Source organism: Mycobacterium conspicuum (assembly GCF_010730195.1).
Taxonomy (GTDB): Bacteria; Actinomycetota; Actinomycetes; order Mycobacteriales; family Mycobacteriaceae; genus Mycobacterium; species Mycobacterium conspicuum.
This window is the reverse complement of record NZ_AP022613.1, coordinates 1,197,811-1,307,782: the sequence shown is the minus strand read 5'-3', so window position 1 is coordinate 1,307,782 and position 109,972 is coordinate 1,197,811. Positions and strand designations below refer to the sequence as shown.

Annotated in this window: 110 protein-coding genes, 1 tRNA gene and 1 pseudogene (2 of these 112 running past the window's edge); 45 read left to right on the top strand and 67 right to left on the bottom strand. The window is 66.7% G+C overall.

Annotation, left to right across the window (positions count from 1 at the left end):
- The 7 genes in view from G6N66_RS06295 to G6N66_RS06265 are tightly spaced (at most 15 nt apart) and all read right to left on the bottom strand, a layout consistent with a single transcriptional unit that may run on beyond the window.
- On the bottom strand, positions 1-819 hold the 5' portion of the coding sequence (locus G6N66_RS06295; RefSeq protein ID WP_081235403.1) for an acyl-CoA thioesterase. Its footprint begins 6 nt before the window's first position; the window shows 819 of its 825 coding nt (coding positions 1-819); it begins with the start codon at positions 817-819; the stop codon falls past the left edge of the window.
- Positions 816-2,468 carry an AMP-binding protein gene (locus G6N66_RS06290; protein WP_071509270.1) on the bottom strand — a complete coding sequence of 551 codons (1,653 nt, stop codon included), beginning with the start codon at positions 2,466-2,468 and terminating at the stop codon, positions 816-818. The genes G6N66_RS06295 and G6N66_RS06290 overlap by 4 nt, the downstream gene beginning before the upstream one ends.
- On the bottom strand, positions 2,465-3,205 hold the full coding sequence (locus G6N66_RS06285) for an SDR family NAD(P)-dependent oxidoreductase (RefSeq protein ID WP_071509269.1): 741 nt from the start codon (positions 3,203-3,205) through the stop codon (positions 2,465-2,467). Before G6N66_RS06285 ends, G6N66_RS06290 begins: the two co-directional genes overlap by 4 nt.
- Entirely contained in the window at positions 3,205-4,005 is an 801-nt protein-coding gene (locus tag G6N66_RS06280) for an enoyl-CoA hydratase/isomerase family protein (protein WP_071509268.1), read from the bottom strand. The genes G6N66_RS06285 and G6N66_RS06280 overlap by 1 nt, the downstream gene beginning before the upstream one ends.
- Entirely contained in the window at positions 4,002-4,997 is a 996-nt protein-coding gene (locus G6N66_RS06275; RefSeq protein ID WP_231111474.1) for an acyl-CoA dehydrogenase family protein, read from the bottom strand. Before G6N66_RS06275 ends, G6N66_RS06280 begins: the two co-directional genes overlap by 4 nt.
- Positions 4,990-6,111, bottom strand: coding sequence for an acyl-CoA dehydrogenase family protein (locus G6N66_RS06270; protein WP_062906317.1), 1,122 nt, complete (start codon positions 6,109-6,111; stop codon positions 4,990-4,992). Before G6N66_RS06270 ends, G6N66_RS06275 begins: the two co-directional genes overlap by 8 nt.
- A 15-nt stretch (positions 6,112-6,126) precedes the next feature.
- Positions 6,127-7,125: a dihydrodipicolinate synthase family protein gene (locus G6N66_RS06265; protein ID WP_232065689.1), complete on the bottom strand. Its 999-nt coding sequence runs from the start codon at positions 7,123-7,125 to the stop codon at positions 6,127-6,129.
- Positions 7,126-7,301: 176 nt separating this feature from the next.
- Here G6N66_RS06265 and G6N66_RS06260 point away from each other — a divergent pair, with 176 nt between their 5' ends.
- Positions 7,302-8,063 carry an SDR family oxidoreductase gene (locus G6N66_RS06260; RefSeq protein ID WP_062906319.1) on the top strand — a complete coding sequence of 254 codons (762 nt, stop codon included), beginning with the start codon at positions 7,302-7,304 and terminating at the stop codon, positions 8,061-8,063.
- Positions 8,064-8,135: 72 nt separating this feature from the next.
- Positions 8,136-9,347: a CaiB/BaiF CoA transferase family protein gene (locus G6N66_RS06255; protein ID WP_081235395.1), complete on the top strand. Its 1,212-nt coding sequence runs from the start codon at positions 8,136-8,138 to the stop codon at positions 9,345-9,347.
- A gap of 17 nt (positions 9,348-9,364) precedes the next feature.
- On the opposite strand, the gene G6N66_RS06250 is transcribed toward G6N66_RS06255, so the two are convergent.
- From G6N66_RS06250 to G6N66_RS06240, 3 genes are all read right to left on the bottom strand, one after another.
- On the bottom strand, positions 9,365-10,054 hold the full coding sequence (locus tag G6N66_RS06250; RefSeq protein WP_062906342.1) for a TetR/AcrR family transcriptional regulator: 690 nt from the start codon (positions 10,052-10,054) through the stop codon (positions 9,365-9,367).
- A complete protein-coding gene (locus G6N66_RS06245) occupies positions 10,038-10,832 on the bottom strand; it encodes an alpha/beta fold hydrolase (protein WP_062906343.1) in 795 nt (264 codons plus the stop codon). Before G6N66_RS06245 ends, G6N66_RS06250 begins: the two co-directional genes overlap by 17 nt.
- Positions 10,833-11,068: 236 nt before the next feature.
- Positions 11,069-12,598 (bottom strand): aldehyde dehydrogenase family protein, encoded by a 1,530-nt coding sequence (locus G6N66_RS06240; protein ID WP_062906344.1) that lies wholly within the window; start codon positions 12,596-12,598, stop codon positions 11,069-11,071.
- Positions 12,599-12,768: 170 nt separating this feature from the next.
- On the opposite strand from G6N66_RS06240, the gene G6N66_RS06235 reads away from it, so the two are divergent.
- Positions 12,769-13,611 (top strand): coniferyl-alcohol dehydrogenase, encoded by an 843-nt coding sequence (locus G6N66_RS06235; RefSeq protein ID WP_062906345.1) that lies wholly within the window; start codon positions 12,769-12,771, stop codon positions 13,609-13,611.
- A 23-nt stretch (positions 13,612-13,634) separates the two neighbouring features.
- Entirely contained in the window at positions 13,635-14,717 is a 1,083-nt protein-coding gene (locus tag G6N66_RS06230; protein ID WP_071509273.1) for an NAD(P)H-dependent amine dehydrogenase family protein, read from the top strand.
- Here the strand turns inward: G6N66_RS06230 and G6N66_RS06225 are convergent.
- The 3 genes from G6N66_RS06225 to G6N66_RS06215 form a co-directional block, all read right to left on the bottom strand.
- Entirely contained in the window at positions 14,692-14,934 is a 243-nt protein-coding gene (locus G6N66_RS06225) for a hypothetical protein (protein ID WP_062906347.1), read from the bottom strand. The two genes, G6N66_RS06230 and G6N66_RS06225, sit on opposite strands and share 26 nt — an antisense overlap.
- The gene (locus tag G6N66_RS06220; RefSeq protein WP_139825136.1) at positions 14,928-15,173 is read right to left on the bottom strand and encodes a hypothetical protein; all 246 of its coding nucleotides are present in this window, start codon (positions 15,171-15,173) and stop codon (positions 14,928-14,930) included. The genes G6N66_RS06225 and G6N66_RS06220 overlap by 7 nt, the downstream gene beginning before the upstream one ends.
- A 2,055-nt stretch (positions 15,174-17,228) precedes the next feature.
- Positions 17,229-17,558, bottom strand: a complete 330-nt coding sequence (locus tag G6N66_RS06215; protein ID WP_139825137.1) for a hypothetical protein — start codon at positions 17,556-17,558, stop codon at positions 17,229-17,231.
- A 740-nt stretch (positions 17,559-18,298) separates the two neighbouring features.
- On the opposite strand from G6N66_RS06215, the gene G6N66_RS29980 reads away from it, so the two are divergent.
- The gene (locus G6N66_RS29980) at positions 18,299-18,484 is read left to right on the top strand and encodes a helix-turn-helix domain-containing protein (RefSeq protein ID WP_071509272.1); all 186 of its coding nucleotides are present in this window, start codon (positions 18,299-18,301) and stop codon (positions 18,482-18,484) included.
- 104 nt (positions 18,485-18,588) lie between these two features.
- Positions 18,589-19,770, top strand: a complete 1,182-nt coding sequence (locus G6N66_RS06205; RefSeq protein WP_062906211.1) for a tyrosine-type recombinase/integrase — start codon at positions 18,589-18,591, stop codon at positions 19,768-19,770.
- Between the two features lie 87 nt (positions 19,771-19,857).
- Here the strand turns inward: G6N66_RS06205 and G6N66_RS06200 are convergent.
- The 3 genes from G6N66_RS06200 to pgm form a co-directional block, all read right to left on the bottom strand.
- Positions 19,858-19,933 (bottom strand) — tRNA-Ala (locus tag G6N66_RS06200).
- Positions 19,934-19,989: 56 nt separating this feature from the next.
- Positions 19,990-21,156, bottom strand: coding sequence for an MFS transporter (locus tag G6N66_RS06195; protein WP_085232310.1), 1,167 nt, complete (start codon positions 21,154-21,156; stop codon positions 19,990-19,992).
- 92 nt (positions 21,157-21,248) lie between these two features.
- Complete coding sequence (pgm, locus tag G6N66_RS06190) at positions 21,249-22,880, bottom strand: phosphoglucomutase (alpha-D-glucose-1,6-bisphosphate-dependent) (protein ID WP_085232311.1); 1,632 nt, start codon at positions 22,878-22,880, stop codon at positions 21,249-21,251.
- Positions 22,881-22,958: 78 nt separating this feature from the next.
- Here pgm and crcB (G6N66_RS06185) point away from each other — a divergent pair, with 78 nt between their 5' ends.
- Genes crcB (G6N66_RS06185) through G6N66_RS06175 form a run of 3 tightly spaced genes read left to right on the top strand, consistent with a single transcriptional unit; the run spans position 22,959 to position 24,810 of the window.
- Complete coding sequence (gene crcB, locus G6N66_RS06185; RefSeq protein WP_085232312.1) at positions 22,959-23,357, top strand: fluoride efflux transporter CrcB; 399 nt, start codon at positions 22,959-22,961, stop codon at positions 23,355-23,357.
- Positions 23,354-23,719: a fluoride efflux transporter CrcB gene (gene crcB, locus G6N66_RS06180; protein ID WP_085232313.1), complete on the top strand. Its 366-nt coding sequence runs from the start codon at positions 23,354-23,356 to the stop codon at positions 23,717-23,719. The genes crcB (G6N66_RS06185) and crcB (G6N66_RS06180) overlap by 4 nt, the downstream gene beginning before the upstream one ends.
- On the top strand, positions 23,716-24,810 hold the full coding sequence (locus G6N66_RS06175; RefSeq protein WP_085232314.1) for a DUF190 domain-containing protein: 1,095 nt from the start codon (positions 23,716-23,718) through the stop codon (positions 24,808-24,810). The genes crcB (G6N66_RS06180) and G6N66_RS06175 overlap by 4 nt, the downstream gene beginning before the upstream one ends.
- Positions 24,811-24,829: 19 nt before the next feature.
- On the opposite strand, the gene G6N66_RS06170 is transcribed toward G6N66_RS06175, so the two are convergent.
- The gene (locus G6N66_RS06170) at positions 24,830-25,183 is read right to left on the bottom strand and encodes a DUF488 domain-containing protein (protein WP_085232315.1); all 354 of its coding nucleotides are present in this window, start codon (positions 25,181-25,183) and stop codon (positions 24,830-24,832) included.
- Positions 25,184-25,217: 34 nt separating this feature from the next.
- Positions 25,218-26,450 (bottom strand): integrase catalytic domain-containing protein, encoded by a 1,233-nt coding sequence (locus tag G6N66_RS06165; RefSeq protein WP_085232316.1) that lies wholly within the window; start codon positions 26,448-26,450, stop codon positions 25,218-25,220.
- A gap of 143 nt (positions 26,451-26,593) precedes the next feature.
- On the opposite strand from G6N66_RS06165, the gene G6N66_RS06160 reads away from it, so the two are divergent.
- Entirely contained in the window at positions 26,594-27,868 is a 1,275-nt protein-coding gene (locus tag G6N66_RS06160; RefSeq protein ID WP_085232317.1) for an HNH endonuclease, read from the top strand.
- Here the strand turns inward: G6N66_RS06160 and G6N66_RS06155 are convergent.
- From G6N66_RS06155 to G6N66_RS06140, 4 genes are all read right to left on the bottom strand, one after another.
- Entirely contained in the window at positions 27,865-28,566 is a 702-nt protein-coding gene (locus G6N66_RS06155) for a DsbA family oxidoreductase (RefSeq protein WP_085232318.1), read from the bottom strand. The two genes, G6N66_RS06160 and G6N66_RS06155, sit on opposite strands and share 4 nt — an antisense overlap.
- On the bottom strand, positions 28,563-28,901 hold the full coding sequence (locus G6N66_RS06150) for a DoxX family protein (RefSeq protein WP_085232319.1): 339 nt from the start codon (positions 28,899-28,901) through the stop codon (positions 28,563-28,565). Before G6N66_RS06150 ends, G6N66_RS06155 begins: the two co-directional genes overlap by 4 nt.
- Positions 28,902-28,910: 9 nt before the next feature.
- Positions 28,911-29,828 carry an HpcH/HpaI aldolase/citrate lyase family protein gene (locus tag G6N66_RS06145; RefSeq protein ID WP_085232443.1) on the bottom strand — a complete coding sequence of 306 codons (918 nt, stop codon included), beginning with the start codon at positions 29,826-29,828 and terminating at the stop codon, positions 28,911-28,913.
- A 147-nt stretch (positions 29,829-29,975) separates the two neighbouring features.
- Positions 29,976-30,938 (bottom strand): coiled-coil domain-containing protein, encoded by a 963-nt coding sequence (locus G6N66_RS06140; protein ID WP_085232320.1) that lies wholly within the window; start codon positions 30,936-30,938, stop codon positions 29,976-29,978.
- 322 nt (positions 30,939-31,260) lie between these two features.
- Between G6N66_RS06140 and G6N66_RS06135 the strand changes: the two genes are divergently transcribed.
- Both G6N66_RS06135 and G6N66_RS06130 read left to right on the top strand, forming a co-directional pair.
- Positions 31,261-31,551, top strand: coding sequence for a WGxxGxxG family protein (locus tag G6N66_RS06135; RefSeq protein WP_085232321.1), 291 nt, complete (start codon positions 31,261-31,263; stop codon positions 31,549-31,551).
- A 97-nt stretch (positions 31,552-31,648) separates the two neighbouring features.
- Positions 31,649-33,100 carry a protein adenylyltransferase SelO gene (locus G6N66_RS06130; protein ID WP_085232322.1) on the top strand — a complete coding sequence of 484 codons (1,452 nt, stop codon included), beginning with the start codon at positions 31,649-31,651 and terminating at the stop codon, positions 33,098-33,100.
- Position 33,101: 1 nt separating this feature from the next.
- Here G6N66_RS06130 and G6N66_RS06125 read toward each other — a convergent pair whose 3' ends face one another.
- Positions 33,102-33,479: a hypothetical protein gene (locus G6N66_RS06125; RefSeq protein WP_085232323.1), complete on the bottom strand. Its 378-nt coding sequence runs from the start codon at positions 33,477-33,479 to the stop codon at positions 33,102-33,104.
- A 38-nt stretch (positions 33,480-33,517) separates the two neighbouring features.
- Positions 33,518-34,231 (bottom strand): sensor domain-containing protein, encoded by a 714-nt coding sequence (locus G6N66_RS06120; RefSeq protein WP_085232324.1) that lies wholly within the window; start codon positions 34,229-34,231, stop codon positions 33,518-33,520.
- Positions 34,232-34,309: 78 nt separating this feature from the next.
- On the opposite strand from G6N66_RS06120, the gene G6N66_RS06115 reads away from it, so the two are divergent.
- On the top strand, positions 34,310-35,797 hold the full coding sequence (locus G6N66_RS06115; RefSeq protein ID WP_085232325.1) for a flavin-containing monooxygenase: 1,488 nt from the start codon (positions 34,310-34,312) through the stop codon (positions 35,795-35,797).
- Here G6N66_RS06115 and G6N66_RS06110 read toward each other — a convergent pair.
- Entirely contained in the window at positions 35,781-36,176 is a 396-nt protein-coding gene (locus G6N66_RS06110; RefSeq protein WP_085232326.1) for a DUF4267 domain-containing protein, read from the bottom strand. The genes G6N66_RS06115 and G6N66_RS06110 overlap by 17 nt on opposite strands.
- Positions 36,177-36,220: 44 nt before the next feature.
- Between G6N66_RS06110 and G6N66_RS06105 the strand changes: the two genes are divergently transcribed.
- The 3 genes from G6N66_RS06105 to G6N66_RS28970 all read left to right on the top strand — a co-directional run bounded on the left by G6N66_RS06105 (position 36,221) and on the right by G6N66_RS28970 (position 38,344).
- Positions 36,221-36,865 carry a DUF732 domain-containing protein gene (locus tag G6N66_RS06105; protein ID WP_085232327.1) on the top strand — a complete coding sequence of 215 codons (645 nt, stop codon included), beginning with the start codon at positions 36,221-36,223 and terminating at the stop codon, positions 36,863-36,865.
- A gap of 123 nt (positions 36,866-36,988) precedes the next feature.
- The gene (locus G6N66_RS06100; protein ID WP_232079217.1) at positions 36,989-37,468 is read left to right on the top strand and encodes a lipoprotein LpqH; all 480 of its coding nucleotides are present in this window, start codon (positions 36,989-36,991) and stop codon (positions 37,466-37,468) included.
- Positions 37,469-37,498: 30 nt separating this feature from the next.
- A complete protein-coding gene (locus G6N66_RS28970; protein WP_179968257.1) occupies positions 37,499-38,344 on the top strand; it encodes an MAP_0585 family protein in 846 nt (281 codons plus the stop codon).
- Here the strand turns inward: G6N66_RS28970 and G6N66_RS06090 are convergent, their stop codons facing one another.
- Genes G6N66_RS06090 through G6N66_RS06080 form a run of 3 tightly spaced genes read right to left on the bottom strand, consistent with a single transcriptional unit; the run spans position 38,345 to position 40,432 of the window.
- Entirely contained in the window at positions 38,345-38,596 is a 252-nt protein-coding gene (locus G6N66_RS06090) for a hypothetical protein (protein ID WP_085232329.1), read from the bottom strand.
- Positions 38,596-39,408, bottom strand: coding sequence for a lytic transglycosylase domain-containing protein (locus G6N66_RS06085; RefSeq protein WP_232079216.1), 813 nt, complete (start codon positions 39,406-39,408; stop codon positions 38,596-38,598). The genes G6N66_RS06090 and G6N66_RS06085 overlap by 1 nt, the downstream gene beginning before the upstream one ends.
- Positions 39,409-39,460: 52 nt before the next feature.
- Positions 39,461-40,432 (bottom strand): DUF808 domain-containing protein, encoded by a 972-nt coding sequence (locus G6N66_RS06080; protein ID WP_085232331.1) that lies wholly within the window; start codon positions 40,430-40,432, stop codon positions 39,461-39,463.
- 53 nt (positions 40,433-40,485) lie between these two features.
- On the opposite strand from G6N66_RS06080, the gene G6N66_RS06075 reads away from it, so the two are divergent.
- Both G6N66_RS06075 and G6N66_RS06070 read left to right on the top strand, forming a co-directional pair.
- Positions 40,486-41,118, top strand: a complete 633-nt coding sequence (locus G6N66_RS06075) for a hypothetical protein (protein ID WP_085232332.1) — start codon at positions 40,486-40,488, stop codon at positions 41,116-41,118.
- A 3-nt stretch (positions 41,119-41,121) separates the two neighbouring features.
- Complete coding sequence (locus G6N66_RS06070; protein WP_085232333.1) at positions 41,122-42,315, top strand: PrsW family intramembrane metalloprotease; 1,194 nt, start codon at positions 41,122-41,124, stop codon at positions 42,313-42,315.
- Positions 42,316-42,326: 11 nt separating this feature from the next.
- Here the strand turns inward: G6N66_RS06070 and G6N66_RS06065 are convergent, their stop codons facing one another.
- Both G6N66_RS06065 and G6N66_RS06060 read right to left on the bottom strand, forming a co-directional pair.
- A complete protein-coding gene (locus G6N66_RS06065; RefSeq protein WP_085232334.1) occupies positions 42,327-43,247 on the bottom strand; it encodes an SDR family NAD(P)-dependent oxidoreductase in 921 nt (306 codons plus the stop codon).
- Positions 43,244-44,506: a cytochrome P450 gene (locus tag G6N66_RS06060; protein ID WP_085232335.1), complete on the bottom strand. Its 1,263-nt coding sequence runs from the start codon at positions 44,504-44,506 to the stop codon at positions 43,244-43,246. Before G6N66_RS06060 ends, G6N66_RS06065 begins: the two co-directional genes overlap by 4 nt.
- Positions 44,507-44,553: 47 nt before the next feature.
- On the opposite strand from G6N66_RS06060, the gene G6N66_RS06055 reads away from it, so the two are divergent.
- Together G6N66_RS06055 and G6N66_RS06050 are read left to right on the top strand one after the other, a co-directional pair.
- On the top strand, positions 44,554-45,072 hold the full coding sequence (locus G6N66_RS06055; RefSeq protein WP_085232336.1) for a TetR/AcrR family transcriptional regulator: 519 nt from the start codon (positions 44,554-44,556) through the stop codon (positions 45,070-45,072).
- A gap of 6 nt (positions 45,073-45,078) precedes the next feature.
- On the top strand, positions 45,079-45,828 hold the full coding sequence (locus G6N66_RS06050; protein WP_085232337.1) for a glucose 1-dehydrogenase: 750 nt from the start codon (positions 45,079-45,081) through the stop codon (positions 45,826-45,828).
- Here the strand turns inward: G6N66_RS06050 and G6N66_RS06045 are convergent, their stop codons facing one another.
- The 3 genes from G6N66_RS06045 to G6N66_RS06035 are packed head-to-tail and all read right to left on the bottom strand — an operon-like array spanning position 45,829 to position 47,715.
- Complete coding sequence (locus G6N66_RS06045; RefSeq protein ID WP_085232338.1) at positions 45,829-46,710, bottom strand: TIGR03854 family LLM class F420-dependent oxidoreductase; 882 nt, start codon at positions 46,708-46,710, stop codon at positions 45,829-45,831.
- Complete coding sequence (locus G6N66_RS06040; protein WP_085232339.1) at positions 46,707-47,285, bottom strand: TetR/AcrR family transcriptional regulator; 579 nt, start codon at positions 47,283-47,285, stop codon at positions 46,707-46,709. Before G6N66_RS06040 ends, G6N66_RS06045 begins: the two co-directional genes overlap by 4 nt.
- Positions 47,269-47,715: an SRPBCC family protein gene (locus tag G6N66_RS06035; protein WP_085232340.1), complete on the bottom strand. Its 447-nt coding sequence runs from the start codon at positions 47,713-47,715 to the stop codon at positions 47,269-47,271. The genes G6N66_RS06040 and G6N66_RS06035 overlap by 17 nt, the downstream gene beginning before the upstream one ends.
- 55 nt (positions 47,716-47,770) lie before the next feature.
- On the opposite strand from G6N66_RS06035, the gene G6N66_RS28785 reads away from it, so the two are divergent.
- From G6N66_RS28785 to G6N66_RS06025, 3 genes are all read left to right on the top strand, one after another.
- The gene (locus tag G6N66_RS28785; protein WP_085232341.1) at positions 47,771-48,838 is read left to right on the top strand and encodes a DUF2855 family protein; all 1,068 of its coding nucleotides are present in this window, start codon (positions 47,771-47,773) and stop codon (positions 48,836-48,838) included.
- A 9-nt stretch (positions 48,839-48,847) separates the two neighbouring features.
- Positions 48,848-50,326: a YfgM family protein gene (locus tag G6N66_RS29320; RefSeq protein WP_085232342.1), complete on the top strand. Its 1,479-nt coding sequence runs from the start codon at positions 48,848-48,850 to the stop codon at positions 50,324-50,326.
- A gap of 116 nt (positions 50,327-50,442) precedes the next feature.
- The gene (locus tag G6N66_RS06025; protein ID WP_163645788.1) at positions 50,443-50,811 is read left to right on the top strand and encodes a hypothetical protein; all 369 of its coding nucleotides are present in this window, start codon (positions 50,443-50,445) and stop codon (positions 50,809-50,811) included.
- A gap of 7 nt (positions 50,812-50,818) precedes the next feature.
- On the opposite strand, the gene G6N66_RS06020 is transcribed toward G6N66_RS06025, so the two are convergent.
- The 7 genes from G6N66_RS06020 to G6N66_RS05990 form a co-directional block, all read right to left on the bottom strand.
- Complete coding sequence (locus tag G6N66_RS06020) at positions 50,819-51,901, bottom strand: PPE family protein (protein WP_085232344.1); 1,083 nt, start codon at positions 51,899-51,901, stop codon at positions 50,819-50,821.
- A 32-nt stretch (positions 51,902-51,933) separates the two neighbouring features.
- Entirely contained in the window at positions 51,934-52,737 is an 804-nt protein-coding gene (locus G6N66_RS29975; RefSeq protein ID WP_085232345.1) for a PE family protein, read from the bottom strand.
- A 155-nt stretch (positions 52,738-52,892) separates the two neighbouring features.
- On the bottom strand, positions 52,893-54,344 hold the full coding sequence (locus G6N66_RS06010) for a phospholipase D-like domain-containing protein (RefSeq protein WP_085232346.1): 1,452 nt from the start codon (positions 54,342-54,344) through the stop codon (positions 52,893-52,895).
- A gap of 29 nt (positions 54,345-54,373) precedes the next feature.
- On the bottom strand, positions 54,374-55,246 hold the full coding sequence (locus G6N66_RS06005) for a TIGR03619 family F420-dependent LLM class oxidoreductase (RefSeq protein WP_085232347.1): 873 nt from the start codon (positions 55,244-55,246) through the stop codon (positions 54,374-54,376).
- Positions 55,243-56,073, bottom strand: coding sequence for a TauD/TfdA dioxygenase family protein (locus G6N66_RS06000; RefSeq protein WP_085232348.1), 831 nt, complete (start codon positions 56,071-56,073; stop codon positions 55,243-55,245). Before G6N66_RS06000 ends, G6N66_RS06005 begins: the two co-directional genes overlap by 4 nt.
- Positions 56,074-56,078: 5 nt before the next feature.
- On the bottom strand, positions 56,079-56,402 hold the full coding sequence (locus tag G6N66_RS05995; protein WP_085232349.1) for a hypothetical protein: 324 nt from the start codon (positions 56,400-56,402) through the stop codon (positions 56,079-56,081).
- Positions 56,399-57,673: an aromatic ring-hydroxylating oxygenase subunit alpha gene (locus G6N66_RS05990; RefSeq protein ID WP_085232350.1), complete on the bottom strand. Its 1,275-nt coding sequence runs from the start codon at positions 57,671-57,673 to the stop codon at positions 56,399-56,401. The genes G6N66_RS05995 and G6N66_RS05990 overlap by 4 nt, the downstream gene beginning before the upstream one ends.
- 109 nt (positions 57,674-57,782) lie before the next feature.
- Here G6N66_RS05990 and G6N66_RS05985 point away from each other — a divergent pair, with 109 nt between their 5' ends.
- Both G6N66_RS05985 and G6N66_RS05980 read left to right on the top strand, forming a co-directional pair.
- Entirely contained in the window at positions 57,783-58,703 is a 921-nt protein-coding gene (locus G6N66_RS05985; protein ID WP_085232445.1) for a LysR family transcriptional regulator, read from the top strand.
- Positions 58,704-58,768: 65 nt separating this feature from the next.
- Complete coding sequence (locus G6N66_RS05980) at positions 58,769-59,473, top strand: N-acetylmuramoyl-L-alanine amidase (RefSeq protein ID WP_085232351.1); 705 nt, start codon at positions 58,769-58,771, stop codon at positions 59,471-59,473.
- Here G6N66_RS05980 and G6N66_RS05975 read toward each other — a convergent pair.
- Positions 59,470-61,230, bottom strand: a complete 1,761-nt coding sequence (locus G6N66_RS05975; RefSeq protein ID WP_085232352.1) for an NAD-binding protein — start codon at positions 61,228-61,230, stop codon at positions 59,470-59,472. The two genes, G6N66_RS05980 and G6N66_RS05975, sit on opposite strands and share 4 nt — an antisense overlap.
- Positions 61,231-61,488: 258 nt before the next feature.
- On the opposite strand from G6N66_RS05975, the gene glnA reads away from it, so the two are divergent.
- The gene (gene glnA, locus G6N66_RS05970) at positions 61,489-62,925 is read left to right on the top strand and encodes a type I glutamate--ammonia ligase (RefSeq protein WP_085232353.1); all 1,437 of its coding nucleotides are present in this window, start codon (positions 61,489-61,491) and stop codon (positions 62,923-62,925) included.
- A 2-nt stretch (positions 62,926-62,927) separates the two neighbouring features.
- Here glnA and G6N66_RS05965 read toward each other — a convergent pair whose 3' ends face one another.
- Positions 62,928-63,614: a class I SAM-dependent methyltransferase gene (locus G6N66_RS05965; protein ID WP_085232354.1), complete on the bottom strand. Its 687-nt coding sequence runs from the start codon at positions 63,612-63,614 to the stop codon at positions 62,928-62,930.
- Between the two features lie 244 nt (positions 63,615-63,858).
- Between G6N66_RS05965 and G6N66_RS05960 the strand changes: the two genes are divergently transcribed.
- Positions 63,859-64,209, top strand: coding sequence for a hypothetical protein (locus G6N66_RS05960; protein WP_232079215.1), 351 nt, complete (start codon positions 63,859-63,861; stop codon positions 64,207-64,209).
- Positions 64,210-64,218: 9 nt separating this feature from the next.
- Here G6N66_RS05960 and G6N66_RS05955 read toward each other — a convergent pair whose 3' ends face one another.
- From G6N66_RS05955 to G6N66_RS05910, 10 genes are read right to left on the bottom strand one after another with little or no spacing between them, the layout of a single operon-like run.
- A complete protein-coding gene (locus tag G6N66_RS05955) occupies positions 64,219-64,941 on the bottom strand; it encodes a hypothetical protein (RefSeq protein ID WP_139825147.1) in 723 nt (240 codons plus the stop codon).
- 59 nt (positions 64,942-65,000) lie between these two features.
- Entirely contained in the window at positions 65,001-65,765 is a 765-nt protein-coding gene (locus G6N66_RS05950; protein WP_232079214.1) for a hypothetical protein, read from the bottom strand.
- A gap of 19 nt (positions 65,766-65,784) precedes the next feature.
- Positions 65,785-66,768, bottom strand: a complete 984-nt coding sequence (locus G6N66_RS05945) for an MlaD family protein (protein ID WP_085232358.1) — start codon at positions 66,766-66,768, stop codon at positions 65,785-65,787.
- Positions 66,765-67,805, bottom strand: a complete 1,041-nt coding sequence (locus G6N66_RS05940) for an MlaD family protein (protein ID WP_085232359.1) — start codon at positions 67,803-67,805, stop codon at positions 66,765-66,767. The genes G6N66_RS05945 and G6N66_RS05940 overlap by 4 nt, the downstream gene beginning before the upstream one ends.
- Positions 67,802-68,959, bottom strand: a complete 1,158-nt coding sequence (locus G6N66_RS05935) for an MlaD family protein (RefSeq protein WP_085232360.1) — start codon at positions 68,957-68,959, stop codon at positions 67,802-67,804. The genes G6N66_RS05940 and G6N66_RS05935 overlap by 4 nt, the downstream gene beginning before the upstream one ends.
- A gap of 1 nt (position 68,960) precedes the next feature.
- Positions 68,961-69,986 (bottom strand): MlaD family protein, encoded by a 1,026-nt coding sequence (locus tag G6N66_RS05930; protein WP_085232361.1) that lies wholly within the window; start codon positions 69,984-69,986, stop codon positions 68,961-68,963.
- Entirely contained in the window at positions 69,986-70,996 is a 1,011-nt protein-coding gene (locus G6N66_RS05925; protein ID WP_085232362.1) for an MlaD family protein, read from the bottom strand. Before G6N66_RS05925 ends, G6N66_RS05930 begins: the two co-directional genes overlap by 1 nt.
- Complete coding sequence (locus tag G6N66_RS05920) at positions 70,993-72,084, bottom strand: MlaD family protein (protein ID WP_085232363.1); 1,092 nt, start codon at positions 72,082-72,084, stop codon at positions 70,993-70,995. Before G6N66_RS05920 ends, G6N66_RS05925 begins: the two co-directional genes overlap by 4 nt.
- Positions 72,085-72,097: 13 nt before the next feature.
- Positions 72,098-72,958 (bottom strand): MlaE family ABC transporter permease, encoded by an 861-nt coding sequence (locus tag G6N66_RS05915; RefSeq protein ID WP_085232364.1) that lies wholly within the window; start codon positions 72,956-72,958, stop codon positions 72,098-72,100.
- Positions 72,958-73,974, bottom strand: coding sequence for an MlaE family ABC transporter permease (locus G6N66_RS05910; RefSeq protein WP_372515588.1), 1,017 nt, complete (start codon positions 73,972-73,974; stop codon positions 72,958-72,960). Before G6N66_RS05910 ends, G6N66_RS05915 begins: the two co-directional genes overlap by 1 nt.
- Positions 73,975-74,299: 325 nt before the next feature.
- Between G6N66_RS05910 and G6N66_RS05905 the strand changes: the two genes are divergently transcribed.
- Entirely contained in the window at positions 74,300-75,055 is a 756-nt protein-coding gene (locus G6N66_RS05905) for a M15 family metallopeptidase (protein ID WP_372515589.1), read from the top strand.
- A gap of 4 nt (positions 75,056-75,059) precedes the next feature.
- Here G6N66_RS05905 and G6N66_RS05900 read toward each other — a convergent pair whose 3' ends face one another.
- Positions 75,060-76,589 carry a serine hydrolase domain-containing protein gene (locus G6N66_RS05900; protein WP_085232366.1) on the bottom strand — a complete coding sequence of 510 codons (1,530 nt, stop codon included), beginning with the start codon at positions 76,587-76,589 and terminating at the stop codon, positions 75,060-75,062.
- 261 nt (positions 76,590-76,850) lie between these two features.
- Here G6N66_RS05900 and G6N66_RS05895 point away from each other — a divergent pair, with 261 nt between their 5' ends.
- Positions 76,851-77,639: a DUF6065 family protein gene (locus tag G6N66_RS05895; protein WP_085232367.1), complete on the top strand. Its 789-nt coding sequence runs from the start codon at positions 76,851-76,853 to the stop codon at positions 77,637-77,639.
- 32 nt (positions 77,640-77,671) lie between these two features.
- Here G6N66_RS05895 and G6N66_RS05890 read toward each other — a convergent pair whose 3' ends face one another.
- Entirely contained in the window at positions 77,672-78,841 is a 1,170-nt protein-coding gene (locus G6N66_RS05890) for a glycosyltransferase (RefSeq protein WP_085232368.1), read from the bottom strand.
- A 181-nt stretch (positions 78,842-79,022) separates the two neighbouring features.
- Between G6N66_RS05890 and G6N66_RS29305 the strand changes: the two are divergent.
- Positions 79,023-79,478 (top strand): annotated as a pseudogene (locus tag G6N66_RS29305) (arsenate reductase/protein-tyrosine-phosphatase family protein); the annotation flags it as partial.
- A 563-nt stretch (positions 79,479-80,041) separates the two neighbouring features.
- Here G6N66_RS29305 and G6N66_RS05880 read toward each other — a convergent pair.
- The 4 genes from G6N66_RS05880 to G6N66_RS05865 are packed head-to-tail and all read right to left on the bottom strand — an operon-like array spanning position 80,042 to position 84,284.
- The gene (locus tag G6N66_RS05880) at positions 80,042-81,322 is read right to left on the bottom strand and encodes an amidohydrolase family protein (RefSeq protein WP_085232369.1); all 1,281 of its coding nucleotides are present in this window, start codon (positions 81,320-81,322) and stop codon (positions 80,042-80,044) included.
- Between the two features lie 14 nt (positions 81,323-81,336).
- A complete protein-coding gene (locus G6N66_RS05875) occupies positions 81,337-82,551 on the bottom strand; it encodes an amidohydrolase family protein (RefSeq protein WP_085232370.1) in 1,215 nt (404 codons plus the stop codon).
- Positions 82,552-82,554: 3 nt separating this feature from the next.
- A complete protein-coding gene (locus tag G6N66_RS05870; protein ID WP_085232371.1) occupies positions 82,555-83,358 on the bottom strand; it encodes an acetoacetate decarboxylase family protein in 804 nt (267 codons plus the stop codon).
- Positions 83,355-84,284, bottom strand: a complete 930-nt coding sequence (locus G6N66_RS05865; RefSeq protein ID WP_085232372.1) for an SDR family oxidoreductase — start codon at positions 84,282-84,284, stop codon at positions 83,355-83,357. The genes G6N66_RS05870 and G6N66_RS05865 overlap by 4 nt, the downstream gene beginning before the upstream one ends.
- A gap of 68 nt (positions 84,285-84,352) precedes the next feature.
- Between G6N66_RS05865 and G6N66_RS05860 the strand changes: the two genes are divergently transcribed.
- The gene (locus G6N66_RS05860) at positions 84,353-85,234 is read left to right on the top strand and encodes a helix-turn-helix domain-containing protein (protein WP_085232373.1); all 882 of its coding nucleotides are present in this window, start codon (positions 84,353-84,355) and stop codon (positions 85,232-85,234) included.
- On the opposite strand, the gene G6N66_RS05855 is transcribed toward G6N66_RS05860, so the two are convergent.
- Complete coding sequence (locus G6N66_RS05855) at positions 85,231-86,505, bottom strand: amidohydrolase family protein (protein WP_085232374.1); 1,275 nt, start codon at positions 86,503-86,505, stop codon at positions 85,231-85,233. The genes G6N66_RS05860 and G6N66_RS05855 overlap by 4 nt on opposite strands.
- Before the next feature lie 176 nt (positions 86,506-86,681).
- Here G6N66_RS05855 and G6N66_RS05850 point away from each other — a divergent pair, with 176 nt between their 5' ends.
- Together G6N66_RS05850 and G6N66_RS05845 are read left to right on the top strand one after the other, a co-directional pair.
- Positions 86,682-87,668, top strand: a complete 987-nt coding sequence (locus tag G6N66_RS05850; protein WP_085232375.1) for an alpha/beta fold hydrolase — start codon at positions 86,682-86,684, stop codon at positions 87,666-87,668.
- Positions 87,661-88,368, top strand: a complete 708-nt coding sequence (locus tag G6N66_RS05845; protein WP_179968256.1) for a thioesterase II family protein — start codon at positions 87,661-87,663, stop codon at positions 88,366-88,368. The genes G6N66_RS05850 and G6N66_RS05845 overlap by 8 nt, the downstream gene beginning before the upstream one ends.
- A gap of 20 nt (positions 88,369-88,388) precedes the next feature.
- On the opposite strand, the gene G6N66_RS05840 is transcribed toward G6N66_RS05845, so the two are convergent.
- Positions 88,389-89,885 carry a DUF4185 domain-containing protein gene (locus tag G6N66_RS05840; protein ID WP_085232377.1) on the bottom strand — a complete coding sequence of 499 codons (1,497 nt, stop codon included), beginning with the start codon at positions 89,883-89,885 and terminating at the stop codon, positions 88,389-88,391.
- 203 nt (positions 89,886-90,088) lie between these two features.
- Between G6N66_RS05840 and G6N66_RS05835 the strand changes: the two genes are divergently transcribed.
- Positions 90,089-90,949: a phytanoyl-CoA dioxygenase family protein gene (locus G6N66_RS05835; protein WP_085232378.1), complete on the top strand. Its 861-nt coding sequence runs from the start codon at positions 90,089-90,091 to the stop codon at positions 90,947-90,949.
- Positions 90,950-90,952: 3 nt separating this feature from the next.
- On the opposite strand, the gene G6N66_RS05830 is transcribed toward G6N66_RS05835, so the two are convergent.
- The 5 genes from G6N66_RS05830 to G6N66_RS05810 form a co-directional block, all read right to left on the bottom strand.
- The gene (locus tag G6N66_RS05830; protein WP_085232448.1) at positions 90,953-92,545 is read right to left on the bottom strand and encodes a B12-binding domain-containing radical SAM protein; all 1,593 of its coding nucleotides are present in this window, start codon (positions 92,543-92,545) and stop codon (positions 90,953-90,955) included.
- A gap of 194 nt (positions 92,546-92,739) precedes the next feature.
- Positions 92,740-93,504: an SDR family NAD(P)-dependent oxidoreductase gene (locus G6N66_RS05825; protein WP_085232379.1), complete on the bottom strand. Its 765-nt coding sequence runs from the start codon at positions 93,502-93,504 to the stop codon at positions 92,740-92,742.
- Positions 93,501-94,532 carry a phosphotransferase family protein gene (locus G6N66_RS05820; RefSeq protein WP_163645787.1) on the bottom strand — a complete coding sequence of 344 codons (1,032 nt, stop codon included), beginning with the start codon at positions 94,530-94,532 and terminating at the stop codon, positions 93,501-93,503. Before G6N66_RS05820 ends, G6N66_RS05825 begins: the two co-directional genes overlap by 4 nt.
- Positions 94,529-95,113, bottom strand: a complete 585-nt coding sequence (locus G6N66_RS05815; RefSeq protein ID WP_163645786.1) for a TetR family transcriptional regulator — start codon at positions 95,111-95,113, stop codon at positions 94,529-94,531. Before G6N66_RS05815 ends, G6N66_RS05820 begins: the two co-directional genes overlap by 4 nt.
- Positions 95,110-96,411, bottom strand: coding sequence for an acyl-CoA dehydrogenase family protein (locus G6N66_RS05810; RefSeq protein WP_085232382.1), 1,302 nt, complete (start codon positions 96,409-96,411; stop codon positions 95,110-95,112). The genes G6N66_RS05815 and G6N66_RS05810 overlap by 4 nt, the downstream gene beginning before the upstream one ends.
- Before the next feature lie 78 nt (positions 96,412-96,489).
- On the opposite strand from G6N66_RS05810, the gene G6N66_RS05805 reads away from it, so the two are divergent.
- Positions 96,490-97,491 carry an NADPH:quinone oxidoreductase family protein gene (locus G6N66_RS05805; RefSeq protein WP_085232383.1) on the top strand — a complete coding sequence of 334 codons (1,002 nt, stop codon included), beginning with the start codon at positions 96,490-96,492 and terminating at the stop codon, positions 97,489-97,491.
- Positions 97,492-97,522: 31 nt separating this feature from the next.
- Here G6N66_RS05805 and G6N66_RS05800 read toward each other — a convergent pair whose 3' ends face one another.
- The gene (locus tag G6N66_RS05800; RefSeq protein WP_085232384.1) at positions 97,523-98,860 is read right to left on the bottom strand and encodes an adenylate/guanylate cyclase domain-containing protein; all 1,338 of its coding nucleotides are present in this window, start codon (positions 98,858-98,860) and stop codon (positions 97,523-97,525) included.
- 90 nt (positions 98,861-98,950) lie between these two features.
- On the opposite strand from G6N66_RS05800, the gene G6N66_RS05795 reads away from it, so the two are divergent.
- Genes G6N66_RS05795 through G6N66_RS05780 form a run of 4 tightly spaced genes read left to right on the top strand, consistent with a single transcriptional unit; the run spans position 98,951 to position 102,799 of the window.
- Entirely contained in the window at positions 98,951-100,087 is a 1,137-nt protein-coding gene (locus G6N66_RS05795; protein WP_085232385.1) for an acyl-CoA dehydrogenase family protein, read from the top strand.
- The gene (locus G6N66_RS05790) at positions 100,084-101,130 is read left to right on the top strand and encodes an acyl-CoA dehydrogenase family protein (protein ID WP_085232386.1); all 1,047 of its coding nucleotides are present in this window, start codon (positions 100,084-100,086) and stop codon (positions 101,128-101,130) included. The genes G6N66_RS05795 and G6N66_RS05790 overlap by 4 nt, the downstream gene beginning before the upstream one ends.
- Positions 101,127-101,891, top strand: a complete 765-nt coding sequence (locus tag G6N66_RS05785; protein ID WP_085232387.1) for an alpha/beta fold hydrolase — start codon at positions 101,127-101,129, stop codon at positions 101,889-101,891. The genes G6N66_RS05790 and G6N66_RS05785 overlap by 4 nt, the downstream gene beginning before the upstream one ends.
- Positions 101,888-102,799 (top strand): enoyl-CoA hydratase/isomerase family protein, encoded by a 912-nt coding sequence (locus tag G6N66_RS05780; protein WP_085232388.1) that lies wholly within the window; start codon positions 101,888-101,890, stop codon positions 102,797-102,799. The genes G6N66_RS05785 and G6N66_RS05780 overlap by 4 nt, the downstream gene beginning before the upstream one ends.
- Here the strand turns inward: G6N66_RS05780 and G6N66_RS05775 are convergent, their stop codons facing one another.
- A complete protein-coding gene (locus G6N66_RS05775) occupies positions 102,800-104,218 on the bottom strand; it encodes an SDR family NAD(P)-dependent oxidoreductase (RefSeq protein ID WP_085232389.1) in 1,419 nt (472 codons plus the stop codon).
- Between the two features lie 83 nt (positions 104,219-104,301).
- On the opposite strand from G6N66_RS05775, the gene G6N66_RS05770 reads away from it, so the two are divergent.
- The 6 genes from G6N66_RS05770 to G6N66_RS05745 all read left to right on the top strand — a co-directional run.
- On the top strand, positions 104,302-104,925 hold the full coding sequence (locus G6N66_RS05770) for a TetR/AcrR family transcriptional regulator (RefSeq protein ID WP_085232390.1): 624 nt from the start codon (positions 104,302-104,304) through the stop codon (positions 104,923-104,925).
- A gap of 220 nt (positions 104,926-105,145) precedes the next feature.
- The gene (locus G6N66_RS05765) at positions 105,146-105,904 is read left to right on the top strand and encodes an alpha/beta fold hydrolase (protein ID WP_085232391.1); all 759 of its coding nucleotides are present in this window, start codon (positions 105,146-105,148) and stop codon (positions 105,902-105,904) included.
- 34 nt (positions 105,905-105,938) lie between these two features.
- Positions 105,939-107,111: an MCE family protein gene (locus tag G6N66_RS05760; protein WP_085232392.1), complete on the top strand. Its 1,173-nt coding sequence runs from the start codon at positions 105,939-105,941 to the stop codon at positions 107,109-107,111.
- Between the two features lie 145 nt (positions 107,112-107,256).
- Positions 107,257-108,123, top strand: a complete 867-nt coding sequence (locus G6N66_RS05755; RefSeq protein WP_085232449.1) for an FAD binding domain-containing protein — start codon at positions 107,257-107,259, stop codon at positions 108,121-108,123.
- Positions 108,123-108,614 (top strand): (2Fe-2S)-binding protein, encoded by a 492-nt coding sequence (locus G6N66_RS05750; protein WP_085232393.1) that lies wholly within the window; start codon positions 108,123-108,125, stop codon positions 108,612-108,614. The genes G6N66_RS05755 and G6N66_RS05750 overlap by 1 nt, the downstream gene beginning before the upstream one ends.
- On the top strand, positions 108,607-109,972 hold the 5' portion of the coding sequence (locus G6N66_RS05745) for a xanthine dehydrogenase family protein molybdopterin-binding subunit (RefSeq protein ID WP_085232450.1). Its footprint extends 1,241 nt past the window's final position; the window shows 1,366 of its 2,607 coding nt (coding positions 1-1,366); its start codon is at positions 108,607-108,609; its stop codon lies off the right edge, out of view. The genes G6N66_RS05750 and G6N66_RS05745 overlap by 8 nt, the downstream gene beginning before the upstream one ends.

Genomic DNA, 109,972 nt, shown 5'->3' with positions numbered 1-109,972 from the left:
CTGCATTCCTTTCGGTGGGGTCCGTATGACACTTTCCTGCGCGAAGGACGCGACATGTGTTCCGGACTGGGTGTAGACGTTGCCGGTGCCGAAGCCGCGGCCACCGACCAATCGCACGCCGTGGATTTGCACCAGCAGCCACTCCGCGACGTCGAACTCTTGGTGAAACCACACCGAATGGGTCACCACGCCGGTTTGGACGCTGACGTGGGCGTCGCGCTGGCTTACCCCAGGCACCGCTTTGAGCAGGGTGCCTATCAGGGGCCAGTCCGAGATGTAGGCGATGACGGGTTGGGCAAGCGCGGTATCGGTGAAGTCCGGGCAGCGCATCCAGAACCCGAGCTCCGCGGACACCGCATCCTCGACGTCCAGTCCGTCGCCGATCAGGCGGGCTTCGCCCGGGATCACAGCGAAGTCAATTGGCTTGCCCGCCATCGGATCACCGGCCTCGGCGGTGCTGTACTGGTAGTCGTAGCTGTCGTCGGCGCGGTCGAGAAGGATCGACGCGGTCGCGACCACGCGGCGGTCGGTCTGCTGGCCCTGCCACGCCACGGCACGTCGATGTCCCAGCGAGCGCCCGTCGTGGGTTTGCTCCAGGTCCAGGTACAACGGCTCGGCGGCGCGTCCGGCGCGAGGGAACGCGATTTGCAGTGACTTCACCGTTTTGGCCGATCCCGGCGGCGCGGCGGCAACGATGAGCTGCGCCATGATTTGCCCGCCGAAGATCCGCTCGACGCTCGGGTCCGGAACCGGCAGCACCGTGCGGCCCTCGGCGTCGCCACCCAGGGTGAGCATGGCGCGAAATTGATCGAGATTCATCGTTGCCTTCCCGCGGCGGCGACGGTATCGATGGTTGCGGCCAGCTCGAACTTCTTGACCTTGCCCGACGGTGTCATCGGTAGAGCGTCCACGAAATGCCATGCGACGGGGGTCTTTTGGCGTGCCAGACCGGTGGCGCGCAGGTGCCCCGACAGCTCTTCGGCGGACGCCTCACCCGGCCGATCCAACACAACGAACGCCACCGGAACCTCACCGAACCTCGCGTCGGGTCCGGGCACCACGGCGGCGTGGCGCACCGCGGGGTGTTTGACGAGCAGGTCTTCGATGTCGCGGGCGGAGAACTTCTCGCCGCCCCGGTTGATCACATCCTTGACACGCCCGGTGATGGTGACGAAGCGCGCGCCGTCGACGAGACCGACGTCTCCGGTTGAGAACCATCCTGCGTCGTCGATTGCGGCCCGGTTGGCCTCAGGGTCAAGGTAGCCGAGCATCTGCTCGGGTCCGCGCACCAGCAGTTCGCCGGCGCAGCCCGCGGGCAGTGGCTCGCCGTCCGACCCGACGACGCGGACCTGCACTCCCGGGGCGATCGCGCCGTCGGTCTCCGCCCGCAGGTCGAACGGATAGGCGCGGTTCATTACCGTCGCGGTTGGAAGCTCGGTCATGCCGTACACCCGCGCTGCCGGAATTCCTTGTTCTTCGCTGCGTTCCATCACTGCGCGTGGGACCGCCGCCCCGCCGCAGGCGAACATGCGCAGCGGCAGGTGAACGTGGGCGGCGCGGGCAGCGTCGGTCAATTCCTGCAGGAACACCGTCGCCCCGGCCGAATAGGTCACGCGGTGACGCATGATGTCGGTCACCGCGACATCAGCTTCCCACCGTTCGGCCAGCACCGCGGAGGCGCCGACCAGCAGGGGGATGGTCATCGCGTTGAGCACGCCGGTGATGTGTTGCAAAGGGGCGGCCATGTATGCGACGTCCTCCCAGGACAGGCCCCACGCATCGGCGAGCTGCCGGGTTTCGGCGAGCAACGTGCGCGACGAGTGCACCGCGGCTTTGGCACCCGACGTAGTCCCCGAAGTGAAGAGGATCAGGCACGGATCATCGGCCTCGACGACGGCGGATTCTTGGCGGCGACCGTGCGCGATGACCGCATCGAACGGTGCCCAGCCCCGCGGGGTTCCCCGCAGCACGATACGGGCGACGTCACCGAGACCGGCTTCGGCGAGGACGTCGTCGAACGCTTCGGCGTGGGCGAAGCCGCGAAACGACTCGGCGGTCACCACAGCGGCCGGCCGTACCTGCTCGATGACTTGGCGCAGCTCGTGTTCCCGGTAGAACGGGGCGATCGGGCAGCTCACCGCGCCGGCATGCCAAATCGCCAGACCCAGCACGTGGGCCTCCCACCAGTTCGGCGTCTGCCAGCAGACCACGTCACCCGGGCCGATACCGGCTCCGCCCAGCCACGCGGCAGCACGTTCGACCACCTCGAGCAGCTCCTGGTAGGTCAGCTGGTGGCCGCCCTGGATGACGGCCGGCTGTGAGCCCCACTGACAGGCGGCGCGGACGACCGAAGCCGACATCGTCTGGTCGCTGACGTAGCCGAAGCGGCGGTATTCCGCGAGGCGATCCGGGGCCACCGGCGGCGCCACGATATCGGCCGCGGTGAGTCGGGTTCGGTTTATCCTCATCCACCCATGCTCATTCCGCCGTCGACGGTCAGGACCGCTCCGGTGACGTAGGACGCGAGGTCGTCGAGCAGAAACGCGACGGCGTGCGCCAGCTCCTCGGGCCGACCCCACCGCCCAACCGGGATCATCGACGTCACCGCGTCTCGGTCCGTGTACACCAATTCGGCGGACAGATCGGTGTCGAAGCTGCCGGGGATCACGCAGTTCACGGTGATGCCCTTGCGGGCGACGGCGCGAGCACAGGATCTGGTCAGGCCGACGATGCCGCCCTTGGCGGCGCCATAAGCGACCTGCACGGGGCTGCCCAGCAGCGCCGTGACCGAGCCGATGTTGACCACTCGGCCGAAACGCTGCTGGGTCATGTGCGCCAAGGCCGCCTGGCTGAGGAAAAATGCCGCAGACAGATTCACTGCGAGCTGGCGGTGCCAGTCCTCGGGGCTGACCTCGGCGAGCCGTTGCTCGTTGACCATCCCCGCGTTGTTGACCAGATAATCCAGCCGCCCGTGCTGCTCGAGGACCTCGGCGACCAGCCGCTGGCAGGAAGCCGGTTCCCCGACATCGGCCTGGTGCGGGGTCACGGTCGCCCCGCACCGCGCGGCGTCGTCGCGCACCGCGTTCGCCGCCGCGTCGTCGCGGGCATATGCCGCGGCGACCACGACGCCGGATCCGCTCAGCCGGTCGGTGATAGCACGACCGATCCCCCGGGTTCCGCCCGTGACCAGTGCGACACGGCCCATCACGGGGTGCTCGCGTTCTTCGCCGCCACCCGTGCGCTCAGACGTTCCAGCAGCGCGCGGTGCTCCTCGGTGTCAAAACACTCGATTTCCGCGCGGGCGCACTGTGGCAGTAACGCGGCGACCCGATCGATGTGAAAGTTCAGCAGCTGGCGCGCCTGCCGGGCGGCCTGCGGCGGGAGCGCGCCGAGGCGCTTAGCCAGCTGCAGTGCCTCCTCCAGCACGTCGGATGCCGGTACCGCTCGGTTGGCCAGCCCCAGGCGATGGGCTTCGACGCCTCTGACCCGGTCTCCCAGGAGTAGATGTTCCTTGGCGGCGGACAGGCTGGTCAGCAACGGCCAGAGCAGCAACCCGCCGGCGCCGTCGAGCAGCCCGAGCGACACCCGGGGATCGCTGAGGAAGGTGTCTTCGGCCATCACGACCAGGTCGCACAGCAGCGCCACCGTGACGCCGGCACCGACCGCGGGGCCATTGACCGCGGCCACGGTCGGAAAAGGCAGTTGCGTCATTGCCCAGAACAGTTCCTGGTGGGCGGCCAAGACTTTCTCGCGCAGCTGGCGGTCGGCACGCATCGCGCGGATGGTCTCGAAGTCCCCGCCGGCGCTGAAGGCGCCGCCCTGACCGGTGAGCACCATTGCGCGGACATCGGGGTCGTCATGCAGCGCCAGGACCGCCGCGAGTAGGGCATCGGTGATCTCGGCATCCATGGCGTTGGCCTTCTCGGGCCGGGCCAAAGTCACGCACGCCACCGGCCCGTGCCGGTCGACGACGACGGCCGGGTGCGCGTGGGACGGGTCGCTCACAGGTCCACCAGCCGCGGTATCTTCCCCGCCGAGATGAGGTGGGCGCCGATCACTGCGGGCAGTTGGCTGGCCGAACCCAGCACCGAATCCAGCACCATCGCGCGCGCCAAGAATCGGTGGAAGGGATGCTCGGCGGTGAAGCCGATGCCGGCCAGCACCTGCTGGCAGTGGGTGGCGGCGATGCGGGCCGCGCGCCCCGCCAACGATTTCGCCAGCAGACCCGCCAGAACGGGGTCGTCCGCGGCCCAGGCCGAGGCGAGGGCCGCGGCGGCACCCTCGCGGGCGACGTGCGCGTCGGCCAGGCGAGTTCGAACGGCCTGAAACGAGCCAATGGGCCGGCCGAATTGCACTCGGCTGCGGGCATGTTCGACGGCAAGGTCGATCATCTGCCCGACTGCACCGATGATCTGATATCCCAGTGCCAGCCGGCCCCCCGTCGCCACCGCTTCCCAGGCGGCGACGGCCGGCTTCCCCGCTACGAGCATGTCGGCCGTCACGTCGACGCCGGTGACTTCGGTGATCGCCAACGCCGGATCAAGGCCGTCGACCCGCCGCGTCGAGATCCCCGAGGACTCCTGCAGGTCGATCCAGGCCAGCTCACCGCGGATCGCGACCGGCGCCAGATACCTCAGGGCCGGACGCGCCCCGATCACCAGGCCGTGCACCGCCAGCGGCTCGCCGTCAGTCGCGCCAACCAGGTCGGCGCCGATGCCGGGCAGCACGACGTTGCAGTCCGTCGTCGCCGCCGGCAGGTACGCGGCCAGCGGTTGCAGCAGGACGTCCTGCAGAGACGTCGACATCGAGCCGGCGCGACCGAGCGCGGTGAACAGCGCCGACACCGCATCCCGGGGCGCCTCGGCGAGCAGCTCGGCGAATCCGAACGCATCGAGTGCCTGCGCGAGCTCGGTCCCGTCCAGCTCCTCGGCCAGTCCGCGGACCGTCGCCGCCATCAGGGCACGCTCCGCGGCGTCGATAGTGCGGGCCTCAGTCACGCGCTCTCGGCAATCCGAGCAGCCGCGACGCCACGATGTCCTTCTGGATCTCACTGGTGCCTCCGTAGATGGTGGCCGCTCGCGAGTACGCCCACTCGCGCCGCCATGCCCGGCTGCGCGCGGTGTCACTGGTTTCCATGTCGCCGCGCAGCAGATCGCGCGCCGCATCGAACACGGCCTGGTCGGCGGCAGCGATCATGATCTTGTCCACCGAGGCTTCGGGCCCGGGCAGATCACCCGCAGCGATGCGCTCCTGGGTGCTCTTCGATGTGGCGCGAAAGGCCCACAACAGTTGATAGGCCTCACCGAGCGCCGACATGGACGCTCCGTCGCCTGCGGTGCCCAGGAGGAGGCCGAGATGGTGAGCGAGCCAGGCGCCGCGCTGCCAGAAGATCGGGCCGCGTTCACAGGCCAAGATGAACTGCGCGACGCGCCAGCCGGCGTCGAGCTCACCGAGCAGACGCCGCGCGGGGACCTCGACGTCGACAAACGACGTCGAGCAGAATTCGTCGACGCCGGCCATGGTTTCCAATGGGCTCGCGGTCACCCCCGGTGTGTCCATGTCCACCAGAAAGGCGCTGATACCCCGTGAACCGGGACCGGCGGTACGGGCCAACACAACGCACCGGGTGGCGTGGTGAGCCCAGCTGGTCCACAATTTCTCTCCATTGATAACCCAACCGTCGTGGATGGGGCGCGCGGTCGTCCGCATCGATCCCAGATCGCTGCCCGCGTCGGGCTCGGAGAACCCCTGACACCAGAATTCGTCGCCACGCAACAGCCGCGGGAAGATGTCCTCGACCAGGTCGGGCCGGCCGAATTCGGCCACCGCCGGTCCGAGCACCTCGTGCATCGACCAGGACGTGGTGTGCACCAGCGCTCGACTGGTGAGCTCCTCGCCGAGGACGGCGCGCAGGATGGGCGAGCCCCCCAGACCACCGACACGAGCCGGCCATCCCCAGCGCATCCAACCGGCGTCGAACAGCAACTGCTGCACGCGACGTTGGTGATCTAACTGCGCCTCGACACTCTGGTCCTCGACCGCCGGGACCAGCGACGCTCCGAACTCGTCGATCCAGGCCCGTACCCCCGCGCGAAATTCGCGCACCTCCACGACAGCCGCCCGTTCTTAAGATTCGATGAACCCAGAGGCGACGTAGGCCTGACGGATCGGCGGCTTCAGATCGTCGGGGAACGCAGTCTGCGGGGGTCGGGCGGGGTGGTCGCCGACGGGCAGTCCGAGCAACGAGGCGCCGAATTTGAATCCGGCTCCCCAGTGGGTGAACATTCCGGGCCGGGCGGGATGCGACTGATAGCGGCGGCTTGCCTCACGCATGGCGGTCAAGCCGGTCTCGGCGGCGAAGCTGTCGGCGCGCTCGAAATCGCCTTGCACCAGCAGTTCTCGCCATTCTCTGAACAGCAATGCGCCCGGCTTCTCGTAAAGGTAGAGCGCAGAACCGAGCGCCCCAGGATGGGGTATCCCCAACCGGATCCCGGCCTCGTCGGCCGCTTCCCAGATGACCATTTCCGGGGCCAGCTGATGGATCGCCAGACTGTGCTGCGCGTCGAGCAGCCCGTTCTTGAGCCCACACAGTGCCGGAACTTCGTGGTAGAGCTCGACGCATTCCTCGGGGGTTAGTACCAGCCCTGTCGAGTGGGAGTTGAAGAAGCCCAGCGGCATGTCGGTGCGGTCGGCGACGTAGCGGATGTACTCCAGCACGCCGGGCTTGCCGGAGCACTCGAAGTAGGGCGTCAGAATGTAGCAGATGTCGGCGCCCAACTCTTGGGCGTTCAGCGTGAGCTCGACGGCCTGCTTAGCCGTGTCGGTGCTCGACATCACCTGCAGCAGCGCGCCGGGTTTGATCCGTCGGGCCTCCTCGATGGCAACCCGGGCTACTTCTTTGAGTTCGTCGGTGGTCAGCGACCAGAATTCGGCGATTCCGCCGGTCAGCCAGATGCCGTCCTGATCCAGGTCGATCAGGCAGTGCCGCACCAACGCGCGAAGCGCCTCGTAGTCGATTTCGTCGCCGTCGAGACCGCGGAACGGGGTGTAGAGCGAGCTGCAGTTGCCCCACAGGTGTTCTGACGCCCAGTCCTTCGCTTCTTTGCCGGTGACACCGGTGACCACAAGCGACTCCTTCAGCACTGTTACCGGACACGAGCTTCTCGGGACCAGGTGATGACTATCACGTACGCGTCATGGTAGAACGATATGTGCATTGATTGCAAGGAACGAGTGCACTGCGCACGCACGACGATGGCGGATGTCGATATGGCCGCGCCTGGCAAAACACGAGGAGCTTGATGTCGCAGAGCATGGGGGGCCGGGTCGCCGTGGTCGCCGGCGCATCGATGGGCGTCGGCCGGGCCACCGCAATTCGGCTCGCGCAGGATGGCGCGACGGTTGTGCTGCTCGCCCGCCGCAAACTGCTCCTCGACGAGGTCGTGGAGATCATCGGGCCCAGCGCCGTCCCGATCGTCACCGATGTCACCAGCAGCCACGATGTGCACGCCGCGTTCGATCAGATCGCAGCGCAGTTCGGCCGCATCGACGTCCTGATCAACTCCGCAGGGGCTAGCCGGATTCGGCTGATCGAGGAAGCCAGCGACGAAGACATCGCCGTCACGATCAACACCAACCTGGTGGCTCCCATCTACACCACGCGCTCGGCGATTCCGCTGCTGCGCGCGGCCGGCGGCGGCGACATCATGAACATCTCCTCGGAGATCACCCTCGACGACATGCCGATGATGACCCTCTACGCCGCCACCAAGCGCGGCCTCAACGGGTTCACCGGAGCCATGAGCAAGGAGCTGCGACGAGACGGCATCCGGGTGACCCTGGTCATCCTCGGCGCGGTCGGAGATACCGGAATTCACGAGAACTTCGGCCCGGGCGACCTCGAAAAGGCCTGGCCCCTTTGGGAAGCCGACGGCTACCTGACCCGAATGAGTGGCACCCACCTCCTCACCTCGACGACCGTCGCCAACGTGCTGCACGACGTCATCACCCGGCCGCGCGAAGTGATGATGGACGTGATCCACGTCCGTCCAGCAAGCAGCTGACCCGGCGCCGACGCGAATGAGCTTCTCCCAGGCCAACATTGAAATTGCAGAGGAGGAATAGTGATCCGACCGATGGACGGCGTCCGGGTACTGGAGGTGGCACAGTTCACCTTCGTCCCGTCCGCGGGTGCGGTCTTGGCCGACTGGGGCGCCGACGTCATCAAGGTCGAACACGCCGAAAAGGGCGACGCCCAGCGTGGCCTGAGCGCCCTGATGGGCATGCCGGTCGGCAGCGGATCCTTCGCACCGTTGATGGAACACCCCAATCGGGGCAAGCGCAGCCTCGGCCTGGCGCTCGAGCAGCCCGGGGCGATGGAGGTCCTACACGAACTGATCCGCACCAGCGACGTGTTCCTGACCAACTTCCTGCCCGCGGCGCGCCGGCGGCTGGGCATCGAGCTCGACGACGTCCGCTGCGTCAACCCCGACATCATCTACGTGCGCGGATCGGCTTTCGGCGCCAACGGGCCCGACAGCGAAAAAGGCGGGTATGACAGCACCGCCTTCTGGGCTCGAGCCGGCAGCGCGGTGGGCACCACCCCGGTGGACTACGACGGCCTGTGCAAGATGCCGGCCGGCGCCTACGGTGATTCGCTGGGTGGCATGACCATCGCCGGGGGTATCGCCGCCGCTCTGTTCGCCCGGCAGCGCACCGGTGAGACTTCTGTCGTCGACGTATCCCTGCTAGGGGTCGGCGCCTGGGCCAACGCGCTCCCGGTGGGTTTCGCATTGTTAGAGGGCGGCCCGCCGGCGCCCCGCGCCCCCGGCAACTCGGCGCCGACGAACCCACTGGTCGGCAATTACCGGACCGCCGACGACCGTTGGCTCGTCCTGGCCATGCTCCAACCCGGCCGGTACTGGCCCGAGTTCTGCCGGCACATCGACCGCGAGGACCTCATCACCGACGAGCGCTTCGCCACCGCCGAGGCGCTGATGGGCAACGCGGCGGTAGCGGCCGAGGTCGTGCAGGGTGTGCTCGCCACGCGGCCCCTCGCCGAATGGGTTTCCCGGTTCGCCGGCATGGAAGGCCAGTGGGCCATCGCGCAGGATGCGTGGGAAGTGGGCCATGACCCGGATTTACGGGCCAACGGCCTGATCTCCGAAGTGCTCGACAGCGAGGGCACTGCGCGCGAACTGGTCGCCAACCCGGTCCAGTTCGACGAGAAGCCGGTACAGCTCACGCGGGCACCACAATTCGCCGAGCACACCGACGACATTCTGCGGGCTCTCGGCAAGTCCGACGACGAGCTGATCGACCTCAAGATCAGTGGCGCGGTGACCTGAGGGAGCGCCCTCGCGCGTCAGGACGTCGTGCGCAGGATCGCCGCCGAGCAAAACGCCCAGAGGTGGTCCACGCTGGTCGACCGCCCGCCGGACAAGACCGCGGAGTGCGCGGTCGCCAGCAGCAGTTCCTGAAGTAGCGCGGCCTGGCTGGCGAGCGGGACATCGTCCCGGAGCAGGCCGGCGTCGGCGACGTCTCCGAGCAGCTCAACGATGAAGGAGTGCAGCGGTTCCAGGGCGTAGGCCAGGTCATTGGGCCGGGACTCGGCCAGCCGCAGGTGCAAGACGCTGAGCCCGCGCGCCAGTCGGGCCGGCATCGCGGTGATTTCGGAGAGGGCCTCCATGAGGGTCCGCAGCCGCAGCACCGGATCGGTGATGCCTTCGCACCGCTCGCGCATCATCGGCATCGCTGTGGTCCGCAGGATCGTCTCGTACACCGCCAACAGCAGGCTGTCCTTGCCGTCGAAGAAGGTGTAGAAGGTCCGCTGGGACATGTTGGACTTGTCGACGACATCCTGGATGGTGAAGTCGCTTTCGTCTCGCTCCCCGAGGAGTTCTATTGCAGCTGAGACGAAGCGGTCGCTGCGGGCCTGGGCGCGCGCGCGGGCGTTGCGCAGCGACCGATCGACACTGTCCCTCTGCCAACTCGGTACGGGCGCCTCCGCCGGCTCATGATTTTTTTTCGCCTTCAGCTCAGTTGACCGCGCCATGACGCTCCGCTCTCTCAAGGTCGACTTCGGCCAGGAATTCACCGATAACTCCCCTGACCGTATCTGGGCACTTCTGGTGGGCCGAATGCGCCGCGCCCGCGATCTCGACGAAGCGGGCTCGCGGATTGACTTGCGCGAACCGCCGACCCTGCTGCCGACGCGTCGCTTCGTCCCGCTCGCCTGCCATCAACAGAATCGGGCACGCGACGCCGGCCAACGTGTCATCGCTCAATTCGGGCCAAGACACGCTGTCGTCATGCAGCGCCGTGACAAGGTCGCGCCAGTGCTCGAGCCCATGGGCGGCCTCGTGCAGGCGTCGCAGCGCGAAGGGCCACGTGCGGTGTAGATGCTCGAGCCGCGGCGCGCGGTAGTCGTCGGGGCGTCCCGTCCCGGGAGAAATGAGGATCAACGACTGCGCCGTTCCCGGGTTCTCCAGCTCCAGGGTCAGGGCGATCTCCGCGCCGTAGGAGAACCCCACGATGTGCGGGGGCCCCAGGTCCAGGTAGTCGATGAGATAGCGCAGGTCCGAGCGGACCGCGGCCCCCGTCATGGCCGTCGGCCGGAATTCCGACCGACCATGGCCGCGTAGATCGGGCAGGATGCAGCGATAGTCCGGCCCCATGGCGGCGGCCAGGTCGGCCCACTCGAATTCGCCGGTCGCGGTCGCGCCGTGGACGAACAACATCGGCTGAGGCCCGTCGCCGACCACTGCATAGGCCAACGTCAACCCGTCATGTTGATAGGTGAAGGCACCGGGCATGCCCAGGTCCTCAGTCATGCGCTCCCCTCAACAAGGTTGTTCTCGTTCACTGGCAGACGATAGGTCCGTTCGGAGACAGATGAATGCAATTGAGCGCTCATTCGTCTCCCTCACGCCGTCGGCTGCCGGGTACCGAGTTCTTGCGTTACGGGCATCACGTTCTCGGAGGACGAAACGCTTAGGTGCCGTGGTACGAGGTTAACATGCTAAAGGCAGGCCAGCGTGCCGATCGGATGTGTGACGGTCATTGCCACTCAGCTCCAGGCAATGGATTTGAGCTCGGTGAACTCCTCGATCCCGTGGTGCCCCCACTCCCTGCCGATGCCGCTCTGCTTGAATCCGCCGAAGACACCCGTGATGCCCACCCCGCTGGGCTGTTCGGCCGACCAGCCAGGACCGGAGCTGCCCAGCGCCTCGGCGTTGACGGTTGGCGAGCCCGCCGTCTGCACCGAAACATTTCCGGCCCGGATCTGACGGGCGACGTTGAAGCCACGCGCGGTATTGCCGGCGAGGACGCCGCCCCCAAGTCCGTAGATCGAGTCATTGGCGATGCGAATCGCTTCCTCTTCGGTCTTGTAGGTGATCACGGTGAGGACCGGACCAAAGATTTCCTCCTGAGCAATCCGCATGTCATTGCGGGCGTTGATGAACAGCGTCGGCTCGTAGAAGAACCCCTTGGTCAGGTGCCCGGGACGCTTGCCCCCGAATACCAGCTCCGCCCCCTCATCGAGACCGGACCGCACGTACGCCTCCACTCGGGCTCGCTGCTGCTCCCGGATCAACGGGCCGATGAGGGTGTCGGGCTCCCGGGGATCGCCCACCTTGAGCGACAATGCCGACTTCTTGGCGCCGTCGACGTACGCGTCGAGCAGGTGCTCGGGCAGCAACAGCCTCGTCTGTATGGCGCAGCCCTGGCCGGCGTGGATCATCGAGCTGATGATTCCCATGTTGGCGACGTGGTCTTCGGGGACATCGTCGAGGACGATCGATGCGCTTTTGCCGCCGAGCTCGAGCTGCAGGCGTTTGACCGTGGGCGCCGCGGCCGCCATGATCGTTCGTCCGGTCGCGGTGGAACCGGTGAAAGTCACCATGTCGACCATGGGATGAGTGGTCATCTCCTCGCCGACTTCAGGGCCCCCGGCGATCACGTTGAGCACGCCGGGCGGAAGGCCGGCATCCTCAGCGGCTTTGGCGATTTCGAAGGCGTCCAGCGGCGTCCACTGGTGCGGCTTGAGCACCACGGTGCAGCCGGCCGCCAACGCCGGCACGACCTTCACAATGTTGAGGAAGAACGGGAAGTTGAACGGGGTAATGGCGGCCACCACGCCGACCGGTTCCCGGACCACGGCGTGCCCGGCCATGCCGGTCGGACCCCCGGCCGGCGGCGACACTTCGGTCCAGCGCACCGCGAGTTCCATGGCCTCGGCGATCCACTGCGCGATGTCGATCGCGCCACGCACCTGGATGATGTCGGCGAGAAAGCCGACCGACCCCGACTCGGCCATCACCAGCTTCTTGAGGAAATCGTGGCGCTCATCAAGGATTCCGGCGAATCGGCGTAGCACGACGGCGCGTTCCCGCGGCGAGGTCCGCGGCCACGGCCCGTCGTCGAAGGCCCGTCGGGCGGCCGCGATCGCGGCGTGAGTGGCCTTGAGGCCCGCGTCGGGAACCGTGCCGATGACCTCCTCGGTGGCCGGGTCGATGACTTCGATGACCCCCACCGTGTCGTCCGCCGTCCAGGCGCCGTCGATGAACACCGCGTCGTAATCCCACCGGTCACTCACCGCGCACTACCTCCAATTCCCAGATTCGACCCCGCTGCACCGCGTGGGTCCAGATGTCAGATGACGCTAGCAGCCTATTCCTATAGCGAGGACGTTATGTTTCGCTTACAGCACCTGTTATATCTTCAGATAGCAGACAGCATCATCGCTACATCATGGTCGGAGGAAGCATGGAAGACGTACTGGGATATGCGGGGCGCCACGTGGTGGTCACCGGTGCCGCGTCCGGAATGGGCGCAGCGACGGCGACGATCCTGACCAAGCTGGGGGCTCGGGTCACCCCGCTCGACGTCCGCCCCACCGCGGTTCCGGTCGACCGGGTGCTCGAAGCGGACCTGCGCGACCGCGCATCCATCGAGCGGGCCGCCGAGTCCATCGACGGGCCGGTCCACGCCTATTTCGGCTGCGCGGGCCTACCGGGGCCGCCGTTTTCCGGTCTGGACGTGATGCTGGTCAACTTCGTGGGCGCCCGGCACCTGGTGAACCTGATCCTGCCCAAGATTCCCGCCGGCGGAGCGATCGCGGTGGTCGCATCCAACGCCGCCATGGGCTGGCAGCTGGAGCTCGAGCAGCTGATGGAACTGGTGTCCACCGACGGATTCGACGAGGGCAAGCGATGGTGTGAGGCCCATGACGACATCGGGGCGGTCGGCGCGTACCCGTTTTCGAAGAAGGCGATCAACGCCTGGGTCGCGTCGCGGGCGGCCACGCTGATCACCGATGGCGTCCGGCTCAACTGCATCAACCCCGGACCGACGGACACCGCCATGCTGCCCCACTTCGTGGAGTTCGCGGGACAGAACATCATCGACGCCTTCGTCGGCCCGATCCGGCGGCGCTCAACCGCCGAGGAACAGGCGTGGCCGCTGATCTTCCTCAACAGCCCCCGCTCGAGCTACATCAACGGCGAGGCACTTGTCACCGACGGCGGATTCTTCGGCGCCGTGCAGTCCGGCCAGCTCGACCTGACCAAGTTGTTCGACACCTCGGACAGCAGCGCCAGCGGATCGTGACCAGTCGACAAGGCGCTCCCGCCTTGCCCTATCGAGTGATCCAATGGGGTACCGGCAACACCGGGGCGCACACGCTGCGCTTCCTGCTCCAGGACACGGCTTTTGACGTCGTCGGGGTATGGGTGAAACGGGAGCAGAATGTGGGGCGCACCGCCGGCGAGCTGGCCCGGTTGGTGACCGGTGGCCCGCGCGCCACCCATGACATCGATGATCTCGTCGCCCTGGACGCCGACTGCGTCGTGTACATGGCTGCGGAGCCCTCCGGGTCTCCCAAGGAGGCCGGCACCGACGGGTGGGAAAGCGTCGACACGATGTGCCGACTCCTGGCCAGCGGCAAGAACGTCGTGGCTACCGGCATCTCCGGGCTGACCAACCCGCGGGCGTTCGGCGACGACGTCTACGAACGCCTGCGCCTGGCGGCCGAATCCGGGGGGACCACGTTCTTCGGCACCGGCATCGAACCGGGCTTCATGTGCGATGCGCTGGCGCTCAGCTTGAGCAGCATCTCCCGCGGCATCAGGTCGATCCGCGCCCAGGAGTGCCTCAGCTACGCGACGTATGACCAGCCCAACTACCACGTCTCGCACGGCGGGATCTGGGGGGCGCCCTGTGACCCGAGCTATGGCGACGCGTTCGCCGAACACATCCTCGCCGCTGGCATGGGCGGCCCGGTGCTCCTGCTCGCCGACGCCCTCGGCGTGACACTCGACGACCTGACGGCCGTGGTCGACCTCGCCGCCGCCGACGAGGACTTCGAGGTCCCCATGGGACCGATCGGGAAGGGCACCGTCGCCGGATACCGCTTCGAGCTACTCGGCATCGTCGGCGCGGAGACCAGGATCGCCGTCGAACACATCACCCGGATCCATCGGGACGTGGCGCCACAGTGGCCGTCGATCGGTTCCGGCGGCTTCCGGGTGATGGTCGAGGGCACGCCATCGTTCACCGCGGAAGTCATCTTCGACGAGGACGACCCGACCACGGCGGGTTGCGTGGCCACGGCGGCGCGCGTCGTGAACTCGATCCCCATCGTGTGTGCCGCTCCGTCGGGCGTCTGCTCGTTTCTGGATCTGCCCACAATCAGCGCCGCAGGGTCGTTCGCCTGAATCGGGCGGTGCGCATGTCGGCAGCCGTCAGAGCAGGCCGCGCACCGTGCGGCGGAAGATCCAGGTAGGTCAGTACCCCGGCAGGCGCCGCGCAGACCGCGGGAATGGCGGTGGTGACCTGCGTGACAGCGACGACGTAGCCGGCGTGGGTGCTGTCGCCGAAGTCCGAGGTGAGCGACATGTCGACCCTGATGTTGGGCTCACCGTCGATCACCACCCGGTAACAATCGTCAAAGCCGTGCTCGGGAAAGGAAAGTCCTCACGACGTAATTTGGTGATGTGCTCGATCACGACGCGTGCCTCGCCGTCGACCATTCCCCTGATTTTGAACGACATGCCTGACACGGTCCCCTTGGCGATGCGCCCCGAAGCGATCTCGACGTCCTCTTTGGCGTGGATGAGGCGATGCGCCTCGTCGATGCCGTCGAGCGTCACGCCAATCGCGTCGGCCAGCATGGCCACGGAGGGTCCCCAAATCCTGGCCGTCACACCGGGCATCAGAATCATCGGGAAAGAGACGGCCAAGCATTCCCGGTGCTGCAAACGCTGTAACCGGCCACGCCGGCAATCGGGGCCGGCCAGTTCGCCAATCAACGGGGCGGCCGGGCCCCCTTTTCTTCCGCTACCCCGGCGCCCGGCCGCCAGACCGCCACGGCCCGCTACCCGGGCGACACTCCTCGCCAAGCCAGCGATCCCGTCGCCGCGGACCGCCATGGTCGCCCCTGAAATCATCCCAATTCCCCACCAGCGCCCCGGCACGTCGACAGCGCCCGTGAGCGCGCCGCCACGGCCCCGCGCCTGATGCCCGCCCCAGCCGCGCCGACTACCCCGCACCGCACACCACCATGTGGTGCTCCGCCAGCACACGCCAGGTCATGACAATCGTCGACCCCAACAACCGTGGCGCGCGCGCTTCGCGCAGCGCCACCGCACGGGCCCGCGCGCCTTCACATGGTTATAGCCACGGCGTACCGCCACGCGACCGCGCCCGCGGCCCGCTCGAGCCATCGTCTCCATGCCGTCGCGCGCTGCCAGCCGGGCACAACAGAATGCGGACCCATCCGCTCCCACCAATCTCACCCGAACGCATGCCGTGTTATTTGCAGCCGTGCAGCGCTATCACCGACTGCTCCAGCGGAGCACCATCCGCGGCTGCGGCCAACGCATAGCGGTTGGGCTGCATCATGATCCGCACGCCACCCGGGTAGAACCAAAATCGACCGTACCCATAGGCACCCAGGGCCGACCTCCAGACCGCGAAAGCATTTGCCTGTGATCCGCGAACCATGTTGGCCTCAATACGCCGCCACTCCTCGGCGTGCAGGCGCCTCTAGCATCGACCACGCATCCAAAGCCAGCGCGACTTAGGGAACCCTAATTTCACACCCTCCCCGAACATCACACCTCTTGCACACAGGTCTCGGGATGGCAACATTTCGTCAGGACGATTTAATATGGGCGGTATGGATGCTGAGGGCGCGGGGCCTGCGTGCCCGCGCTGTGGTCTGCCGGTACCTACGTCACTACCCGGCGACAGTCCGCGCCGAGGTCGGCGCAGAATCTGGTGCTCAACTGCCTGCCGGCGGGCGGCACACGCCGAGCGCACTGCCGCTGCACGCACCGGAACCGCGATCCGCGTCGTCGAGGTTCCCCGGCTCTCCCCGGCGGTTGTTCGGCCGGTGATTGTGCCTCGCCCACCGACGACTGAAGACATCGAAATACACGTACTCAACGACCCCGACCACTGCGCCTGGGTGCTCGCTCAGATCACTGCCAGAGCCCGCAGAAAGGAGCTCGATAAACGAGTGTTGCGAGCGGCCAGGGAGCTCGCGCAGGTAATACTTCCGAACGCCACAAGGTACTAAAACCCGCGTCGGGCCCAACGCCTCAGGGACGGATTCGACAGGATCCGCATGCAAGCTGCGGCACTGCTAACGAGTACCTTGCTCGGCGCGTGTTTCGGTCGGCGATCCGCATCGTGGGAGATGCCGCGGCTTGACCTCGCAACACAGCAAAGCAAGCCAAGCAGGCGGCAAGAAAACCACATTCGCCGCGGGCAGCAGCGCCCATTGGCGCACACGGCGCAGACCTCGAGCGAACACCGGCCGACTGACCGGAACGCCAGGCCTACCGCACCGCGAGCGAGTGCTGACACGCACTGGATGACCGACTCAAGAAACCAGCCCTCGGCGACCCGAGCAGTCAGCCCCAACAACGAGCCACGCTTCGCCGCGCACGCGGCGTCGCAGTGATGCTCAGGATCCACTACTACGGGGCTAGCACAGCCGATGCCGCAGCGCAGAAGAGATCGCCAATGCGGCCGCCCATCCGCTGCGGACGAAAGCACCGATGCGACACCCCGGAAGAGGTTCAACTCCTTCCAATTTGGAATTGAACGCTTGTCGTTAGCGTGGTGGCTGGCCTGGCTCCGTGGCCATAATGGCCGCCGAAACAAGCCTCTCGAACATCATGCTCGCAGGATTGCAGGGCTTTCGGGCGTTTCTGTCGAGATCAGACTTCAGGCAACCTGCACTGCTCCGATTCGCTTAGCCCACGCAGGTTGACCCACCCCGCATGAGCATCATCGGCATCGATACTGAATTGATTTGTGGGGTTATAAAGCGAGAGATAGATGTCTTCCAAATCGGCAGCCCGCTCAACGCTTTCATGACGACGTTCGAAGTCTGCCAACGCCTTCAGCGCGATCCGGTACCTGGCGAGGTGAGATACCACGTCGGTGAGGAGCACGGCCCGCTTGCGCGCAGTCTCGACAACGTTCGGCAGAGGCGAAACTGGGTACGGCCGCCGGCGCGGATCCAGCTGTTCTGCTTCCCTCGCCACCTTCCGAATGTAACGACTGTCGCCACAGTTATGCCGCAGTCAAGGCTTAGCATTTCGAGACGCAATCGAGCCTCGCGTTCCGGATCTCTCACGAGGTGCCGCCAGACCGGGAAACAGCGGGAAATACTGGTGGGCAGCGATTTAAAGTCTGTGCTGCACGCCTCGACACGCAGGCGAAAAACTTTCCTCTGACCGTCGCCTTAGCTCTTCAGCCTTCGTACAGTGAATCAATGAGCACCTGCATTAGTCGGCATGACCCAGTCGACCCGGTCAACCCGACCGCCCGCGCACAACTGCTGACTGTCAAAGACGTCATCAACGCAAGACTTGCACACACCTGTGCAAATGTGCCATGCAGAATCTTGGGGTGGCGATACATAAGGGACACAGTGATGCGCGTGAGTGTAAGTGAAACGGGAACAGTGCATTTGAGATGTTACGGAAAGAATTGAAACTGTGGATAGCAGAGAGGTTGGGAAGGGCGGAGTGTTCGAGTGCGCCGGGGGGTTCCACCGGTTTGCGCGAGCGCATTGAAGCGCGCAGAGCCAGCGCCGAGCGAACTCATAAGGCGGAACGCAAAAGTATTGCACGAAGCGTCACCGCAGAGAATTACAGTGGTGTTGGGACCCTCCGTGAGACCGAGGCGATCAACGGCCCTCCGAAGCGCGAAGCCGACCGGGCTCGACAATCTCATAGATCCGACAGCGCCCCATCCCAACACGATCCCTCGGAGGGTGGTGATGAAAATGGAAGACAACGCGTTCAACGATCTGCCCCTTCTGCTCGCAGTACCACGGGCCGCGCAGCTGCTCGGGATAAGCCGGGCGGCAGCCTACCGACTGGCGGCCTCCGGCGACCTGCCAGTCCGCCGGCTCGGCGGCCGCGTCTACGTGGTAACCGCCGGCCTTCGTGAACTAGCCTCATGAAAGGCTCTGTGTACCAGCGGGGTTCCAAATAGATGGATGGCCGAGGCCAAGCGACGCGGCTACCTTCGCCGCGACTGGAGCACGACCACCGAGGAGACCGGCCGATGAGCACCGACACCCCACTGGCCGAGCACCCCAGGAAGCGCGGCGAGCGTACCGACAGCTCAATCAAGAAGCTGCCCAACGGGAAAGGGTGGCGCGCCCGGCCCACTCTTGGCACCGATCCGGTGACCGGCCGACAGGTCCGGCCAACCAAGGTGTTCGCCACCAAGAAGGCCGCGCAGGACTGGGTGACCGAGCAACGTCAGCAGTGGAGCACCGCCACATGGGCGCCGAAGTCCGCGCGCACGTTCGATGAGGTCGCCGACCATTGGATGACGCTGCGCGAGGCCGACCCGTCCCTCGGCCCGAATACCGTTCGCGCTGACCGCGAGTCGCTGGCCTACGCACGCAGAGCGTTCGGTGCGTTGCCGGTGCAGAAGCTCACGCCCGCCGCGCTGGCGAACTGGTCGGCCAAACTGACCGGCAAGGGTGGCGCGACGCTAGCGCCGGCCACCAAGCGCCGCGCGATCGTCCGACTCAAGTCGGTCCTGGCGCACGCGCGCAAGATGCGCTGGCTGACCTATGACCCCTCGGCCGATCTCGAATCACCCGAACAGAAGGCCATCACCGCCACCGCAGCCGATGACATCTGGACCCCCGAGCAGATGAGCACGTTCCTCGATCACGTCGCGGCTCATCGCCTCGGCGGGTGCTTCGGGCTCACCCTGCTCGGCCTTCGCCGCGAGGAGGTCGGCGGGCTGCGCTGGTCAGACGTCGCCCTGGAGGCCGGCACGTTGCGTATCCGTCAGGCCCGTGTTGATGTGAACGGCCGCGACACCATCGTGGCGACCAAGACTGAACGCAGCGCCCGCGATCTGCCGTTGCCGCCCCGCGAACTGGCGATGCTGAAGGCGATGCGCACTGCCCACCTGCGTGAGCGCCTGGCGGTGGGCCGACCTTTCGCCGACGATGACCTGTTGCTTTCGCGGGTCGACGGCACTTGGTTGCCGGTTCGCGAATACTCCCGCGAGTTCACCGCTCAGCGCAAGGCGGCAGGGCTCAAGGCAATCACGCTCGGCAAGCTGCGGCACTCGAATATCTCCCGGATGCGCGCGGCGGGTATCGCCGCCGATGTGGTCGCTGCCTGGCATGGCCACACCGAACGCATGACACAGGCGGTCTACGGGCGGGTCACCGACGACCGCCTGACCGCTGCGTCGGCGGTGTTCTCGGCAGCGTGGTAGGACAAAGTTAGGACAAATGGCGTTCGCCTCGTCAACATCCGCAAACGACAAAACCCGCTCTGACACCAGTTCAAAGCGGGTTTCTCCTGGTGGAGCTAAGGGGACTCGAACCCCTGACCCCCACACTGCCAGTGTGGTGCGCTACCAGCTGCGCCATAGCCCCGAGAAGTTGTGCTCATCGAAGCTACACCACAGTCAACTTTCGTTCAAAGTTGCTGCTCAGGCCGCCTCAGCGTCCGGCTCGGGCAGCGGATCGGGCAGCCGATCGAGCTCCGGCCGCGTTTCCGGCGCCATCACCCAGCCGACCGCCGCGACCAGCAGCACCACCCCGCTGATCGCGAAGCCCCAGCCGTAGCCCAGCTGCTCGGCGAGCCAACCGAGCGTCATCGATCCGACGATCGCACCGAGATCGCCCACCATTTGCACCATGGCCACCGGCATGCCCGCGCGCGCCTCGCTACCCAGGATGTCGGCGACCGCGGCCTGCATCGGCGACATGTAGATGCCGCCGGTCGCACCAACCAGAAACGCCACCACCAGAAACACCGGCAACGTCGACAGCGCGCCAAGCCAGATGGTCGTCGCACCGGATGTCGCCAGGCCGACCATCAACAGGCTGCGACGCCCCATCCGGTCGGACAGGTAGCCACTGGGGATGACGGCGACGGCGTTGCCGGCGGCGAACATCGCCAGCACCAGGCCGGTGATCCCGACGCCGCGGCCCATGACGTCGGTGACGAACAGCGGGACCAGCGCGACGCGAAGCCCGAATGCCGACCAGCCCGTCGCGAAATTGGACAGCAGCGCCGACCGATACGCGCGCTCCCGCAACGCCTCTCGCATCGTCACCGTCGTACGCGTTGGGGGCAGGGGCGCGGTCAGCTCGGAGTGCCGCAGGCTCACGACCAGCACCACCGCCACGCCGAGCAGTGCGGCGCCGTAGATGATGAACGGTGCGGCCAACCCCCAACTCGCCCCCAGGCCGCCGATCGCCGGCCCGCAGACCACACCCACCATGAACGACGTGGTGAAGATGCCCGCGACTCGACCGCGCGCGCCGACCGGGCTGATGTGGATCATCAGGCCGAGCGCCGAGACATAAAACAGCGTCGACCCGATGCCGCTGACAACACGAAGAAGGAGCAGCTGCCAGTAGGTCTGGGAGAACGCGCACGCCATGGTGGACGCCGCCACGACCAGCAAACCGTTGATGTAGATGCGCCGCTCACCCCACCGCTGCACCAGCGCGCCGCTGGCCGGGGCGAAGCACAGTCGGCTCAGCGAAAAGACGGTGACGAGGAACGTCACCGCCTCGATGCTGACCCCGAATCTGCGCGCAAGGTGCGGCATCGCCGGCGCGACGACACCGTAGCCAAGCGCGATCATGATGTTCGCCCAGCTGAGGATCCAAACTTCGCGCGGAAGCGGTCGCGAACCGGACCCGCGCCCCCCCGGGCGGGCAAGACGGAGGGAAATTGTCACCCGATGACTTTATTAACCACCTCGCGCGCGGCTTCCTGCACCTCCGTCAAATGCTCGGGTCCGTTGAAAGACTCCGCGTAGATCTTGTAGATATCCTCGGTGCCCGACGGCCGCGCGGCAAACCATGCGTTGGCCGTCGTGACCTTCAATCCGCCCAACGCCGCACCGTTGCCCGGCGCGGCGGTCAGCTTGGCGGTGATGGGCTCACCGGCCAGCTCGGTGGCGGTCACCTCCTCGGCCGACAGCTTGGACAGCCTGGCCTTTTGGTCGCGATCGGCGGGCGCGTCCACCCGCGAATAGCACGGCGTGCCGTATTCGTCGGCAAGCTCGGCGTACCGCTGCGAGGGCGTCTTGCCGGTGACGGCCAGGATCTCCGAGGCCAACAACGCCAGGATGATCCCGTCCTTGTCGGTGGTCCACGCCGATCCGTCGCGGCGCAGGAACGACGCCCCGGCCGACTCCTCGCCGCCGAAACCGATGGTGCCGCCGATCAACCCGTCGACGAACCACTTGAAGCCGACCGGCACCTCGACCAGCTTGCGGCCGATGCCGGCGACCACCCGGTCGATGATCGACGAGCTGACGGCGGTCTTGCCGACCGCGATGCCGTCCGGCCAGGCCGGCCGATGGGTATAGAGGTAGTCGATGGCGACCGCCAGGTAGTGGTTCGGGTTCATCAACCCCGCGTCGGGCGTGACGATGCCGTGGCGGTCGGAGTCGGCGTCGTTGCCGGTGGCGATCTGGTAGCGGTCCCGGTTCGCAATGAGCCCAGCCATCGCGTCCGGCGAGCTGCAGTCCATCCGGATCTTGCCGTCGTGGTCGAGCGTCATGAACCGCCACGTCGCGTCGACGAGCGGATTGACGACGGTCAAGTCCAGCTTGTGCCGTTCGGCGATCGCGGCCCAGTAGTCCACGCTGGCCCCGCCCAACGGGTCCGCGCCGATCCGGACTCCTTCCTTGCGGATCACGTCCACGTCGACGACGTTGGGCAGGTCGGCGACGTAGGCGTCCATGTAGTCGTGACGCCGGGCGGTCCGCAGCGCCCGCGCCAACGGGACGCGCTTCACCTCGACACCCCGGCCGCGCAGAATCTCGTTGGCGCGCTTGGCTATTGCGTTCGTCGCGTCGGTGTCCGCGGGACCACCGTTGGGCGGGTTGTACTTGAAGCCGCCATCGCAGGGCGGGTTGTGCGACGGGGTGACGACGATCCCGTCGGCCAGGGCCTCGGTGCGACCCCGGTTGAAGGTGAGGATGGCGTGGCTGACCGCGGGCGTTGGCGTGTAACGGTCGGCCGAATCGATCATGGCGACAACGTCGTTGGCCCCCAGCACCTCGAGCGCCGACACCCATGCCGGTTCCGAAAGTCCATGTGTGTCACGGCCAATGAACAACGGCCCGGTGGTGCCGTGCGCGCGGCGGTACTCGACGATGGCCTGGGTGATCGCGAGGATGTGGGCCTCGTTGAACGCCGCGTTCAGCGCCGAGCCGCGGTGGCCCGAGGTCCCGAACGCCACCTGCTGGGTAACGTCGTCGGGATCGGGTTCCAGCGAGTAGTAGGCCGTGATCAGGTGGGGCAGATCGACGAGGTCTTCGGGCAGGGCCGGCTGACCGGCGCGCGGATGGGCCATGTCACCGATTCTGCCCCTGCTCCACTCCGATGTCGCTCTATGCTGCGAAGCGTTCACCGGCCGGAAAGGATTTGCACAGTGGCAAACCACGATTACCGCGAGTTGGCCGCGATCTTCGCCGGTGGCGCGCTGGGCGCCGCGGCCCGGGCGGGGCTGGCCACCGTCATGGCCGCCGATCCTGGGCGCTGGCCGTGGCCGACATTCATCGTCAACATCATCGGCGCATTCCTGGTGGGTTACTTCACCACCCGACTCCTGGAGCGGCTGCCGTTGTCGAGTTACCGACGCCCGCTGCTCGGCACGGGATTCTGCGGCGGCTTGACCACGTTCTCGACGATGCAGGTCGAGACGGTCCGGATGGTCGAACACGGCCATTGGGCGCTGGCCGTCAGCTACACCGCTGCCAGCATCGCGGCGGGCCTGCTGGTGGTGCACCTGGCCACGGTGCTGGTACGTCGGGTGAGAGTGCGCGGATGACGCTGCTGGTGTGGGCGGGCGTGCTGCTCATCGGCGGTATCGGGTCGGTGACGCGCTTCCTGGTGGATCGGGAAGTGACGCGCCGCGCGGGCCGGCCGTTTCCGTTGGGCACGTTGACGGTGAACATCACCGGCGCCGCGCTGTTGGGATTCTTGGGCGGGCTGGCGTTGAGTAAGGACGCCGCGCTGCTGACCGGGACCGCGTTCGTCGGCGCCTACACCACCTTCTCGACCTGGATGCTGGAAACCCAGCGGCTCGGCGAGGAGCGCCGAAAGTGGGCGGCGGCAACGAATCTCGTTGTCAGCGTGGTGCTTGGCCTTGCCGCGGCGTTACTCGGACAATGGATCGCGGGGCGAATATGAACCAGCCGTGCCTGAAGTTGACCGCCTACTTCGCCGAACGCCAACGCGTTGCCGGCGGAGGTCGGTTCCTGGCCGATTCGATGTTCGACCTGTTCGGTGCCCGCGACGTCGCGACCAGCGTAATGCTGCGCGGCATAGCCAGTTTCGGGCCGCGCCACGAGCTGCGCAGCGACATATCGCTGAGCCTGTCCGAGGATCCGGCGGTGGCGATCGCCGCGGTCGACGTCGAGCCGAAGATCCGTGAGCTGGTGGGTGACGTGGCCGCGATGACCGACCGCGGATTGCTGACCCTGGAACGCGCCCGGCTGGTCACCCCGCAACTGGGCACCGACGCGCTGCGCAACTTCGACAGCCACAACGACGACGCGGCGAAGCTCACCGTCTATGTGGGCCGTCAGGAGCGCGTCGGCGGCAAGCCGGCCCAGTATGCGGTGTGCGATTTGCTTCATCGGCACGGATTTGCCGGCGCCATAGTGCTTTTGGGTGTCGACGGCACGGCTCACGGCGAGCGCCGCCGCGCCCGCTTTTTCGGTCGCAACGCCAACGTGCCGCTGATGATCATCGGCATCGGGACGACGACGCAAGTGTCAACCGCCGCAACAGAACTCGCCACCCTGGTGCCCAATCCGCTGCTGACCGTGGAACGAGTCCGGCTGTGCAAACGCGATGGCCGGCGATTCGCGCGCCCGCAGGAGCTGCCCGCGACCGACGCGAATGGGCGTACCTTGTGGCAGAAGCTGATGGTGTACACGGCCGAAGGCACCTTCCATGACGAGCTGCCGATCCACCGCGCCATCGTGCAGCGACTGCTGCATTCCCAGACCGCCCGCGGGGCGACCGTGCTGCGCGGCGTCTGGGGCTTTTACGGGGACCATAAACCGCACGGGGACAGGCTATTTCAGGTCGCACGGCGGGTGCCGGTGACCACGATCGTCGTCGACACACCGGAGGCGATCGCGCGCAGCTTCGACGTCATCGACGGGCTGACCACCCGCCATGGGTTGGTCACCAGCGAGATGGTGCCGGCCGCCCTGTCACTCGACGAGTCGGAGCGGCTCGGCGATATCACGCTGGCAGAACACGATTACTGAGGCAACCCATTTTGTCGCATTAACGGCCCTTCAACAGCTTGGCCAAGACGGCAGCATGACTGCCGTCCACCTCGCGGGTCGCGGTGACCAGGGTGACGACGCCGCCCTTGACCAGCCGGCGCAGTTCGTCGAGCGCCGGGCTGCCGGACAGCTCGGCCTGGTAGCGCTTAGCGAATTCGTCGAAGCGCTCCGGCCGGTGGTGGTACCACTCACGCAGTTCCTTTGACGGCGCGACGTCCTTGCACCAGACGCCGACACGGGGATCGTCCTTGCGGATGCCGCGCGGCCAGATGCGATCGACCAGCACGCGCTGACCGTCGTCGGGGTCGACGTCTTCGTAGATCCGAGCGGTCCGGATCTGATGCTTGGCCATGCTTCAACAATCAGTTGTCGCTAGTTGCCTCATGTCAAGATGCGCGCGAAGGGTGATTCGTTGCCTCACGTGAGCGTGCGCGCTTGTTGACTGGGGCGGGGGCACCGTCTGCGGCTTTGCTGGTGATCAGAGTGAAGAGCTCAGTGCTCAACGCCGCGATCTGGCGTTGGGTGGCGGCGGGATTGATCAGTGAGTAGCTCCGCTTGAGCGCCACGATGCGGTCCACGGTTATGCCCGGGTGGTCGATCGTGCGGTGAAATGCGGTGGTGGCCTTGTCATGTTTCCTGGACACTTTGGCCCCTGTGCGGACTTTGGATATCAGTTTCTGCTGGGGGGAGAAGTAGTTGGTCAGGTTCGACTGCAGTCGCCAGATTTCGTTGAGTAGCAACAGTTCTGACGCGGTGTCGTAACGGTAGTAGCCGACCACTGTGCGTACCACTGCCCAGTTCTTCTGCTCGACGTGGCAGCCGTCGTTCTTGTTGGCTGGCCGTGCTCGGGTGAAGGTGATGCGGCGGTTTTGACACCATGCCAGCAGGTCATCGTTGATGAATTCCGATCCGTTGTCGGAGTCCACGCCCAGGATCGGGAACGGCATCGTGGCGGCGATGTGATTGAGGGCGGCCAACACGCTCTTGGCGGCCCGGTCAGGAATTGAGCGGTTCTCGGTCCAGCCGGTGGCGATGTCGGTGACCGTCAGCGTGAAGGCATGGCGCCCACCGCGATGGCCGCCGTCGTGGAAGACCGTGTCGATCTCAACGAAGCCGGGCACAGCGTCATCCCATTCGGCCCAGGTACGCACCGGGATCTGGCTTTTGAGCAGCGACCCCGGCTTGGTGCCCACCCGTCCCTTGATCTTGCGTTTGGCTCGTTCATCGGCCAGGCGGCGATCGATGGTAGCCGCCGACATCGACACCAGCAGTGCCGCGGTCTGATCGCTGATGGTCAGCTCCCGGAAGTGGCGCAGCACGGCCACCCGCTCTGCGAGCATGGGCGCGAGCCGTTTGCCGGCGGGCATTCCCAGCACCGTCCAGCAGACCGTCAGCGCCGCGATGACCTCGGGCCCGTAGGTCAGCGGCCGGGAACTGCGCACGGTGACGATCGTGGGCGACAGCGCGGCTTTGAGCGCCTTGCGGGCATGGTTACGGTGCCAGCCGGTGTTGGCGCACAACTCGTCGAGAATCCGACTCTTCTCGCGCTTACTGCCCTGCTGGTAGCGGATCGCCGCTGCTTGCGTCACTGCCCTGCGCTCGGCCAATGTCAACCCCATCACCTGGGCCTACCGAAGTCATAGCTGACCGATCAGGCAGGCGCGCCGTCCACGCGCGCATTTTCCATGAGGCAACGAAGCCCCCATTCACGCGCATTTCTGATGAGTCAACGCGGTCGGCGGTGTCGATTATAATCGAAAGTATGTTCGAATCCTTGATGGTGATCGACCCGGCCGCGGGCCAGTCGGCGTTGATCGACAAGATCGCTGAGCTGGAGCGGGTGAAATCGGCGGCGGCCGCGGGACAGGCTCGGGCGGCCGCCGCGCTGGACGCCGCGCGTCGCTCCGCCGAGGCGGATGCCGGTGTGCCGGCCGCCCGGCGCGGACGCGGTGTGGCGCACGAGATCGCGTTGGCCAGGCGAGACTCGCCGGCCCGCGGAGGGCGGCATCTCGGGTTCGCCAAGGCGCTGGTGCATGAGATGCCGCACACCCTGCAGGCGCTGGAATCCGGAGCGCTGTCCGAGTGGCGCGCCACCCTGATCGTGCGTGAGAGCGCCTGTTTGGACGTCGATGACCGGCGCACGCTGGATGCCGAGTTGTGCGGCGACCCGGCGGGTCTCGACGGGATGGGTGATGCGCGAATAGCCGCCGCCGCCAAGGCGATCGCCTACCGGCTGGACCCGCACGCCGTCGTCGACCGGGCGGCAAAGGCCGAGACCGAACGAACGGTCACCATCCGGCCGGCGCCCGACACCATGACGTATTTGACCGCCCTGTTGCCGGTGGCGCAGGGCGTGTCGGTGTACGCGGCGCTGCGTCGCGAGGCCGACATCCGCGGCGACGGGCGGTCCCGCGGACAGGTGATGGCGGACACGCTGGTCGAACGTGTCACCGGCCGGGCCGCAGAGGTTCCCAGTCCCATCGCGGTCAATCTGGTGCTGACGGACGAAACATTGTTGGGCGGTGACAGCACGCCGGCCGACGTGTGCGGCTACGGCCCCATCCCGGCAGCCGTCGCCCGCGCGATGGTGGCGGCCGCCGTCGACGACCAGCGGTCCCGGGCAACGCTGCGCAGGCTCTATGCGCATCCCCGGTCCGGGGCGTTGGTGGCGATGGAGTCGCGCTCGCGGCTGTTTCCCCGCGGCCTGTCCGCCTTCATCGAATTGCGCGATCAACGCTGTCGCACGCCCTACTGCGACGCGCCGATCCGGCACCGCGACCATGCGCAACCCTGGGCCCACGGCGGTTCCACCACCGCGACCAACGGGGCGGGGTCATGCGAGGCCTGCAATTACGCCAAGGAGACCCCCGGCTGGCGGGTGAGCACCAGCGTGGACGAGAATCACACGCACACAGTCGAATTCACGACTCCTACGGGTCATCGGTATCGGTCCGGGGCCCCGCCGCGCGCGCCGGCGATCACGATCAGTGATGTCGAGGTCCGAGTCGGCATCGCGATCGCTCGGCACGCCGCCTAACTGGATGCGCGGCCGCCGGTGAGGCGCTCGACATCGAGGACTTCACCGCGATTGATGCTGACCCAATCACGCCCGTCGAGGTATGGACGCAGGCTACGGCCGATGAGTTCGGCGTCGGCCGGGGTCTTCGGCCGCTGAAGTTCGTAGACGTGCGGCAGTTCGGCCATGCCCTTTACGACGTTCCACAGCGTCAGGGCGGCCGGCCCCGTTGGCGGGTCCACCAGGACCGGCCCGAACAGGCACTGCCCCAACATAAACAGCGTCGGCACGCCATATCCGCCGGCGTCGACGACGCGCTGATGGTCGGCGCGGACGTCATCGTGGGTGGTCGGGTCGGCCAACGCCGCGTCGAAGACCGCCTCGTCGGCGATCGTGCTCAGCAGCCGCCGCGCCACCGCTGGGTCGTGCGGTTTGCCGCCCGCCGCGTGCAGTTCGTGTCCGATCGCGGCGTACCACTGGTCCAGCAACGCCATGTCGGTGCGCCCCAGCATCGCGCCGATCCGCATCAACGACCAGCCGTAAGACCAATCGCGTTCCCACGGGTGCTTTTTGCCCTCGACCCGGTTGATCTCCTCCAGGCTGAAGAATCGCCAGTTGATCGTTATCCCCAATTGCTCGCGGACGTCACGAATCCACAGCGACGTCTGATAGGCGAACGGGCACATCGGGTCGAAGTGAAAATCCACGACGGTGTTCATCGGTTCCTTCTCGCCGTCAGTGCGGCGAAGATCGCCGCGTTGGCCGCCGCCCCGACGGTGGCGACACTCAGATCGCGGGCTCTGGCGTGAAAGCCCACGGCCAGCACGAAATAAACCGTGAGCATAGCGGTCGTCAGCCGGGCCAGGCCGGGAAACCAACGGGCAGAGAACAACCCGATCGCGGCGGCGGCCTTGATCGGTGCGAATATCCACCGGTATCGGGGCGGAAAATTGATCGTGTCCAGCACCTGCGTCACGAAGGGCAGCGGGATGGCATCGCCGATCGCGCTCGCCGCCAGGTAAGCGCCCAACGCGTCATAGGTTGACGTGGCCATGTCGTCTCCTCAGTAGTGGTAGGTGTCCGTCGGGGCGGGGCTATGCACCTTTTCGTCGTCGAACTCGGAGACTTCGATGCCGTAGGCGCGGGCCAGGTCGAGGATTTTGGTGGCCCGGGCGATGCGCGGCAGGTCCGAACCGTTGCGGATCTCTCCCCCGTCGCGTTCGAACTCGCCGAAAAACTCTTTTGCCCAAGCGATTTCGTCCTGCGACGGCGAAAGGCCCTCATTCACCACCGCACACTGGTCCGGTGTGAGGCAGATCTTGCCCGTCATCCCGAACTCGACGGAGACGGCGGTGGCCTCGATGAGTTTCAACGCATTGGATCCGATGGTCGGCCCGTCGATCGCGCTGGGCAGGTTGGCCGCCTTCGCGGCGATGGTGAAGCGCGAACGTGCGTAGGCCAGCGTGGTCGGGTCCTCACCGAAGCCGGTGTCGCGGCGGAAATCGCCGATGCCGAACGCGAGCCGGAAAGTGCCTTTGGTCGCGGCGATCTCGGTGATGCGCTCCAGACCCCGAGCCGTCTCGACCAGGGCCACGATCGGCACATTGGGCAAGCGTCGCGCCGTCTCGGTGACATGATCCACCGATTCGACCATCGCCAACATCACCCCGCCGACCGAGCTGTCGGCCAGTGCCGCGATGTCGTCCGCCCACCAGGGTGTGCCGAAGCCGTTGATGCGCACCCAGTCCGCCTTGTCGCTGCCGAGCCAGCGCACGACGTTGTCGCGCGCCCCGTCCTTGTCTTTCGGGGCGACCGCATCCTCGATGTCGAGGACGACGATGTCGGCGCGAGACCGCGCGGCGGACTCGAACCGGTCGGCGTGCGCGCCGTTGACCAACAACCAACTGCGGGCCAGCACGGGATCGATGCGGAAACCGACGTCGGCGGGATCCGCCGCGTGGCTGTCGACCTGCGCATGCATGGATTGATCTGCAGTCATCTTCATTCCGTCGCTATCGAGATCATCGTCCCTAACCGTAGCGATATCTCAAAACGACGGTCCACGCAGCGCATCCCATCGCCGCCGCCGACCCGAAGACCAGCGGCGGCGATGAGGGCCAGATGTGGGCTAGTTGACGCCGATCACTTCTTGCGCGATCGCCGCGACACGGGTCTGCGCAGCCGATACCACCCGCTGGCGATTCTTGTTCGCCTCTTCGTAGGCAATGATTGCCCGAACGTCACCTGGATCGCTGAGTTCCTTCACCGCAGCAACCGCGTCACTGACGTTGAGGTCGTCGTAGTCGGGGATCGGCAGTTCGTCGGCCTGCAGGACGCCCGCGCGGGCGCGAGCCGAATGCAGCGTCGCGGCGACATCGTCGGCCCCTTCCCTGCGGGTAACCCTCTCGGCGGCTCCCAGGGCGGCGTCCCGCGAGGCGGTCAGCGCCTTCGCTGCCACGTCGGTGGCATGACCGCCCCGATTCACCAGGTCCTTGAAGGTCGGCCCGGTAGAGCGCAGCGCTTCGGCGGCGCGGTCCACTCCGCGCGCGGACCAGGCAACCGGAAGGTTGAACATCTTCACAGCGGTGCCGGCGGCCGCCTGCAGCGGGGTGCGACGCAGCGCGGCCGGCCCACCGAGCGCGTCTTCGGCCAGCACCGTGGTGAGCCACTCCACCGTCGCCGAGTGCGCCGTGATCAAGCGGCTCGCCAGATCCTCGATTTCGCGCTGCTTCGCGGCAACGGCCAGCGCCTTGATGTAGCGGGCCCGGTCGAGAAGCTGGCCCTCGAGCGCGAGGTCTCCCAGCAGCGCCTCGTCGAACGGTTGGGCCTGTTCCGTCAGGGCCTTGACGGCCGCGGCGGCGCGACCAAGGAAGGGACCGATCACATCGGGATAGCCGCCCAGCTGCCGGATCGCGGTCTCGATAGCCTCAGCGCGGTCGCGGGCGTTCGCCGCGTTCTGTGTCAGCTCACGACGCACCGCCTCGGTGCGCGCCTGGGCGATGCGCGTTTCAGCGACCTGGATCTCGGTCCCTGTGAGCTGCAGGATCGTGCGCAATTGCGCGAGAAGTGTCGTTCTTTCGGGGGAAGTCATTCAGGTTCGTCTCCCTGTGTCGATGGGCTTGGGTCAGCGCAGAACGCCACTGGGTCGGCTACCCATCATGTGCCCGATTGGAACATCGGCGGCGTTCGGCGAGAGAAAAACCTTGCGCCGCATATATTCTCACCGGCGCCATCCGCCCGCCATCTGCCCTGCGAGTTGGCGCGTGTTTCGTCGTTCACCCGCTGGGTAGCCCACCCTCGCAGCGCTGACCTCGGGCCGGCGTTGCCCAAATGGGGCTGGAACAACCTGGTCCTGAACTCGGTTGCGATCCCGCAACGGGATTGGACCGACGAAAACCCAACAGGAGTTGAACATGCGTAGGACTATCGCAGTCATTTCTGCCACCGGGGCGCTGTTGTTCGGTGGTGCAGGCGTTGCCAACGCCACCGTCCAAGCCGCGACCGCGCCGGCGCCGACCACCACGACATTGGCCGACAACACCAACACCACCACCAACGATCAGCCCAGCGACAACTCAGGGCTGTGGGGGCTGCTCGGCCTACTTGGCCTGGGCGGACTTGCCGGACTGAGGCGCCGCAAAGACGCTCACGCGGGCGTCGGCGTCGCACCCCCGACGGCAAATCCCGGCCGCGGCGCCGTCTAGCCACTCCGAACCGTCAGCGGCTCCCGGCAGGAGATCCTGCCGGGGGCTTGCTGCGCCTTAATTCCCTTGTGGCTCAGGCGCCTCCTAGGCTGGTGAGATGAGCGTTGAACCGGGCGTGACGTCGAACCTCACGCTGTTGGATCGCTTCTCCCGCGAACTGCCGGAGATGGCGGTGCGCTGGCAGGCCGAAGCTCCCGCCGAACCGCAGCTACTCGTGCTCAATGAGGCGCTGGCCGCCGAACTGGGCCTTGATAGCGCGTGGCTGCGCAGCGCCGACGGGCTGCAGTTCCTGGTGGGCGGGGCGCTGCCCACCGGCGCCACTCCGGTGGCTCAGGCCTACGCCGGCCATCAGTTCGGCGGCTTCGTTCCGCGGCTGGGCGATGGCCGGGCGCTGCTCCTGGGCGAGCTCACCGGCGTCGACGGGCGCGTGGTTGATATCCACCTGAAAGGTTCCGGACCCACGCCGTTCGCCCGCGGCGGCGACGGCCTGGCCGCGGTCGGGCCGATGCTGCGCGAATACATCATCAGCGAGGCGATGCATGCCCTGGGCATCCCGACGACGCGATCCTTGGCTGTGGTCGGTACCGGGCGGCCGGTACATCGCCAGACGGTCCTGCCGGGCGCCGTGCTCACCCGCGTCGCGAGCAGCCACCTTCGGGTAGGCAGCTTCCAATACGCCGCGTTTACCGGCGATGTCGATCTGGTGCGGCGCCTCGCCGACCATGCGATTGCCCGCCACTATCCGGCCGCCGCGGCGGCCCAACGCCCCTACCTCGCGCTGTTCCAGGCGGTCACCGCCGCCCAGGCGTCCCTGATCGCGCGATGGATGCTGTTTGGGTTTGTCCACGGGGTGATGAACACCGACAACATGACGATCTCCGGCGAGACCATCGACTACGGACCGTGCGCCTTCATGGAGGCCTACGATCCCGAGACCGTGTTCAGTTCGATCGACTCCTGGGGCCGCTACGCCTTCGGCAACCAGCCCGTGATTGCCGGGTGGAACCTCGCCCGGTTCGCCGAAACGCTTCTTCCGTTGCTGTCCAACGACATTGACGAGGGAATCGCACTCGCGCAGGAGGCCTTCGAGGTATTTCACGCCCAGTACGACCAGGTGTGGTCATCCGGGATGCGAGCCAGGCTCGGTTTGTCCGCCGGCGTCGAAGCCCAGGCCGCCGCGGAGTTGGTCGACGAATTGCTGGTCCTGTTGAAGGAAAGCCGAGTGGACTACACCTCCTTCTTCCGTCGCCTGGCTCGCGCGGCAACAGGCGATGCTGGATTGGACTTCGCCGGCTTTGACGACTGGCTGTCCCGTTGGCGAGCCCTGGGCCCGAACCCCGAATCGATGGACCGCGTCAATCCGATCTACATTCCGCGCAACCACCTGGTCGAGGAAGTCCTGTCCGCCGCCACCGCCGGCGACCTCGACCCGCTGCGGCGGCTCCTGGACGCGGTGACCGCGCCCTACGACGAACGGCCCGGTCTCGAGCGTTACGCGAGTCCCGCGCCGGAGGATTTCGGCGAATACCGGACCTTTTGCGGCACCTGAATCACGCCTTACGCAGGCGGGCCCGGATCAGGCGGATACCGATCAGGCCGACGCACAGCACCAGCGCCGCGACGACGGATTGCAGCAAGACCGCGAGGTCCGCGACGTCATAGGAGCTGTCACCGTTGACGCAGTGAAAGCTCATCGACTGACCCGCGTCGCTGTACGTCAGCCGGTAGCCGCTGATGCACACGATCCCGCCCATCCACAGCGCGCTCGCGGGGGTCAGCGCGATCACCCCCGCCGCGAGCCCGATACACCCGATACAGAGGCCGATCGCCGCGAAGATTGCCCCGATGATCGCCCCGATGCGATTGGCCCCGGCGGGCTCCCAGGTCGGCGCGGCCGAGCCGCTCCGCGAGGGGTTGCCCGGATTCATCAGCAAATAATTACACGTCCCGGCCAGCCGCGCTGGGTCTATTTGCTGGGCACCTCGGCGGCGATCTGCGTGGCGATGTTGACAGCCGCCGGATCGTTGGCGGCCGCGCTGACGGTCAGGATGTCGATGGCGACGTTGTTGCGCACGGTCAGAGCCCGCTGAGCGGTCCGATCGCCGCCCTCGCCGGCGCCGGGATGGTCGTATACCTCCTGGCTGATCCGCGCAGTGGTGCTCAAGACGCCGTTGGTGTTGGAGATCGGCCCCACATTCCACACCTCACGACCACCCGACATGGTGTGGGCAAAGCCCCCGTTGGAGCACTTCTGCCAGCGTTGCGCCGAGGCTGCGAAGAAGGCGCTGGCCTGCCGTGCCGTCGGAAACAGCACGACAGTCTGCTCGGCTTCGTGCGAATTCGATGGATCGCCCAGAAACTGTCGGTGAACGCCGCTGGATCCGCTGTTGGCGTAAGCATTGGCCTCTGCCGGGCTGTATATGGGCAGACACTCCGGGCGCGACACCAGAGCACTCACGTCCTCCATCGACGTCCTGTCGGTAGCCACGGACACATCGGTGGTCCCCAACGCGGCACCGATCTGCGGCGCGCTGAGCAACAGCCCGTTCAGTGCGGCCTGCGCAACCGGTGGCACGGCTGTGGAGGTGGTGGTTGCGGGGTCCGCCCGGTTGCTGTTGGCCCCGCAACCGGCGACCAGAATGCAGAGCCCGGCAAGCGCGGCGGCCTTTCGCTGTGGCATACCGCACGAGTATCACAGTCGACGCCAAGTCGATCAATCAGAGCGCGGACGTCGTGCAGTCGTGCGACAGTTCCGAAGGTGACAAGCAGCGTTGCGGTGATCGGAGCCGGGCCCGGTGGACTGGTCGTCGCGCGCTGGTTGCTGTCGCAGGGATTCGAGTCGACGATCTTCGAGCAGGGATCCATGCTGGGCGGCCAGTGGTCGGGCGTGGACGGAAACAGCGGCGTGTGGCCGAGCATGCACACCAACAGCAGCCGCACCCTGACCGCCTTCAGCGACCTCGAGCACGAGACCGACCTCGTCTACCCGTCGAACCGCGAGATCCTCGACTACTTGCATCGCTATGCCGAGGCATTCGGCCTGACCGCACGCATCCGGCTCGGCACCCGAGCCGACCTCGTCACCCGAGACGCGACCGGGTGGCTCGTGCGTCACGGCGGAACGGATGAACGATTTGACCGAATCGTGGTGGCCTGCGGCAGGTTTCATGCCCCCGCCATCCCCGCGGTGCCCGGGCTGGATGCGTTCGCCGGCTCGGCGGCAGCCGTCTCCACCTATCGGTACCGGGGGCCAGAGCCCTATCGCGGCAAGCGCGTGCTGGTGGCGGGGTGCGCGATCAGCGCCTTGGAGATCGCGTCGGAACTCGCCGCGCTCGGCGCCGCGCGGGTGGTGGTGACTCAACGCCGGCAGCGGTACGTCCTGCCCAAGTTCGTCGCCGGCGTCCCGTCCGATTACCGCTTCTACACCCGATACGGGGGCTTGGCCAGCGAAGTCCTGCCGCCGGACGAGATGGAAGCCCAACTGAAGCGGGCCGTGCTCGAGGCGGCGGGAAGCCCCGAACAATACGGTGCCCCGACGCCCGATCCGTCCCTGTTCGCGGCCGGGGTCACGCTCAACCAGGACTACCTGCCGCTCGTCGCCGAGGGCCGAATCACCGTGCGTCCGTGGATGAAATCCATTGCCGGCGCGGCCGTGACGTTCGCCGACGGGCATGCCGAGGAGTTCGACGCGATCGTGCTGGGCACCGGGTTCGAAATCCGGATGCCGTTTCTGAGCGCGGACATTCGGGCGATTCTCAACCTCGATGCCGTGCATCTGGACGCCGACCGCTACACGTTCCATCCCGACCTGCCGGGTCTCGCCTTCATGGGCATCTGGGATCAGTCCGGGGGATACTTTGTGCCGCTTGAGCTTCAGGCCAGGTGGATCGCCTATACCTGGGGCGGCACCATCGCGCCGCCGGACGAGCGCGACCAGCGGCTGGCGATCGACGCCTATCGATCACGTCGCGGCATGTCGCAAAAGACCCAAATGAATTTGGCGGCAATGACTTTCGCCCGGGCCGCCGGGGTCGAGCCGCATCTGGAGAACTGGCCACAGCTGCGCCGCGCGTTGTTGTTCGGTCCGCTCGCACCGAGTTGTTTCCGGCTGGAAGGTCCGGATGCGCTGCCCGACGCGCCGGCCCGGTTCGCGCGCGAGGCGGCCACCTTCGGCGCGATCACGTCGAACGAGCTGACCGAGCGCGAACAAAGCCTGTGGTCGCTGCTGCCTAGTCCGGTTGCGTAGCGGCCGGTCGCCCGGTGCGACGCACGGCGCCCCACAGTCCCACGCCGACGCCGAGGATGGCGCCACCCAGGCCGATGAGCTGTTGGGAGCGGGTCAATTTGTCGTGCACGCTCAGCCCGCCGACCAGGTCGGACGCGTCGGCGCCGGCCGATGCGAGGAACCAGCCGCGGCTGTTTTTGCCGCGCAACCCCGACGTCAAGAGCAGGGCTCCGATCAGCGCGTCGCGGTAGCCCATCGACCGCAACAGCAGTCGCGCCGTCGGCGACGGCTCGCTGTGATCGCCCCACAGACGGTTGGCACGAAGGGGGTCGACGAGAAACTGGATGCCCGAGGCGAGGCGGATGCTTCCCGCGACCAGCGCGGCACGGTCGATTGACATAGCCCGCAGCCTAGTTCGGCGTGCAGGTGGCTACCATAACCCCCATGGCCGAGCCGGGTCGGGCCGCCCACGAGAGCGCCGCAGAGACCGGCGCGGAGACCGTCGCGCGGGATGTCGGCAAGACCGCGGCCGTGCCCAATTCCACCCCCACCGACGCGGTTGAACTCGCATGGTCGGACAACCCCGAGCGCGGCGATTATGCGGAGGTTCCGGGCGGGGACATCCCGGACGAACCCGCCGCCGTCGGCCAATCGTGGCGCGCGACATGGCGCATCGCCGGGGGGCTGGTGGTCGCCGGGTTGGTGGTGGCCGGGGCCATCGTCGTCGGGCGCTGGGCGTTGACGACGAGCCACTCCCCGACCAATGCCACCAACCCGCCCTCCCCCACCACGTCGTCGGCGGCGCCGACGGCTACCGCCCCGTCCTCGATCGCATCGACACCGGATCAGGACGACAAGTACATCCAGGCCCTCAACGACAAGGGCATCTCCTTCGCCAACCCCGGGGCCGCGATCTACAACGGCAAGACGGTCTGTCAGAACATCGGTCAGGGCATGACGGTGCAAGAGGTGGCGACGGCGTTTCGTGCGAGCAGCCCGGCATTCAGCGCCAACGCCGATGACTTCGTCGCCATCTCGGTTCGCGCGTACTGCCCGCAACACAACAACCTGGTCGCAGGGTTGGGATGACCTGACCGATCCCGCCCGCATGGTTTGCAGATGGCGGCATCGGGTATTCGGGGTCGGCGATGCGGCCTCGCAAGCGCAGCGTTGCGCAGCGGTCGCGCAGAGAACCCAACCGAAGGAGAGGGCGTGGCGAAGCGTGGCATCACAGCCGGCGTAGTCGGCGTGGCCGTGGTCGCGGCGGCGCTGGCCGGCTGTTCGAGCAACAAGTCCAATCCGGGCGCGTCGAGTTCGAGTTCGGGCGCGCCGGCGGCCGCGGCCGGACCGCAGCTCACCATCGACGGTCAGAACCAGAACATCACCGGACAGGTCACCTGCACCGTCGCCGGCGACAACACCAACATCGGCATCGGTGACGCGACAAACGGAGTTGGCGCGGTGGTCAGCAATGCCAACCCGCCGATCGTCCATTCGGTCGGGCTGGGCAACGTCAACGGGGTCGCGCTGGGTTTCTCCGACGCCGCGCCGGGACAGGGCGGCAACGCCGGCGCCGCGCAGAACGGCAAGACGTATGCGATCAACGGCACCGCGACGGGCGTCGACATGAGCAACCCGCAGCAGCCTCAGCAGGTGAAGAAGTCATTCCAGATGAACGTGACCTGCCCATAGCTTCGGGCCCGGCTAGGAGGACCAGCAGATATGTCTAGCAAACGCGCGCTCAGCGCCGCGGCGCTCGCCGCAACGATCAGCATGTCGGCCCTGACCTTCGGGACAGGGTTGGCCGCGGCGGCTCCGGGGGCTCCGTCGCCGCCACCCTGTCCGAACTGCAACGGCGGCGGCCCGGGTGGCGGCCCCGCGCCCGGCGGCGGCGGGCAGGGCCACGAACAGCAGGGCCCACCAAGCCACGCGCCGCAAAACCCGCAAACCAACGCGCCGCAAAACCCGCAGACCAGCGCGCCGCAGAACCCGCAAACGCACGAACCGCAAAACCCACAAACCAGCGTGCCGCAGCACCCGCAAACCAGCGCGCCGCAGGGCCCGCCGAGCAACGAGCCGCCGAGGGGCGGCGCGCCCACCAGCGCGCCCGCCAGCGCGCCGAGCAATCCGCCGTCGCACCAGCCCAACAACAGGGAGCTGCAGGCGCCGTCCACCCAGCCCCCGCACCCGCCGTACACCCCGCACGGAACCTACGCCGCGGGAAGCGTGGACGTGGGCGGTCCCACGAACGCTCACGCCGGCTTCAGCATTGAGGGCCATGGCGCACCGCCACCGCCCAGGGAGCATGGGTGGGGCTGGAACGACGGCCCGCCTCCGGGACGTGCGCCGCGCAACTGGGCCGGCCCGCCACCTCCGGGTGGGTGGAACGGTCCGCCGCCTCCGGGTGGCTGGAACCGCCGATGGGACGGGCCGCCGCGCGACGTCCTGGTCGCACAGACCGACTTCGGGCCGTTCGCCTTCAACGACTACATGGTGATCCCGACGTTCAACTGGATGTACGGCGGTTGGGGCTACTGGTATTTCGGTACCTGGGTTCCCCTGTATTGATCAGCGGGCCGGGCACGCGTCGGCGATCTCTGCGGCCGCAGGCCACAACACGGCCGCCAGCCCGAAGGCCATGATGTCGGTGCTGGCCGGCGACAGCTGTTGAAGCCGGGCCTGAATCTGCTGAACCTGCTCGCCGTGCAGCGACGACCACACCAGGCCGATCACCAGATAGGGCACCGCCAGCCACAGGGCCATCTCGATCAGTGCCGCGATGGTGACCTTGCGATTCAGCACCCGCTGCAGTGCTTCCATCACTGCGGGTGGCTCGCCAGGTAGTCGCCGACGGGGATGCGCGCGGATTCGGCGTAGCCGACGGGCAACAGCACGTCGCCGGCCGTCGTGTTGTAGTAGATGTCCCAGCGGTAGTAGTCGGCGAAGCCGGCCGGATCGCTGGCCATCACAGCGGCGTAGTCGTCCACCGCGCCGACGTAATGGCTGGAGTGGTTGTACCCGAAGATGGCACGGTCGTGATCGTTGGCGAAGCCGTTGGCGGCCAGGAAGCGGGCGGCCGCCAGCACGGCGTCGTGGGGCGAGTGGACGTCGCCGCCGTTGCCGTAGGTGGCCCACGTCGACGGCAGGAACTGCATGGGGCCCTCCGCCCCGGCGGTGCTCACCCCGTTGATGCGGCCGAAGCCCGTTTCCACCAGGTTGATCGCCGCCAGATAGTTCCATCCGACGCCGGTCGCCGCTTCTGCTTCGTGGTAGTAGCCGAGCAACGCATCGGCCGGCGGGGGTCCGTCGATCCGCCAGGCGGGCAGGGTGTCCTTGATGTCTCCCCCGCTCAGCGCGCTGAGCTGGCGTCGCGCGTCGACATTGCGGTCGTAGGTCCCGGCGAGTGCCGGCGGGATTGCGGCTCGGATGGTCGCGTCCCACTCCGGGTGCCGCCCGATATTCCGGTAGGCGACCTGCTGGCGGTGCGCGGCCGCGGCCAAGGTGGCCTCCGACGAGGACGGGTCGTGCAGCGCCTGTTCATCGGCGCTCAATTCGCTGGCCAAGACGGCGGGGTCGGTTGCCAGCGGCGGCTGCGCGTGCAGTGTGGCCGCCGCGGCCGTGGATCCCGCCATTACCACCACGAGAACGGTTGCGCTGCAACACATTAAACGCACCCAGCGGTAGCTAGCGACGTCCTTCATCGTTTTGCCCTCTCGCAGTCTTGCCTTTCATCTTGTCCGTGCCGACGCGTTTAGCCAAGCCCCAGAGGCCTCGTCGAACCAGCGACAACAACGCCACCAGCGTGATGGCGACGGCTCCGACGGCCAAACCGACCACCGTGGCCGCTGCGGTCTCGGTCATCCAGGCCGCCACCGCACCAAAGGCCTTGACGCTGTGGCGAACCCGGTCCGCGGCATGGTGGACCACCTGGTCCGGTGGATGCCAGCCCAGTTGATCGCTGCCCGTGAGCAATATGTGGCCGCCCACCCAGAGCATGGCCACCATGCCGATGTTGGAAAGCGCCGAGAGCAGCGCGGGCATCGCCGCGACCAAGCCCCGGCCGACGTGCCGCCCGATTCGGGACGCGGTCTGTTTGAGGCGCAGGCCGACGTCGTCCATCTTGACGATGACGGCGACGACGCCGTACACCCCGGCGGTCAGGACCAGGGCAACGACGATGAGGATGATGAGCCGCGGCAGGAAGGCCTGATCGTCCACCTCGTTGAGCGCGATCACCATGATTTCGGCGGACAACACCAGGTCCATCCGAATCGCCCCGGTCACCACCTCTTCCTCGGCGGCCGGTGGAGCGTCGGCGTCATGACCCCGGATGCTGCCCCAAACCTTCTCGGCGCCTTCGTAACACAGATACAGGGCGCCGAGCATCAGCACCGGGACCACCAGCCGCGGCGCGAACTGACTGAGCAGCATCGCGACGGGCAGAATCACCAGCAGCTTGTTGCGCAGGGACCCCATCGCGATGCGTTTGACGATCGGCAACTCACGCTCGGCGGTTATCCCGAGGACGTATTGCGGTGTCACCGCGGTGTCGTCAATGACCACACCGGCGGCCTTGGCGGACGCACGTCCGCTGGCCGCCGCCAGTCGCGCGAGAGCCGCGACGTCGTCGAGGAGCCCGAAAAGACCCGCACTCATCGCGTCTCCGCCATGGCGTTGGAGGGTACCCGTCGCAGGTTTACTCTCGCAGAATGCCGGATCCACAGTACGAGCCCGACGTGGGCTGGGTCCCCGCTGACGAGCGCTTATTCGGCGTGGATCGACGCACCATCGCCCCCACGTTGGCGGTTTTCGCGCTGGCCGTCGTCATGTCGGTGGTGCTGCCCGTCGTCAACGCCACGGTCCCCTACCACGACATCGTCAAGGCCGGCGACGTGCTGCAGCTGCGGGGCGACGTGACGTTCGTGCCGCAGGCCGGCTGGGGTATTACCTCAGGCGTGCGCGCCGGCAACGCGCCGCTGTCCGGCGAGTATCCCGCGCGCGCGACCGTCGAGCACAAAGCCGTCAAGTTCACGGTTCGCACAGCGCGATTCGACGGCGACGCCAACAAACTGCTCGACCAGATCGAGACGACCTCCGACGCCCTCAGCCGCGGTCGCGGCGTGCACGTGGCGGGGCCGCACACCACCATCGTTACCGATCAGGGCGACCATGGCGCGACAGCGCGGGTGACCGGACCACACACCGGCGGCGTGATCGCCGCCTTCGTGTTCGACGGGCGCGGGGTCGAGGCCGTGGCCACCGGGCCGTCCGACGCCGGCCCGGAGCTCACGCCCGCGGTTATGCAGATGATCCGCAGCATCACTCATCCACGGGGAGGCTAGGCAGTGTCAACGACGCCCACCGCATCGCTCGCCGACCTCGACCGCGCGCGCAACGCCGCGCTCGATCTCTCCGGGTGGGGCCGGCGGTTCGCCTTCTACCAGCCACGCAACCTCGCCTTCTGGGGCTACCTGGCGCTGGTCGGGATCGGCATGTTCCTGTTCGCATCCACCGTCACCCGCGAGTACGACGCCTACGGCCAGGCGATCGCGCTGGCGGTCACGTCCTTCGCCATCTATGCCGCGCTGTTCTGGTGGTTCACCCAGCGCATCGACCGCTACGCGACGCTGCCCGCCAAACTGATGGTCGTCGCCTTTCTCTGGGGCGGCTTCGCGGCGACCTGGATGATGGCGGCGAGCGCCAACGACGCGATACTTGCCTTGTACGCCAAGTCTTTCGGGCAGTCGTGGGCGCTGAATTGGGGCGCCGGGTTGTCGGCGCCGTTCACCGAAGAAGCGGCGAAGGGCTCGGGGCTGCTGTTGCTCATCGCGTTGGCACCGCGGCAGGTGCGAACCGCGTTTGACGGGTTGATCCTGGGCGCGTTCATCGGCCTGGGATTTCAGATCCTCGAGGACATCAGCTACGCCATGACGTCGGCCAGTTCTCAGTTCGGCGCGAATCAGATTGGGGCATCGATAGGGACCATCATCATGCGCATGCTCAGCGGTGTCGCCGCGCACATCCTCTACAGCGCGATCTTTTGCGCCGGCGTGATCTATCTGCTCGGCCGGCCCGCCGAACCGCGCCGCGTCGGGCGCGGATTGCTGCTTATCGCGATACCGGTGCTGCTGCACGGCATTTGGGACTCGCTGGCGGCCACCGCCGGCCGGAGCACACTGTTGTTTTTGGGCTTGCTCATCGCGGTGATCATTCTTGCGCTGGTGATAGTCGCGCGCGTCTACGGCCTGACCGTGACGCGGGAAAGGAACTTTCTGCGCGACGTCATGATCCCCGAGGCGGCCCGCAACGTCATCACCGCAGCCGAACTCGACGCACTGGCCGGCAATCGCAAGGCGCGCAAGCGGTATCGCAAGGCCCACCCCAACCGTCGTGAACGCCGACGCGCCCGCTACGTCCTCAATGCCGCGTACGACCTCGCCCACGAGCTGGCCGGCGCACGCGGCACGGACACCGACCGGGTGCGCTTCGCGCGCGCCGAGGTCAGCAGAATCCGCGCCGGCGTCCCGTCACCGTGGTGAGGCCAGCGCGGTCAACCGTAGTTCACCCGGGTGAGTTCCTCGGAGACGATCCAGAGCCGCCGTTGCATCTCCTCGTCGTGCGATTGAGCAGACGACTGAACGCATTTCGGGTAGCCGCGCTGTTCGCCGAATCCACCCGGGCCGTAATACTGACCGCCGCGCACGCTGGGGTCGGTGGCCGCCCGCAGCGTCGGCAGCGCACCCATGCGCGGACTCTGAAAGATCAACGGGCCGAGCACAGCGGAGCCGATCCGAAGCCACCCGGGCGAACTGCGCAGCAGATCGGTCCGGGAACTTCCGGGATGGGCGGCAACCGCGATCGTCGCCCGGTGATTCGCGGCCAGCCGGCGCTGTAACTCGTAGGTGAACAACAGGTTGGCCAACTTCGAGCGTCCGTAGGCCGCGAAGGGGTCGTAGCGGGCCTCAGCGTGCAGGTCGCCGAAGTCGATCGCCGACCGGACGCGATGCCCCAGGCTGCTGACCGTCACCACCCGCGAATCCTTCGCGCGCAGCAGGTGATCGAACAGCAGGCCGGTGAGCGCGAAGTGCCCGAGGTGATTGGTGCCGAACTGCAGCTCGAAGCCGTCCTTCGTCGAGGCCTTCGGCGTGGCCGACACACCGGCGTTGTTGATCAAGAGATTGATCCGGGGATGGGCCGCGTTGAGATCTCGCGCCGCCGCACGCACCGAGTCCAGCGACGCCAGGTCGAGTTCTTGCAGGGCGATGTTCGCGTCGGGGTGTCGGTCCTTGATTTGCGCGGCGGCCTGCTCACCCTTGGCGGGGTCTCGGACCGCGAGCACCACCCGGGCTCCCTTGCCGGCGAGCACCGCCGCCGCTTCGAAGCCGATGCCGCTGTTGGCCCCGGTGATGACGGCGACGCGGCCACGCTGATCTGGCACGTCGGCGGCGGTCCACTTCTGCGTGCCAGTCATGTCCCCGGGTTGAATTCGATGTGCAGTGCCTGCAGTCCGCGAAGGATGTAGAGCGGCACATAGTCGAACCGACGATCCCCCGGCGGGCCGTGATAGCTTTCGTCAAGCCGAATGTCGTTGAGCCTATCCAGGATTCGCTCGATGGTGACGCGTCCTTCGATCCGCGCCAGCGGTCCCCCGGGGCAACTGTGCGCACCGCGCGCGAACGCGACATTCTGCCGGGCATTGGGCCGGTCCGCCCGCAGCTCGGCCGGGCAGTCGAAGTGGCGTGGGTCGCGGTTGGCGGCGCCGGGCAGCAGCATCACCGTCGTGCCGGCGGCCAGCTCCACGCCGCCCAGTGTCGTGGCGACGCGGGTCAACCGGAAGTCGCTCTTGATCGGGCTCTCGAAGCGCAGCATCTCTTCGACGAAGTTCGGAATGCGATCACGGTTGGCGCGCAACGTGTTCTGCAGGTCCGGATCCTCGGCCAGCACGCGCAAAGAGCTGGACAGCAGCCGGGCGGTGGTCTCGTGCCCCGCCACGAACAGGAAGGTGGCGATGCGTACCAGGTCCACCACTTCGGGCAGCGAACCGTCCGCAAACCGTTGGGTGGCGATCTCGGTCAAGACGTCGTGGGCCGGTGACTCTCGCCGCTCGCTGATGTAGGCGGTGAACCACTTGTCCAAGTAGGCAAGGGGATTCATGTTTTCGACCCACCGCTGGTCCTCGGCGGGGGCCTGGCCGGCCAGAAGGCGGCGGAACATCGCATGGTCGGCCTCGGGAACGCCAAGCAGGTCGGCGATCACCAGCAGCGGAAAGGGTTGGCCGTACGCCGAGGCGAATTCCGCGCGCCCGTCGGCGATGAACTCGTCGATCAATTGATCGGCGAGACGCCACATGAACTCCTCGTTCTCCTTGAGCCGCTTCGGTGTGAAAAGACCGTTGAGCAGCGCGCGGTGCGCGGTGTGTTTGGGCGGGTCGAACGACACCAGGTGCTCGCTCATCGGGAATTCGTCGCGGTGCGCGTCGAGCTGCTCGGTGATGTCGTCGTCGTTGGCCTCGAACGGCAACGGAAACGGGCCCAGCGACGAGTTCACCGCTGAAAAGGTAGCGCTGTCCCGATACACCTGAACCAGCTCGTCGTACCCGGTCACCGCGACGACCCCACTGCTCGGCACGTGCAGCACCGGGCACTGCGCGCGCAGGTATTCGTAGTACGGATAGGGATCCGCCGCCAGGTCAGCGTCGCTGAAGAAGTTGACTTCGCCGAAGTCCTTCATGACGGCGACGTTAACATCGCTTACAAATACTGTAAAGTATGTAAACGATGGAAGCGGCCCCAGACCCCATGCGCGAGCGCATCCTGCGCGCCACCTTCAAGGTGCTGTGCCGGCACGGATACAGCAGGTTGAACCTGTCCGACGTCGCGGCTCAGGCCGGCATCTCGCGGCCGACCTTCTACAAGTTCTTTTCGTCCAAGGACGACTTGCTGTCGGCGTTCAGTGCGTTCGAATTGCGGTTGCTGCGTACGGATTTGGAACGCGCCGTCGAGGGCACCGCCGGTGGTGAACGGGTCGACGCGCTGCTGCGGTTTCTGGCCGACTTCTACGGCTCGTATCAGATGCGGGCACTCGTCGAGATAGAGCCGGGCCTGGTGCTCGCCCAGCTGGCCAGGGCGCTGCCGGCGCTGGTCGAGTCGATCGCGCCCATACTGCAGGGGCAGGTGTTGGACCCACAAGTGGTGGCGACGGCGCTGGTACGACTGTCGGTGTGCCACTACCTCGTACCCGGTCACGACGACGATCGGTTGATCGATCAGCTTCGCGCCGCCGCCGGTGTACGGTAACCGGCCATGGAGCGTGCGGGACGAGTTCAAGGCAAGGTAGCGCTGATCACCGGTGGCGCCCGCGGCATGGGCGCCGCCCACGCGCAAGCGTTGGTGACCGAGGGTGCGCGGGTGCTGATCGGCGACGTGCTCGACGCCGAAGGAAACGAAGTCGCCGAAAAGCTCGGTGATGCAGCGCATTTCGTGCACCTTGACGTCGCCGACCCGGATCAGTGGGACCGGGCCGTCGAAACCGCGGTGGACAGGTTCGGGCGGCTCGACGCGCTGGTGAACAACGCGGGGATCGTCAAGCTCGGTTCGCTGCGGGGCTCCAAGCTGTCCGACTGGCAACGGGTCCTGGACGTCAACCTCACCGGCGCATACCTGGGCATGCGGGCGGCGATCGAACCGATGATCGCGGCCGGCGGAGGATCCATCGTCAACATCTCCTCGGTGGAGGGATTGGCCGGCAGCGCCCACCTGCACAGCTACGTGGCCGCCAAGTTCGGCCTGCGCGGCATCACCAAATCCGCCGCGGTTGAGTTGGCGCAGTACAACATTCGGGTCAACTCGATCCACCCCGGCCTGGTACACACTCCGTTGAGCGCGGGGGTGACCGAGGACTTCATGACCCCGATCCCGCTGCGCCGCGGCGCCGCCCCAGGCGAGGTGTCCACCTTCGTGCTGTTCCTGGTCAGCGACGAGTCGGCGTACGCCACCGGAGCCGAGTTTGTCGTCGACGGCGGGCTGACCAGTTACGTGCCCGCCAAGATCTGATCAGTTCTGCCGGGCCAACAATTCGGCGACAAACCGATCGATGAATCCGTCCAACGGCGCACTGCCGACCGGCCGGATCACGAATTTGGTCAAGCCGGCGTCCAGGTAGCCGTCGAGTTGGCGATGCAGCCGATCCCAGCCGGCGGCGATCAACTCGGCGGGGTCGCAATCGGGGCGCCGCCGGCGGACCGCCGCCGCCAATTCCGCCGGCAGCTCGCCGTCGGCAACGGCCAACGAGATGCCGAAGTGGTCCGGTTCGATGCACCGGCCCGCCTCCGCCGCGGCCCGTTCGATCGCCGCACGCCCGGCCCTGGCCTCGGCCGGGGTCAGGAAACTGCCCAACCAGCCATCGGCCAGCGCGCCGATGCGCCTGAATGCGGCGGGCGCCGAACCACCCACCCAGATGTCCAGCGGCGGCACCGGCCGCGGCGCCACCGCCGCGCCACTCACGCTGAAAAACCTGCCGCGATAGCTCGCCGCATCGTCGGCCAGCACCGCACGCAGCACCCGCAACGACTCGTCAAACACCGCCGCCCGCTCCCCGTCGGGAACGACGAACACCTCCCGCTCGGCGGGGATCGCCGACCGCAACCCGAAGACGGGAAGAACGCGCCTGGGCGCGACGGCCGCCAGCGATGCCAGCTGCTTGGCCACCAGCACGGGATGGCGCCCCGGCAACACCGCCACCGAAGTGCCCACCTTCAGCCGGGTGGTCCGGGCCAGGGCGTAGGCCATGCCCACCACCGGGTCCACCGCCGGGGAGTACACCAGCTCGGAGAACCACAGCGAGTCCACCCCGCTGTTCTCCAGATGATCGACGATATCGGCAAGTTGGTCTGGGGCGGTATCCGCCCCCAGCCCCACGCCGAAGCGAATCTTCACCCGGTCTGCAACACGGCAGGCCCGCCGTTTGTGCCCGCTGCGCGCAGCAGGTCGACGAATGCGTGCGCCGCCGCCGTCACGCCGGCGTCGTCGTCGGTGGCCACCAGGTCCAGCAGCAGGCCGCGCGTCACCGCCAGCCCCAGGCGCACCAGCGCCGGGTCGCCGACCCCGCCGGCCGCGGTGTCGACCTCGGCAAGCCACGCGTCGACGGCCCCCGGCACCATGCGGGCGAAGGGTTCCTCGCCCTGGGCGCCGCGCGAGTAGCACTCGAAGAACAGTCGCTCGAACGGGCGCAGCTCGGGCCGGCACAGGTTGGCCCACATCGCGGCGAACGCGCCGGCCGGGTCGGTGGGCAGATCGGAAAGGATCGCCATCTGGCGTCGTTCCACCTCGTCGACGATCGCCAGCAGCAGTTCGTCCCGTGATGCGAAGTGGTGCAGCAGCATTCGGTGGCTGGTATCGACCGCGGCGGCGACATCGCGCAGTGAGCGGTCGCCGATCCCGCTGGCAGCGAATTCGTCAACCAGCGCATCGAGCAGCTGCTGGCGGCGGGCGAGGTCAGGCGGGCGGGCCATACGGCTGCCGCAACTGCTCGCAGCGGCCTTTCAGGCCCTGGCCCTCCATCTCGAGGTAGCGGCAGGTGGTGCGGCGCATGAGACGCCCGACGATCGCGCCCGCCAGCCCCTGCTGGTCGAGCGTCTGGCGCACGAGTGTGCGGTTGTCGTCAATCGGGTTCACGGTGTGATGAGCCACGGTCGAGCCGCCGGAGGAGCGTTGCGCCCAGGTCCACGCGACCCCGGGGGTCAGGTCGGTGACCTCCCAGACCAGCGTCGGCAGCTTCGGTTGTTTGATTTCGAAGCGTTTCCCGACGGCGAGGCCGGGTCCGTCGAGCGCGACCAGGCGGGTGACCGAGGCGGTCCATTCCGGCCAGCGCTCGACATCGGTGAACACGTCCCATACCAACGACGCCGGGGCGTCGATCTCGACGCTGCGTTCAGTAATCATGTACCATATGGTACATTAATTGCCCTGCGGATGGCTAGCCCATAGGCTCATCCGCATGGACTTCGAGCTGCGCCGCACCGACCTGCACCAGACCCGCTTTCTGCACGGTGACGCGCCATCGCCGGAAGACGGGCAGGCCCTCCTACGCGTCGAGTCGTTCGGGCTGACCGCGAACAACATCACCTACGCCGTGTTCGGCGAATCGATGCGGTACTGGGACTTCTTCGGCGCCTCGGACCCGAACTGGGGGAAGCTCAACGTTTGGGGCTACGCCCACGTCGAGGAGTCGCGGCACCCGGACCTGGCGCAGGGCCTCCGCGTGTACGGCTACCTGCCGTGCGCCAGCCACCTGCTGGTGGTCCCCGATCGCATCAACGAGAAGGGATTCGTCGACGCCGCAGCACACCGGGCCGCGCTGCCGTCGGCCTACCAGGGCTACCGCGACGTCCAGACCGACCCGGTCTACTCCCCCGAGCGCGAGTCCGAGCACATCCTGTTCTTCCCGCTGTTCTTCACTTCGTTTCTGATCGACGACTTTTTGGCCGATGAATCCTTCTTCGGCGCGGACGCCATCGTGATCTCCAGCGCCTCGTCGAAGACCGCGATCATCGCCGCCTATCTGCTCGCCCAGCGTGACGGCATTGAGATCGTGGGGCTGACCTCGGCGGGCAACAGGGAATTCGTCAAGGCACTCGACATCTACGACGCGGTTTACCTCTACGACGAGGTCTCCGGGCTGCCGGGCGACCGTGCCGTCTACGTCGACATCTCCGGCGACGGCGCCGTCCGCGCCGGCGTCCACGCCCACTACGGCGATCGGCTGGCCCACAGCGCGGCGGTCGGGATGACCCATTGGACCCAGATGGCGCAGGGCGGCGACACGCTCGACGGCCCCAGCCCGGTGTTCTTCTTCGCGCCGGACCGCATCAAAAAGCGCGGAGCCGATTGGGGAACTGCGCAACTCGACCAAAACGTTGCCGATGCGTGGGCACCCTTCGCCGAGTGGGCTTCGAAGTGGCTTCGCGTCGAACGGATCTCGGGTGAGGACAGCATCCAACGGGCTTACCTCGAGCTACTCGACGGGAAAGTCGACCCATCGGCCGGCACCATCGTGGATCTATAAAGGAGAAAAGTGACAGTACGCATCCGGGGCTTGCTCGGGGTCCCGTTGATCCTGGCGCTGGCGATGCTGCTCGCCCCGCCCGCGGGCGCCGACGACTACACCGACGACGTGGTGAACAGGTTCAACGCTTCGACGCACGTGGTCGCCGATCCGACGGCGACACCGCCGTTGGGCAATCCCGACCAGGTGAACCGGCAGATCCTCACCAGCCGGTGGACGTGGAGTTCGGCCCCGCCCGTCTGGGTGGCGGCCGTCGCCCCCAGCCAAACCGGCCTGACCACACCGGATGCCATCCACAACAGCATTCTCGGCCGCAATCCCGAGTTCGGCGGTGTCATCTTGGTCATCGACGCCAAGGGCTACCACGTGCGGGCCTACAACGTGCCGAAGGCAATCGCGGACAACGTGGACCCCATCATGGGTCAGGCGGCCAGAAATCACCGCAACGACCCGAACGGCGCGACCACTGAATTCGTGGCCAAGCTGGCTCAGGTGAATGCGACACCCGGTGCACGGTCGACCACTTCCCCCGTGGTGAACCAGAAGCACACCAGCTGGACGTGGCTGTGGGTAACGCTGATCATTGTCGGCATCGCGGTTGCGGTGGTGGCCCTGTTCTCGTTCGCGGCGAGCCGAAATCGCAAGCGCCGCCAGGATTCCACTTCGCGAGATCAGGTGAAGCAAGAGTTGATTTACGCCGAATCCGGTATCAGCGAGCTGGACAATGCGGTTCTCACCAACAGCAGTGTCGACGTCAGCGGCGAGTCGCTGCGAGCGAACTCCAGCCTGCACGACGCGCGTAAGGCCTACGAGGCGGGCGACTATAGCGCGGCGCGGGCACACCTGAAGGTGGTGCAATCCACCGTGGCCAAGGCCAACCGGAAACTGTTCCCGGTCAACGTGGATGCCGTGACCGCGGTGCCGGCTACCGACCGCAGGCAGGCCACCGTGCGCACAACCAACCCGCAAACGGGTGAGCAGGTGACGATCAACAACAACAACTACAGCACCACGCAGCAGCCGGGCTACACGAACTATTACCCGGGCGGCTACTACAACGGGATGTTCTTCTACCCGGGCTACTACCCGTACGCCTTCTGGGGCCCAGGCTGGGGTTGGGCGCTGACCGATGTCCTGCTGATGGATGCGCTGCTGGACGACCACTGGGGCGGCAGCTACGAACGCGGCTTCGAGGCCGGCTGGGATTCGGCATACGCGAACTCTGACAGCGGTTTCGGCGCCAACTACGACAGCCCGCAGGGAGACGTCGGCTTCGACGGCGGTTATGGCCAGTCGGGTGGTGGTGACGTCGGCTTCGGCGGCAACGACTACACCGGAGGTTATGACTCCGGCGGCGGGAGCGTCGATTTCGGCGGATTCGGCGGTTCCGATTCCGGCGGTGGCAGCTTCGACTTCGGCGGCGGCGGGTTCGACTCCGGCGGCGGTGGGTTTGATTCCGGCAGCAGCGGCGGCGATTTCGGATTCTGAGTCGCCACGCATCGTCGTTCGTGGGGTAGAAGCCTAGGGTAGCCAACCGAATCGAGACGAACCATGAACATCACGCCCGCGATGGCCCTCGCCGCCCTCGCCGCGGCAGCGGCGGAATGTCGGGCGCGCCCGCGTCCGCCGCGCCCGAGCTGGTCGGCGACTATGTCCTCACCGAGACCAGCCCGTCGGGCGTCGCCCACGTCACCGATTGGAACGTCAATCCGTGCGGCGACGGATGCGCCGACATCAACGCGGGGCACGGCACCAGCCGGGCGCAGCTTCTCGATGGTCAATGGGTTGTTGACATGTTCGACAACGTCCGTTGCTCGGACGGCACACGCGTTCCCTATGCCGCGAACGCCCACCTCACGTGGGACCCGAATACCCTTGCGGGCACGGACCAACAGGTCTATGTGCAGGCCGCCTGCGGCAAACCAGCGGGGTACAGCCAGACCAACCGGATCCAGCTCCAGCGGAAAGGCTGACTCGCCGTCATCCGAAAACCGATCTGGGCATCACGGTGGGTTTGATGCCGTAACGCGGGCCGCCGAAGGCCAGGGATCTCGCGGCGCCGCCCACCGCAGCCACCGGAGCCAACGCGGGCAGCCCGGCTTCCTCCGCCGCTTCGCGGGCCGGGGTCCAGCCCGAGCCCGCCAGCGCAGCCTCGGAGCCGACCGCCGGGGTGGCCGCCGACCATGTGGCGGGCACGGACAAACCACCACCCACAGTGGGCGCCTGGCCCAACGCCGCCGACACCGGTGCCCCAACGAGGTTGGCGGGGAAGGCTATCCCCGCGACGCCGTGGGCGCCCGCGAGGGCCGCGGGAGTCGCGGCGGCACTGTTCATCGCGTGGCCGAGCAACACCGAATTCGGGATGGTATTCATCACCCACCAAGCGGTCGCATCCACCGCCCCGTTGATGGCATTCGCCACAAACGTGTTGCTCAGAATCGGCGCCGCGGCCGCGAGCGGAGATGCAAGCGCCGCAACCGCATTGGGCAGGCTGGCGATCGTCTGCATCAGCCCCGCCTGCGTGGCCAGCCCGGCCGGATTGGCGGTCGGCGCCGGGGGCGTCATCGGCGTCAACGTCCCGGCGCTCGCCGACGACGCGGCGTAGGCGTACATCGCGGCGGCGTCCTGGGCCCACATCTCGGCGTAGTGCGCCTCGGTGGCCATGATCGCGGGCGTGTTTATGCCCAGGAAGTTGGTCGCGACGAGTGCCGCCAGCTGAGCTCTGTTGGCCGCGATCACCGGCGGCGGCACCATCGCAGCGAAGGCCGCTTCGAAAGCCGCCGCGGAGGCCATCGCCTGCGTGGCCGCCCGCTGCGCGAGCGCCGCGGTGGCGTTCATCCACGACACGTACGGCTGGGCCGCGGCGGCCATCGCTGCCGACGCCGGGCCCAGCCACTGCTCGCAGGTGAGTTCGGTGATCACCGATTCATAGCCGGCCGCCATGGAGCTCAGCTCGGCGGCCAACCCGTTCCACGCCGTCGCGGCGGCCATCATCGGTCCCGCACCGGGACCGGCGTAGATGCGTCCGGAGTTGATTTCTGGGGGTAAGGCTCCGAAATCCATTTCTGTCTACCTCTCCTGTGCGCGAAGGCTTTTCAGGCGACGGTCGGTCGCGCCATCACGGTGGGCTTGATGCCGTACCGCGGCACGCCCATGCCACCGGCCTTCCCCGTCGTGGCCGCCAACGGCATCCCGGCCGGCATGGACGTCGCCGGGGTGCCTTGCGCCACCGGGGCCGTCCAGCCGGCGGTCGTCGACGCGCCAGGGCTCGCCGGCGCCGGGGCGGCTCCCCCGACCCAACTCGCCGGCACCGACGATGAGTTGGCCAAGATCGGCTGGCCCAGACTCCCCCACACCGGGACCCCGTTCGAGCCCGCAGAATTCGCGGTCACCGGGCCGGCGGCTGCTCCGGCCGCTTCGACGGCGTCGCCAGTCTCGTTCGCACCGGGAAGAAGACCGCCGCCGCACATTCCGAGCACGTTCGAAGATGCGGACTCCCAGTTCCCCACGCCGATGTTGGCGATGTTGGCGAGGCCGCCACCCGACGGGTCGGCAACCGCGGCGGAACCGAGGAAGCTCGAAATCCTTTCCGCCAACGGCGAAGCCGTGGTAGCCGAGTTACTGGACTCGGTGGCCGCATACGAGCCCGCACTAACCCCCAAGGTGTGCACGAAGAGTTGGTGGACGCTGACGGCTTGCGCGTTGACCGACTGGTACAGGCTGCCGTACGCGCCAAAGATCGCCGCCTGCAACGCCGATACCTCATCCGCGGCCGCGGGAATCACGTTGGTGGTCGGCGCCGCCGCGGCCGCGCTCTCGGCGGCCACCCCAGAACCGATGGTTTGCAGCTTGCCCGCCGCGTAGGCCAACGCTTCGGGTTGTGTGGTCAAAAACGACATGGACGTCTCCTTCGGGCGTTTGACAGGGTGGTGTTCTTTCCCGCCCGCGAGCGGGACAAGTCAATCGAGCCGCATCAGATTTCATGCTCTAACGCTCCGCACCTGCACACAAGGGTTCTTACCCACCGCCGCGCGCGCTACGCATTCGGAGTTGGTCAGCGCGCGAGCCCGGCGATGAACCTCTGCACGCTTCGGGTCAGTGACCCGGGAACATGGTCGGGGTCCATGAGGTCATTCTCCGCCAGCCGGCTCGCCTCGTCGGACACCGTGTGGCCGGTGATCGGCCGCAGACTCCTGCCCTGCCCGCGCAGCGCCTCAACGGCGCCAAGGAATGACCCGTGCTGACCCATCGCCGTTTCGAGCTCGCCGACCGACACGCCTAGGTGTTCCGACACCAATTGGTCTCGGACGGAGGCGATTTGGCGGCGAAGGTGATCGTGCTCGGGCAACACCGCTTCGACCGCGACATCGCATTCGCTGTCGAATCCCATCGACCGGTTGTTCAGATTCGACGAGCCGATGCGCAGTAGCCGATCGTCGATCACCATCACCTTCGAATGAACGTATATCGCGGTGCCGGCTTCGTTGGCGGGCCAGTACACCCCTAAACGGTGGTGCTCGTCTGCGGCCCAGAGCACTTGCATGAGCCGGTGCCGAGCGCCATCCATCGTTCCCCGCTCGAGGCGGTTCTTTCCTCGCCGCGGAAGGACGATGACGATCTCGGGACCGTCGGCTTCGCGTAGGCGCGCCGCCAGCGCATCGACGATGCGACGCGCTGCCAGATACTGGTTCTCCAGGTAGATGATGTGACGTGCTGCCGCGATGGCGGCCAGGTTGAGCGCCTCCACTTCCCGCACTTCGCGGCGATCCCCCAATTCCGGTACCGTGCGCGCGATTCCGACATCGACATCGCGCAGGATCGGGTTCAGCCTGCTGGGCCAGGTGGTGTGCTTGGGCTCGACCGGCTCCAGGGACTGGCCCGTCGCGGTCTGCCACCGAGCGCGAGCCAGCTCGGCGAGCGCGCGCGCCGCCGCCCCGTCGACCGCTGCCGAAACCTCGTGCCGCGGCCCATAGCTTCGCCCCACCGTCTGCCGGCGGCGGTTGTCGTCGTGATGCGCACGGTTATCCCACCTGTCGACCGTGAGGTCGACACCACCGCAGAACGCCACCGCGTCGTCGACGACCACGATCTTCTGGTGATGGACGGCGCCGATCGGATGGGCGCCGTCGACGGCGAAGCGGATCCGCTTGCTGCTGATCTGATTCACCAGCGATACCGGGGTGAGCCCGTACCACATGCGATCGAAGGCCGGCAGCAGGCGCAGATTTGATCTCAGTAGGTAAATCTCCAGGGCCGGCCGCTTCCACAACATCCAGTACACGAAGGCGCCGAGCTGGTTGGGTCCGGCGAGTGTCCTGGTGCCTCGCTCAAAGGTCGTCCTGGCGTCGAAGTCCCATCCGATCAACATGATTCGGTGCCGGGCGCGCAGCATCGCGGCCTTCACGTGCCGGAAATAGTCGGCCCCGTCGACGATGCAGGCGAACTGGCCGGCGCGCACCACGGACCAGCATGTCTGGCCGGGGGTGAGCAATCGATCGTCGGGCACCTCGAGTATTTACCCGTTTGGGCCCTGCGCTACGCGGTGGCCTGACTGCCTTCGCGGCCGTGCAGCTCGGCCAGCGCGTGAATCTGCTCGAGATAGTGCTCAAGCGAGTGATGGAGGAACCGCGCGGACACCGTGGTGGTGCCGGCCGCGGCCATGGTCCGTAGCGTTTCCGCGGTCACCTCCGGCGCTCCCACCGGGTCGAGAGGCTGATCAGCGGGCAAGACGACCTCGAATCCCTCGGGAAGTTGCCAGGCCCGCAGCCACTCGGCAGCGGTGGCAACAGACACACCGAAGGGGCACCACCCCTCGGCGAGGGTGACCGCACGCCGCAACGAGCGCTTGGTGCGGCCACCAATCCAAATCGGCAGGTGGGCCTGCAGCGCGCAGGGGTCGACGGTGAGCCCGCCAAACGAGTAATACTCGCCCGCGTAGGCCGGCTCGTTGGTCGGCAGCGCCGCACGCAGCGCGCGCAGCGCGTCGTCGCCGCGCGCACCACGATCGTCAAACGGCGCCCCGAGAAGGTCGAACTCTTCCTTCAGGCTGCCGACGCCGACGCCCAATATCAGCCTGCCGCCGCTGACGTGATCCAGTGTGCCGTAACGCTTTACGATCGCCAGCGGGTGGTGATAGCCGAGCACCAGGGTCATGGTGGCGAGTCGGATGTGCCGCGTGCGGGCCGCGATATAACCCAGGGTGGCCAGCGGGTCCCAGTACCGGGAGCCGCGCCGCGGCGCCTCGGCGGAAGGAACGCCGATGTGTTCACTGCAGGTGAGGTGGTGGTAGCCGAGCCGGTCCGCGGTCTCGGCGACCCGGCCGATGTCGTCGATCGTCGCGTTCTTTTCCCACGTCAAGGCGGCGCCGGCGACATTGGTGACGACGGGCGTCGCGATGCCGAGTTTCAATCGAGGGGCTCTTCTCCGGCGAGCACTGTGCGGTGCATGAGGCGTCCGCTGTCGACGGCATAGGGTAGCGCCCGGTGCATGGTGCCGGTGTTGTCCCAGATGAGCAGGTCACCGAGCTGCCATTCGTGCCGATACACGTACTGCGGTTGGGTGGCCCAATCACGAAGGCGCGCAAGCAGTGCACGGCTTTCTTCGACGGGCAATCCGATCACGTAGTCGGCGGTGGCGCCGAGCAGCAGGGACTTGCGCCCGGACCGGTGCGTCCACACCATGGGGCATGCCTTCGTCGGGGATTTCTGCCAGAAGGCGATCTCGTCGTAGCTCATCTCCGGGGTCACGTAATACTGCGAGCGCTCCGCGCTGTGCACCACCCGAAGGTCGGCGATCGCCTCCTTGTCGGCGTCCGGCAGGTCCTCGTACGCCGCGTAGGTGTTGCAGAACTCGGTTTGGCCCCCGGTGTCGGAGAGCTTCATCGCACGCAGCAGCGTCGCGAGATTCGGATACGGCTGCAGCGAGCCGTCGAAATGCCAGAACAGCGAGCCCCTCAAGTATTTGGCCCGCTGATTCACGCTTTCGTCGAGGGAGATCTTGTAGATGCCGCCCTCGCCCTCGTTCTGCACAATGCTGCCAAGGGTTTTGGCTATGGTGACCTGCTGCTCGTCACTGATCTGCAGGCCGCGGAAGAAGACCACACCGCGTTGCTCGAGTGTGGCGCGGATATTCTCGGCCTCGGTTCCGCTGAGCAGCGTGTCCAGGTCGGTTCTGATCTCGCTGCCGATTACCGGTGTGCAGTCGATGATTTCGAGTTGCCGCGATGAAAGTGCCATGCCCGTCAGCTCAATCGCGTCAGGATGGTGTGTGCGGAATGCTTTACCCTCGGCTGCTTCCACAGCTCGACCGCCAACGAGACGGTGATCAACGAGTACAGCAGGTTGCGCAGGTTCGCAACGTCCTCGGGCAGCGGTTCGGAGTAGTCGAACTTGTCGATGTAGGCGACCGCCTCCTCGGCGTGCGGGAACACCTCGTCGTAGAACGCCTGGATCTCGGCCATGGAGCTGTTCACCCGCTTCACATAGCGCTGGTGACCGTCCTCGATCGCCCACTCGGCGACCAGATGCTCGAGTTGGGAAAACTCCTGAGGCAGAACCGCATTCATCGCCCCGCCTCGCCGGCCGCCACGTAGTCGGCGACCACCTTGTGCAGATGGCGCAGCAGGATCTCCTCGTCGTTCATCGTGAAATGGGTGAGCGCACCGCTGTTCAGCATGGCCTGCAGCCCTTCGGACGGACTGGCGTCTTCGAGGATGATGTCGTTGAGGAACGTCACCGTCAGCTCCTGCCCCAGCCGCTCCTTGTGCGTCCTGGGCGGCTGATAGAACATCTCGACTTCGAAGAGGTGCGAGTGCGGCCCCGTCGGCCAGTGCACGTGCGTGCTGAAACCGGATGCCCCGAAGATCAGCACGAAGTTGGGGAAGAACTGGAACGAGTCGAACCCGTATTTCTCGGAGCGCGTAGGATTCAGCCCCACCGGCATCGGGCCGCGGTCGGTGCGTTTGTTCCACGGGCCGGCCGCACTGGCCTCCATCACGCACTCGATCGGCTTGGAATACGGCGTCTTTTGCGACGGCTCACCGGCGAAGGAAAACATCCGATGCGGCCCCTTCAGCTGGTAGGCCAGCGCATCGGTGAACGGATTCGGTTGGTCGAACGCGTCCCGGGCCTCGGCGGTCAGCGCGCCGAACGAGGACGCATGCAGATACGGCCCGTGGTAGCTCTCGGCGAAGCTGTCGACGAAGATCTTCCAGTTGCATTGCAGCTCAACCCTGAAGCGGTACACCTGATGCGGACCGGCAAAGGGATAGCCCTCGATGCCGTGCGCCAGCTCCCCGAGGTAGGACCGCAGCGGCTCGGTGTTGTGCGGGTTGAGGTTGATGAAGATGAAGCCTTCCCACACCTCGCACTGGATCGCGGGAACCCGACAGCCCTCAGCGTCGAAGTCGAGCAGCAGATCCTTGCGGGTGGCCGCGTGCAGCGAGCCGTCCAGGTTGTAGCGCCAACCGTGGAAGCGGCAGTAGAGCACCGGCGCCCGGCCCTGCACCTCCTCGAAGGGGTCGTCGCTCCACAGCATCTTGTTGCCGCGGTGCGGACAAACATTGTGGAAGGCGCGGATCACGTCGTCCTTGCCGCGCACGACGATGATCGACGTGTTCAGGAATTTCAGCTCGCGGGTGAAGTAGCTGCCCGAGCGCGGCACCCGCTCCATGCGCCCGACGTAAAGCCAGGTCTTTTTGAAGACGTGCTCGCGTTCCTTTTCGTAGAACTCGGGCGAGACGCAGTCCTCGAGTGACACCGGGCCACGGCCCAATTCGGGATACGCGTCGGTCCAGTGGCCGCTCGCCGGTTTGGTCACCAGCGCATCGACACTCATGAGGCCCTCCTTCGCCCCCAGCCCCCTACCCGGCAGAACGTAACACTTGACCAAAGACGCAAAACAGGTCTTCAATTGCAACACCCTGTTGCATTTCTGGAACGCAAAAATGGAGCAAAACCTGCCGTTCGACCTCGACGCCCTGCTGATATTCAGCAAGGTCGTCGAGTGCCGCAGCCTTTCGAAGGCGGCCACGCTGCTGGCGATGCCCAAATCAACCGTGAGCCGCAAGCTCAGCAAGCTGGAAGCGGACCTTGGCATCAAGCTGCTGCGGAAGAACACCCATCAGCTCACGGTCACCGACCTCGGCGAGAAGATCTACGGCCACAGTGTGAACATCCTCGCCGAGGCCAACGGAGTTCGGGCACTGGTGGAAGGCAGCAGGCAAGAGCCGCAGGGCGAATTGCGCGTTGCCATACCGGTCTTTGTCGGCATCGACTACGCGTCGCGGGTCGGCGCCACGTTTCTGGCGCGCCATCCCAACTCGCGGTTGGACATCCGGCTCGTCGATGACGTCGTGCACCCGATCAAGGACGGCTTCGACGTGGTCTTCGGGACGGGCCCGCTCCAGGATTCGATGCTGATCGCCCGAAAAGTGTTCAGCCTCGAAATGTTCCTGTGCGCTTCACCTTTCTTCGTGGGCCAGCTGGCGGAGCCGATCACGGCCCCCGCGCAGTTGAACGCCCTGCCGTTCATCGACTGCGGCTTCTACAGCGGACCCAAGAAGCTGGTGGTGGGCAGACAAAAGCGACGCTACGAGCTGTCCCCCGTTGTCCGTGCACGCACCAACAACTTTCAGGTATGCAAGCAGTACATCCTGCGCGGGCTCGGCGTCGGCGCGATGCCCAACCAGATCATCGTCACCGACGAACTGCGCGAGGGAAGCATCGTGCCGGTGCTGCCGGGCTGGAGTCTCGACCGGCTCGACGTGTACATGATTCATCCGTTTCAGCTCTCGTTTTCGACGTTGATCAGCGCGTTTTACGAGGCGGCGTGCGAGATCATCGTCGAAAACTCGGCGCGCAGCTAGGGCACTATGCCCCCGTCCCGCGCGAATGTCGAAGCGCGGTGCGACGCAATCGTTATCGTGGCCTGATGGACGCCCGGAACCTGGTCAGCCGCCGTCGATTGTTTCAGTTGGCCGGCGGGGTCGGCTTGACCACTGCCGTCAGTGCCTGCTCGGCCACCGCGGCCGCCGACCCGACGACGTCCGCCACGTCGGCGCAGCTGCTCTGCCGCGATTCCTGGGGTGCGCGACCCGCACGCCCCGGCGGCAGGGCCCACACCATCACCCGCATGACCCTGCACCACGAGGCCGTCGTTCTCGGCAACAACCGCAACGCCCCGGAGCGCCTGCGCCAGGACCAGCGCTACCACCAAGACCAGAAGGGCTGGATCGACATCGCCTATCACGTCGGCGTCGACCGCGACGGCAACATCTACGAACTACGCACGCCGCACCTCGCGGGTGACACCGCGACCGACTACGACACGACCGGCCATTTTCTCGTGCTCTGCGAAGGCGACTTCGACCAGGAAGCCGTCTCGGAGGCCCAACTGCACGGGGCCGCCCTCGCGTTCGCCTGGGCCGCGCAGACCTTTCACGTCGCCGCTAGCACCCTGGCGGGCCACCGCGACCTGGCCCAGACCTCGTGTCCCGGCGCGAACCTGTACGCGCACCTCACCTCCGGCGACCTCAAGCACCGCATCGAGGATCTGCTCGCCGCCGGCCCGGTCGACCTGCAACGCATCTGCGGGCCCGACGCCGCGGCAAAGGTCGCGGCGATCGAGGCGGGCTAAGCCTCGGCGTCCTGCGCCCACCGGGGCCGGCGCGGCTGCGGCTTGTACATCGAGCGCGCGGCCGCAAGGGCCGTCGAGCGTCCGCCGTCGATCGCGGTCAGCGGCGGCGGCTGGCCCTTTCGCAGCGTCGCGATCAGCTCGCGGTACGGGCCGATGAGGTATGCGGTGTCGCCGGCCTTGAGTCGGGAGTCGCGGCGCGGGCGCAGGCTGACCGGCCCTGCCGGTCGGGTGATCGCGATGACGCGCGCCTGCGTCGACAAATCGATCATGCGCAGCCCGTCCAGCTCGCTGCCTGCCGCCACGTGCATGGCGCCGACCATGAAGGACCGCTGCCCGACCCAGAACGTGCCCAGCACCTGTAGGCCCATCGCGGCGCCGATGAACCAGGGCGCGGCCAGATCGACGATCGACCGCACGTTTTCGAAGCCGAACCGCTGATGCACGGCGGCGCCCAGCGCACGGCCTTGCACGCGCATGACGATTGGCACCTTCGTGTCGGGGCCCAGGATCTCCAGCAGGACGATGCCGGTCTCGATGTTCTCCATATCGTCCTGGGTCACCACCGCCACGCCGCGGGCGCGATCCAGGCGCGCCGATTCCAATGTCCCGCGCATCGTCGAGTCGCCGAAGATCACCGGCACGTCGAGCTCGGCCAGAGTCGGCAGGTAGCGGTTGTTCTCGTCGGCCTCGATGACAAGGACGTCGTATCCGGCGGCCGTCAGTTCACTGACCACGCGGATGCCTACCGAACCCAGTCCGACCACCACGACGTGGTCCCGCAGGTGTCGTGCCCGTCGGCGCCCGGCCGTTTGGACGAAGCGGCGCGACAGCAGCAGGTCGGCGATGAACGCGACGAGGATGGCGGTGATGATCGCGCCGCCGAACATCAGACCGACGGCGAACAGCCGCAGCCAAGGAGCTTGTTGGGCGAAGCTGAAATCGCCATAGCCCACGGTGGTGATGGTCTCGGAGGTGAAGTACAGCGCGTCGATCCATGTCATTCGCGGGTTGTGGTAGGTGAAGCGCACCACGGCCGTCGCACTGAGGACGAGCAACAGCGCGAACGCCAGCGACGGGACAAGTAGGGGGTTCAGGTCGTCGCGCATGGCGCGCGCGGAATCGATGATCCGTCGCGCGCGTGAGTGGCTAGAGCGGGTCGCGGTCCGGGGCGGCACCGTGATTCCGCGGTTCGCCAGTTCGTCTTTGACGCCGATCATCGAGGTCCAGTCGCCGGCATAGACCTTCAGGTCCCGTCCCGGACAGGCCACCACCTCGCCGGGGTTAGGTGAATTCTTGCCGTGCACCACCGCCACCGGCGTCAGGTCGGCGTAGAGCTCGCGCAGCGTGCCGTCGTGCGGCGCCTCGGCTCCCCAGACAACGAATTCGGTGCCGGCCGTGTCGAATTGGTGCGCGTCACGCGACAGGACCGCCTCGACGAGGGAGGGCGTCGCGAGCTCCGCGACATCCAGGATCGCCCCGGGGCCGTTGACGTCAGCCACCGCCTTGCGCAGCACGTCGTTGGCCAAACGCGCAACCACGCGCACGGTGGGGCTGTATTGCCGTGCCAACAAGGCGATTTCGAGATTCACCGCGTCATTGGGCCCCGCGCAGACGACGGCGCGCGCCCGATGCACCCCGGCGCCGTGGAGGTCGGCGGCGGTGTTGATCTTGATGATCCGCGCGCCCGCGCCCCGGAGTTCCTCGGCAATGGTCTTCGACAAGGCGTCCTCACCGCTGACGATGATCTCGCGATGCATGATCTCGCGCGTCTGGGGAGAAACGGATCGCGACCCGAGCCGCGGAACCGATGTCGACGTCATCGTTCGTGCCGTGGCTGTGTGTTGTGCGGCATAGGGTCACTCTGCCCGATAATTCCGATGTCCCACAACCGGAGTCGCGCACTTCGGCGTACGCAACAGGTTCGACTTGCACCCGTCACGCGGACGAAATAGTTGAGGCGTACAAGTTAACGCGCTGGCGCCCGGCCCCCGCGTCACCAAGCAGAGGAGCATTCGGTGTCCGAAAACACGCCCGACGACATCTTCAAACTCGTCAGGGACGAGAACATCGAGTACGTCGACGTCCGCTTCTGTGACCTGCCAGGCACCATGCAGCACTTCACAATTCCGATTTATGCGTTCGACGCGAACGTGTTCGAGGAGGGCCTGGCGTTCGACGGCTCATCGATTCGCGGGTTCCAATCGATCCACGAGTCCGACATGCTGCTGCTGCCCGATCCGGAGACCGCGACCGTCGACCCGTTCCGCGAAGCCAAGACGCTGAACGTGAACTTTTTCGTGCACGACCCGATCACCCTCGAGCTGTATTCGCGCGACCCACGCAACGTCGCGCGCAAGGCCGAGAACTATCTGATCAGCTCCGGCATCGCCGACACCGCCTACTTCGGCCCCGAGGCGGAGTTCTACATCTTCGACTCGGTGAAGTTCGACTCGAGCATCAACGGCTCCTTCTACAAGGTGGACGCGACCTCCGGCTGGTGGAACACCGGCGAAGATGCCAATTCGGACGGCACCCCCAACCGCGGCTACAAGGTCCGGCCCAAGGGCGGCTATTTCCCGGTCGCGCCGACCGACCACTACGTCGACCTGCGCGACCGGATTCTCACCAACCTGACCAACGCCGGCTTCCTGCTGGAGAAGGGCCACCACGAGGTGGGCAGTGGCGGCCAGACCGAGATTAACTACAAGTTCAACACGCTGCTGCACGCCGCCGACGACCTGCAGATGTACAAGTACATCGTCAAGCAGACGGCATGGCAGGACGGCAAGACGGTCACCTTCATGCCCAAGCCGCTGTTCGGAGACAACGGCTCGGGGATGCATTGCCACCAGTCGCTGTGGAAAGACGGCGTCCCGCTGATGTACGACGCCCAGGGGTACGCCGGGCTGTCGGACATGGCGCGCCACTACATCGGCGGCCTGCTGTACCACGCGCCGTCGCTGCTGGCGTTCACCAACCCGACGGTGAACTCCTACAAGCGCCTGGTTCCCGGCTACGAGGCACCGATCAACCTGGTCTACAGCCAGCGCAACCGCTCGGCCTGCGTGCGCATCCCGATCACCGGCAACAACCCGAACGCGAAGCGCCTCGAGTTCCGCTGCCCCGACTCGTCGGGCAACCCCTACCTGGCGTTCTCGGCGATGCTGATGGCCGGGCTGGACGGCATCAAGAACAAGATCGAGCCTCCGCCGCCGATCGACAAGGACCTCTACGACCTGCCGCCCGAAGAGGCCGCGGAAATCGTGCAGGCGCCCACACAACTGTCCGCGGTGATCGACCGCCTGGAGGAAGATAGCGAATACCTCACCGAGGGTGGCGTTTTCACGCCCGACCTGATCGAGACGTGGATCAACTACAAGCGCGACTACGAGATTGCGCCGTTCAACCTGCGGGTGACGCCGTACGAGTTCGCGTTGTATTACGACGTGTAGGCCTACTGAATGACGACCATCTCGAAGTCGGGAAAGGCGTAGACCTCACCGCGATTTCGCACCCGCTCGAACCAGTACCGTTGGGCTTCGGCCGACGTGCAGGCGTACATCTTCATCCACGTCCCCGCGAAGGGGAACAACAAGCCCTTGTCGACGGCCTGCCAGACGGCTGCGGGCACGCCCGGCGCTTCGGCGGCCCGATAATCGTCCAGGGCGATCACGCCCCGTTCGGCCGTGTGTGTCGCGGCCAGGCCGATGTCCTTGACCACGCACTGGTAGCTGTGGCAGCCGTCGACGTGGATGAAGCGAAATACCCGGTCCCCCAGGTCGAGTTGCGATGATTCGCAGACTTCGAGCCTCGGTCGGCGGGTGTGGAACCGATCCCAGTTGGCCAGAAACTCCTCTTCCTGCAGGCCCGAGTACTCCTGGCGCCGGTTCAGCGGGATGTCGGCGTGATCCATCACGGCGCCGAACAGATCGCAGACCACCAGTTCTTCATCGTCGCGGAGGCCGTAACCCATCAGAATCGCGGACTTGCCCTGGTACGTGCCGATCTCCAGCATGTCGCCCCGGATGCCGTCGGCCCGCTGGTAGGCGAGCAGCTTGCTGAAGAAGTCGACATCGACCGCATAGAACCAACCCTCGACACCGTCCAGCTGCGCGGGGTACGGAATCGACGGATCGGTCATGGCGCGCTGAAGCGTATCAACTCTGCGCAGCCTGCGCCCGCCGGCGGCTGTGGACGCGCTTGCCTTCGATCGCGGCAGAAGAGTGAAATCTGTTACAGCACACAACTATTCGGTCAAGTGAACGCCGGATCAGCAGCCCCGCGACGCCCGCGGGCGCCATCAGATCGAGCGAAAGTGACCACAGAACTCGCGACACAGTGCCAAGGTAGGGCCAATGCTTCGACGTGCTCGACAACTTCTGAGTGTGCCGCTGCCGATTGCCGCGGTCACGGCGTGCCTGACGGTGGCGCCCGCGGCGGCCTCCGGCGACTGCGACCTCATCCTGCCGGCCACCGATCGGCTCGAAAGCCAGTTCAACCTGGTCTCCCCCACGGGGACGCCGCCGTGGGTGGCCAGCCAGATTCGCAACGCGCTGGCTCCGCTGCACGGCCTGCGCACTCCGGCCGCCGTCGACCTGCGGATTCGGTCGGACATGTTGGCGTCTCAGATCGACGCCAGCGACCCCTACCGGCCGGCCAGCCCGGACCAAATCGGCAGCGACCTCGCCAAGGCGAGACAGCTGCTGGCCACGGCTCGCGAGGTCTGCGCACCGTAGGGCGCCGAGCTAGTGCTCCTGCCCCCAGCGCCAGCGCCGAATCTGGAGGCGCTCGGCGCCGGGCCAGATGGCCATGGCGGCCGGTGAGGCGCAGAACGTCTCCTCGGCCTGGCGCAGGGTCATGTCGACCGCGTGGAGGCCGTCCTCCTGGTGCGCGCGGCAGACGACGGTCAGGACCCGGTGCGTGTTCGGGTCGACCTCCTCGGCTTCGATGGTCAACACGATGACGAGCGTGTACCCGGCGTCGGTCGGCAGATAAAAGGTGAGGTCTCGGCTATCCAGCGCGCCGCCGTTGGTGACCAGATACCCGTCGCCGCTGGGATAGACGGCCTGTCCGACCATTTGGGTGCGTTCGAAATGGTTGCGGTCCCCCGGCGCCCGCCACACCGAGAACCGCGTGTTCGCCCCGCCGTTGAACAAGTGTCGGGCGATCGGGATGATCACCTCGTCGCGACCGTCGCCGTCGACGTCGTAGAGGCCGACGCCGCCCGGACTCGAGGGCTCCAGCAGTTCGTCGATCGTCTGCACCACCCCGCCCGAGGAGTCGGTGACGACGACCTTCACCGCGCCGGGTCCGGACAGTTCGGGCTCGTTCAAGTAGGTGATGGCGAAATCGAGGCCGCCCGAGCGCGCGTGGCAGTCCGAATGCGGCGACGTGGCCGTCGGGCTGATCAGTCCGCCGCCCGACGGGCACCCCGGCAGGGTGGTGTCGGCGCGCGCGGCGGGGCACATGGCACCGACCACGAAGGTCAAGGCCACGGAGGCGACCAGCAGCCGCTTCACGGGTGCGCCTACCGTTTCGGCGCGGGTTTGGTCGGAGCGGGCGGCGGCGGGGGTCCCGCCGGCGGAAGCTGCTGCTCGACGGGCGGGTGCGCGCCGGTCTTGGGGCCGATGTCGCTCACCTGCCAGGCGTTGCCCACCTTGTTGACGGTGACCTGCAGCAGGATGATCGACACCTTGGGCGTCGGGTTTTGCAAATTACGCGTGGTTTGGTGCGCCGATACCACCACCTGATAGACCCCGCCGGGCTGCGCGACCGGGTCGGTGGCCAGCACCTCACCGGTGGAGGTGACCTGCGCCTGCAGCATGACGCTCTTGAGCAGGTCGCTGGCGTTGACGTATTTCTCTTTGAGTTGCGGCGCCACGCCGTCTTCCACCGCATGGAAGAAGGCGTCCGGGTCCTCGAAGGTGTAGGTCAGCGACTTCAGCGCATAATCCTTGGCCAGCTGTGCCACGGTGTCGCGGTCGGCTTGCTGTTGACGCAGCTGGGCCAGTTGACCGGTCACCTGGTGATATTTCAGGTATCCGAACACCCCGAGGGCCAGCACCGCCGCCGCGAGAACGGCCGCAACCCAAAGCCACGGCCTCTTCGGCTTGGAAAACCGCTTGGGCCGTGCGGCGTCGTCAGCGTCGTCAGCGTCAGCGTCATGGTCGGCCTCGACGGCCTCGTCGGCTGCTGCCGCCGGCGTCGTCTGGGCCTGCTCGGTTGGGTCGGCGGGTGCCTCGGGCTCGGTGTCGTCCACCCGTACATCTTGGCCGACGGTTGAAGTGCTCATGTCAGTTCTTTCTTTTCTTTCATTGCGGTGGCCCGGGCGGCTGGTGCCATTCGGGGACGTTGAGCTGAACCCGCACGCCGCCGGTGTCGTTGAAGGTTGATTCCCAGAAGTCGATCCAGTGCCCCGCGTCTATCTTGATGTCGTGCAGCGGCGCGACCGCGGGCTCCAGGACGGTGGTGAAGGTACCCAACGGGCCGGCCACCATGTCGATCCATTGGCTGAACTTGTTGATCAGGACCCCGACCGCGTCGTCGGGGCCGACCACGCCCACCCCGGTGTGCGAAAGGGTCTCGATTTCACGGATCATCCGCAGAAAGGCCGGCACCGAGCGCGGCAGCAGCTTGCCCGTCTCGCTGATCACTTCGCCGGCACGGACCTCGTCCAGGTCGGTGGTGAACGTGGAGACGTTGTTGAACAAGGTGCCCAGCAATTGCTTGTCGTCGTGGATCACCTTGGCGGTCAACCCGGCGGTGGTGGCCAGGGAGTCGATGGTCGCGTCATTGTCGGCGAACGCCGCGGCCATGTTGTTGATAACGGTCTGCACCTGGTCGACGTTGAGCGCCGACATCAGCGCATTGCCCTTCTTGAGCAGGTCAGCGCCGGTCAACAACTGCCCCACCCGGTCCGCGGGTATCACCTGCCCGTCGCTAAAGTACGGTGGCGCAATCAATTTCGGTTTGAAATCGATGTACTGTTCGCCGGCGGCGGAGAGGTTTTCCACGCTGATCGCACTGTCGGCGGGCACCGGGTGCTCGTGGTCGATCTCGATCGAGACCGCCAGCCCGGTTTCCGTGGTCTCGATACTCCTCACCCGGCCGACCTTGATGCCGCGCATCGTCACCTCGGATGTGGACATCAGACCGCCGGAGGTGTCGAGCATGAGGGTGAGCCGGGTGACCTGTTTGGTCGGGCTGATGTCGAGCACACCGACCGCCATATAGGCCGCACCGAGCAGCGTCAGGACTGCCAGGATGGCTAGCGTGATGCCGGCGTTGAATTTCATGGTGGCAACATCCCCATGCTCTGCATCGCCCGCACCGCCGCGTCGGACTTGTCGGCGGGATCCACGCCCTCGTGCCCGTTGGGTGGATGAACTTCGGAGACAATGTATTTCGGACCCCCGCGGCGGAACCAACCGAGGAGCTTGTAGTGCAGGAATGCGATCAGTTTGTCGGCGAGCACCGGGATGGTGGTGTCAACGGTCGCTAACGTTCCGACCATCGGCGTGATGTAGGAGAGCATTTGCATCAGGTCGCCGGTGATCGGGTTGAGGATTTCTCCGCCCAGGCCGCCGATGTCTTTGGAGTCCCCCACGACGTTGAGGATCGCCACGGTGATCGCCGACAGCCCTTCGAGTTTCGGCGGGCCTTCGGTGACTAGCCTGTTGAACACCCCGGTATTGGCCGCCAGCGTGGTGGTGATGTTCTCCATGCTGAACAGGATGCCGTCGATGGTGTCCTGGTTGGCCGCAAGGTCATTGAGTACGCCGCCGAGGGTCCGCTGAATCCGGGTCAGTTCGGCGGGGTCTTTCGGGAACGCTTTGTTGACGTTGACGACGGTGTTTTGCAGCGTGCCAATCGCGCCGCCGGACACCAGGTTTGACACCGACCGCAACAGGTCTTCGACGTTGTCGGCCGGGGCGGTGTTGCGCAGCGGGATGGTGTCGCCGTCGCGCAAAGCCGCACCGGAGGCCTCCTGCGGCGGCAGCAGCGCGATGTAGATGTCGCCGAGCGGGGTGGCCTGGCGCAGTTCGGCGCGGGTGTTGCCGGCGAGCTTGGTGTCGCCGGCGATGTCGACGTAGGCGACCGCGGTGGTGCCGTCGAGCTGGACGTGGTCGAGCACGCCGACCTGCACGCCACCGGAGTCGACCTTGGCCCGGGCGGGCAGGTTGAGCACGCTGGAGAACTGGATCTTGATTCGGTAGGAGTGGTGCGGGCTGTAGGCGCCCGGGACCGGCAGCCGGGTGGGATCCAGTGAGCAGGCCGCCGTGAGGCTGATTGCCAGGGCGGCCAGCAGTACCCGCATCGATCCTCGAGTCATGACAGCGCGGCCCCCAGGATGAGATCGGTCAGGCCGAGAGTGACCGGATCCGACGCGCTGCCCGACGCGCACGCCGCCGCGGCACCGGGCACATTACGCTGCCGCAGCCCCTCGCACAGGGCGCCGGCTTGCGACGGCGAAATCGCCACTTGCGGTGGGATGTAGGTGACATTGTGGGTTCCCCATGCCGGCTCGTAGATGTCGCTCAGCCAGTGGCTGAACTGCGGCCACGACTTGATGATGGCGACGAGCAGCGGGGTGTGTTTGTCCAGGACGCGCCCTATCCAGCCGATTAGCTTGTCCAAGATGTGGTAGGTCCGCGGTCCCCATCGGTTGATGGCCTCGACCAGAGTCGGCAGCAGATGCGACAACCGGCTCATCGCCTGGCCGAAGTTGTCCGACAGGCCCTCGACCAATTGGGTGGTGGCCGGGAGCGTTTCGATCACCGAGGCGACGGTGTCCCAGTGTTTGAGGATGCCCGAGGTGAGGATCTCGCTGTTTTCGAAGAGCTGTCGATAGTCGGCGTCGGCCTTGTACGGGTCGGCGAGCATGGTGACCAGATTGTTCAGTGTCTTGTTGAGCCCCGGGCCGGTGCCGTCCAGCGAGCGACTGAACGCACGCAGGCTGTCGTTGATGGCTTGCACGCCCGGCGCCTCGGACGGGTCTTTGCCGGGCTGAGCATCCAGGATGGTATCGGCGAGCTTGCCTATGGCGGAGAAGGTTTCGCTGATGCTGATCGGGGTCTTCGTCGAGTTGAGCTTGATGCACCCCGGCCCAGTGAACTTCGGGCCCGAGGTGTACGGCTTGGTCAGTTCGATGTGGCGGTCGGTGACAATCGATTGCGAGTAGGTGACCGCGCCGACGTCGGCGGGCAGGTCAAGGTCGGCGGGCACGGTGAAGTCGACCTCGACATGGTCGGATTTGTTGAAGATCGCGGTGGTCGAGCCGACCTCGACCCCCAGCAGCGCCACCTTGTTGCCCGGGTAAAGCCCTACCGCGTCGGTGAATTCGGCGCACATCGCCCGGGTGTGTTTGGGCGTCACGAACCTGGCGCCGAAGACCACTCCTGCGGCGACCGCTGCGACGATGGTCAGCACTGCCGCGATGGCCCACCGGGACCGCAGCCGCGGTCCGACAGCCGAAATCCAGCTCATCTCAACAGTTCCTCATGATGTTCGGGAGGCACAGGTCCTGTCCGGGGGCTAGCCGCTGCTTGTGCTTGTCGATGATGACCCCGTTTCCGGACAGCATCGGCATCACGATGTTGAGGGTCTGCCCCAAGCCGTCGAGCATCTGCGGGATCCGCTCGGGATGGGCGCCCAACGTGTCGGTGATGTCTTCGAGCCCGTTGACGATCGGCCCGATCTCCCGTCCGTAAAACACGGTGATGCGGTCCATGATCCGAGCTAATTCGTTGAGCAGGCTGAAGAATTCGACGATATCGACCGTCCTCGAGGTGTAGGCAGTGGTGAGGAGGTTCATCTGCTCGATCAGCGTGACGAGCAGCTTACGTTGGGCGACCACGGCCCGCAGGCCGTTGTTGACGAAATCCAGGCTGCGATGAAAGTCGTTGGTGGACTTGCTCAGCGAGGTTGTCAGCGCGTTGGCCGACCGGAGCAGGTCGCGAATCGCGTCGGGATACCGGTTGGCGGCGTTGGCGACCTCGGTGAAGGTGTCGTGGATGACCTGGCCGTTGACCTCCTTGATCAGCGGGGTTGCCGCCTGAATGATGTCATTGACCTCGAACGGCAATGCGACACGTTGCGGCGGGATCACGTTGTGGCCCAGCGGTATAACCCCCTTCGGGTCCAGCGACACATAGTGGCCGCCCAGCGGGGTCAGCAGCTTGACGTCCAGTGTGGATTCCGAGCCGACCACCACCGAACGCATGACGTCGAACTTCATCTCGACGACGGCGCCGGCGAGTCGGACACCGGTGACCTTTCCTACCGGGATGCCGGCGATGCGAACCTGGTCCCCGACCCGCACGCCGCCGGAGTTGGACAGGTGCGCGGTATAACCGGTCTGATCGGCCGGATTCAGATACGCCATCGCGGTGGCCGCCAGCGCCGCAACGATGACGACGACACCGACGATGCCGTGCCGTCGATTTCGTGCCGCGGCCGCGCGCTCGTCGAGCCCAGCGTCCCGCCGCCCCCACCGCTTGCTGCCGAACACCATTACCGGCACACCACTAGGTTCTGTTGCGCGAATGACACCTGCCCGATCCCCGGCAGCGTGACTTCGCCGTGCGAGCAGGTAAACGTCGGTGTGGCAGGCTGATCGTCGGCCAGCCAATCCCGCATTCCCTGGATTAACGACGGAGCGAGCGACAGGCCCGCGATGATCGTCGCGGTCTGCGGCCACATCCGGCTGGTCAGGTCGTAGAGCGGAACCGTCGACCCGTCGAAGGTGCGTTCGGCGTACTGCAGGATGTGAGTGCTGTTGCGCAGGACGGGCAGTCCGGACTCCATCGCCGTGGTGAATTCCTCTGCCTTGGAACCGAACTCCCCCACCACCTGGTTGAGGGTTGCGATCAGGTGGAACAGTTCCTGTGACTTGCCGCCGAGGTCCTGGGAGATCGCGCTCAAATTGCGGAGCACGACGGTGATGACCGCCTGGCGGTTCACCGCCACCTTGGAAATGACGTCGAGGTCATGCAGAAACGGGCCGATACCGTTTTCATCGCCCTGGATGAGGCGCAACAGGTTCTCGCCCAACAGGTTGAACTGGGCGGGGTCAAGGGTTTGGAATATCGGCCGAAACCCGTTGAACAGCTTCGCTACATCGAACGACGGGATCGTCTGGCTCAGTGCGATCGTTGACCCAGCCGGCAGCCGCCGATCCGGCTTGGCCGGCTGGATGAGCTCCACGTAGCGCTGCCCGACCAGGGTTTGATAGCGCACCGCGGCCACGGTGTTGGCGAATACCGGGTGGTCAACTTGTGCGGTGAAGTCCACCTTGGCGATCCGGCCGTCGAGTCGGATGGCTTCCACCTTGCCGACCTGAACGCCGGAAATCCGAACATCGTCACCGGCGTAGAGACCCGAGACGTCGGAGAAGGCCGCGGTGTAGCGGGAGACCGCGCCGGTCACCGGGGAGCGCAAGGCCGTCAGCACGATGAGCGTGCACACCACCGAGATCGCGGTGAAGATGGTCAGCCAAATCACCGATTTGGTAACGCTTCTCATCGTCCACCCGCCGGCGGTGACGATAGGGAAGCATTGGGCGCGGGCGGCAGGGCGGGCCCGGACGGCCCCGGTGGCCCCGGTGGCAGAGCCGCCGCCAGCCCCGGCATGGTGTCCAACGCGACTTCGATTTGCATGCGTACCTTGCCGTTGATGATCGGGAACGCCGCACTGGTGCGGTCCAGCAGACCCGAGAGGCGGTCATAGACGGGCGCCATGCTGCCCTGGAAGTACGAGATCGGCAGCAGAATGTCCATCAGCGCCTTGCTGAATGGGGCCAGCCACGCGACGTTCCTTACCACGATCCCGTCGGCCTTGAAGAGCAGCTTCGAGGCCTGGTCCAGGATCACGTTCATGCGCTCGACCCCGTCGGGGTGAGCGAGAAATTCCATCCCGTTGAGCAGGTCATACGCCAGCTTGATCAGGGGGATGGAGTCGCTGGCACCGTTGACCACCGAGGCGAACACCGACAGCGACTGCGAGAAGGGCACCCGTTGGGAGTCGACGAGCATCTTGATCAGGTCGAAGTATGACCGGGTGACCGGCTCGGTCAGGTCCGCGTGCTTGCGCACTATCTCGATGATGTGGTTGACGTCGGGTGAGTCCACCAGCCGGCCGATTTTTTGGCCCTGACGCAGCAGCCCGGTGATGGAAGCCGACCGCACATTGGCGCCGATCAGCAGCGTCTGGTTCGGCTTCAACCGCGGTCCGGACCCGCTGCTGACCAGTTCGACGGCCGCCAGGCCAAAGGTGTTCGACGACATGAAGTTTGCTGTGGTGTCGGCCGCCAAGGCTCGGGCTTGGCGCGGCTCGAGTTCGACGGTGATCTTCTGCCTGTTGTATCCGGCCGACTGCAGCGACTTCACCGATCCGATCGTCAGGCCGCGGAACTTCACCTCGGCGCCCGGCGTCAGACCCTCACCGAGCTGGTCGGCCACCACGGTCAGCGTGAACCTGTCGTCGTAGCCGCCGGTACCCAATTGATAGAGCGCGGTGCCCGCGATGGCGAGCACGATCGCGGCGATGAGGCCCACGATCCGCAGCGACCGCGGACTGGGCGTTCGCACCCCCTGGTCCGGAAAGACTGGCATCAGATACCCCCGGCTACCCCGATATCCGGATCCCAGGGTTGTTGCCCCAGAACAACAACGTCAGCACCATGTCGGCGGCGACCACGGTGACGATGCTGGCCCGGATGGCGCGCCCCGACGCCCGCCCGACGCCCTCGGGACCACCGCTGGCGAAGTAACCCTGGTAGCAGTGGATGGCGATGATCACCGTGACGAAGATGAGCGCCTTCAGCACGGAGAACAGCACGTCCGACGGATGGATGAACGAGTCGAAGTAGTGGTAATAGGTTCCCGATGACTGCCCGTGCATCACGTTGACCACCATCGCGCAAGACACGTAGCTCAGCGCCAGCGTCACCACGTACAGCGGGATGATGGTGATCATCCCGGCGATCACCCGGGTGGTGACCACAAACGGGATCGATTGAATGCCAAGCGCTTCCAGCGCGTCGATCTCCTCGGAGATGCGCATGGCGCCGATCTCGGCGGTCATGCGGCAGCCGGCCTGGGCCGCAAAGCCGATCCCGGCGATCATCGGCGCCATCTCGCGGGTGTTGGCGTATGCCGAGACGAACCCGGTCAGCGGTCCCATGCCGACCATGTCGAGGGCGCCGTACCCTTCGATTCCCACCGAGCCACCGACGGCCGCGCCCATGAACACCAGCACGCCGATGGTGCCGCCGCCGACGATGAGCGACCCGTTGCCCCAGATCATGTCGACCAGCAGCAGCCCGGTCTGGCGTCGGTAATGCTTGAGCGTGTGCGGGATCGCACCGAGCACCTGTGCCAGGAAGCTGACCTGATGCCCGAGCCGCTGGACGAGCGAATCACCGCGTTCGGCGATCCATAGCGGGGGCGCCAACGCCCTGGGCAGGTGTCGAGATGGTGCCGCCATCAGCCCACTTTCATCGGCATGGACATCGACACGCCCTGCGTGATCAGCAGGTTGAGGACGAACACCGCGACGACGCCGATGACGACCGACGCGTTGACCGCGTCGGCCACCCCGCGCGCACCGCCCTTGGTTTCGAGCCCCCGCTGGCAGGCCACCAGGATCACGACGACGCCGAAAAGCCAGGTCTTGAGCACGGCGACGACGACATCGTTGACGCTGGCGAACGACGCGAACGACGCGATGTAGCTACCCGGTGTGCCGGACTGGAAGCCGACGTTGATGGCGTAGCCGGCCGCCAGTCCCATAAAGATGATGAAGGCGCACAGCACCGGCGCGACGAACACGATGGCCGCCAGCCGGGGGGTGACCAACCGCTGCACCGGATCGATGCCCATGACGCGCAGCGCGTCGACCTCCTCGCGAATGGTGCGCGCGCCGAGGTCGGTGGCCACCGCCGAACCGGCCGCCCCGCCCAGCAGCAGCGCGGCGACCATCGGCGCGCCCTGTCGGATCACCCCGAGTCCCCCGGCCGCACCCGAGATCGACGACGCGCCGACCTGCTGGATGAAGTTACCGACCTGCACCGCCACGATGACCCCGAACGGGATCGAGACGAGCAACGCGGGTATCGCCGTGACGCTGATGATGAACCAGGCCTGGTTGATGGTGTCCCGCCAGGGGTGGCGCAACCGGATCAAATCCGTGATCAGGTAGGCGAAGGCCTGCGCGGTCAGGTCGAAGAAGCGGCCTAGCGTCTGCAACGAGGAGTCGGTTTGGCGCAGGCCGAACCGCAACGGTCCGGTCAGCAGCGTGACGACGTGACGGTTGATCGACGCCCTGGTTTCCGGGGCAGCCGGACGCTCCTCTGGTGCGCCGGGCACCGCCGCCGCGTCATCGCGCACATGTTCGACGGCCGAGGGCGCATTAACGTCGACACCGAGGGCTAAGGGGAGCCCATTGACTTGTGCCTCGGTCGCGGGATCTGCCGCTGTCGCGTCATGTACACCTGCGGTCAACGACAGATCCCTCCTTTATCGCCTGTCACGGCTTCCCACCCCAGCAGAGATGCAAGCTTGGTTGTCGAGCGTCTTACCAGCGATACCGAGTACGTGCGTTCCTACCAGCGGTAGGACGCCGTGTCTTGGGAAGGCAGTGGCCTGTGACGTACGTCATAATTCCACACGTGTCGAGAGCCTGTTGGCGGTTTTGGCACCTCCGGTAGCCCACTCACAGGCGGGCGGGAACGAGCCCGCGAGCCGTCGCGGGCGTCGTCGTCGCGCACGGCGGCCCCACCGCGACGATTCCGTCGACCGAACCCCCTACCTCAGCCGTCGGATTGGGATGAAATCACTCGGTGAGGATTCGTCGAAATTGACACCGATTAAGCGGCCCGCTGCCTTGTTGGCGCAGATGGGCGCGGCGTGTCTGGTGCTGGCGCAGTGCGCCTCCGGGCCGCCGCCGCCCGCGGCCACGCCGTCACCGGTGGTCACACCGTCGCCGCCGGCCGTGTCCTCGTCGACCAGCACGCCGCCGACGCCGACGCGCGCGACGGTGGAACCGGTCACCGCGGCCGAGCTCGGCACGACGTGGCAGCCGGGTTGCCCCGTCGACCCCGACCAGCTGCGCCGGGTCGGCGTCGATTACCTCGGTTTCGACGGCCAGACCCACCGCGGCGAGCTGATCGTGCACGAAGAGCTGGCATCGGGGGTCACCGCGATCTTCGAGCAGCTCTACCGGCTGGGTTATCCCGTCGAAAAGATCCGCACCGTCGACCACTACGCCGACGCCGATGACGAGCTGTCGATGGAAGACAACAACACTTCGGCGTTCAACTGCCGACGCATCCCCGGAACCGACGATTGGTCTCCACACGCTTACGGTCGCGCGATCGACCTCAACCCGCTCGTCAACCCGTGCCTGTACGCCAGCGGGTATTTCGAACCGCGCAACGCCACGGCCTACCTGGACCGCAGCCGCACCGATCCAGGGCTCCTACACCGCGGCGACGCGGCGGTGCACGTGTTCACGGATCGCGGCTGGCGGTGGGGCGGCGAGTGGGCGGGTGCGCTGGACTATCAACACTTCGAGCGGCCCTGAGCCCTCATAACTGCAAGGCCCGCGCCGCCGCCGTCGCAACCTCCCCCCGCAGGTTCGACATCGGTGGGCTACCCCGCGTGTGGATCGAGTTCGAGAGCAAGACCAGGTAGGTATTCGAGCCTGGGTCCAGCCAAAGCGAAGTTCCGGTGAAGCCGGTGTGGCCGAAGCTACCGATGGGAAAGACCATCCCCCGGGCCGAGGACAGGCCCGTGTCGATGTCCCAGCCGAACCCGCGCAAGTTCTGCCCCGCGATCGCCGGATAGCGGGGAGCCAGCAGGGGATCGGATCGATTCGGACTGCTGGCGAGTGCCGCTCGGGCGGCATCGTTGGCGGCTTTGAGTTGTTGAGGCGTATGCCCAGGCTGCTGTGGCGCCGTCATCAGCTCCAAAGTTGCTTGTGCCAACGGGAATTGGCTCGGGCGGCCCGCCAGCCGGTCGAGCAGGGCTTGCGCGAAGACGGCGACGTCGTGCGCGGTCGAGAAAACGCCGGCATGTCCGGCCACCCCACCCATGCGCCGGGCCGTGGTGTCCTGCACAGTGCCGCGCAGCAGGCGATCAAGGTCCGGATTGCTGCCCGGTTCGCCCCGGCTCTCTTCGTCACGGGCGGTCGGCGCGATGCGCGATAAGAGATGAGTGTCCCAGGTGCCGTCCGGACAGGCCCGATCCTCCGGGCCGGGCGCCCAGGCGATCGCGGCTCCGATCGTGGTGTGCGGACCGCAGGCTTTCGCCACGGGAAGGTAGCGGGTGTCTGTCATCCCGAGCGGGTCGAAGACGTGCCGCTGGGCGTAGACGTCCAGATCCTCGCCGGTGACCTTCTCGATCAGCGCGCCCAGCAGAATGAAGTTGATGTCGGAATAGCGAAAACCTTGGCCGGGGCCCGATTCCAGCGGCGTGGTGAGCGCGCGATGAATTCCTTCGGCTTTGTTGGCTTCGTCGAGTCCCCACGGCTCCCCCAGATTGACGTCCCCCGTTTCGCCCGACGTGTGGGTGAGCAACATCCGAACGGTCACCTGCGCGCGCCGTGGATCATTCGCGGTGTTGAAGTCGGGCAGGTATTGCTCAACGGTATCGTCGACCGCGACCTTGCCCTGCTCGTAAAGCTGCATGACCGCCGTCGCCGTTGCGAGGCTCTTCGTCAGCGACGCCAGGTCGAAGATCGTGTCCTCGGTCATGGGCTCGGCGGCCGCCGGCAACCCATCCAGACCGGGTTCGCCGTCGAGTTTGCGCGAGCCGTAGGCCTGGTGGAAGGCGACGGTGCCGCCGTGTCCGACGACAAGCACCGCACCGGGCAGTTTGTTAGCGGCGATCGCATCGTTGATCAGCTTGGAGACCTTCGCGAAATCGGCTGCCGGCGCGGCGTCGGGCGGCTTGGACGGTGTCACGAGTTCGGGCGTCGGAGCCGACGGAGGCGGTGACGTCGTTGTCTTCGGACTGTCGGTTGGCGCCGGCTGTGCCGCATCACCGCGCGAGCACGCCGCAACGAGTGCCAGGCAGACCAATACAGCGCCAGCGGCCTTTCGCACTGACTCACGCATGATTCCCCGCCGCCGCGTTCACTGGATTCCGTAGCTGGTCTCGCCCCGATGCTGGGTCCGGCGGATCGGCTTGTCAAGCAGCAGCCTCAATGGCTCCGCCATAAAATCTCGATGACGACAATCTGAACGCACCGGTTCTACCGGGTGCCGGTCGCGGTCCACGTCCTTCGCCGCGAGCGGTAGGTAAAGTACTCGACGGATTGTCGGCGCGCCGAAGTCGCCGTCCGTGGCAACGGGTGTCCCCAGCTAATCGAGGTACGGATGAGTGACGAGTCCGACGCGTCGGACCTCCCCCTGTTCGCGTTCACGACGCGCGACAACGCGCCGCAGATCGCCCCGGCACCGATCGGCCGGACCTGGATGTCAGAGATAACCGAGAGGCGCACGGGTTGGCCGAGTCGGTGTCTGCCAATGCTTATCGCCAACCAGAGCGGCTGGGAGCTGCGCAACCCGTGCGCGTTCACCGCCACGTGGCTCGGTCAGCAGGGCGTGGATGTGATGATCGCGCCCGATAAGCGTGACGCCGGGCAACTGCTGCCCGCCAGCCATTTCGGCAACGGCATTTTGACCTGGCACCTCCCATTCCTGTTTCGCACCCCGCCGGGCTACAACCTGTTGGCCCGCGGGCCGGCGAACTATCCGAAGGACGCGGTGTGCCCGTTGGAGGGCATCGTCGAAACCGACTGGGCGAGTGCGAGTTTCAGCATGAACTGGAAGTTCACCCGCAAGATGATGCCGGTGCGATTCGAGGTCGGCGAGCCGATCTGCATGATCGTCCCGCAGCGCCGCAACGACCTCGAAAAGTTCGCGCCCGAGGTCAGGCGCATCGAATCCGACGCGGATCTGCAACGCAAGTATGAACATTTTCTTCGGTCACGCAACGCGCGAGATCATTCCGAGCAGGAAGCCAGGGTCGCCGCGGGTCAGCAACCGGAGTGGGAAGCCGACTACACGCGAGGCAGACACAGCGACGGCGAAGCCGGAACCCCGGACCATCAGACTCGCCGTCACCTTCGTTCATTCGCACAACACGAGCAGCCGCCGGCATAGGAGTCACGAAAGGCATTGCGGCGCAACACCGATCAGCTGACACGTCCGAGGCGCGCGGCGTCCTCCAGCAGATCGGCCGCCCTGGCCGCACTTTCGGCAGGTGTCGTCATCTGGGCGGCGACCTCACGGACTCGCCTCGCGCACTGCGCCGTGAGGATGGACCGCAGGTCCTCCTCCAGCGATGCCTGGGTGGTCTCGGCGAAGCGCCGCCCAACGCCCAGCCGCAGTTGGTTGACCGCGTCGGCCCACAGCGGCTGATCGACCGAGATCGCCAGGATCAGCGTCGGGGCGCCGGCTCGGATGCCGGCGAACGTGGTGCCCGGACCGCCGTGGTGGACGACGGCGCGACAGGCCGGAAAGACGGCAGAATGGTTCACAGCGCCGACAACCTTGACGTGGTCGAGCTGTGGGACACCGGCGAAATCGGTTGTGCCACTGCAAATCAGCGCCCGCTCGCCCAACTGCTCACATGCTCCGCTGATCGTCGCGTATGCGTCGGCAGGAAACGCCACTCGGGTGCTGCCAAAGCCGAAATAGATCGGCGGTGATCCCTCGGCAATCCACGACGTCACCTCGTCGTCGGCCTCCATCGGCAGTTCCAGCGTCAGCCCTCCAACGAAGGGACGGTGGGAGTCGCCATGCCATTCCGCCGCCAGCCCCGGGAAGAAGAACTCGTCGTAGGCCTGGATCGCCAGCAATTGGCCCGTCGAGTCTCCCATTTCAGCTGGCAGACCTAGCTCCCGACGTTGGGCGTCTTCGGCGTCTTTGGTGACGTCCCAACTCGTGGCTGCTGGCGCTATCGGGTAGAACTGCAGCGCGGCCAGCGGAATGTCGTAGTACTCAGCGACATTGGCGGCCAGCCGCTGTTCGCTGAGGTCCGCCAACAACAGGTCAGCCCCCTCTGCCAGCGACGTCAACGCGGCACCCAGCATCGGCCACAGCAGGCTGACATCGTTCATGATTTCCAACGCCATGCTGAGCGGACTCGGCGATTCTCCGTACTTGCGCAGTAGCTCCGCATTTCGCGCCGCCTGGTCCGGGCCGTGGGCCACCCCGGCAAGACCGGCCGACTCGACCAAGCCGAGATAGTTGGGCGGGACCGCCAGGCGCACCTCGTGCCCGCGCCGCTGCAGCTCGCGACCGACGGCGGCGAACGGCTCGACATCTCCCCGCGATCCCACGGTTGCCAACGCGAATTTCATCGCGGGTCCTGCCGAACCGGCATCGAGCGTCGCCTCCTCACCAGATCCGGTGCGTCTCGGTCCATCGGGCGCCATCCTTGCACGCGCCACCGGCCCGAGGCCGAACGCGTCGCCGTCGTGGCCGGTAAGTTGTACGTGACTCGAATCTTTCGAGCCGAGCTACTTCGATGTGGAGGCCCCGATGACCTCGCCGCGCTGCCGGGGAAGCGGCCCGCGGCTGCACGTCGCGTTTGTGTGCAGCTTCAATCGCGCTCGATCGGTGATGGCCGCCGTGTTGTTCGCGGAGCAGCTGCGGGAGCGTGGTCTCGGCGATCTGGTGCGGGTGTCCAGTGCCGGCACGGCCGCTTGTGTGGGTGACAGCGCCGACGAGCAGGCGTGCTCGGTGCTGGGTGAGCATGGCTACCCGGTGCCGGCCGATCATCGGGCCGCGCTGGTCGGCGATGAGCACCTGGGCGCTGATCTGGTGGTTGCGCTGGGTCGCGAACACGTTCCGATGTTGCGGGCGTGCGGGCTTGATGGCGAAAGGCTGACGTGCGTCGACGTTCGGAACCCCATCTTCGGTGCCGACTTCGAGCATGCCTTCGCGGCTATCGAGGCCGCGATGCCCGCGCTGCACGAGTGGCTCGACGAGCGCCTGACCGCACCCGATTTCGGCCGCTTGGAAACCGCGGTGGGCTTTCGCTTTTGGACCGGCATCGCCGGGGACGTGCTCAGATCTCCGTACAACTCGCACATCTCGTGGCCGACCAAATCGTGTGATGCCGGATGCTCCATCCCCGGGCACGTGCCGCCCGCTCCGGGGTGCGAGTGCGGCTGGTACGCCGACATCGAGGTCGCGGACCTGATCGCGCGGGCACGCGGGTTTCCCAGAGCGCAGCGCGACGCGGCGCGCATGGGGGTGGTGGACCCGCCGTGGTCGTATCTGGTCGTCGGCAAGGTTGTCTTGTCCGACGTGCAGGCGTTTCGGCCGCTGCCGTCGCTGACGATCAGCCCCCGTGCCGAGTACCGGGCGCGTGGGGGCACCATCATCGAGCTCGGCCTACTCGACACGGACGGCGGCGCCGAGGCCGTGGCGTTCGGCCAGGAGTTGTCCGACCGATACGACGTGGAGGTCCTGGATATCAGCGACCGCGCGCGGCTCGACGACTGTGCCCCCCAGCGGGGCCGCTAGGCCCTTCGTTTGGGTTGCACCGCACCGACTCAGTTCTGCACGAGATCGGGTATCGGTTCGGCGTCCGTCAGCCAGTGACGTCCGGCCGCGCGGGCCGCCTCCCACTTGGGGATGCTCACCGCATCGTCCTGGCCCAGGTCCTGGGGAGTGGGGCCGATGCGCTCCACCAGACCGGCGAGGGCTTGCGTATCGAAGTTGTACACCTGCGCCGCGGTAAGCCCGAGGATCTGCCGAGTCTCGTCGATGGGAATGTCCCAGAACGAGCGCCGCAGCCAGTCGCGGGTGTGCGGCCATGTTCCTTCCGGGTGCGGATAATCGTTGCCCCACAACATGTTTGGCACGCCGATCTCGTAGCGCCGGGCCAGTTCGCGGCGTTCGGTGGTGGTGGCACCGATGAAGCAGTTCCGGTCGAAGTACGCCGAGGGCGGCATCGTCAGATCGCCCTCCAGCAGACGGCTCATTTTCTTGGCCGAGTGCTCGCGCATGAACCGGGTGTCCATCAGCCACAACAGATCGTTGGCCCAGTAGGCGCCGCACTCGGTGGCTCCCCAGCGCAGGTTCGGGAACCGCTCGAACACGCCGGCCCACAACGCGAACCACAGCGGCCGGACTCCCCACCAGCGCACCTCGGTCGTGTAGATGCCAAGGTGTGGGCCGTACTGCTCGCTCGGGGCGGGACCGACGTGGGTGTGCACTGGCATCTGCAAGTCCTGGCAGGCGGCCCAGACCTTGTCGTAACGCCGGTCATGGTAGGGCGGATAGTCACCCCAGAGCACCGGGATCATGATTCCGCCGCGCAGCCCGGCCTCGGCCGCGCGCGCGATCTCGGCCACCGCCGCGTCGACGTCCGCCAGTATCGGAATCACCGCAACCCCGGCCCGTCGCTCCGGGCTGCAGCTGCACAGTTCGGCCAGCCAGCGGTTGTGGGCCCGCGCCCCGGCCATGGCACGTCCCGGGTCCAGGTCGCCGGACTGCCCCAGGCCCGCGCCGAACGGGGCCCCGGCGACCCCGGTGACGGCGTCGGCGTCGGGAAAGATGACCTCGCCGGCGACGCCGTCCCCGTCGAGTTCGCGGTCGCGCTGGGCGACGTCCCAGCCGCCCGCGATGCCGTCGCCGTGTTCGTCGAACCACGTCTGCGCGAACTGTTCGTCGATGAAGCCGCTGGCCTGCGCCGCGGCGGCGATCTTCTCGGCGAGGAAGGCCTCGAAGTCGTCCCGGTATTCCGGGTCGATGTAGTCGCGATACTGCTCGGTGGGCAGCTCGGCGTGGGTGTCGGCGGAGATGATCAGGTAGGGCGCCGCGTCGTTCATGGGAGTCCTCTCGCTTACCAGGCCCGGATGGGATCGGGCTCGAAGACGGTGCTGCTCGCGTCGGCGGGCACGGCAGCCAGCGGCTCGGCGACCTCGGCCACCGTCGGGCCGATTCGATTGACAAGTGGCGCAAGGCATTCGAGGTCGAAGCCGTAAACCGCGGCTGCGTTCCGCCCCACCATGGCCGCCACCTCGTCACTTGGAACGCAGGAGAACGTGTGCCGCAACGCCTCCCGGGTGTAGGGAGCGGTGCCCTCCAGGTGCGGGTAGTCGCTCCCCCACATGATCCGGTCAACACCGATGCCGTGGCGCTGCGCACATTCGACGGGCCGCATGAAGCTGGCGCCGACGTAGCACTGGCGGGCCCAGTACTCGCTGGGCCGCAGCGTCAGCGAGCCGGCGGTGGGCCCCGCGAAGCGGGCGATCGCCGAGCTCGCCCGCGCGTACCGGGCCGCGGCCACGTCGAGCGAGTCGAGGGTCGCCGGTATCCAGCCGGCGCCCTGCTCGGTGAAGACCACGGTGAGATCCGGATGACGATCCATCACGCCGCTGAAGATCAAATGCCACAGCGCCCGGTGCGCAAACCAGTGCGTCTCGTACACCCAGACGGCGAACGCGCTGCCCCACCCGTCCGTCGGGTTGGGTCCGGCGTTGCCGCCGTGGTGGTTGATCACCACACCCGCCTCGGCGCATGCCGCCCAGAGCGGAGCCCAGTGCTCGGCGTAGAGCTGGGGGATGCCACTGCCCGGGGGGATCCCGGGCAGCAGCACACCGCCGCGCAGCCCCAGCTTGGCGATCCGGGCTATCTCGGCGATGGCTTCGTCGAGGTCCCCCAGCAGGATCTGGCCCACCCCGGCGCGCCGCTCGGGCGACAACGAACAGAAGTCGGCCAGCCAGCGGTTGTGCGCCCGCAGCCCGGCCCAGCGCAGCTCCAGCTCCCGGCCCGACTCCGGCTGGGGGGCAGCCAGACTCGCCTGCGGAAAGAAGGGGGGCACGGTATTGGGGAAGAGCACCTCCCCCGCGATGCCTTGGGCATCCAAATCGGAGTTGCGCCGATCGCTGTTCCAGTTGCGCTCGGCGTCGGCCTCGGTGAGGTCACCGAAGGGGTTGACGTATGTCGTTGCCCAGCCGTCGAATTCGTCCCGGTACTGCGGATCGAGGTACGCGCGGTAGTCGAGCAGGTCCGCGCCGGCATGGCAGTCAGCCGAAATGACCGTGTACCGGTCCATGCGCTATACCCGCGTCGGCTCGGGCCGGGGGGCAGCGAGCAGTGCCACGTCGTCGTAGCGCTGATGCACATACGGCAGCAGCCAGTCCTGCGGCACCGGCGTCGCGATCCGGCCCACCTGGACGGTGCGCCGACGACACCAGGTGATCGATCCGAGCTGACGGACCACGATGTCGGCCACCGGGTCCAGCGGCGACTCCCCCAATTCGATTGTGCCGTCGATGTTCTCGAGCAGCTCGTAGTGCCGGTGGTACTCGCCGTAGACCAGATGCGGGTCGGTGATGCCGCTGCCGTCGGGCGCACGCAGGAACTTGAAGTAGAACTCGGTGTTCACCTGGTCGGGCGGCAACTCCGCCGGGCCGGTGATCTGACCGTTCACCGTGATGAGCTGATAGCCCAGCCGGTCGATGCTGGCGGCGACGCGATCGCCGTCGCGCTCCACCTCGATGTGGGCCAGTTTCTTTGGCTCACCGAATGTTTCGCGTCCACCCGTGACCGACTGCTCGGTGGACTGGGGCATGAAGAGCGGATAGTCGCCCTCGAGTTCACCGTGCCGGGCGGTCACCGAAAACACAGCCGACCCGAACGGCGGCCTGCCCTCGATCCGAACCCGCTGCAGCTGGATTCGCACCAGCGGTTCGGCCGCGGGTTCTAACGGCTTGGGCAACACGGCCGCGACGATCTCCGGATCGGTGAGATAGGTGATGGTGATCGCCTCGGTGGCGATGGGCGCCTTGGTGGCGTCGATCTCGTGGTCGACCTGCGCCTCGGGCGGGCGGGCACCGTATCGAACTGCGTTGGCACTCAACGTGTTTCTCCTTCGGTTTGCTCGGCATGCTTGCCCAGGACGTCGACCAGATAGTCAGGCTCGCCGCGATTGAGGATGGACGCCGCCTTGGCGCTCACCACCTGATCGGAGGATGTGGGCGGACCCATCATCCAAAACCGGTCCGCCCGGATCCCGTCGATAACCTGATCGGCCACCGTCTCGAGCGGGGTGAACTCGACGTGCGCGCCGGCGGCCTCAAAGCGGGCCACCACGCTTTCCAGCGTCGACTCCGGTGTGCGGCGTTGCTGGGTCGCGGCGTAGCGCTGCGGACGGTGCCGCCACGACTCCCAGATGCCGGTGTTCAGAAAGCCGCCGGGGAAAAGGACGTGCGCCCGCACCCGTGTCCCGGTCATCTCCAGATGGGTGTAGAGGCTTTCGGTCAGGCAGAGCACCGCGGCCTTGGTCATCGGATAGACCGCCGTCGCCGGGCCACCCATGGCCCCCCGGGCGATGGGCGCGAACCCGCCGTTGCCCGAGCAGGTGTTTACCACGTGCCCTTCGCCCTGCTCGAGCAGGATGGGCACGAAAGCCTTGATGCCGTGGATGACGCCCAGCACGTTGACGTCGATCCCCCAGTGCCAATCGGCCAGGTCGTGTTCCCACATGTAACCCTCGGAGACCCCACCCGTGCCGGCGTTGTTGCACACCACGTGCACGGCGCCGAAGCGATCGAGCGCCTCCTTGGCCAGCGCCTCGACCGACGAATAGTCGGTGACGTCGGTGACCACGCCGAGCGCCTCGATGCCCTCGTCGGCGAGCGCCCGGGTCGCCTCGCCGAGTGGTTCCGCGAGGACATCGGCCAGCACCACCTTCATGCCCTCTTGGCCGAAACGGCGGCCCATGGCCCGGCCGATGCCGCCGGCTCCGCCGGTCACGACCGCCACCTTGCCCGCCAGCTCCCTCATTGTGTGGCAATGGTCACATGGTCGCGTATATCACCGCAACAAGTCGCATTATGCGACCATTAGGGCCTATGGCTCCGCGTCCCTCCCCGCAGACCGAACGGGTCGTGAACCTGTTCGAGCAGCTGATGGATGGCAGCGCGGGCGCGACGGGCATGACGTTGGCCGAGGTGTCACGCCACCTGAGTGTCCACAAGGCCAGCTGCCACTCGATGCTGTCCGAACTCCTGCGGGCGGGCTGGCTGCTGCGCGACCCGGTCCGCAAGACCTACCACCTCGGACCCGCTCTGGTCCGACTCGGCCACGAAGCGGCCACCCGCTATCCGGCCCTGGTGTTGGCCCGCTCGGCGATGGCCGAGCTGTCGGCCGCGACGGGCGCACACTGCGTTGCCTTCTCGGTCAGCGAGGACTGCGCCACCGTCGTCGACCAGGTCCGAAGCCGTCACGGCGGTCACCCGATGCCCATCGGCACCCAGTTCCCGCACCGCCCGCCGTATGGGGCGTCGACCGTCGCCTGGGCCGGGCCGCAGGCTCGGGAGCGCTGGCTGGCCGCCCTGCCCGACGACGTGCGCGATCGCTACCGGCAGGCCATCACCGCCGCTAAGCAGCGCGGCTATGCGGTCGGTCTGCACATCCTGCCCGATCTGCGTCTGCGGGAACTGGCGCAGATCGTGCGCAGCGCCGAGGTACGTTCCACCCGGCTCAGCCAACTGGCGCAGGAGTTGACCGACGAGCTGATCCATCAGGAGGAGTGGTTCCCGATCAGCCTGGACCCGGACGACAACTACGAGGTGAGCCATATCGACTCCCCGATCCTCGAATCGGAATCGCGCATCGCACTGATGCTCAGCCTGGTTCCCAGCGCCGAGCCGATGAGCGGCGCGGCGGTCACCCGTCTGGGGACGCAGCTCTGCGCCGCGACCAGTCGGCTGAGCGCCGCACTAACCGGCTAACGCCGTTCCGGAGCCAGCCGCTTGAGGGCCAGGCCCCCTTCGAATGGTCGGTAGCCGAACGCGGCCGGGGCGCGATAGCCGGTGTCCTCGAGCGGAGTGTGCACCTCGTCGACCGTGGGACCGATCTCGGCCGCCACCGGCACCAGCGCATCGAGATCGAATCGGTAGAGCCGACCGGCGGTGCCGCCCAAGATCTTTCGGCAGTCGTCCTGCGACCGGTTGTGCAGCGCCCAACGAATGGCCAGCTTGGAGTGCGGCGAAAAGCCTTCCTCGTGCGGATAGTCACTGCCCCACATGACGTGGTCCGGGCCCACGTAATCGACCACTCCGGACTCGAACGGCGTCAGCTCGGTGGCGAAATAGCAGTTCCGCTTGACGTATTCGCTCGGTGTCAGCGTCAGCGCGTCGACCGATGAGCCGCCGAACATCCCGTACGTGCGGTTGCCGGCCTCGGATTTCATGGTGGGAACCATCGCGTCGAGCATGCCGATTTGGCCCGGCACCCAGTAGGTGCCCTGCTCGGTCGGGACGAATCGCAGCGCCGGGTAGCGCTCGAAGACCCCGGCCAGGATCAGGTGTCCGACGGTGCGCTGCGCCCACATCGCCATCTCGGTGATCAACACCGCGTTGGACGCCGGCTGGTCCATCGGCATCTCGGGACTGCCGGCGCCCGCATGCTGCACCACCGTCAGGTCCAACTCCTCGCACAGCGCCCAGATCGGTTCGTAGCGGGTGTGAAAGAGCGGGGCCACCAGCGGGTCACCGGGCGAGACCGCCGGAATCAGGACACCACCAAAGCAGTCCTGCTCCGCACCCCAGCGGATTTCTTCCAGGGCCAGGTCGACGTCGTTGGGAAAGATCTGAATCAACCCGCGGCGTCGGGCCGGGGCCAACGAACAGAAGTCGATCTGCCACCGGTTGTGGGCCTGCACACCGGCCCAACGCTTCTCGAACTCGGCACGGGTGCGGGGCAGGCTGATGGTGATGTTGGGCGTGGACGGGAAAAACGGAGGGACCGTGTTGGGCAGCAACACCTCGGCGGCCACCCCGTCGGCGTCCATCTCGGACATCCGCATCTCGTGGTCCCAGTTGCGGGCCGCGGTGGCGACGATCAGATCGTCGAACGGGCTGGCATAGGCCTTGGCCCAGTCGTCGAAATCCTCGTGGAGATGCGCCGGGAGATACGGCTTGTAGCCGTACAGATCCGCTCCGGCATGGGTGTCTGTCGAAATGACGACATAGCGATCCAAGGTGTCCCAGGTTGTACTCATCGCACCCTCTCGTCGGTAGATCGAGTATAGGACTCGGGGCGAACCTGGCCAGGTCGGAAGTCGCCGAAGGGCCGACCGCCGCTCGCGCGCAGGTCACAAGGATTCCGCAAGGATTTTGCAAGGGCTCCCCGGGAAGCTTCTCTTAACGCCCCGGCGCACCAGAGAGAGGAAAGACCATGCGGGATCCTGCACACCGCCACCTGCGGCCGGTACGGGACATCGCCGCGCCGTCGCTGCAATTCCGCACCATCCACGGCCACCGCCGCGCCTTCCGGATCGCCGGCTCGGGCCCGGTCATCGTCATGCTGCACGGCGTCGGCGACAGCTCCACGACGTGGCAGCCCGTCCACGCCCAGCTCGCCCAACGATTCACCGTCATCGCCCCCGACCTGTTGGGCCACGGCGAATCCGACAAGCCGCGTGCCGACTACTCATTGGCGTCTTTTGCCAACGGCCTGCGTGACCTGCTCACCGCACTCGACATCGACCGTGTCACGCTCGTCGGGCACTCGTTCGGCGGCGGCCTCGCGGCACAGTTCGCGTATCAATATCCGCAGTTTGTCGAGCGCATCGTGCTGGTCAGCGCGGGCGGCGTGACGAAAGACGTCAGCCTCGCGTTGCGTTTGGCTGCCATGCCGATGGGCGCCGAGGCCCTGTCGGTGCTGAAGCTGCCCGGCGCGCTCCCCGCGGTGCAACTCATCACCCGCGCACTCGGAAACGCCATGGGCTCAACACGATTCGGCAGCGACGTGGCGAGTCTGCCCCGCCTCGTCGACGGGTTGCGCAAACCGGGTGCGGTGGCCGCCTTCGCACGCACGCTGCGCGGGGTCGTCGACACGCGCGGCCAGTACGTCACGATGCTGGACCGCACCTATCTGATGCCGGGCCTGCCGGTGCAGATCATCTGGGGCGAGGACGACCCGATCATCCCGGTCAGCCACGCTCACGTGGCCCACGAGCAGATTCCCGGTTCGCGCCTGGAGATCTTCGAACAATCCGGACACGTCCCGCACGACACCCACCCGGACCGCTTCGTGGCGACCGTCGAAAAATTCATCGACTCGACCGAACCGTTCGCCTACGACGCGGAGCTGATGCGGGTCGCGCTGCAGACCGGCGTAAGTCAGTACGCCGGCGACGAACACGAATCCGACCTTGCTTAACCCTGGGGCGGGTGACACGGTGCGGCTGTTCTGCTTTCATCACGCCGGGGGCGGCCGACTGGCCTTCAACTCCTGGGGCAAGGCGCTGGGCCCGACGGTCGAGGTGATCCCGGTCGAGGTCGCCAACCGCGAGCGCTTCGGCAAGCTGCGCGAGCTCATCGACGTGCTGGACGCCCAGCTGGGATCCGCCCTCGATCAACCACATGTGTTCTTCGGCCACAGTTTCGGCGCCCTGGTGGCATACCGGTTGGCGTGCGTGCGCGCGGAGCACGGGTCCCCGCTGCCGCGCGCGGTGTTCCTATCCGCCTACGCCCCACCGCATCTCCCACCGCCCCTGCATGTGGTGGATCTGCTCGACGACCAACAACTCGCGACGCTGCTGTCCGATCTCGGCGGCCTGCCTGCGGGACTTACCCGCTGGCCCACCCTGCGCGAGCGTGCCGTGACCGCCGCTCGACACGACTTGCGGCTATGCATGACAGACGAGGAACAGGGCGCGGCGGAACTGTCCTGCCCGATCCACGTCTTTGGCGGCAGCGAAGACCCCCTGGTGAGTGAATCCGACTTGCACGAGTGGCGTTCGCGGACAACGACAGACTTCTCCGTCCAAATCCTTCGCGGCGGCCACTTCTATATCCGGGACCGGCAGCCGCTGTTCAGCACACTTCGGCCGCTGCTATCGACGATCGCGGCGGCCTAGCCGGGCGGCACTCGACGGCGCTACGGCAGCACCGTATGCATGAGCATCACACTGTAGGCCGACCAGAGCGAGAGGCTGAAATAGAGGTCCTTGCCGGTCGTCCACGGATGCATGAACGGGGCGTAGATGCCGCCGGGAAGTTGTTTCGACGTCACCAGCGTCCGGGGCGAGCTCCACGGCCCCTGTGCAGCCGGCGCCGTCCGCATGACAACGTTGTTGGAGCCGTTGCAGTACATCGCCACGAACTTGTTGAGATACGTGTTGTATTGGACCGACATTTCGCTCACCGGCGCCGGAATCACCACCCGTGCCGCGAACGGCTTGTTCGTAACCCACGAATCGGACCCGAAGAAGTTCCACCATTGCTTGCCCCAATATTGGTATTTCGTCAGGTCTAGCTCCGAGCCCTCTCGGACACGCGCGACGTACGCCGGCCCGCCCCGCCCGGACGGGGTGCCGAACGAATAGAGGTAGCCATCGCCCGGCCTAACGAAGGCGCCCTGCTGAAACTTCTGGTTTCCCCACCACGGCCAACGGACGGTCGCACGTTTGGCGCTCCACGTCTGCCCGTTGTCGTCGGAAACCGCCAGCGCCGAAAAGTTGGTCGTCCACTGGCCCGGATTTCCCCACCGCCTGATGGACATGAAGTTGATGTATTGCCGGCTCCCGACCGAGATGCCGGCGGTAGGGATGATCGTCACCTCGGTCGGAGCGATCCCGAGACTGGCAATGATCTGCCTTGAAAAGTTGTATTTGCCTGGGATGGCTGGGTTTTGGGTGACCGGAGAGCCCCCGTAGTTCGCGCCGGCCACGGTGTCCGGGACGGGATCCGGCACATAAAGGCCATCGGTCAGTGTTCGGTCGCTGCTGCGCAACAAGGTGTTGGATCGCCATTGCTGACCGGGGACGCCGCAGTCGCCGAACGTGTCGCCGAAGGCCAGGAGCGTTTGGTCGTTGTTGGGATCGCCGTTGTCCCACATGATTCCGAGATCGGCGCCGGAGATCGCGAAACGATTGAAGGTGTCATTGGGGCTGACCGGTCCGTTTATCCAACCGACGAATGAGGTGGACGGGACCGCGACGGCGGCGGCAGGCGCCGGCGCCGGCGCCGCCGGCGCCGGAACTTCGGCGTGCGCGGCCGGATTCGGGCCATTCCGGTTCGGCGCGGCCTGATCGGGCGTGCCCGGAGGAGTGGGGCCCGGTATCACCTCGGCCTGGTTCTCCCACGGCGCGGACGTCGGCGGACTGGCGAGCGAGGCATCCGGCGGGAGCGGGCCCACCTCGGGCGGGGGCGCCTGGTCCTGCGCACCGGCCGGCTTACGCCCGCTTGGTATGTGTTCCACCGGCCCCGGAGCGCGCGGCACAAAAATCTTCGGTGGGACCGCGCCAGCGGGTCCCGGACTGGGCAGCGTCTGGGCACACGGGTCGGCGCTTGCCGGACAAAGCACGACGATCGGGGTGACGAAAACCACCGCGGCCGCAACCGCCGCCGCGGCCAGCCGGGAAACTGCCGACATGTCACACCTTCCGGAAACCCGCAACATGTAGATGTGACGATTGTGACCTGTGTGAAGTCACGATTTTTGGCTTGCCAAGATGGATATGCACTTGTGACCGCGTTGCGACCCGCCATGACGGTTCCGTTGTTTCGATGCGATCGTTCCTGCGGTTTAGTCTGGTCAGAGGCAGACGATTCGAAGAGCCGACAGGACAAGCACCGATGATCGACGATCAGTCCGTCACAACGCTGGAGGACCTCCGCGGCGATCTGGCGCAGCGGTACAAGCGGACGCCAACCGGCGGGAAATCGGTCGACAGCGCGATCGTCGAGGCCGACCTGGCCGCGCTCGACCGCGACGGCTACGTCATCTGGGAGAACCTGCTCACCGCGGACCAGTGCGGCCAAATCCGCGAGATCGTACGCCCATGGCTGGCGCACACCGGACGCAACTCGTTCGAGGGCCGACGCACCCAGCGCATCTATAGCTTGCTGAGCAGGACACGGGTGTGCGACCGCCTGGTCGACAACCCACGGGTGCTGGCGGTGCTCGATCGGCTGCTGATGCCCAACTACCTGCTTTCGGCGTTGCAGGCCATCAACATTCAGCCCGGGGAGGCCGCGCAACTGGCGCACCACGACGACGGCTTCTATCCGATTCCGCGGCCGCGGGCACCCCTGGCGGCGGCGACGATCTGGGCGATCAACGACTTCACGGCCGACAACGGCGCCACGGTGCTGTATCCGGGCAGCCACCGCTGGGGCAAGCGTCGGCCGGGTTCCAAGGATCACGCGATGCCCGTCGTGATGCCCGCCGGCTCCTGCGTCTTTTTCGTGGGCACCTTGTGGCATGGCGGAGGCGCCAACGCCACCACGCGCGAGCGTCTGGCCGTCACCGCCCAGTACTGCCAACCGTGGCTGCGACCGATGGAGGCCTTCACGTTATCGATATCGCGCGAGATCGCTCGCGAGGTCTCCGATGACATTCGCCGCATGCTCGGGTACAGCATCCACCCGCCGTTCGTGGGCGCGGTCGACGGGCTGCACCCGCTCCGACTGCTGGAAAACGCGCCCGACCGCTAGGGCTCAATACAGGGCCAAGTCTCCTCGCGTTCGTGTCGGGCAGGCCACGCTGTCCGCAATTTCGCGGGACATCACGTGTTGGTGGTAGTGCATCGCGCACTTGACCGCGCAGATGAACAAGACGGTGGGATCCGGCCGATGGCGAAGCATGGTCGTCATGCGGCGGCGATAGATGCGGCGCAGCCGCGGGTCGGGGACGTTGCTCATCAACCGGAGAAACAAGACGATCGCCCCGAGCGCATAGACCGACTGGGATTTCCGCTTGATCCACGGATGGCGGCACCAGTAGGCATTGCGGGCGCGGGCGAAATCGATTCGGCGCCTGAGGTAGAGGTTTTCCAGCCGGTCGAAGTAGAACTCGGGATCGTGTAGGTCCAGCATCAGGCGGATATAGCCGTCGCGCATCTGGTCGCGCGTCATGCCGAGCGGAATGACGTTCGTGCCGAACATCCCGTCGGAGGGGTTCGTCTCCGAAAGATCCAGGCGCCCTTCGTTCTTCAAACGCGCGTACAGCGGTGTCTTCGGGATGGCGACGAGCATGTTGACCGTCGGATGCATGATGTCGGTCTGACGAATGAACTCGTACTGCGCCTTGAAGATTCGTTCATCGTCGTGGTCGAAGCCGACGATCATGCCGCACAGCACTTCGAGGCCGGCGTCTTGTACCTTGCGCACGCGGTCGACGATCGTGCCGCCTTTGCGAACGTTTTGATACTTCTTGGTCTCCCGGAGCGATTCTTCGCTCGGGCTCTCGATACCGATGAAGACCATGGCGACGTTAGCCGCGTCCAGCAATTCCATCATTTCGTCGTCTTCGGCGAGGTTGAGCGACGCATACGCGACAAACGCCATGGGATATCCCTTGGCGGCCTGCCACGCCGCAACGTCCTGCAGCAACTTCTTCATCGGAATCCTGGTGCCGATGAGGTTGTCATCGACGATGAAGGCGATGCGTACGCGCTGCTTGCGCATCGCTTCCAACTCGGTGATCACCTGCGCGCTCGTCTTCAGCCTCGGCCTGCGGCCGAACGTGATTGGGATGTCGCAAAACTCGCACTGGAACGGACAGCCGCGGCTGAATTGGACGCTGCCGAACAGATAGTGCTTCGCCTTGACCAGGTCGTACCGTGGCACCGGCGAGCGGGTCATGTCGGTCGGCTCGGTTTGCTCGTAGCGCCGCGCATGCCGTCCCTGGGCCCACTCGTCAAGGAACTGCGGCCAGGTCGTGTCCGCTTCACCGACGAAAATCACATCCGCCAGGCCGGCAAAGTACTCTTCTTGGACGGTGACCGATGGACCGCCGACGACGGTGAAGACGTTGCGGGCCTTCAGTTCGCGGAGAATCTCGAGCATCCGATGGCCCTGCACGTCCATCCCGGTCAGCCCCACGATGTCGGCCTTCGCCAGACGTTCGTAGTCGATGCGCTCCACGTTCTCATCGACGATCGTCACGCAATGGCCGTCGGGCGTCAGCGCTGCCAGCAACGGAAGGCAGACACTGGGCAAGATGCGCCTTTTACCAAGCAACGGAAGCGCATGTTCGAGGCCCCAATAGGACACGTCGAACCGAGGATTGACCAGCACAATATCGGCCATCATCGCCTGCCTCGACCTGAGGGGTGGGTCGCGGTGCCACGCAAGGGGTCATTCTTCGCCGGGCCAGCACATCAGTCAATGCGGTAGCCGGGATCATCTGCAGCACCTTGCGTCGCTCGGATTTGGCGGTATAAATGCTTGGCCTGACGATGTCTCAAAGTTCTAGGGACGCAGGGCAACCGGGCAATGAGAGGTCAGCTGGCGACACCGCCGTCGATGGTCAGCACCGATCCGGTGGTGTAGCTCGAGGCGTCGGACAGCAGATAAATCACGGCGCCGACAATTTCTTCGGGACGTCCCACCCGATTCAATGCGATGGGTCGCAGGATGTCAGGCAAACGGTCTGGGTCGCGCACGAAGCCCGAAGCGGCGTCGGTGTCAAAGGTTCCGCAGATGATTCCGTTGACTCGGACACCCACGGGCGCGTATTCGATGGCGGTCGCGGTGGTCAACGCGTTCAATCCCGCCTTGGCCGCGGCGTAGACCGTGGTGACCGGGGTGGGTCTTACCGACGCGAGCGAGCTGACGTTGACGATCGATCCGCCGCCGGTGCGAGCCATGGCCGTCGCGGCCAGCGCCGTCAAACGCGTTGGTCCCTTGAGGTTTACGCCGATCACCTTGTCGAACAACGCTTCCGAGGTTTCCAGCAGCGACGGCGCCAAGGGACTCATCCCGGCATTGTTCACCAGGCCGTCGAGTCGGCCCCAGCGCGCGGCGGCGGCATCGACGACGGCGTCCAGTGTTTCCCAGTGTCCGACATGACATTCCAGCGGGTGCGCGTGGCCGCCGGAATCGGTGATCCGGGCGGCGAGTTCTTGGCACGCGGCGAGTTTTCGGCTGGCGATGACCACCCGCGCCCCGCGCTGCGCGAGGCCCAGGCTCATGGCGGCGCCGAGGCCACGACTTCCACCGGTGATCAGGACCACGCGATCGCTGACATCGAACAATGCATCGTTCATCGGGCAAACCTCTGGGCACGGACAAGGAGTTGGTCGGCGATGGGCCCGAAAAGCTCGTGCAAAGGGTTGCGGGATGCGCCGCGAAGATAACTCGCGTAGGAGCCTTCCAGCACTATGGCCAGCTTCCAGGCGCTGAACGCCTGATACCACCCGAATCGGGACAGGTCGCGCCCCGTGGCGGTGGCGTAGCGGTCCACCAATTCCGACGGTGACTGACAGGCCTCGGGCGCCATGCCGTTGGGAGTGCCCGGGGCGGCCAGGGCGATCGAGTTGCCGTCCTCCGGCCAGAAGATCATGGCCCAGGCCAGGTCGATGAGCGGGTCTCCGACGGTGGTCATCTCGAAGTCGACGACGCAGGCGACCTTCGGCGGCGCCGCCGGTGCCCAGATCAGGTTGTCTACCTTGTAGTCGCCGTGCATGACGGCCAGTTCGCCGTGGGCGGGCAGGTTCGCCTGCAGCCAGCGCGCGATGTCATCGACGCCGGCGAGGTCGCGCAGCCGGTAGCTGTCGAGTTGGGCCATCCAGCGGTCGACCTGTCGACCCAAAAAGCCCTCCGGGCGCGCTATCTCGGCAAGCACGGTCTTGGTCCAGTCCACCGCGTGCAGGTCGACGAGCGTGTCGATGAGTTGCTCGCCGACCAGATTCTGCGAGCCGGGGTCGTCGCGCAGCGGCGCCGGCAACCCGTGTCGGCGGATCACGCCACCCTCGACGAAGGACATCACGAAGAACGGGGCCCCGAGGATGGTGGCGTCGGCGCTCCATCCCAGCACGCGAGGCACCGGAACCCCCTGCGCGGCCAGCGATTCCATGATTCGCGCTTCGCGAACGACTTGGTGGGCGGTTTCGGACACCGCGGTCCGCGGGGCGCGGCGGACCACCCATGATTCACCCAGCCGATCGACGCGGAACATCTCACAGCTGCCGCCGCCGCGAAGCGCTGTCACCTCGAGATCGGCGTGCTGCCCGGTCTGTGCGGCCAACCATGCGCTGAATTGGCCCACGTCGAAATCGAGTGGCGGCGCGCTCATCGCAGTGCCTCGTCGCGTGCGATGCCATCGATGAGGTATCCGATGTGTGCCGCGAACAATTCGTCGATCTCTTCGGCGGTCACGCCGGCCGGGTCGCTGCCGGCGAGGCGGTCGCGGCGCCGAGACGCCGACGGCGGGTGATCCATGGCGACGAAGCCCACGATCGCCCAAGTCAGCAGCCGGCACGCGCGAACCGCGACATCCTTGGACATTCCGTCGCGGCGCATGCATTTCAACAACGGTTTGGTCGCCTCCAGGTATGTCGGCCGCTTCACCTGCAGGAAGAGCCTGCTATCGGCGGCCGCCGTGAGGCGCTGACGCAGCTGATGCGCCCAACGTCGCGCGTAGTCCGGCCATGGTTCGTCGCGATCCAGCGGAGGCGCGAGGTCGGCGAGGAAATGCTGGGCGATCGCATCCAACAGCGCGTCCTTGTTGCCGATCCGCGCGTACACCGGTGGGGGTGTCACCCCGAGGCGACCGGCCACGCTACGCATGCTGACCGCGTCGAGCCCGCCCTCGCGCAAGATCTCCACCGCGGCGGCGACGATCTGCTCCGCGTTCAGCGCTATCTCATTGGTCACGATCGGCCGACACCCGCTTGCTCGCACAGTTCGGCCCATTTCCGTTGTGCCGCAGGCCGACGCGACGGCAGGTGCTCGGTCGGCCACCCCTCGACGGGTCGGTACTTCTTCAGCACGTGACGCGCCAGCACCGACTTGTGCAACTCGTCCGGGCCGTCACCAATCGAGCCGAAACGGGTCATGCGGTACCACTGCTCGACGGGCAGATCGCCGGAGTATCCCAGGGCGCCGCATACCTGGATGGCGCGGTCGAGCACCGCCAGCACCACCTTGGACACATGGGCCTTGACCATGCCCAGCTCGGCGCGCACCGCGCTGGCCCCGTCGCGGTCCATCTTCCACGCGGTCTGGAATGTCAGCAGCCTTGCGGCCTGAATCTCGGTGTGCGATAACGCAATATAGTCCTGAACCATTTGATGCTCACCGAGTAGCCGGCCGTGGGATCGCCGCGACACCGCCCGCTCTCCCATGATGTCCAAGGCACGCTGGGCCTGACCGAGCCAGCGCATGGCGTGATGGATGCGGCCGCCGCCGAGGCGCTGTTGCGCCAAGCGGAAGCCCTCGCCGCGGGCTCCGATCAAATGGTCACCGGGCACGCGACATTCGTGGAACACGACCTCCGCGTGGTTGCCCCGCCGCCCGTACTCCGGATCGGGATGACCCATCGTGGGGATCTCGCGCAGGATCTGCATGCCGGGCGTGCCCGCCGGCACCACGAAAATCGAGGCGTGCCGGTGCGGCCGACCGGCCGGATCGGTTTCGGCGACCACCAGGACGATGTCGGCGCAGGACGCATTCGTGGTAAACCACTTGTGCCCGTTGATGACCCAGGAGTCCCCGTCGGGCACCGCGGTGGTGTCGATGACCGTCGGGTCGGCACCAGCCAGGAACGGCTCGGTCAACGCGAAGGCACTCGAGATCTCCCCGCGCAGATTCGGATACAGCCACCGCTGCTTCTGTGCCTCGTCGGCCCCGTGGGCGAGCAACTCCATGTTGCCGCTATCGGGCGCCTGCACGCCGAACAACTCCATCGACACCATGCACCGACCGATGATCTCCGACATCAGCGCGAGTTTGAGCTGACCGGCGCCCGACCCGCCGAGGCTGGGATCGAGGAACATCCCCCACAGGCCCTGCGCCTTTACGCGGTCCTGCAGCATGCGTTTGACCGCCGCCCATTCCGAAGTCGGCACCTCCGGGAGGATGGGTTCGAGCGGGATGACCTCGGTATCGATGAATTCGCGCATCCAGGTGAGTTTCTCGGCGAAGTCGGGATCGGTCTCGAAATCCCACGCCATGCTCGACCCCTTCCCATCGATCAAATTACAGTGTAATCATAGTGTGATTGTGACCGGCAATTCGACCCGAGGACTCCGATGAAAGCCTGGCAGGTGCACGGGGCCGGCGAGCCCGCAGACGTCATGCGGACGGTGGAGCGCCAACTCCCCGATCCGGGACCCGGCCAGGTGAAAGTCGAGGTGTCCGCCGCAGGAATCGGATTGCCCGATGTCCTGATGTGCCGCGGCACCTACCCGCTCACTCCCCCGGTGCCGTTCACACCCGGCCAGGAACTGGCGGGCACCGTCACCGCGGTCGGTCCGGGCGTCGACCTGCTCGTCGGCACGCGAGTCATGGGTGTCAGCGACTTCATGAACGGAAACGGTTCCTTCGCCGGCGAAGCGCTCGCCCTGGCGGACACCGTCCTTCCCGTCCCCGACGCCATGGATGATGTTGCGGCCGCGGGCTTTTGGATTCCCAACATGACGGCGTGGATCGGGCTGGTTGACCGGGGGCAGCTTCGGGCGGGCCAACGGCTCGTGGTCCTCGGCGCCGCGGGCGGCACTGGAATCGCTGCGGTTCAACTGGGCAAGGCCCTCGGCGCCGAGGTGGTCGCGGTCGCGGGCGACGAGTCCAGGGCAGAATTCTGCCGCTCTTACGGCGCCGACCACACCGTGGTGTGCGGGAACGACGCTGCCGCCGACGGACGCTCCCTCGCCCAGGCATTGCGCGAGGCCACCGATTGGCACGGTGCCGACATGATCTTCGACCCCGTCGGCGGCGCGCAAGGGACAACCGCGATGGGCGCGCTGGCGCGCGACGGCAAGCACCTGGCCATCGGGTTCGCAAGCGGCAGTTGGCCAACCGTGAACGTGCAAATGCTGACGCTGACCAACACTTCGCTGGTTGGGGTCCTGGCCGCCGGCTATTCGCGGGAGCACGTCGACGGCATCTTGCAGGGCCTCACGGACCTGATGACCCGCGGCGCACTTCGCGGCACGGTGCTGCAGAAGGTGCCGTTCGACGAGGTTCCCGCGACGCTGACGCGGGTCGCGGCCCGAACAACGCGGGGGAAGTGCGTCGTGGACATCGCCGGGTGAGGGCGCCGATAATTCCCGGTGCAGCCGCGGGTCAACCCTCGACCGCGAACAGCCCCCACTCGCCCGCCACACCCTTAAGGGTGTGCTCGCCGCGTGCGGCAAAGCTAAGTCCCGAGCCGGCGACCAGGTCGACGACGATACGCGAAACGAGCACCTCGCCCGCCCCGGCCGCTGCCGCCACCCGCGCGGCGATGTGGACGGCGATGCCGCTGATGTCGTCGTCGTGCAGCTCGACCTCGCCGGTGTGGACGCCAGCCCGCACTTCGAGGTCCAGGCTCCGCAGCACGTCGCGAATTGCCATGGCGCACCGGATCGCGCGGGCGGGCCCGTCGAACCGCGCGAGGAAGCCGTCGCCCGTCGTGTTGACCTCGCGGCCACCGAAGCGTTCGAACTGACGCCGCACCTGGGCGTCGTGCCGACCGCGCAGCTCCCGCCAGCGCTCGTCGCCGAGCTCGGCCGCTCGCTTGGTGGAGTCGACGATGTCGGTGAACAGCACGGTGGCCAGGACGCGCTCGACCGCGGGCAGCGGCCGGACGCCGGTGAGGAACTCCTCGATCTCGTCGAGCACGGTGTCGGCGTCGCCCGTGAAGAACAGGTGGTCGGTACCGTCAACCTCGACGAACTTGGCCCCGGGGATGCGATCGGCGAGGTAGCGGGCCATCTCGAGCCGCACCATCCGGTCGTTGCGCCGGTGCACCACCAGCGTCGGCACCTGGATCGCGGGCAGCACGTCGCGGATGTCCAGCTGCGGATAGAGCGCGAAGATGTTACGCAGCATGCCCGGGCTGGCGGCCACGCGCTGCAGTCGTGCCCACCACCGACGCAGCTCGGGGTCGCCCCGCCGGCTGGGAGCCCATGCACCGAGTCCGACGCCCTCACCCCAGCCCTTGACACTCACCTCGACCAACGCCGACAGTTGCTCCTCGGTCACGCCAAGCGGGTAGTCGGGCGCTCGGAGCAGGCGGGAGAACGTGCCGTAGAGGACGAGCGCATTCACGCGGTCGGGGTAGGTGGCCGTCATCACTACCGCCATCGTGCCGCCCTCTGAAATGCCCAAGAGGTCGGCGCGGTCGCAGCCGGCCGCGTCCATGACGGCGCGCAGATCGTCGACGGATTCTTCCAGCGTCGGCGCTTGCATCGTCGGATCGGAGAGGCCGGTGCCCCGCTTGTCAAAGGTGACGACGCGCCGAAAGGACGCGAGCCGCGAGTAGAAGTGGGCGACCGACGGCTCCTCCCAAATGATGTCGAGGTGCGAGATGAAACCGGGTGCGACAACGAGATCGGGACCTTCGCCGATCACCGAAAACGCGATGTTTGTCCCGCCGCTGTTGGCATAGCGGATGTCCGGCGCCCTACCCGCGACATTCATGGTCGAACCTTACGCCGCCCGGGCTATGCTGCCTCGTCGCAATCGGCTCCGGCTCCCATTGCCCGGCCCGGGTGAGGCTAGCCTGCCAGTATGGTCGCCTCACCCGCCGAGCTCACCACGTCGGAGCTGGAATTGCGGGCACGAGTTCGCGAATTCTTGGCTGAGACGCTGCCCCGGGGGACATTCGAACCCGGCCTCGGGATGGGCGCCGAGGTCAACCCGGAATTCTCCGCCGCGCTGGCCGAACGCGGCTGGATCGGGATGGCGGTTCCCGCGCGCTACGGCGGTCACGACGCGACCGCCGTCGACCGCTTTGTCGTCGTCGAAGAGCTGCTGCGCTGGGGCGCCCCGGTCGGGCATCACTGGGTCGCGGACCGCCAGATCGCCCAGGTGTTGCTGCGCTACGGCACCGAAGAACAGAAGCAATGGCTGTTGCCGCGAATCTGCCGCGGCGAGTTGTGTTTTTGCATCGGCATGAGCGAGCCGGACGCCGGCAGCGACCTCGCGTCGGTGCGCACCCGCGGGGTGCGCGACACGGACGGTTGGCGGGTTTCGGGTGTCAAGGTATGGACGAGCAATGCCACGCGCGCAGACTTCATGATCGCGCTGTGCCGAACCGGGGACGGCGAACGCCATGCGGGCCTGAGCCGATTCCTCATCGACATGCGCAGCCCCGGCGTGTCGGTCACGCCGATCCCTTTTTTGAACGGCAGCACCGACCACTTCGCCGAGGTGGTCCTCGACGGCGTGCTGGTGCCGCACGACAGGGTGATCGGTGAGATCGGGCAGGGTTGGGCGCAGAACGCCGACGAGCTGGCCTTCGAGCGCAGCGGTCCCGACCGCTGGATCTCGACCTTCCTGCTCGTTCAGGAATTCCTCCGCGAGTATCCGGACCTGGCGGCCAGTACGACGGGGAGCCGGCTGATCGGCGAGCTCGCGGCCCAGTATTGGGTTTTGCGCCGGCTGTCGCTGACCGTGGCCCGGGCCATCGATGCCGGCCGGACCCCGGCGGCCGAGGCCGCGCTCATCAAGGAGATGGGCACCCGGTTCGAACAAGACGTCGTCCGCGCGCTGCGGGAGTTGTTGGACCGCGAGCTCGTCTGCGGCCCGGATGCGACGCCGTTCCAACGGTTGTTGCGTCGCGCTGTTCTGGACGCGCCGTCATTCACCATCCGGGGCGGCACCACCGAAGTGCTGCGCTCGGTCGCCGCCAAGGGGTTGGCATGAGCGAGCTCTACGGCTTGGCCACCAAGCTGTTTGACGAGCACAGTGGATGGCACGACGTTGGCGACGCCGAAGCCACCGGATGGGCCCAGGGGCTATGGAACGCGTTGCGGCAGACCGGATTCAGCGACGTCCCGGTTCCCGAGCGGCTGGGCGGAGCCGGGGGCAGCATCACCGATGCGGTTGAGCTGCTGCGTGCCGCGGGAGCGCATGCGGCGCCGGTTCCGCTGGCCGAGGCCGGACTGGTCGGTGGCTGGCTGCTGGCATCCGCGGATCTCGCACTGCCCGAGGGGATCCGCACGGTGCTACCCCCGGGTGCGAGCCTTCGTCTCGACGGCGATCGCCTGTCCGGCACGGCGCCCGCGGTGGCATGGGGTCACCGCGCCGAGCATGTCGTGGGACTCGTCGACGGTGTCGTCGTGCTCGCACCCGGTCCAGCACAATCGGGCGGCCCGGCCGTCAGCCGCGGCGCCAACCTCGCCGACGAGCCCCGCGACACAGTCGTTTTCGACGGCCTACCAGTGACCGCGCGCGCCGACGCCCCGGACGAGGTCACCGACGAATCCCTCTGGGAGCGCATCGCGCTCGGCCGCATCGCACTGATGGCCGGTGCGGTAAGCGCCATCGCGGCAATGACATTGCGCTACAGCCGCGAACGCGAGCAGTTCGGGCGGCCCATCGGACGATTCCAGGCCGTGCAGGCCCATTTGGTGACCATCCACCAGCAGGCCACCGTGCTCGCGTCGGCTGTCGACGGCGCGGTCACGGCGGTCGAACTGGGCCGGGGCGGCTTCGAAATCGCCTGTGCCAAGGTGCTTGCCGACCGGGCGGCCCAGCTGGTGACCGCGGCCGCCCATCAGACGCATGGCGCCATCGGAATGACCAAGGAGTATCCATTGCACTATCTCACCCGACGACTCTGGGCCTGGCGCGACGAAGCCGGAGGGCATCATCGCTGGGCGGACCGGCTCGGCGCGGCCCTGGTCGCGTCCGGCCCGGACGCGCTGTACCCCGCCATTCAGTCCGGGTCGGAGGTGGTGCGGTGAAGCGCCTGCAGCGCCCAGACGGGGTGACACTGGCCTTCGAGGTGCACAACGAGGAGGCCTCCGGTGTGCCAATCCTTCTCACGCATGGTTTCGGCGCCACCGCGGGCATGTGGAATCCCAACATCGGCGCCTTGAGCGTCGACCGCCCGGTGATCGTCTGGGACCAGCGCGGCCACGGCAGCAGCGACGCCCCCGACGAGATGGCTTGCTACAGCGAGGAAATCAGCGTCGCCGACATGGCGGCCATCCTTGACGCCGCGGGCGCCGACCGGGCGGTGGTGGGCGGAATGTCCTTGGGCGGCTACCTTTCGCTCGCTTTTCACCTCGCCCATCCGCAGCGGGTGGCGGCGCTGGTCCTCGTCGACACGGGCCCGGGCTACCGCAAGGACGAAGCCCGCGACAAATGGAACGAGTGGGTGGAACGGCGCGCCCGAGAACTCGAGCAGGGCAAAGCCCGCGCGGAGGGCTCGGCCGAAGTCGCGCAGGCCGTGCATGAGCATCCCGAGGGGCTGCCCCGCGCCGCGCGCGGTGTGATGGCCCAGAAGGATGCCCGGGTGATCACGTCGCTGGACAGCATCGCGGTGCCCACGCTGGTGGTCGTCGGCGCGCAAGACACCGACTTCCTGGCCGGGGCCGACTACATGCACCGCCACATCCCCAATTCCCGCAAGGTCGTCATCGACAACGCGGGGCATGCGGCCAACATGGACCAGCCCGACGTGTTCAATGCCGCTGTCCGCGAACTTCTGGAGCACCTATGACCGCCCCCAACGTCGCCGATGTCACCGTCGAACTCACCGGCCACGTCGCCGTGGTGGAGATGCACCGGCCCCCGAACAACTTCTTCGACACCGCCTTGATCAGATCGCTGGCCGACGCGTACGAGCGCTTGGACGACGACATCGAATGCCGGGCGATCGTGTTGTGTGCGGAGGGGAAACACTTCTGCGCCGGCGCCGACTTCTCCCGGGCGGCCGACGAACGTCCGTCGCCCGGCGAGCTTTACGCGCAGGCCATCCGGTTGTTCCGCGGCCGCAAGCCGGTGGTCGCCGCGGTGCAGGGCAGCGCAATTGGTGGTGGGCTCGGGCTTGCGCTGAGCGCGGACTTTCGCGTGGCCGCGCCCTCCTCGAAATTCGCGGCCAACTTCAGCCGGCTTGGGTTTCATCCCGGCTTCGGGATTACGGCGACCTTGCCGCGCGTGGTCGGCGAGCAAAAGGCGCTCGAGTGGATGCTCACCGGCGAGCGTTTCGGTGGCGAATTGGGTTATGCGGCAGGCTTGTTCGACGAATTGGCCGCCGACGGTGACGTGCGCTCGGCAGCGATCCGGTTCGCCGAGCGCATCGCCGCCTCGGCACCCTTGGCGCTGACCAGCATCCGTGCCACCATGCGCGCCGGGCTCGCCGAGGCCGTCGCCGAGGCCACCGCGCGCGAGCTCGAAGAACAAACCCGGCTGCAGGCGACCGCCGACTTCCGCGAGGGCGTGGCCGCCGCGGCCCAGCGCCGCGCACCGATATTCACTGGCCGCGTGGAGCCCGACCGCCCGCCGAAACCGCCGCGGGGGCACGTCACGCGCGAGGACTTGGAGCGCTTCGGCGACGAGGATGCGATACGGCGGGCGTCGAACGACGAGTGGCTGCGCAACCAGGCACCACCACACCACGGTCGGTAGCTACCAATTGCTCGGCGAATAATCCTTGAGGAAGCAGCCATACAGGTCTTCGCCGGCCTCCCCGCGGACGATCGGGTCATACACGCGGGCGGCACCGTCGACGAGGTCGAGCGGGGCATGGAAGCCTTCGTCGGCGAGCCGCAGCTTGGTCGGGTGTGGACGTTCGTCGGTGATCCAACCCGTGTCGACGGCGGTCATGAGAATGCCGTCCCGCTCCAGCATTTCGGCGGCGCTGGTGCGGGTGAGCATGTTCAGCGCGGCCTTGGCCATGTTGGTGTGCGGATGCCCCGGTCCTTTGTAGGCGCGGCTGAATTGCCCTTCCATTGCAGACACATTCACGACGTACTTGCGCCGCGCTGGGGATGCGGCCATCGCCGGGCGCAGCCGGCTCACCAGAATGAACGGCGCGGTCTGGTTGCACAGTTGAACCTCGAGCAGTTCCATCGCGTCGACCTCGTGCACGCGCTGGGTCCAACTGTTGATGGCCGCGGTGTCGGGCAGCAGGCCGCCCGCATCGATGGCGGTTCCCGCGGCGATGCGGGCCGGAGACGCGCTTCGGGCGGCGAGGGCCAATTCGGTTACGGCGTGCGGGGTTTGGTGCTGCGCGAGGCTTCCGGCGAGTGCAGCGGGATGGGCGTCGCTGACCCGGTCGAAGGTGATCACATCGACGAGTTCGGACGCGGGCGCCCGCTCGGCCTCGACGAGCGCCGCGTAGCAGCCCGGGGCCCGGCGCACGGTCTGGGCGGCATTGTTGATCAGGATGTCCAGCGGACCCTGCGCGGCCACGGCGTCCGCCAGCGCGACGACCTGAGCCGGGTCGCGCAAGTCGATCCCCACGATGCGCAGCCGGTGCAGCCAGTCGGCACTGTCGGGCAAGCCGGCGAAGCGGCGCACGGCGTCGTTGGGAAAGCGGGTGGTGATGGTGGTGTGGGCGCCGTCGCGGAGCAGGCGCAGCGCGATGTACATGCCGATCTTGGCGCGTCCGCCGGTGAGCAGGGCGCGCCTGCCGGTGAGGTCGGTGCGGGCGTCGCGCTTGGCGTGGCTGAGCGCGGCGCACTCCGGACAGAGTTGGTGGTAGAACGCGTCGACGACCGTGTAGTGGTTCTTGCAGATGTAGCAGGCGCGCGACCGGAGCAGCGTGCCCGCGGACGCGCCGACCGCGGTGGACACCAGCGGCAGCCCGGCGGTTTCGTCATCGATGCGGCCGGGCGCACCGGTCGCGGTAGCGGCGACGACGGCGCGGTCGGCGGCCGCGATTGCGTCGCGCTTGGCGTCGCGGCGGGCCTTTCTGACTGACTTGAAGATCTTCGCGGTGGCCCGTCGCACCATCACGGCATCGGGATGCTCGGGTGGCAACGACTCGATGTCGGCCAGCACCTGCAGGCACGTGTTGAGCTTGTCCGGGTCAATCGCGTTCACGGTGGAAGAGTACGGGGTCGGGCGATCAGAGCGTCGCGGTTGTCTAGGGCCGGTCAGGTCTGGGATACACTGCCCGCGTTGCCATGAAGCGGAAAGCCGATGTCGAAGGGCGCCGACGCACCCTGTGCGATGCCGCTATCGAGGTGCTTGCCCAAGAGGGCGCCAAGGGGCTCACACACCGCAAGGTGGAACGGCAGGCGGGGCTGCCGGACGGCACGACATCGTCGTATTTTCCGACCCGCTCGGCGTTGCTCCATGCGACGGCGGCGCGGGTAGCCGAACTGGATGCGGCCGACTTTGAGGCGACGATGCAACAGGTGCCACCGTCAGAGACCGGGGCGAACCCGACGACGCTGTATCTCCTGGCAGAGATGGCCATGCGCCAGGCGGAGGGCCCTGGCCTGAATCGGTCGCGAGCACGCTACGAATTGGCGCTGCACGCGCATCGAGATGCCACGTTGCGGCGCGCGTTCGACGACGCGATAGCGGGATTCGTTGTCTTGAGCGAGCAGGCGGTGACCCAGGTCCAACCCGACGGCCCCATCGATCGGACGCTGGTTGAGGAGCAGGCCCACGCCGTCACAACCTTTCTCAACGGTGTGACCTTCCGCCAGGCGGTGGGCACCCGCAGCATCGAAAGCGCCGAGGAGTTGACCAGGTTGCTGCATGCACTGGTCGCCGGCATCGCAGCCTCCCGCCAAGCTTGAGTGCGCGGCGCTCGAAGAATTTTCTACAAAAGTAGATTTTTGCTTCTACATCCGTAGAAATAGTGCTACTGTGACGACTCGTAGAGGGACACAGGTAGCGATCGGTTGATCCGCATCGGTCGCGGGGAGCTTGGCGAATTCGGTTGGTGCTCAGGCCATCCCGCTGACCTAGCGGCCCGGTTGCGACCGTCGGGACGCCTCTTCGCGAAAGGGATGCTCAATGCGTTTCGTCCTCGTACACGGCGGCTTCCACGCCGCGTGGTGCTGGCAGCGGACCATTGGTGAGCTGAACCGGCTTGGCCATGAGGCGATCGCGGTCGACATTCCCGGCCACGGTGCACGCCTCCACGAGGAGTCCACCCTTGTCAGCCGGCGCGACGCCATCGTCGAGGTGCTGCGGGCCGGAGACGTCCTGGTGGGGCACTCGGGCGGCGGATTCGACATCACCCTGGCGGCCGACGCAGCCGCCGACCAGCTCGCCCATATCACCTATCTGGCTGCCGCACTGCCCCGGGAAGGGCGCACGTACCCAGAGGCCATGGCGATGCGTGATTCCGAAGATGGGGCCTTCGACGCAGACGTCGGGGAAATGTTGTCCTACTTGCACTTTGACGAGGACGGCGCGATGAGCTTCGCCACTTTCGAGGGCGCGTGGAAATACTTTTACCACGACTGCGACGAGCAAGCCGCACGATGGGCCTTCGAGCGTTTGTGCCCCGAGCGGTTCGGCGACACGACCACCACGCCGGTCTCGGTGCCACGTTTTTGGGCAGCCGACCTGCCCCGTAGCTACATCCGCTGCCTGCAGGACCGGTCGAAGCCACGGTGGCTGTCCGATGTCGTCGCCACCCGCCTCGGTGTCGAACCGCTAACCATCGACTCCTCGCATTCACCCTTTCTGAGCCGGCCCGCCGAGCTCGCCGAGCTGCTGGTGCACGCGACCACCACGACACCGATCGCCCCACTCATCCCGTCGTAATCGCGCTGGAAGGGAATTCATTGTGGCCCCAACAATGATCGCCCGGGTAGCTCGGCGGGTGTTCGTCGTGTGCTGTTGCGTGGTGTTGACGGCGTCGGGATGCGCCTTCCATGGGCTGAATTCGCTGCCGTTGCCCGGTGCGGTGGGGCGTGGGCCGGGGGCCAACATCTATCACGTCGAGCTGCCCAATGTCGGGACGATGGAGTCGAATTCGCCGGTGATGATCGACGACGTCGTGGTGGGCAGTGTGGGCGCGATGCGGGTGGTTGGCTGGCACGCCGATGTCGAGATCTCGGTCAAGCGCGATGTGGTGGTGCCGGCCAATGTGGTGGCCACCGTGGGTCAGACCAGCCTGTTGGGTTCGATGCATGTGGAGCTCAATACGCCGCCGGGTCAGCAGGGCAGCGGGCGGCTGCAGCCCGGCGCCACCATCCCGCTGAGCCGCTCGTCGGCCTACCCGTCGACCGAGCAGACGCTGTCGTCACTGGGCGCGGTCGTCAACGGTGGGGGGCTCGGGCAGATCGGGGAGGTCATTCACAATTTCTCCGCGGCCCTGTCGGGAAACGCGGGGGCGTTTCGTGATTTGATTTCTCGCCTGGACACGTTCGTGGGGACGCTGGATGACCAAAAGGACAGCATCGTCGCCTCGATTCAGGCGCTGAACCGGCTGTCGGCGACCTTCGCCGATCAGCGCAACGTTCTCACCGAGGCGTTGCACAAGATCCCGGCCGGGCTCGAGGTGCTGATCAAGGAGCGCCCGCGCCTGACCTCGGCGCTGGATCACCTTCGTGTGTTTAGCAATACGGCCACCCGGTTGATCAACGACTCGCAGGCCGACCTGGTCAAGAATCTGCAAAACCTGGAACCGACCATCAAGGCGCTGGCCGACGTCGGACCGGAGTTGGGCATGGCGGTCGCGGGATTGTCCGTGTTCCCGTTCAATCAGAACTTCATCGACCGAGCGATCCGGGGCGACTTCTTCAATATCGGTGCCAGCCTTGACATGTCGATTCCGCGGCTCAAGCGAGGCCTATTGCTGGGCACGCACTGGGGACAGCCGGACATGCCGATCCCACCGGAGCCCGGGGACCCGTACCGGCTGAACTACACCCTCGACCCGCTGCACAACCCCGTCCGGCCACCGTGGATCGACCCCAATGCGCTGCCGCTGCCGACGCTGCCCGGCCCGCCGCCACACGGCCGGTGAACAAGCACAATCGGCGCTGAACTCTGAGCTCCTAATGACATTTTTTGTCATTCATCAGAATTGACCCCTTCAGACGCTTACTGTGCCCAAAACGTGCCCAGCCGGTCGTACAATCCAGGTCCGTCGAAGGGAGACAGCCGTGAAGATGGCGCCATTCGACTACCACCGACCGGACACGGTCGACGAAGCGGTCGTCCTGCTCGAAACGTATGGCGGGGACGGCAAGGTGCTGGCCGGTGGGCAAAGCCTTCTTCCGGTGCTCGCCCTCCGGCTGACCAGTCTCGGGCATCTCATCGACATCGGCAGGGTGCAAGGCTTGCAGGCGGTCGATGTCCACGACGACGGTGCTGTCTTTATCGGAGCGGCGGTGACACACGCACGGGTGGAGAAGTCCGATGTCCTGGCCGCCGCAGCGCCCGCGGTGGTCGGCGCCATGCCATACATCGGTCATCGGGCGATCCGCAGTCGGGGAACGGTGTGCGGAAGCTTGGCGCATGCCGATCCGGCGGCGGAACTGCCGGCGGTTGCCCTGGCGGTCGGCGCGGAGATGACGGTGCGCGGCCCGACGGGACAGCGGACGGTGAGTGCGGCTGACTTCTTCGAGGGATACCTGTCGTCGGCGCTGGCAGAAGACGAGTTGCTCGTCGATGTGCGCTTCCCCGCATGGGGCCCACGCGCGGGATGGTCGGTGCTGGAGGTCAGCAGGCGACACGGTGACTACGCGCTGGTCGGGCTGGTGACGACCCTCGAAATCGACGAGGCCGGGCTGCTGCGCCGACCGGCGCTGTCGTTCTTCGGTGTCGCCGGCACGCCGGTGCGCGCCGCCGAGGCCGAAAAGTTACTCGACGGAAAGGCCCCCGACCCGGCGCTGTTCGCCGAGGCGGCGAAGGTCGTGTCCGGTGCATTGGAACCGCGCGCCGACGACCATGCATCGTCCGAATACCGGGCGCACGTGGCAGGGGTGCTCACGCGCCGCGGGCTCGCCGAGGCCACGGAACGGGCGGGCGTCTGATGCCTGAGATCACGCTGCGGGTCAACGGCCGCGACGAGCGCGCGGTGGTCGAGGGCCGCACCACCCTGGCCGAATTGCTGCGCGACCACCTCAAGCTCACCGGCACGCATGTCGGTTGCGAGCACGGTGTGTGTGGTGCGTGCACGGTGGCGGTCGACGGTCAGCCCGTCCGGTCCTGCCTAATGCTGGCGATGCAGGCGGAGGGGGCGACCGTCGAGACCGTCGAGTCACTCGGCGACGGTGAAGAACTGGGGCTCATCCAGCAGGCGATGTGGGAACGCCACGCATTCCAATGTGCTTTCTGCGCACCGGGATTCCTCATGACGGTGCACTGCCTGCTGGCGGACAACCCGACGCCGACGACGGCGCAGATCAAAGAGGAGCTGTCCGGCAACCTGTGCCGTTGCACGGGATACGCATCGATCCTCGAGGGTGTCGCCGAAGCGGTGGCCAAGGTGGCCTCCGGCGCGGAAGGTGCGAACGATGCGTGAACAAATCATGGGGCGGTTCGTCGGCGCCCGCGTCCGCCGCGTTGAGGACCGCCGCCTGCTGAGCGGGCGCGGTCGGTATGTCGACGACGTCGTCGTCCCCGACATGGCGCACGCGGCCTTCGTGCGGAGTCCGTGGGCGCATGCCCTGATCCGCGGTATCGACACCAGCCGCGCGGCTGCCCTGCCGGGCGTCTACGCGATCTTCACCGGTTCCGAGATCGCCGCGATCACCAACCCGCTGATCGGGATGTTCGCCTTGCCGGGCCTTTACGACCCGTGGCACTGGGCCCTGGCCGTCGACCGCGTGCGTTTGGTCGGCGATCCGGTTGCCATCGTGGTGGCGACGTCACGCGCGCTGGCCGAGGACGCGGCAGAACTGGTCGACGTCGAATACGAGGAGCTGGAACCGATCGCGACGCTGGCGCACGCCCACGACCCCAGCCGGCCGGCGATCTGGCCGAGGGCCAACGGCAACGTCGTGTGGTCGGCATCGGAGTCGTTCGGCGACGTCGGAGCCGCGTTCGCCGGGGCGGATCGAGTGATCAGCGAGACGTTCCGCCAGCACCGGCATGCCAACCAACCGATGGAGACCAGAGGCACGGTGGCCGAGATCGACCCCGACGGCAACCTCACGTTGCACGCGGCGCATCAGGCCGCGCACTCCCTTAAATGGGCGATGGCGATGTGTTTAGCGCGCCAGCCGGCGTGGATGTCGGTGCGCGACATGGTCCGCCAACGCGAACAGACGAAGACGATCTTCGCCGGGGTCCGCGAATTCCTTCGCGCGCACCCGACGATGATGAAGGACACCCAGCCGATGATGTCGGTCATGGTGCGTCAGATCGCCAGGGATCCGATGCGGATGGTCCACCTTAACCGGGCGCTCCTCGGATTGATGGCAACGCCCAAGGACCGCCTCCCGCGCGTCGTGACGGGTGACATCGGCGGTGCGTTTGGGGCGAAGGGCACCGTGCTGCGTGAGGAGGTCGCCCTGTGCGCTGCCGCGCTGCGTCTCGGTCGATCGATCAAGTGGATCGAGGACCGCAACGAGCACCTCGTGCTCGGCGGCCAGGCCCGCGACGAACAGATCGCCGTCGAGGCCGCCGTGATGAACGACGGGACGATGCGGGGCGTGCGCGCCAAGCTCACGATGGATGCGGGCGCCTATCCGGGATTCCCGTATGCGGCACCATTGTTCTGCCGCATGATCCAGACGATGTTCCCCGGTCCGTACCGGCTCGGCGCCATGCAGTTCGACATCGAGGTCATCTCGTCCAACAAGCCGACGTACGTCCCGTACCGGGGCCCGTGGGCGGCCGAAACGTGGGTCCGCGAAAGACTTTTCGATGTCATAGCCC

What these genes read in the sequence shown, in the direction of transcription:
- G6N66_RS05830 (WP_085232448.1), bottom strand. Translation starts at nt 92,545, where the DNA reads ATGGCCGATATTGTGCTGGTCAATCCTCGGTTCGACGTGTCCTATTGG.
- G6N66_RS06055 (WP_085232336.1), top strand. Translation starts at nt 44,554, where the DNA reads ATGGAAGCGGCCCCAGACCCCATGCGCGAGCGCATCCTGCGCGCCACC.
- G6N66_RS05935 (WP_085232360.1), bottom strand. Translation starts at nt 68,959, where the DNA reads ATGAGCTGGATTTCGGCTGTCGGACCGCGGCTGCGGTCCCGGTGGGCC.
- G6N66_RS05820 (WP_163645787.1), bottom strand. Translation starts at nt 94,532, where the DNA reads ATGAGCGCGCCGCCACTCGATTTCGACGTGGGCCAATTCAGCGCATGG.
- G6N66_RS29980 (WP_071509272.1), top strand. Translation starts at nt 18,299, where the DNA reads ATGAAAATGGAAGACAACGCGTTCAACGATCTGCCCCTTCTGCTCGCA.
- G6N66_RS05850 (WP_085232375.1), top strand. Translation starts at nt 86,682, where the DNA reads ATGCGGGATCCTGCACACCGCCACCTGCGGCCGGTACGGGACATCGCC.
- G6N66_RS05760 (WP_085232392.1), top strand. Translation starts at nt 105,939, where the DNA reads ATGATCGCCCGGGTAGCTCGGCGGGTGTTCGTCGTGTGCTGTTGCGTG.
- G6N66_RS06000 (WP_085232348.1), bottom strand. Translation starts at nt 56,073, where the DNA reads ATGGCACTTTCATCGCGGCAACTCGAAATCATCGACTGCACACCGGTA.
- G6N66_RS05930 (WP_085232361.1), bottom strand. Translation starts at nt 69,986, where the DNA reads ATGGTGTTCGGCAGCAAGCGGTGGGGGCGGCGGGACGCTGGGCTCGAC.
- G6N66_RS06120 (WP_085232324.1), bottom strand. Translation starts at nt 34,231, where the DNA reads ATGCCACAGCGAAAGGCCGCCGCGCTTGCCGGGCTCTGCATTCTGGTC.
- G6N66_RS05765 (WP_085232391.1), top strand. Translation starts at nt 105,146, where the DNA reads ATGCGTTTCGTCCTCGTACACGGCGGCTTCCACGCCGCGTGGTGCTGG.
- G6N66_RS06060 (WP_085232335.1), bottom strand. Translation starts at nt 44,506, where the DNA reads ATGAAGGACTTCGGCGAAGTCAACTTCTTCAGCGACGCTGACCTGGCG.
- G6N66_RS05895 (WP_085232367.1), top strand. Translation starts at nt 76,851, where the DNA reads ATGAGTGACGAGTCCGACGCGTCGGACCTCCCCCTGTTCGCGTTCACG.
- G6N66_RS05805 (WP_085232383.1), top strand. Translation starts at nt 96,490, where the DNA reads ATGAAAGCCTGGCAGGTGCACGGGGCCGGCGAGCCCGCAGACGTCATG.
- G6N66_RS06145 (WP_085232443.1), bottom strand. Translation starts at nt 29,828, where the DNA reads ATGCATGCGCAGGTCGACAGCCACGCGGCGGATCCCGCCGACGTCGGT.
- G6N66_RS05955 (WP_139825147.1), bottom strand. Translation starts at nt 64,941, where the DNA reads ATGTGCCCCGCCGCGCGCGCCGACACCACCCTGCCGGGGTGCCCGTCG.
- G6N66_RS06220 (WP_139825136.1), bottom strand. Translation starts at nt 15,173, where the DNA reads ATGCTGGCCGACGCGATTGGCGTGACGCTCGACGGCATCGACGAGGCG.
- G6N66_RS05925 (WP_085232362.1), bottom strand. Translation starts at nt 70,996, where the DNA reads ATGAGAAGCGTTACCAAATCGGTGATTTGGCTGACCATCTTCACCGCG.
- G6N66_RS05880 (WP_085232369.1), bottom strand. Translation starts at nt 81,322, where the DNA reads ATGAACGACGCGGCGCCCTACCTGATCATCTCCGCCGACACCCACGCC.
- G6N66_RS05980 (WP_085232351.1), top strand. Translation starts at nt 58,769, where the DNA reads ATGGACGCCCGGAACCTGGTCAGCCGCCGTCGATTGTTTCAGTTGGCC.
- G6N66_RS06135 (WP_085232321.1), top strand. Translation starts at nt 31,261, where the DNA reads ATGCGTAGGACTATCGCAGTCATTTCTGCCACCGGGGCGCTGTTGTTC.
- G6N66_RS05990 (WP_085232350.1), bottom strand. Translation starts at nt 57,673, where the DNA reads ATGAGTGTCGATGCGCTGGTGACCAAACCGGCGAGCGGCCACTGGACC.
- G6N66_RS05915 (WP_085232364.1), bottom strand. Translation starts at nt 72,958, where the DNA reads ATGGCGGCACCATCTCGACACCTGCCCAGGGCGTTGGCGCCCCCGCTA.
- G6N66_RS06290 (WP_071509270.1), bottom strand. Translation starts at nt 2,468, where the DNA reads ATGAGGATAAACCGAACCCGACTCACCGCGGCCGATATCGTGGCGCCG.
- G6N66_RS06110 (WP_085232326.1), bottom strand. Translation starts at nt 36,176, where the DNA reads ATGTCAATCGACCGTGCCGCGCTGGTCGCGGGAAGCATCCGCCTCGCC.
- G6N66_RS06165 (WP_085232316.1), bottom strand. Translation starts at nt 26,450, where the DNA reads ATGGGGTTGACATTGGCCGAGCGCAGGGCAGTGACGCAAGCAGCGGCG.
- G6N66_RS05800 (WP_085232384.1), bottom strand. Translation starts at nt 98,860, where the DNA reads ATGAATGTCGCGGGTAGGGCGCCGGACATCCGCTATGCCAACAGCGGC.
- G6N66_RS06035 (WP_085232340.1), bottom strand. Translation starts at nt 47,715, where the DNA reads ATGATTACTGAACGCAGCGTCGAGATCGACGCCCCGGCGTCGTTGGTA.
- G6N66_RS06075 (WP_085232332.1), top strand. Translation starts at nt 40,486, where the DNA reads ATGCCGGATCCACAGTACGAGCCCGACGTGGGCTGGGTCCCCGCTGAC.
- G6N66_RS05965 (WP_085232354.1), bottom strand. Translation starts at nt 63,614, where the DNA reads ATGACCGATCCGTCGATTCCGTACCCCGCGCAGCTGGACGGTGTCGAG.
- G6N66_RS06195 (WP_085232310.1), bottom strand. Translation starts at nt 21,156, where the DNA reads ATGATCGCGCTTGGCTACGGTGTCGTCGCGCCGGCGATGCCGCACCTT.
- G6N66_RS05840 (WP_085232377.1), bottom strand. Translation starts at nt 89,885, where the DNA reads ATGTCGGCAGTTTCCCGGCTGGCCGCGGCGGCGGTTGCGGCCGCGGTG.
- G6N66_RS05890 (WP_085232368.1), bottom strand. Translation starts at nt 78,841, where the DNA reads ATGAAATTCGCGTTGGCAACCGTGGGATCGCGGGGAGATGTCGAGCCG.
- G6N66_RS05950 (WP_232079214.1), bottom strand. Translation starts at nt 65,765, where the DNA reads ATGAGCACTTCAACCGTCGGCCAAGATGTACGGGTGGACGACACCGAG.
- G6N66_RS06140 (WP_085232320.1), bottom strand. Translation starts at nt 30,938, where the DNA reads ATGACTTCCCCCGAAAGAACGACACTTCTCGCGCAATTGCGCACGATC.
- G6N66_RS05940 (WP_085232359.1), bottom strand. Translation starts at nt 67,805, where the DNA reads ATGACTCGAGGATCGATGCGGGTACTGCTGGCCGCCCTGGCAATCAGC.
- G6N66_RS05975 (WP_085232352.1), bottom strand. Translation starts at nt 61,230, where the DNA reads ATGCATCGCGAGATCATCGTCAGCGGTGAGGACGCCTTGTCGAAGACC.
- G6N66_RS06235 (WP_062906345.1), top strand. Translation starts at nt 12,769, where the DNA reads ATGGAAGACGTACTGGGATATGCGGGGCGCCACGTGGTGGTCACCGGT.
- G6N66_RS05750 (WP_085232393.1), top strand. Translation starts at nt 108,123, where the DNA reads ATGCCTGAGATCACGCTGCGGGTCAACGGCCGCGACGAGCGCGCGGTG.
- G6N66_RS05770 (WP_085232390.1), top strand. Translation starts at nt 104,302, where the DNA reads ATGAAGCGGAAAGCCGATGTCGAAGGGCGCCGACGCACCCTGTGCGAT.
- G6N66_RS06020 (WP_085232344.1), bottom strand. Translation starts at nt 51,901, where the DNA reads ATGGATTTCGGAGCCTTACCCCCAGAAATCAACTCCGGACGCATCTAC.
- G6N66_RS05985 (WP_085232445.1), top strand. Translation starts at nt 57,783, where the DNA reads ATGGAGCAAAACCTGCCGTTCGACCTCGACGCCCTGCTGATATTCAGC.
- G6N66_RS05860 (WP_085232373.1), top strand. Translation starts at nt 84,353, where the DNA reads ATGGCTCCGCGTCCCTCCCCGCAGACCGAACGGGTCGTGAACCTGTTC.
- G6N66_RS05795 (WP_085232385.1), top strand. Translation starts at nt 98,951, where the DNA reads ATGGTCGCCTCACCCGCCGAGCTCACCACGTCGGAGCTGGAATTGCGG.
- G6N66_RS05855 (WP_085232374.1), bottom strand. Translation starts at nt 86,505, where the DNA reads ATGAGTACAACCTGGGACACCTTGGATCGCTATGTCGTCATTTCGACA.
- G6N66_RS05780 (WP_085232388.1), top strand. Translation starts at nt 101,888, where the DNA reads ATGACCGCCCCCAACGTCGCCGATGTCACCGTCGAACTCACCGGCCAC.
- G6N66_RS06155 (WP_085232318.1), bottom strand. Translation starts at nt 28,566, where the DNA reads ATGAACACCGTCGTGGATTTTCACTTCGACCCGATGTGCCCGTTCGCC.
- G6N66_RS05825 (WP_085232379.1), bottom strand. Translation starts at nt 93,504, where the DNA reads ATGAACGATGCATTGTTCGATGTCAGCGATCGCGTGGTCCTGATCACC.
- G6N66_RS05875 (WP_085232370.1), bottom strand. Translation starts at nt 82,551, where the DNA reads ATGGACCGGTACACGGTCATTTCGGCTGACTGCCATGCCGGCGCGGAC.
- G6N66_RS06160 (WP_085232317.1), top strand. Translation starts at nt 26,594, where the DNA reads ATGTTCGAATCCTTGATGGTGATCGACCCGGCCGCGGGCCAGTCGGCG.
- G6N66_RS05755 (WP_085232449.1), top strand. Translation starts at nt 107,257, where the DNA reads ATGGCGCCATTCGACTACCACCGACCGGACACGGTCGACGAAGCGGTC.
- G6N66_RS05945 (WP_085232358.1), bottom strand. Translation starts at nt 66,768, where the DNA reads ATGAAATTCAACGCCGGCATCACGCTAGCCATCCTGGCAGTCCTGACG.
- G6N66_RS06250 (WP_062906342.1), bottom strand. Translation starts at nt 10,054, where the DNA reads ATGGCGCGGTCAACTGAGCTGAAGGCGAAAAAAAATCATGAGCCGGCG.
- G6N66_RS06150 (WP_085232319.1), bottom strand. Translation starts at nt 28,901, where the DNA reads ATGGCCACGTCAACCTATGACGCGTTGGGCGCTTACCTGGCGGCGAGC.
- G6N66_RS06260 (WP_062906319.1), top strand. Translation starts at nt 7,302, where the DNA reads ATGTCGCAGAGCATGGGGGGCCGGGTCGCCGTGGTCGCCGGCGCATCG.
- G6N66_RS05835 (WP_085232378.1), top strand. Translation starts at nt 90,089, where the DNA reads ATGATCGACGATCAGTCCGTCACAACGCTGGAGGACCTCCGCGGCGAT.
- G6N66_RS06125 (WP_085232323.1), bottom strand. Translation starts at nt 33,479, where the DNA reads ATGAATCCGGGCAACCCCTCGCGGAGCGGCTCGGCCGCGCCGACCTGG.
- G6N66_RS05905 (WP_372515589.1), top strand. Translation starts at nt 74,300, where the DNA reads ATGAAATCACTCGGTGAGGATTCGTCGAAATTGACACCGATTAAGCGG.
- G6N66_RS06245 (WP_062906343.1), bottom strand. Translation starts at nt 10,832, where the DNA reads ATGACTGAGGACCTGGGCATGCCCGGTGCCTTCACCTATCAACATGAC.
- G6N66_RS06040 (WP_085232339.1), bottom strand. Translation starts at nt 47,285, where the DNA reads ATGGCCCGCCCGCCTGACCTCGCCCGCCGCCAGCAGCTGCTCGATGCG.
- G6N66_RS06170 (WP_085232315.1), bottom strand. Translation starts at nt 25,183, where the DNA reads ATGGCCAAGCATCAGATCCGGACCGCTCGGATCTACGAAGACGTCGAC.
- G6N66_RS06090 (WP_085232329.1), bottom strand. Translation starts at nt 38,596, where the DNA reads ATGGAAGCACTGCAGCGGGTGCTGAATCGCAAGGTCACCATCGCGGCA.
- G6N66_RS06025 (WP_163645788.1), top strand. Translation starts at nt 50,443, where the DNA reads ATGTCGGGCGCGCCCGCGTCCGCCGCGCCCGAGCTGGTCGGCGACTAT.
- G6N66_RS06065 (WP_085232334.1), bottom strand. Translation starts at nt 43,247, where the DNA reads ATGACTGGCACGCAGAAGTGGACCGCCGCCGACGTGCCAGATCAGCGT.
- G6N66_RS06205 (WP_062906211.1), top strand. Translation starts at nt 18,589, where the DNA reads ATGAGCACCGACACCCCACTGGCCGAGCACCCCAGGAAGCGCGGCGAG.
- G6N66_RS05865 (WP_085232372.1), bottom strand. Translation starts at nt 84,284, where the DNA reads ATGAGGGAGCTGGCGGGCAAGGTGGCGGTCGTGACCGGCGGAGCCGGC.
- G6N66_RS06105 (WP_085232327.1), top strand. Translation starts at nt 36,221, where the DNA reads ATGGCCGAGCCGGGTCGGGCCGCCCACGAGAGCGCCGCAGAGACCGGC.
- G6N66_RS06175 (WP_085232314.1), top strand. Translation starts at nt 23,716, where the DNA reads ATGAACCAGCCGTGCCTGAAGTTGACCGCCTACTTCGCCGAACGCCAA.
- G6N66_RS06285 (WP_071509269.1), bottom strand. Translation starts at nt 3,205, where the DNA reads ATGGGCCGTGTCGCACTGGTCACGGGCGGAACCCGGGGGATCGGTCGT.
- G6N66_RS05790 (WP_085232386.1), top strand. Translation starts at nt 100,084, where the DNA reads ATGAGCGAGCTCTACGGCTTGGCCACCAAGCTGTTTGACGAGCACAGT.
- crcB (WP_085232313.1), top strand. Translation starts at nt 23,354, where the DNA reads ATGACGCTGCTGGTGTGGGCGGGCGTGCTGCTCATCGGCGGTATCGGG.
- G6N66_RS06080 (WP_085232331.1), bottom strand. Translation starts at nt 40,432, where the DNA reads ATGAGTGCGGGTCTTTTCGGGCTCCTCGACGACGTCGCGGCTCTCGCG.
- pgm (WP_085232311.1), bottom strand. Translation starts at nt 22,880, where the DNA reads ATGGCCCATCCGCGCGCCGGTCAGCCGGCCCTGCCCGAAGACCTCGTC.
- G6N66_RS05920 (WP_085232363.1), bottom strand. Translation starts at nt 72,084, where the DNA reads ATGCCAGTCTTTCCGGACCAGGGGGTGCGAACGCCCAGTCCGCGGTCG.
- G6N66_RS29975 (WP_085232345.1), bottom strand. Translation starts at nt 52,737, where the DNA reads ATGTCGTTTTTGACCACACAACCCGAAGCGTTGGCCTACGCGGCGGGC.
- G6N66_RS06050 (WP_085232337.1), top strand. Translation starts at nt 45,079, where the DNA reads ATGGAGCGTGCGGGACGAGTTCAAGGCAAGGTAGCGCTGATCACCGGT.
- G6N66_RS05810 (WP_085232382.1), bottom strand. Translation starts at nt 96,411, where the DNA reads ATGGCGTGGGATTTCGAGACCGATCCCGACTTCGCCGAGAAACTCACC.
- G6N66_RS06255 (WP_081235395.1), top strand. Translation starts at nt 8,136, where the DNA reads ATGGACGGCGTCCGGGTACTGGAGGTGGCACAGTTCACCTTCGTCCCG.
- G6N66_RS06130 (WP_085232322.1), top strand. Translation starts at nt 31,649, where the DNA reads ATGAGCGTTGAACCGGGCGTGACGTCGAACCTCACGCTGTTGGATCGC.
- G6N66_RS05900 (WP_085232366.1), bottom strand. Translation starts at nt 76,589, where the DNA reads ATGCGTGAGTCAGTGCGAAAGGCCGCTGGCGCTGTATTGGTCTGCCTG.
- G6N66_RS05995 (WP_085232349.1), bottom strand. Translation starts at nt 56,402, where the DNA reads ATGAATGCGGTTCTGCCTCAGGAGTTTTCCCAACTCGAGCATCTGGTC.
- G6N66_RS06085 (WP_232079216.1), bottom strand. Translation starts at nt 39,408, where the DNA reads ATGGCGGGATCCACGGCCGCGGCGGCCACACTGCACGCGCAGCCGCCG.
- G6N66_RS28970 (WP_179968257.1), top strand. Translation starts at nt 37,499, where the DNA reads ATGTCTAGCAAACGCGCGCTCAGCGCCGCGGCGCTCGCCGCAACGATC.
- G6N66_RS28785 (WP_085232341.1), top strand. Translation starts at nt 47,771, where the DNA reads ATGGACTTCGAGCTGCGCCGCACCGACCTGCACCAGACCCGCTTTCTG.